The organism is Sporosarcina sp. NCCP-2716, assembly GCF_023707985.1.
In the GTDB taxonomy this organism is placed as follows: Bacteria; Bacillota; Bacilli; order Bacillales_A; family Planococcaceae; genus Sporosarcina.
In genome coordinates this window covers 407,665-523,007 of record NZ_BRCF01000001.1, presented here as the reverse complement: position 1 = coordinate 523,007, position 115,343 = coordinate 407,665, and the positions used below count along the sequence as shown (strand labels likewise).

The window sequence follows — 115,343 nt, the reverse complement described above, 5'->3', positions numbered from 1 at the left end:
TTCCTTCGCTTTGTAGAAAAAGAACTTCAGGAAGCTGGTCCCGTGGTGCTGGCGGGCAATATCGATAATGTGCGACGGCATTTTGTGCGCCAGGAGGATATCGGCTCCGTCTGCGGCGTGGGCAATAATGATATCCCGGCTTTCCTCCGGCGTCAACTGATCATGCGGGTTCACCCCATGCTGGTTCTCGATGAAGTACATCGGCCGCACCGTTTTCCCGATGTCATGATAATAACTGCCGACCCGTGCAAGCAGGCCGTTGGCACCGATCGCTTCGCATGCGGCATCCGCTAGGTTCGCGACCATGACGCTGTGGTGGTACGTGCCCGGTGTTTCGGTGAGCACTTTCTTCAGCAGCGGATGGTTCGGATTCGACAGTTCGATCAGCCTCATATCCGACACGACATTGAAGACCGATTCGAAAAACGGCAGGAGACCGATCGTCAGCGCGGCGGAAAGGATGGCGGAACTGACGGCGGCCACCGCATAGAAGGCGATCTCCGACAGCGTATACGCCGACTGGGTCATGAGCAGGTAGAACGCAATGTAGAGTACATTGACACCGGCTGTCGCGAGACTCGTCCTAAGGATGGCCGTCCGCCTGCCGCTGTCACCGAGCGCGAGCAGGGCAGTCACTCCGCTCAGCAGGAAGTAAAGGACCACTTCCATCTGCATGATCGACGCGACCCCTTCCTGCAGGATCAGGCCGCTCAGCGCTGCCGTGACTATGAGCGACAGGAATGCCAGCCGGTCATTCGTCAGCAGTTTCACAAGCAGCGGTGCCATGGCGGCCGGGAAGATGAACGCCACCTGCACGTCGAATTCCTTCTCCAGGATACCGGTGAGTTTCATCATGATGACGGTCAGGAACAGGACTGCATAGAAGATGATCAGAAACTTCTTCCGCACGGCACTGTCCTCGGCGAGCGTCATGAAATAGCCATAGATGAGACCCGAAAGGAGCAGCAGGAAACAGATGAGCCCCGCGATCGGCTTGGCGGAGGTCTGGTTGGTCAGCAGCCCAGTCAGCTGCAGCTGCCGGTAAGTCTCCTTATCGATCACCTGGCCTTCCCTGACAAGGACTTGTCCCTGCAGGATACGGGTCGGTTCGATGCTTTCGCGGGCCTGTTTGACGCGCTGTTCGGTCAGTTCCTCGTTGACTGTTTCCGTCGGTATGATGAGCGGCCGAACCAGCTGGATCATCGCCTGGATCTGTTTTTCAGGGATCCCCTGCGACATCCTCAGCTTCCGCTCGGCGTCATACTGCACAGCGGACAGGTCTTTCGCTTTGAATGGTTTCGATAATTCCGACGAAAGGATACCTTCCAATTCGTCATGCATGGTCATGAGGACCGCTTCATCTTCCAAGAGGAGGTTCTCAAGCACCGAATCCTCCAGATGGAAATCCGGTTCTTTTTCCTGCAGTTCCTTCTGTTTTTCCTTCATCTCGGAGACCGCTCGTTTCAAGTCGGCCGGAGAGGCGTCTTCCTCTTTGGCGAGCTTCGTCTTCTTCACTTTCAAGATGTCTTCGAACAGCGATTTCGCGATCGACTGCCGGTTTGTGGCAATCTCTTCGTTGAACTGATACACCGGCGGCTGCTCGTCCGCCACCCGCTCCCGCTCTTCCTCTGTCTTTTCCGTGTCCTCCACGGTTTTCAGGGAACGGATCGTGCTCGGAGCGATTTCGAAGGGAGACAGTTCATATGTCTCCTGCTTGACGTCGTTGAACAGCAGCACAAAGAGCAGGACGGCGGCTAAACCGATCACCACGCTTGCCGTGACGTGGAATTTTAAAGACTTGACAAGTCGGATCAACGGCTTCAGCATCCCTTGAATCCCCTTTCAGTCGTGAAAAGTGCAAAAAGTAGAAAAACGGAATATGTAAGGAGCAGCCCGGTCAGGACTGCTCTTCTTCGTATGCATCGATGATCTTAGCGACGATCGGATGACGGACGACATCCGCCGGCTCAAGATACTGGAAATGGATTTCCTTCACTTTGGACAGGATCGATTCTGCCGCGATGAGTCCTGACTTCACACCTTTCGGCAGGTCGATCTGTGTCTTGTCGCCTGTGATGACCATCTTCGACCCGAACCCGAGCCGCGTCAGGAACATCTTCATCTGCGCATGTGTCGTATTCTGGGCTTCGTCCAGGATGACGAACGCATCATCGAGCGTCCGCCCCCGCATGTACGCAAGCGGAGCGATTTCGATGGCGCCCCGTTCGATAAGGCGCTCCGTATGCTCCGCACCAAGCATGTCATGCAGCGCATCGTACAGCGGCCGCAAGTACGGATCGACTTTCTCTTTCAAGTCACCCGGGAGGAAGCCGAGACTTTCGCCAGCTTCCACGGCAGGACGCGTCAGGATGATCCGTTTGGATGCCCCCGTCTTCATGGCATGGACGGCAAGGACGACCGCTAAGTACGTCTTTCCTGTGCCGGCAGGGCCGATGCAGAACGTCAGGTCATTCTGGCGGATCGCCTGGACGTATTCCCGCTGGCCGATCGTCTTCGCCCGGATGACTTTCCCTTTGCTGTTCCGGGCGATTTCCGCGTCATACAATTCCGCAAAATACTCCACTGTCCCGTTAGTCACCATCTCAAGTGCCGTAGCGACGTCCCGCTGGTTGATCTGGATGCCTTTCCGGATGACTTTCAGCAATTGTTCCAGCAGCTGCTTGGCGGCAGCCGTGCCTTCTTCGGAGCCTCTCAGGGAGATGTCCTCTCCCCGGGTCAGGACCGATACGGCAAGCTGTTCTTCAATCAGCTTGATGTTCTGATCTGAAATGCCGAGCAGCATGATGGCTTCGTTTGGATCTTCTAGGTGCAGCTGCAGAGTTTGTTCGCTCAATCAATCGTCTCCCCCTTGGGTTGGGATATTGGTCTTTTCACCGCAATATTTTCATTGATCAAAAAAAGTACAGTCCCTGTTACTTTATCACTGTCAAACGTCACCTGTAAAATGTTTTCATCTTTGATCTCTTTCTCGAAGGATGTTTCCGACAGCAGTTTATATTTGAGCAGCGGGACGATGAATGACTCTTCCATGCCTTTTTCCAGTGTCACTTCTTTCAGCGGGTGTTCCGTCCGCTCATCCCATTGCACGATTTTCCAGAAAGGCCGGCCTGATTGTCCTTTTTTCTGCCATGGGAACTGCCATTCGACTGTGATTTCCGTTTCTCCGACGCTCCGGTACTGGACGGTCCGGGGCAGAGAGAACCGGTATTCCAGCCAATAATCAGCAAATACTGCGCCTTCCGCACCGACCACAGCGGTCTTATCCCCCTGGACGAGAACACCTGTCGCCAGGAGATCCCCTTTCTTCACTGTCTGGTTCCTACGGGCGGCAGGTTCGCCGCTCGCCAGCTGGAACCTGGTGATCACGCCTCCTGTCCGAGCAGCGAGTTCGCCGGGTTCTCCGCGGCTGCCCGTATTCTTCGCCGTTTTCGGGGACAGCATCGGGATGACGTTCAGCGTCGCGCCGTTCTTCTCGAACCGAACCCAGGACAGCTCCGGCTCGGCTGCCATGATTTGCGTGCGCAGGGTCCCCTCGTCCGGCAGCTGCTGCAGCAGGCGCATCGGGACGACTGACGAGCTCGTCAGCGCCTGCTGCACCTTCGAGGCCACTTCGGGATGCTCGGCGTCGACCGTCACCTGCCAGAGGAACAGCGAGGCGGCAAATGGGATGATCCCGAAGAGCAGCAGACTCCAGGAGCGGAACAGCCGCTCTGACGGGGAGCCGTCCTCCAGCCTGACCAGATGGACTTTCAGCCGGCTGCGGCGTCTGTTCGCGCGGATGTAGCGGATTCCCTGCCGGTCTGTCCGGAACCAGATGGCATCCTCCATATATTCCAGCCGGGATACTTTTTTCTTTTGCCGGATCATTTCATTGATGAACCCCTCGCCATTCCCGGAGCCGCTCAGTTCGACGTCATACAGCCGGCGTTTCATGAGAGGGCTCCGTCCGCCCGCTGTTTCACGATACGGAGCTCTTGCAGTTCCGTAAATGACAGGAGCGCTGAATTTTCAAGGAGCATATCGAATTCGAACCCTGTGCCGTGCAATTCGATTTCAAAGCCTTCTTTCCGGAGAAGGACACTGTCCGGAGTTATCCGGACGAGTTCGTAACCGCCAAGCAATTTCAACGTTGACCAGTCTTCAATCGACAGGAAAGATCCCATTTCAAATAGTTTTCTCAACGAATTGACCCCCTATACCAATCGTATGCTTGGCGTAGGGGGTCAATGCACAGCGGGATCACTGTTTCGATTTTGGAGGACCGAGGACTTCCGAGAAGATGATGCCTTTCAGAATATCCTGCTCATCCGTAATGTCGATGGCGGTATCGGTTTTCTGTTCACGCACAGCCGACTCCGGATTGTGCGCGGACAGCCTGCCGCTTCTGGACGACGGTTCCCGGCTGCTGCGGCGTGCAGGTTGCTCGGCTTTCCTTTCAACAGGCTGCCGGACCGGCGCTTTTGCAGGCGGGGCCTGCAGGATGACTTCAGGTCTGGCAGCTGCCGGCTGCCCAGCAGGTTTTCGCTGTTCTTCCTGGATTTCCCGGTAGATATCACCGGTGATCTCCTTCAGACGCTTGAACGGATCCGTTTGCTCAGCCGGCGCCGATCTTCTCGGCTCTACGGGAGCAGGGCGCGATTCAGGCTGCCGCTGCGGTGCTTGCCGCTGCGGCTTGCCGTCTTCCGGCCCGCCTTTCCCTTTTTTGCCGAACAGCGTACTGATAAGCCCGATCACGATCAAGATAATTATTTGTTCCATCAGCGCATCCCCTTTCCGGGAAGTTGCAGCTTGCTGCTATTAAGGCTTCTTCGGCTTATCATCTTGCTTGCCGGTGCCGCTGATTTTCCCGATGGAATCTCTCATGCCTGTATCGGCCTGCAGGTTTTTGTAGTTCATGTAATCCATGACTCCGATATTTCCGCTGCGGAGCGCTTCGGCCATCGCCATCGGCACTTCCGCCTCGGCTTCCACGACTTTCGAACGCATCTCGACAACTTTGGCGCTCATTTCCTGTTCGTTCGCAACCGCCATCGCGCGGCGCTCCTCGGCTTTCGCCTGGGCGATATTCTTATCCGCCATGGCCTGTTCCGTCTGAAGTTCCGCACCGATGTTTTTGCCGACGTCAACATCCGCGATGTCGATAGACAGGATTTCGAATGCCGTTCCGGAATCGAGACCTTTCGTCAGGACCGTCTGGGAGATCAGGTCCGGATTTTCCAATACTTTCGCGTGATCCACAGACGAACCGATCGTCGAGACGATCCCTTCGCCGACACGCGCTACGATCGTTTCTTCCCCTGCGCCCCCGACGAGGCGGTCGATGTTCGCACGTACTGTGATCCTTGCTTTCGCTTTCACTTCGATACCGTTCATCGCAACACCTGCGATGAATGGAGTCTCAATCACTTTCGGGTTGACGGACATCTGCACCGCTTCCAGGACATCCCGTCCTGCGAGGTCGATTGCAGCCGCCCGTTCGAATGTAAGCTCGATGTTGGCACGCTGCGCAGCGATGAGAGCATTGACGACGCGGTCGACGTTACCGCCCGCGAGGTAATGGCTCTCCAGCTGGTTGATCGTTACATCCACTCCGGCTTTGTGGGCCTTGATGAGCGGGTTGACGACCCGGCTCGGGATTACGCGGCGGAGCCGCATTCCGACGAGGGTGAAAATACTGACTCGCACTCCTGCAGCCATTGCGGAAATCCACAGTGCGACGGGTACGAAGGTGAAGAATACTGATAGGATGATGATCGCCGCGACGACGATGACGACCAGCCCGATTAGACTTCCATTGATCATTGGTCATTTCCCTCCATTTCTCGAAGTTCCCTGACAACTGTCCGGGATCCTTCCACTTTCACTATCTTAACATGCTTTCCTTTGTCGATGTAGCTTCCTTCCGAAACGACATCGATCCGTTCGCCATCCATCTCTATGGCACCCGACGGCCGCAGAGCGGTCAGCGTGGTGCCAGTCTTCCCGATCCAGTCCACATGGTTCACATTCGATACGTAACCGCTTTCCGTATCTGTCGCATCCATGAGGACGACCTTGTTGAGAAGGTGCAGCCGTTTGCCGAAGAACTTCATGATTACCACCATCCCCATAATTGCTACCGCCAGTGCAATAAGCACTGAAATTGCCATATACATCGGATTTGCACCTGCCAGGATGATACTGGCAGTGACCGCGACGGCACCGAGGATGCCCGCGATCCCGTGCGGAAGGAAAATCTCAGCGACGATCAGCCCCGCCCCGAGAAGGAACAGCAGCAGCGCCTCATAGCCTGCGAGGCCGGCGATCATGTGCCCGTAGAAAAAGAGCAGCAGCGCGGAAAGCCCCATCGTCCCTGCAACCCCGAACCCAGGGGAATACAGTTCCACTACGAGCCCGAGACCTGCGAGCGACAGCAGTATCGGCACGACTACCGGGTTTGTGATGAAGCGTGCGATCTTTTCGCTGACAGTCGGTGCGGAGGTGATGACATCGGCCCCTTGCATGTCGATTTCGCTTAGAAGGGCGGCATAATCGGCGGCAGTCCCTTCGCTGTAACCGACCGACTCGGCTTCCTTGTTCGTCAGCGTCAGCAATTTTCCCTTGCCGGCCCGATATTCTTTCACATCGACATCCGGATCGGCCATGGCCAGAGCGTATTTCGGGTCCCTGCCTTGGGATTCCGCTGCGTTCATCATGTCAGCGGACCAGGAACTCTGCGCTTTCGTGTCGGCTGCATTGCCTGCGGAATCGATCACCGCGGAGGCACCCATCTTCGAATTCGGCGCCATGTAGATCTTATCGGCATGCAGCGCGAGGAACGCACCTGCCGACATAGCCCGTTTGTTCACATAGGCGATGATCGGAATCTTAGTCTCATCCATCAGCTTTGCGATCTCACCCGCCGTGTCCACGAAGCCGCCCGGCGTATTGATGTCCAGGATAATGGCATCCGCACCCTCATCAGCCGCTTCCGAGAAGGAGCGCTGCAGGAAGGCGTATAGCCCTTTTTCAACTTCGCCATGGACAGGGACTTTGTAAACGGTTCCACTTGCTGCAGAGGTTATGCCGGCGAGCGGAACAGCCAGGACGGAAACAGTCAGAGTCAGAAGCAGAATTACCCGCATGAGCTTCTGCAAACTATCACCTGCTTTCTTGAATATAAGTTTGTCTCTTCAAAGTATACCTATTCTACGGATGAAACACACGAAAGTTTCATTCACCTGAAAGTTTTCCGATAGACACCTGTCACTTCCCGGACATATGAAAATAAGCCGGAAAACCTGATCGGTTTTCCGGCTTACGCGCATTTTACTGGGTTAACGTTGCACAAGGCAATCAATATGGGAGTTAATCAGAATTTGCGTTTACGAGCAGCTTCGGATTTCTTTTTACGCTTTACACTTGGCTTCTCATAAAACTCATGCTTTCTTACGTCCTGAATCGTACCGCTCTTGGATACAGTACGTTTGAAGCGGCGAAGAGCATCTTCAAGTGATTCGTTCTTACGAACAGTTGTTTTAGTCATCTCTTGTCCCTCCCTCCGAACACACTTCGAACATAGCACACTGCTATGTACTCAAAAATTATATCCTATAATTTTAAGACAGTCAATAAAAAACTAGAAATCAATAATCACTATCTGCCTGCAGGCCTTCCATGATCGATACGCCGGAACTTGCACCGATCCGGGTGGCACCGGCTTCTTTCATCATCTTCAGATCTTCGAGGCTGCGGACGCCTCCGGATGCTTTCACGCCCATTGCTGGACCTACCACTGCGCGCATCAATTTCACATCTTCCTTTGTCGCTCCGCCTGTCGAGAAACCGGTCGACGTTTTGACGAAATCGGCTTTTGCATTGACTGCACATTCACATGCCGCCCGTTTCTCTTCGTCTGTCAGCAGAGATGTTTCAATGATGACTTTCACGGCAGCGTTGCCGCCGGCAGCTTCCACGACCGCTTCGATGTCACGCCGGACCGTATCCGTGTCACCGCTTTTCAATGCCCCGATGTTGATGACCATGTCGATTTCGCCGGCCCCGTTCGCAATGGCATCCTTCGTTTCGAATGCCTTCACAGCTGACGTGGATGCGCCGAGCGGGAAGCCGATGACCGTGCATGTCTTGACGTCGGTGCCTTGGAGTTCCCGGGCTGCCGTCTCCACCCAAGCAGGGTTTATGCACACGGAGGCGAATGAATAGTCCTTCGCTTCTTTGCACAGTGCGATGATTTGTTCTTTTGTTGCATCCGCTTTCAGCAGCGTATGATCGATCATTTTTGCGACTGTCGTCATTTCCATTTCCATTACCTCCTGGAGGGTGTTCGTTCGTATCCATCATAGCAGAATCCAGCAAAAAAAAGAAACCGCCGGCTGCTTGTCCGGCGGTTTTCCCTAGTATCAGTGCACCAATTCCTTCAAATCGTCGAGGACGCGGACGAATTGGCCTTCGTTGTATGGATAGCCCGCTTTCGTCAGCTTGACGCGGACGATTTTGCCGACCATCGTTTCATCGGCAGGGAGCACGACTTTCAAGTAGTTGTCCGTATAGCCCTCATAGAGGCCGCTGTCCGGATCTTCCTTGAACTTCTCTTCCGGGATGACTTCCAGCACTTCGTCCTCGAATTCGGCTGCATACTGCTTCGCGAGCTGGTCATTCAGTGCGATGAGACGGTGGACCCTTTCATTCTTCACTTCTTCGTCCACCTGGTCCTCCATGCGGGCTGCCGGCGTGCCGGTCCGCTTGGAATAAGGGAACACATGAAGTTCCGAGAAGCGGTAGTCGCGGATGAAGTCATAGGTCTCCATGAACTCCTCTTCCGTTTCACCCGGAAAACCGACGATGACGTCGGACGTGATCGCCAAGTGAGGAAGGGCTTCCCGCAGACGGTCGAGCCGCTCTGCAAAGAATTCCATCGTATACTTGCGGCGCATCCGTTTCAGCACCGTGTTCGAACCCGACTGGATCGGGATATGCAGATGACGGACGATGATCGACGAATTGCGGAGCACGTCGATCACTTCGTCAGTAAGCTGGCTCGCTTCGATGGAACTGATCCGCAGCCGTTTCAGTCCGTGCACTTTCGTTTCCAGGTCGACGAGCAGCTTGGCGAGGTTATAGTCTTTCAGGTCCTCGCCGTAGCCGCCTGTATGGATGCCGGTCAGCACGATTTCGAGATACCCTGCATCGACCAGCTGCTGTGCCTGGCGCACGACTTCCTCCGGGTCACGGGATCGCATGAGACCGCGTGCCCAAGGGATGATGCAGAAGGTGCAGAAGTTGTTGCAGCCTTCCTGGATCTTCAATGAGGCACGTGTCCGGTCAGTGAACGCCGGGACATCTAGTTCTTCGTACACCCGGTTCTTCATGATGTTGCGCACCGCGTTGATCGGCTGGCGCTCTGTGCGGTATTCATCGATCAGACCGAGCAGTTTCGTGCGGTCTTGTGTGCCGACGACGATGTCGACACCGGGGATCGCCATGATTTCAGCAGGGGATGTCTGAGCATAGCAACCCGTGACGCAGATGACAGCATCCGGATTCTGCCGGACTGCCCGGCGGATCACTTGACGGCTCTTCTTGTCACCTGTATTCGTGACGGTGCACGTGTTGATGACATAGACATCAGCATTCTTCTCGAATTCCGTCCGTCCGTATCCGGCATCTTTAAAAAGCTGCCAGATCGCTTCGGTTTCGTAGTGGTTCACTTTACAGCCCAATGTATGGAAGGCAACCAATGACATCAGCTGCTCACCTCTTTCATTCAAATTCATAGGACATGGCGGAAAGGACATATAAAGGTGCAGTTTCTGTCCGCAGGATACGGGGGCCGAGTGACATCGGCAGGAAGCCTGCAGCGATGAGCCGCTCCGCTTCGGCGCGGGACAGACCGCCTTCCGGTCCGAACAAGACCAGTATCGATTGTCCATGATACACCTTTTGCAGACGTACTGCAATCTTATTCGAAGTGCCTTCCTTCGCTTCTTCTTCGTCCGCAAAGAGGCAGACATCGAATTCTCCGGCGAGCTGCAGGAGTTCACCGAAGCTGACAGGTTCCCCTACAGCCGGGATGACGGAACGGTGGGACTGTTCGGCAGCTTCCTTTGCGATCTTCGAAAGACGCCCGGTCTTCTTGGCGCCTTTCTTCTCATCCCACTTAGCGATGGAACGCTCCGCTTGGAACGGGATCAGCCCCGACATCCCGAGCTCCGTCCCTTTCTGGGCGATCATCTCCAGCTTGTCGCCTTTCGGCAGTCCGCAGGCAAGTGTGACGTGTACCGGGAGTTCGCTCGCCGGCGCCGCAAGTCCTGTGTCCGTGACGGTGACGCCGTCCGGCCCGATGCCGCTTATTTCCGCGATATGGCCTGTGCCGTCCCATACACAGCAGATCCTGTCGCCGGGTTCCATCCGCATGACACGGGTGATATGCTTTTCGTCGTCACCGGTGATCCGTGCGATGCCGGATTCGTCAAACGGCTGTTCTAAAAAGTAGCGCTGCATCGTTATTCCCCTTTTTTACGGGCGACGAGCGCAACCCAGTCTTCCATGACGACCGATTCGACCAGCTCGAAGCCTTTATCAAGCAGATCCTCTTTCACCATCTCTTTTTTAGCGGAGATGATACCGGAGACGATGAACAGTCCGCCCGGCTCCAGCAAGTCAAGGGCGTCTTGCGAGAACGTCACGATGACTTCCGCTAGTATGTTCGCGACAATCAGGTCGGCAGGTTCCTTTATGGAGTCCAGTAAGTTGCCGTGGATGACGTCGATCTTGCCATCACAGCGGTTCAACCTGATATTCTCCCTGGCTGCCGTCACGGCGACCTCATCGAGATCGAGCGCAAGGATCTTCTTGGCATCCAGAAGAGCTGCCCCGATTGCGAGGACACCGGATCCGGTGCCTACATCGATGACGGTGCTTTCCGGCTGCACATATTTTTCGAGCGCCTGCAGACACATGACGGTCGTCGGATGCGTCCCTGTTCCGAACGCCATGCCAGGGTCGAGTTCGATGATCAGTTCATCGGATTCCACCGGCTTATAGGACTCCCAAGTCGGTACGATCGTGAAACGGCCTGAAATCTTGACAGGATGGTAATACTTCTTCCAGGCGGTCGCCCAGTCCTCCTCGTCCACTTCGGTGGTCGTGATCGCTTTGCGTCCGGTATCCAAGTCGAACTGCTGCAGCTTATCGATCGACTCGCTGATCTCCTGGACGGTCTCTTTCAGGAAGCTGTTGGCCGGCAGATAGGCCTTCACGAGCACCCCTTCAGCCGGGTAGTCTTCCGGATTGAGATCATAGATTTCCCCGAACCGGTCTTCGTGTTCCCGCTCCGGTTCGGTCGAGTCCTCGATGACGACGCCGCTCGCTCCGGCTTCGTGGAGGATATTCGCAACTGCCTCGGTTGCTTCGTTTGTCGTATGGATTGCAATTTCAGACCATTTCACGTGTTTTCAACCCTTTCAGTCGCCTTTGAATGACCGTTTGATTTTGTCGAACAGGGAGCTGGAGTATTCACCCGGGGAATCCCCGTCGATCGAAGCGAATTCACGCAGGAGCTCTTTCTGTTTCTCCGTCATTTTCTTCGGTGTCACCAGTCTGATGATGACATGCTGATCGCCGATTCCGTGGCCATGGACGTTCTGGACCCCTTTGCCGCGCAATCTGAAGTTGGTGCCAGTCTGCGTGCCTGCCGGGATCTTCAATTTCACGTTACCGTGGATGGTCGGCACTTCGATTTCATCGCCGAGAGCCGCCTGCGGGAATGTCAGATTGATTTCCAGGATGATATCGTCCGCTTCCCGGATGAATTTGTCGTGAGGACGGACACGGAAGACGATGTATAAGTCACCGGCCGGCCCTCCGTTGACGCCTGCTTCCCCCTGGCCTGCGACACGGAGCTGCTGCCCGTCGTCAACACCCGCGGGAATCGTCACTTTGATCTTTTTCCGTTTCGTCACGCGGCCGCTGCCGTGGCACGTTTCGCATTTTTCCGGAATGATCTTGCCGGTACCGCCGCAGACGTTACACACTTTGCGGTTGACCATCTGACCGAGAGGGGTGTTCTGGGTGACGGAAATCTGACCGGTTCCGCCGCAATTGGTGCAGGTCTTGGCCGACGTACCTTTTTTCGCTCCGCTGCCGTGGCACGTTTCACATTCTTCCTCGCGCGGGATCTCGATTTCCGTCTCTTTTCCGAATGCAGCTTCCATGAAGTCGACGGTCATCGTATATTGCAGATCGTCCCCTTTACGCGGTGCGTTCGGGTCACGCCGTCTGCTGCCGCCGCCTCCGAAGAAAGAGCTGAATATGTCTTCGAAGCCGAAACCGTCTCCGCCGCCGAAACCGCTGAACCCGCCGCCTCCGAAGCCTTGGTTCGGATCCGCATGGCCATACTGGTCATAGGAAGCCCGTTTGTTCTCGTCACTCAGCACTTCGAACGCTTCTGTCACTTCTTTGAACTTCTCTTCCGCCCCTGCTTCTTTGTTCAAGTCTGGGTGGTATTGCTTGGAAAGCTTGCGGTACGCTTTCCGGATCTCTTCCTTGGTTGCCGACTTCGGCACGCCAAGCACTTCGTAATAATCACGTTTGCTCATCTGTCCACACTCCCGAAACTCATTTAGCGTTGTGTGCATTGTAACACTTCTTGAGGTAGTTTGGTAACAAACGAAAAAGCCAAAGCCGGAATATCGGACTTTGACTTTTCCGTCAATCAGTTATCGGTTCAGTTTTTGTTATCGTCGTTCACTTCGGAGAAGTCTGCGTCGACTACACCGTCGTCGGAACCATTCTGCTCTCCGCCCTGCTGGCCGGCTTCCGCCTGTGCCTGCTCGTACAGTTTCATCGTCATTTTCTGGACGACTTCTTCGAGTGCTGTCTTCTTCTCCTTGATGTCTTCAAGGTTGTTCGCTTCGATAGCGGATTTCAGAGCGTCTTTCGCTTCTTCGACACTCTTCACTTCATCATCCGATACTTTGCCTTCCAGGTCTTTCAGCGTCTTATCCGCCATGAAGACGAGCTGATCGGCTTCGTTGCGGAGATCCGCTTCTTCCTTCTGCTTCTTGTCCTCTTCAGCATGCGCTTCCGCGTCTTTCACCATGCGTTCGATTTCGTCGTCAGAAAGGCCTGAACTCGACTGGATCGTAATGTTCTGTTCTTTCTGTGTGCCCATGTCTTTCGCTTTGACAGTTACGATACCGTTCTTGTCGATATCGAATGTCACTTCGATCTGAGGGACTCCGCGCGGTGCCGGCGGAATATCCGTCAGCTGGAAACGGCCGAGCGTCTTGTTGTCGGACGCCATTGAGCGCTCACCCTGCAATACGTGGATATCGACAGCCGGCTGGTTGTCCGCCGCAGTCGAGAACACTTGTGATTTGCTTGTCGGGATCGTCGTATTACGGTCGATCAGTTTTGTGAAGACTGCGCCCATCGTTTCGATTCCGAGTGACAGAGGAGTGACGTCGAGAAGGACGACATCTTTCACGTCGCCTGCAAGGATCGAGCCCTGTACAGCAGCTCCCATCGCTACGACCTCATCCGGATTGACACCTTTGAACGGCTCTTTGCCTGTTTCTTTTTTGATCGCTTCCTGGACAGCCGGGATACGGGTCGATCCGCCGACCAGGATAACACGGTCAAGTTCAGAAGGGGACAGTCCTGCGTCTTTGATGGCCTGACGTGTCGGCACCATGGAGCGTTCAACGAGAGGTGCTGTGAGTTCATCGAATTTCGCACGTGTCAAGTTCACTTCCAAGTGGAGCGGGCCGGCATCCCCAGCTGTGATGAATGGAAGGGAGATCTGAGTGGATGTGACACCCGAGAGATCTTTCTTCGCTTTTTCAGCAGCATCTTTCAGGCGCTGCATCGCCATTTTGTCTTTCGACAGGTCGATGCCGTTCTCTTTGCGGAATTCCTGGACGAGGTAGCCGATGATGATGTCATCGAAATCGTCTCCGCCGAGCTTGTTGTCGCCAGCTGTTGAACGGACTTGGAATACACCGTCGCCGAGTTCAAGGATCGATACGTCGAACGTACCGCCGCCGAGGTCATAGACAAGGATTGTCTGGTCTTCATCGGTCTTATCAAGGCCGTAAGCAAGAGCTGCGGCTGTCGGCTCGTTGATGATCCGTTCGACTTCGAGGCCTGCGATAGTACCGGCATCCTTCGTCGCCTGACGCTGTGCGTCATTGAAGTAGGCAGGGACCGTGATGACGGCTTTCGTCACTTTCTCGCCGAGGTAGTCTTCCGCATATCCTTTCATGTACTGGAGGATCATCGCTGAAATTTCCTGCGGTGAGTATTCCTTACCGTCCACTTTCTCTTTGTAATCTGTACCCATATGACGCTTAACGGACATGACGGTATTCGGGTTCGTAATCGATTGGCGTTTGGCCACTTCCCCGATCTGGCGTTCACCATTCTTGAATGCAACGACAGAAGGTGTTGTCCGGTTCCCTTCAGGATTTGGAATTACTTTCGCTTCTCCGCCTTCATAGACAGCGACTACTGAGTTCGTTGTTCCTAAGTCGATACCGATAATTTTGCTCATAGTGAGATTCCTCCTAAATTGGTTCGTCTTTTAAGTATGATGCTGCGGCAGCTCACTCGTTCACTTTCACCATCGCCGGGCGCAGCACGCGATCTTTCAAGGTATACCCTTTTTGCAGTACTTCAAGCACGACGCCTGACTCCTTGCTGTCATCTGAGCCGGTCATGACGGCCTGGTGGAAATTCGGATCAAATTCGACATCTTGCGCTTCGATTTCTTCCAGACCTTCCGATTTCAGCGCTTCATCGAGACTGCGGTAGATCATTTCCATGCCCGTGAGAAGGCTTTTGGCATCTTCGCTCTCCGCTTTCACGGAAAGGCCGCGCTGGAAGTTGTCAAGCACGGGAATAAGATGTGTGAGCACTTCCTGTGCACGGTATTTCTGCAGCGCCTCCCTGTCGAGTGACGCTCTTCTTCTCGTGTTATCAAGGTCGGCAAGCAGGCGGAGCCGGCGGTTCTCTTCTTCTTCCAGCTTGGCGTTCAGTTCTTCGATCCGACGGTCGCGTTCATCCGCCTGCGGCTCAGCCGTCACGTCTTCGTTTTCTGTCTGGCTGCTGCTTTCTTCTGCTGAAGTGTCTTCTCCGGCAGCTTGGCCTGACATTTCCTGTTCTTCGGATGCTGGGTGTTTTTCTGTCATGATTGGTTCCTCCTGTCCGTAGTTCCGTCGATCGTGAGTCTTTCGAGCGCCGCTGACAAGTCTTCGCTCAGAATATCCAGCAACGTGATCACCCTGCCGTAGTCCATCCGCTTCGGTCCGATGATCGCGATGGAACCGGTCATGTCCGTACCGACAGCGTATGCGGTCGAAATGACACTGAAATCGTCAAGCGTATGCTCCCGGTTCTCCGTTCCGATGCGGACCTGTATTCCTGTGAGCGTCTGTTCGAACAGCTTGAGCGGGATCCCCTGCTCAATCGCCTCAAGGAACGTCTTCACTTTGGTCACATCATTGAATTCAGGCTGTTTCATCATGTTCATCTGGCCGCTCAGGAACAGCCGTTCATCCGTTTTCCCGGACATGGCGTCCTGAATGGAAGTAAGGATGGTGCCCGCGTTCTTGATGTGGCGTTCATACAGCATCTTTGATTCAACAGCCAATTTGCGCGGAATGTCGGACAGCGGCGTTCCGATGAGCCGTTCGTTAAGCAGGTTGACCATCTTCTCGATGTCCGGAGGGGAGAGGCCGTCAGCAATGTCGACGACATGGTTCTCCACCCGGCCATTGTTCGTCACCATGATGGCGACCGCCTTGTCTTCCGACAGGGGCACGATGGAGAAGCGCTTCACCTTGTGTGCTTTCGTGTCCGGCCCGAGAAGGACCGTCGTGTAGTTTGTCAGTTCAGAAAGAATGGATGCAGAATTCCGGATCAGCTCTTCCGTTTCCAGCACTTTCTCCTGGAAGACGGAGCGCAGCTGGAGATTGTCCTCCACTTTCAGCTTCTGCGGTGTCAGCAAGTGGTCGACATAAAATCGATATCCCTTCTCTGAAGGGATCCTCCCTGAAGAAGTGTGGGTCTTTTCCAGATACCCCATTTCTTCCAGATCCGCCATCTCATTACGGATGGTCGCCGGACTGAAAGGCGCTTCCTCTTTTTTAGAGAGCTGCCGGGAGCCTACAGGCTGAGCGGATTCGATGAAGTCGTTAACCGTCAGTTGCAAGATAAGCAATTGTCTGTTTGTCAACATGATCATCACTCCTGTTAGCACTCAAGTTAGGCGAGTGCTAATACTATAGTTAATTTACCAAATCATAAGGGGAGTGTCAAACAATTGAACCGGGTTCAGCCGAGAAATTGCTGGAACGCCTCATTGCCTTTGAATATCCCGTTCCTCGTCAGCCGGATACGCGTTCCGTGCCGTTCCGTCAGGTCTTTCTCTGCCAGTTCGTCCAGCACTGTACCATATACTTCCTCGAGCGGACGGCCGAACTTTTCCTCGAACCGGGCTGCTGAGACTCCTTCCGTTTTACGTAAACCGAGGAACATCTCTTCTTCCATCTGTTCCTGGAGCGTCACTTCGTGTTCCTCGATCCTCGGCAGACGCCCTTCCGACACGGCGGACATGTATCTCTTAAGCGGTGCGATGTTCGCATAACGGATGCCGTTCAGGTAGCCGTGTGCACCCGCACCGATTCCTGCATATTCATCGTTCTCCCAATAGATCATATTATGGACCGACTCCTTGCCGGGCACAGCGAAGTTGCTGATCTCATACTGCCTCCGCCCTGCCTGCTGCATACGGTCGATCAGCTTGGCGAACATGACCGTCTCCTCGTCTTCACCGGGCAGCGGCAGGCGGCCTTTGTTCATGAGATTGTAGAAGACCGTTTTCGGCTCGATGATCAGCGAATACGCGGAGTAATGCGGCAGTTCGAGTTCCAGCGCCCTGTCCAGCGTTGCGTCCCATTGGGTTTGCGTCTGTCCCGGCAGCGCATAGATCAGGTCGATGCTGATATCATGGAAGCCGTTCTTCCGGGCGGATCCGATGACTTGCACTGCTTGTTCAGGACTGTGCGACCGGCCGATTTTCTTCAGCAGTCCGGCGTCGAACGACTGGACGCCGAGACTCAGCCGGCTGACAAGCCCGTTCTTCAGGACGCGCAGTTTCTCTTCCGTCAGTTCATCGGGGTTCGCTTCCGTGGAAAACTCGGTGAGCGACCGGACATCCACGTAGGAATGGACGATTTCCAGCAGCCGGTCGAGCTGAGGTGCTGTCAGGGCTGTCGGCGTACCTCCGCCGAAGAAGACGGTTTCGACCATTGAGAAGTCGGCGCCGGATTGTTTCAGTATGGATAGTTCCTGTTCGATCGATTCAATGTAGGCGTCGACGGGCTGGTTCTCGAAGAACACTTTATTGAAATCACAATAGTGGCAGATCTGGTGGCAGAAAGGGATGTGTATGTAAATGCCTCTCATCGTTTGGTGACCTCCTGTAAACGCCAAACAGAGGGCTCAAGAGCCCCCTGTCTGCGCGGTTCATAACTTCTCATTCTTCATCCATGCGCAGGACTGCCATGAATGCTTCTTGCGGGACTTCGACGGAACCGACTTGCTTCATCCGCTTTTTCCCTTCCTTCTGCTTCTCGAGCAGTTTCCGTTTCCGGGAGATGTCGCCGCCGTAACATTTTGCGAGGACGTTCTTGCCCATGGACTTGATCGTCGAACGTGCGACGATCTTCTGTCCGATCGCAGCCTGCACAGGCACTTCGAACTGCTGGCGCGGGATCAGCGTCTTCAGTTTCTCGACGATCGCTTTGCCGCGGTCGTATGCGAAATCCTTATGGACGATGAAGCTCAGTGCATCGACGGTTTCGCCGTTCAGCAGGATGTCCATTTTGGCTAGCTTCGACGTCTTATAGCCGATCAATTCATAATCGAGCGACGCATAGCCTTTCGTGCTCGACTTCAGCTGGTCGAAGAAGTCATAGACGATTTCAGCGAGCGGCAGCTCATAGATGATGTTGACGCGGGATGCATCCAGATAATCCATCGTCAGGAAGTTGCCGCGTTTTTTCTGGCAGAGCTCCATCACTGCACCGACATAGTCGTTCGGCACCATGATGGACGCTTTGACATACGGCTCCTCGACATAGTCGATTTTTTGCGCGTCCGGCATCATGGACGGGTTGTCCACTTTCATCTCCCTGCCGTCTGTCGTCACGACATTGTAGATAACGCTCGGTGCCGTCGTGATCAGGTCGATGTTGAACTCGCGCTCGATCCGCTCCTGGATGATCTCCATGTGCAGGAGACCGAGGAAGCCGCAGCGGTAGCCGAAGCCGAGCGCCTGGGAGGTTTCCGCTTCATACTCGAGTGCGGAGTCATTGAGTTCGAGTTTCTCAAGGGCTTCCCGCAGATCGTTATATTTCGACGTGTCGATCGGGTAGAGACCGCAGAACACCATCGGATTCATCTTACGGTATCCTTCCAGCGGTTCGGAAGCCGGGTTGTCCGCAAGTGTGATCGTATCCCCGACACGTGTGTCGCCGACGGTTTTGATGGCGGCTGACAAATAGCCGACATCGCCGACCGTCAATTCGTCGCGCGGCGAGATTTTCGGCGTGAAGACACCGAGTTCGACGACTTCGAATTCCTTTTGCGTCGCCATCATGCGGATCGTGTCGCCCGGTCTGATGGTCCCTTCCATGATACGTATATTGACGACGACCCCTTTGTATTGGTCGTAATGGGAGTCGAAGATTAGCGCCTTCAGCGGTGCTTCCGGGTCCCCTTGGGGAGCGGGCACTTTCTCGACGATCTGCTCGAGTATGTCTTCGATGCCGATCCCCGACTTCGCGGATGCGTGCACAGCTTCCGAGGCGTCGATCCCGATGACATTTTCGATTTCGTCCTTGACCCGTTCCGGATCGGCTGCGGGCAGATCGATTTTGTTGATGACCGGGAGGATCTCCAGGTCGTTATCGAGGGCGAGATAGACGTTCGCCAATGTCTGCGCTTCGATCCCCTGCGCGGCATCGACGACCAAAATGGCCCCTTCACAGGCGGCAAGGCTCCGCGACACTTCATATGTGAAGTCGACATGCCCCGGCGTGTCGATCAGATGGAACGTGTAATCTTCCCCGTTCTTCGCTTTGTACATGAGCTGCACAGCGTTCAGTTTGATGGTGATGCCCCGCTCCCGCTCGAGATCCATGGAGTCGAGGGTCTGCGTTTTCATCTCCCTCGCCGTAATTGTCCCGGTCTTTTCGAGCAGCCGGTCGGCAAGCGTCGATTTCCCGTGGTCGATATGTGCGATGATGGAGAAGTTTCGGATGTTTTTCTGTCTGTCCAGTTTCTGCTGATGATTCATCATAATTTTCACTCCTAATTCGGCTAGTATGAATTATAGCAGAAACCGTCAGGCGGTGTTATACATTTCCTTCTGAACGGACCGGAAAAACGAAAAAGACGGCCGTGTGCGGCTCTTGCTGCACACTTCCGCCCTCTTTCTGCCATGCCGGAACAGCCGTCATTCAGTCGGTGCCGTCTGCTGTCCCCATGTTCGCGGCAGCCTCCGCAATGACGCTGACAGTGCGGCTCAGTTCTTCCTCGCTGTTGCCGATCCCGCCGAGTTCGATGAGCACGAAGCCCGGATGGAGATCCTGGTTGTATTTCCCGTCAACTCCCGGCCCGCCCTTCAGCATGATATTGCGGGTGATGCCGGGCACGAGCGCTTCCATTTCTTCGGTGAGGCTCTTCGCTGCCTCGTAATTCTTTTTATACTGGGGGTGTTCCTTGCCGATGACGATTGCGATCTTCGCGTAGCGTTTGCCGCCGACATCAACCGTCGTCTTGTCGGCTGTAACGGAATCACGGTGGATATCGAAGATGAGATCATACGATTTCGAAGCGATCGCTTTCTGTAAATATGGCCTGATCGCCTTGTAGGAACGATGATAGGGGATTTTCTGCTTGGACATCTCTTTCTGGATGTCAACGGGCAGCACATCGGGTTCGGCTCCCATTGCCGCCAGCTGCAGCCGGAGCTTCTCCCCTATCTTCGTGATGTTTTCGGTTTTGTGTGAAACGGCGACCTTGCCGTCGGCCGCCAGAGTGATCGGCTCGTATGCTTCCTCCGAGTGCGTATAGTGCAGCAGCACCTTTTTGCCGCCTGTCATCTTGGGCGGTACGAACACGTTGGATGCATACACGATGTATCCTTTCTGCTGAAGTGCCAGCGGCGGACTGCCCGGCTGTTTCTCGGGAAGCAGCTGCAGCAGTATCGGGAAAAGAAAGAGCGCGGCGATCGCTGACGCAAATGAATAGAGTGTTTTCTTCAAGAGTCATCCCCCCGTTCCCGGCTACTATATGCAGGAGGCGTCCTTTCAAGAACTCTTCTTCACGTTATGGATCCACGAGACGATCGATTCCGCAAGCGCCGAAGCATACAGCTGGACCCATCCGTCAATCTCTTTCGGGGAGATGAATGTCTTCAGCTGATGGTTGGACAGGACTTCCTCGAACAGCTGGACCCGGTCTTCATGCGGCCAGGAGGCCCAGTCGCCGAAGATGGGGATCAGCGTCTTCCGGTCCGCTTTTTCATTATCACTGTGCAGCCACGGACCGATGGACAGCTTCGACGACGGCTTGCTCTCCTCTTCGATCTTCGCGGCCATATAGCCGAACAGTGTATCGATTGCGTCTGCGATCAGCACGGGGCCGTCGACGACGGTGGGGATGCCGATCGCGATGACCGGTACACCGAGCGTCTCCCGGGACACTTCCTTCCGGCTGTTGCCGACACCTGAGCCGGGATGGATGCCCGTGTCCGTCAGCTGGATGGTCCGGCACAGCCGTGAGCTGTCACGCGCCGCCAGGGCATCGATGACGACGAGCAGGTCCGGCTGGATCACTTCTGCGACCCCTCTGATGAAGTCCGCGGTTTCAAGGCCCGTCTGGATCGTCACGCCGGGTGCGTAGATGTAAACTTCCGCTCCGTCCTGCTCGTAGTAATCAGGCACGATCGGCTGGAGCCGCTCCATCGTCAGCGGTCCGACCGCGTCAGGCGTCACATCCCGGTTGCCGAGTCCGATGAACAGCAATTTGCAGTTTTGCTGAAGCTTGAGCGGTTCTGTCAGTTTCATCAGCTGACGGGTCATTTCCTTCGCCAGTTTGCCGAGCCCCGGCCGGTCTTCAGCATGCAGCAGCGGATCGGTCAGCGTGATATAGGTCCCCTGTTTCTTGCCGATCCGCTCTTCCCCTTCCTTATCGATCTGGACGGTCGTCACGAGCGTGCGCCCTTTCTTGTCCTCCCTGAACATGACGCCATTCGACTTATCCAGTGTATCTTTTTCATGCTCGGTCCGGTGTCTTACCATCTCTTCGCTTTCGACGACCAAGTCCGTCCTGTAAAAGTCATGCTCTTCCAAAATGATCACCTCAATAGGCAGTCTGTACGCCCTGCCCGTCTTTTATGCCCCTCTCCTTTTACGCTGCCGCATGGTTCGTCATACTTTTTTTGTTGCAAAGACGCTGTCAATTTGATAAGATTACTTTTGTTATAAAGAGATATCCGAGAAATCATGGAAACACTCTTCTTACCTGATTGTTGGAGGTGAATGAAATGCCAAACATTAAAGGTGCCATCAAACGCGTAAAGCAGAGCACTGCTGCGAATGAACAGAACTCACGCACGAAAGCAGCTATGCGTTCAGCTATGCGTAAAGCGGACGCTGCGATCGAAAGCAAAGCTGACAACGCTGAAGAGCTTAAGCGCGCTGCGATCAAACATTTGGACACTGCTGCCGGTAAAGGCCTTATCCATAAAAACACAGCTGCACGTCAAAAAGCACGTCTTACAAAAAAAGCTTTGTAATGTAAAAAAGCTGTCCGTCTTTGACGGGCAGCTTTTTTTGGTTTTCTTATGGTTCCAGGAAAAAGAGTTCGAGAACCCGTTCCCTGTTCCCCGATGTCGTCTTCAGCTTCAGATCGACCGCCGCCAGACGGTCCAGCACGTGCAGCAGCCGCTGTTCGTTCGGGACGAATCGGCTGCTCATCACCAGTTTGACCCGATACGGATGGACGTTCAGGGTGCTCGCAATCTGCTGCTGATGGTAGCCTTTCTTCTTCAGTGACCCGACATGCAGCATGAGCCGCACCTGCCCCGCGATGAGCGACGCCATCGCAATCGGCTCCTCCCCGCTCCTTAGCAGATCATGGTAGACAGCCAGCGTCTTCGCGCGGTTCCCGGATACGTAGGCATCGGTCAGCCGGAAGATTTCGGTTTCGGGCGACCGGGGCACGAGCAGATCGATGACGTCTTCCGTGATGGTCCCTGCGCCGTCCATGTAGGCAGCGATCTTCTCGATTTCCTTGGACAGCTGCATCATGTTCTCCCCGGCAGTCCCGACCAGGTGATCGGCGGTCTCCCGCGTGATCGTTAAGTCCAGTGACTTCGCCTGCTGCTGGATCCAGACAGTCAAGTCGCTGCCTGTCAGTTTGTTCGCTTCTATTACTTTGGCGCTCGCCATCATCTGCTTTGTGATCTTCTTACGGGCGTCGAGTTTCTCATACGGCGCAATGAAGATGACGGTGGCAGTCGGCGATGGCTGTTTGAGCCATTCCGCCAGCAGGTCCGTCGGATGGTCGATCTTTTCCTTCCCGCGTTCTTTCGCTCGGAGGAATGATGCGTTCTTCGCCACGATCACTTTCCGCCCGCTGAAGAAAGGCAGCGTGTCCGCCTCTTCGATGACAGCGCTGACCGGTACCTCGTCCAAGTCGAAATACAGCACGTCCTCAGCAGTCACTTCCGGCATGCGGGTGATGATCTTCTCCGTTGTCTGCTGCAGCAGGTACTGTTCACTTCCTGTCAGCAGATAGACGGATTGCCCGGGATTTTTTTCGATTTCTTTCCATGCGGCAGTTACCATTGCAATCACCTCGTTCTGGTTTCCAGTATACCGCAATCCGGCGCGGTATGGAGAAATTGTGACAAATCGAGACACGATTGCCATATCTCCGTTTTACTATGGATTTTTACTGTCCGTTGTTCTATACTTGAAGTTGACTCAGGAGGTGTAGCAATGAACGAATTCGAAAAGGACGTCCAGTCCAAACGTAATGATCTTCTTGACTCAGGTGTTGGCTTCATTGTATCTTTCGTAGGTTTTTCTTTAATTTGGGTGATTGCTACGATTGTCGAAGTCGCTGCACGCTGATCACACATGAGCAAAAATAAAAGAAAGGCCCCTTCAACCGGGGTCTTTCTTTTTTTGCCGTGACGTTCCGATTTGGAGCCGGTCTCCGCGGATGACCAGCTCAACGGTGCCGTCCGATGCCGTGACCAGGAAGGGGATGCCCGCTTGCTGCAGCCGCCCGGTCACGTTGGGGTGCGGATGGCCATACCGGTTGTTGCGGCCGGCTGAGATGACGGCCAATTCGGGCTGCAGGAAATCGAGGAATTCCCGGGTTGTCGACGTGTCGCTCCCGTGGTGTCCCGCTTTCAGGATCAGGGGGCGCCAGTCCATATGGCCGTATGTGCGGATGATTCGCCGTTCCCCTTCCGCTTCCAGATCCCCCGTGAAGAGCACTTGCCAGCTGTCCGTCTTCATGAGAAGGACGAGGGAGCTGTCATTGTGCACATACGGCCCGCCGAACGGGGAAATGTAGGTGAACAGCACACTGCCTGCCTTCCAGCCGTCACCGGCCTGCCGGCTGTGTATGCCGATGTTCTTCCGCGCCGCTTCTTCCTTCATCGGCATCATTTGCTCCTCAGTGAGACTCCCGTCAGGCACGTGGACGGAGCCGACGCCGATGTCCTGCAGCACTTCATCAGCCGCCTCCATATGATCGTTGTGTGCGTGGGTGATCACCAGAAGATCGATTTTACTGATCCCTTTCCCTTTCAAATAGGGCACGACGAGCTGTCTGCCGATACGGAACGGTTTTGCGGGTGTCCGCCAGTCCTCCTCGCCGAACGCGACCTGCCCACCGGTATCGATCAGGTACACACCTTTGCGGTACGGCAGCTCGATGAGGATGCTGTCCCCCTGCCCTACATCAAGGAAAGTGATATGGGCATCCGGATCGGTATACGGCTTCAGCTGGAACGCCATCGCCGTAATCAGGATGACGGCAAGGCCGGGCAGTAGCCTGCCGCTCTTTTCGATGATGATGAATCCCGCCAGGATGGCAATGAGCATTACGCACAGCCAGAAGCTGTCCGGCTGGCCCGCCGTCCAGACTTGGCCGGGCAGCTCCGCTATCCATTCGGTGGCCGTTGACACATGACGGCGGAACGGCTCGTAGACAACGAACAGCGGGACAGCGGCGGTCTCAGAAAGGAGCGAGACGATGAGCAGGATGAGATTCGCCGGCAGGATGATCAGGGAATAGAGCGGTACATACACGAGGTTCACGACAAACGACGACAGGGACAGTTCATAGAAATGGTAAAGGAGGACAGGGGCAAGAGCCAGCTGGGTGATCGCTGTCACACTGGCGGACAGGGCTAGGAACGACTGCTGTTTCTGCAGAAAACCAGCCGAGCAGACGAGTGCGAACGCGGCTCCGTAGGAAAGCTGGAACCCGGGCTGGTACATGACGTACGGCTTCAGGAACAGGAAGCCGAGCGCACTGAGCGCGAGTGCATCATCCATCCGCAGCCGGATCTTCCCTGTCACACAGAGCAGGATGAGGATCGTGACAGACACCGCACGCCAGACTGACGGGGCACCGCCTGCCAGTACCGCATAGCACGGCAGCAGCAGGAACAGCAGGGAATCGACCGTTTCCATGCGCAGCCGGAGACGCTTCGCACTGAGCCGGAACAGCATGGTCAGCAGTCCGACATGAAGACCGGAAATCGCGAAAAGGTGCGTGATGCCGAGCGTCCTGTACTGGTCGGACAAGTCATCATCCATCGTGCTTCTGTCCCCTATCAGCAGCGCTTCCGCCTCAGTCTGCAGGGAAGCCGGGAAGACGGAACGAATATGCTCTTTCAGGAATCGGCGCTGCCCGTAGAGGCGTTCGAACCGCCTGGTGCTGCCATCAGCCATGGTCATACGGTCCGCTTTGAAAACGGAAACGGCGCCGTTCATCCGCAAATACGCTTCCATGTCGAATGCATAGCGATGGGCAGGCGGATCCGGCTCCTCAACAGTTCCTGACAGGATGACACGCTTTCCTTCAGGCGGTGCAGACAGGAGGAATTCCTTCTCCTGTTCGGACGGGATCGTATAGAGGACGTAATATACGCGGCCGTCTTCCGCTTCCGCGAACCCTTTCAGTCTGGCTCCGTCGATTTTCACCGAATCACGGAAACGCATGGATCGCTCTTCGGGGATGCCGTTCGGGGACTCCGGCCCGGGCAGTACTTTCTGAAAATAGAAATACGAGCACAGGACGAAAACAGCGAACAGGATGACCGCGGGGACATCCCGCCTGTGCTTCATGAGGAGGGGGAGAAAGAGGAACTGCAGCCAGAGCAGTTCCGGCCGGCCTGTGGAGACGGCCGCTGCTGCTGCAGCTGCAGAGAAAGTATAGTAGATGTAACGGGAAGGACGGACTAGTTGCCAAATAGCGATTCGGCTTTATCGGAAAGACGTCTCAGGTCGTCTTCCGGAATACCGGCTTGTTCAATCGTCTGCAGCAGTTCACTTACGAATTCAGCCTTCGGTGCCTGCTCGAAATCGAGGATCCGCGGATCGAACGGGATCTGGCGGACTTCGATGCCGGCGTGGGCGAACAGCTCCGTCGCATATTCGCTGTTGCGGTAATCCGTTCCGTAATAGACATTCGAGATGCCTGCCTGAATGATCGCTTTGGAGCATTGCAGGCACGGGAAGTGCGTGACGTACAAGGTGGAGCCGGCTGCAGGAATGCCGTATTTCCCGCATTGCAGGAGGGCGTTCATCTCCGCGTGGATCGTCCGGATGCAGTGGTTGTCCACTACATAGCACCCTTTGTCGATACAATGATCGCCGCCCGATACGGAGCCATTGTAGCCTCCTGCGATGATCCGGTTGTCACGCACGATCACCGCACCGACCGCGAGCCGTGTACACGTGCTCCTGACGGCCAGCAGATTGCACTGCGCCATGAAAAACTGTTCCCATGATAGTCGTTCCATTGTTTCGCCTCCTGCCTGGTTATGCAGCCAGGTCCGTATTAGTCGACCGTGATGGAGTCCGCAAGCGTCTCGAACGTCTTCTGTCCGATACCCGACACTTTCATAAGGTCCTCCACCGCCTGGAAGGCGCCGAATTCATCCCGGTACGCGATGATCGCGGCGGCTTTTGCAGGGCCGATCCCGCTCAGTGTCATGAGCTGTGCAGAGTCGGCTGTATTCAGGTTCACTGCTGCAGCGGTCCCATCTGCTGGATTTCCTTCGGGCAGTCCGGGTGTTTCGTACACAGGGGGTTCTTCCCCTTCTTCCGGGACATAGATGACAGTCTGGTCAGCCAGCAGCTGGGCATGGTTGAGCATGCGGCTGTCGGCATCTGCCGTGTAGCCTCCTGCCGCAGTGATGGCATCGATGACACGCTGCCCTTCTTCGAATGTATAGACATTCGGAAATTTCACCGCGCCTTTGACATCCACCATCAGCAGCACCGGGACCGGCTGCGCGGGTGATTCAGGTTCTTCTTCGAGCTGCAGATCATCATCGTCTTCTGCCTGTGCTGCATGGTATACGTTTTCTTGAGGGACCAGCCCGGTATCCGCCTGTCCCCGGGGGAAGAACAGGATTGCCGAGATAACAGCTGCTATCGCGAGAGGAGTGGTGACTTTCCGCCATTTTCCAAATACCAATTCAGAAAACAGAAGCGTCAGCCCTTTCAATTATGATGCTCGTGTCGACGAGTCCCCTTCACTATAGCGCATTTGCCGAATAATCGGAACTGTTACTTCCTCGCTTGGAAAAAGATCCGCTCGCTCTCGTCCTCAGGCGCTTCGTCCTCCCAGTCCGCGAAGATCCGTTCAATCGTGAATCCGGACTGCTCCAGCAGCCGGACGTATGTCATGATCGGGAAAGTCCGCTGTTCGTGCACTTCGTCGAAGCGGTCGTACCGTCCATCCGATCCGCGGACGAAGAAAGCAAGTTCCGAGCGGACGGCATGCGGTTCGTCACCCGGCGCTGTCTCCCATATGTACGAGATGCTCCGGCTGTCGTATGTGAACGGTCCTTCCTGGAAGATGACATCCGTCTTGAATGTTGAGTGGACATCGAACAGGAGCAGGCCGCCCGGGCGCAGTAGATGCAGGATGCCGGTGAACGTATCGAGGACATCCTGTTCGCTCTCCAGGTAGTTCAGTGAGTCGATCGGGATGACTGCGGCATCGAACTGACCGGATACGTCAAGCTTCTGCATCGCCTGATGATGGAAATCGATGGAGAGGCCCTGTCCAGCCGCCCGTTTGCGTGCTACTGTCAGCATCTCATCGGACAAGTCGATCCCCGTGACATGTGCTCCCTGCCCTGCCAGCAAAACAGAAAGGATCCCGGTGCCGCAAGCGACATCCAGGATCTTTTTGTCTGCAGCTGTTCCGAGTGCAGTTTCAATGAGCTGTACATAGTCACCGTAGGGAATATCCGCCATCAGTTCGTCATAGACAGCTGCAAATTTCGAGTACATCATTGGACAGTATCATCCGCCACTTCGATTTCAGGTGCGTCTCCCCAAAGTCTCTCGAGGTTGTAGAAGCTCCGCTCATCCTTGTGGAAGACATGCGCGATGACGTCACCGAGGTCGACGAGCACCCACCGTCCGGCGTCCATCCCTTCGATCCGTTTCACGTCGTACTGTTCTTCTGCAGCCTTGTCCGCGATTTCACGTGCAATCGCCTGGACTTGACGCTCTGAATTGGCATGGCAGATGACGAAGAAATCCGCCACGAGGGAGACCCCTTCCATATTCAGCACGACAATGTCTTCCGCGCGTTTATCGTCTGCTGCTTTGAATGTCACTTCTAATAATGTTGGCATTGGTTCACTTTCCTTTCACTGTACAAAATAATTATAGCATTCTATGGAATCCGGATGCACGGGCACCCGCTTGCTGACCAAATGCTGAACCGAGTGGACGATACAGGCTTCCATCACCCCGGACAACGGGCCTTCCGCATGGCGGCGCAGTTCCTCCACCCCCGGAAACTCCCGACCGGGTTCGATCATGTCCGCTACATAGACGACCATTTCCAGGTCGGACATCGCGGCTCTTCCGGTCGTGTGGAAACGGATGGCATTCAGGATGTCCCTGTCCGTGATTCCGTATTCCTCTTCAGCGATCAACGCCCCGGCCGGTGCATGCCAAAGCTCTTTGTTGAATTTGAAAAGCTCCGGTCCGGTCCCGCGGTCTGTCAGCAGCCGCTGCAGCCCGTCGGCACTCATGCTTTTCGCGATATCGTGGAACAGGGCCGCCGTCTCCGCCTTGTCTGCAGGCACGCCATGCATGGCCGCGAGCGCCCTCGCTGTTTCCGTGACCCGTAAAACGTGTTCGAAGCGCCGCAGCGGCAGCCGCTGCTGCAGATCACTGATCAGGTTGTCAAGATCCATATAATCGCTCCTTCCGAATGTAGCGGTCGACGGATGGCGGGATCAGATAGCCGGTCGTCCTTTGCGAGCGGTATCTGTTCCGTAGCATCGTCGAGGAGACATCGATCAGCGGGACTTCGACATAATTGATCGGCAGTTCGGTATGCCCGGCGGTGCCTGGTCGGCGGACACCGACAAACCGCACCATCGTCAGCAGCCGGTCTATGCCGCGCCACGTATGAAGCGAATCGATCATATCGCCGCCTATGATGAAATGGAACTCGGCATCCGGTTCCTTTTCCATCAGCCGACCCATCGTGATCACCGTATAGGATACGCCGCCTGACGCCACTTCCTCATCACACACCGTAAGCCGGCTGTTCCCCTGCACGGCAAGTGCCGTCATCTCAAGCCGCTGCCGGGGGCTGGCCGTATCCGCCAGCAGCTTATGGGGAGGGATGGCGGTCGGCATGAGCCGCACCTCATCGAGTCCTAGTGCATCACATACTTCGTCCGCCATGATCAGGTGACCGATGTGCGGCGGGTTGAATGTGCCGCCGAGTATACCGATTTTCCGCATGATGACACTCCTTATGGCAATTCGATCTTTTTCTTCTCCGATGATTCCTTGTAGAGGACGATCGTTTTTCCGATCACCTGGACAACTTCAATTCCATTTTCCTCACCGAGCAGTTGTGCAATCTCCTCTTTGTCCTGCTCGCAATTCTGCAGGACAGAGACTTTGATGAGCTCCCGTGCTTCGAGGGCCTCTTCGATCTGTTTGACGATCGGCTGTGTCAAGCCGCTCTTGCCGATCTGGAAAATCGGCTGCAGGTGATGCGCTTCACTTCTGAGGTAACTTTTTTGTTTACTCGTTAACATGGTCTTCCTCCAATTGTTGTGTTAATCGCCGGATCATGCCGGCGGTATCCGGTCTGATACCTGTCCACCGCTCGAATGCGAGAGCTCCCTGATGGACGAACATGCCGACGCCGTTCGTCGTCTCCGCCCCCCGTGCGCGGGCTCGTTTCAGGAATTCGGTCTCCAGGGGATTGTAGATGATGTCGATCACCGCGGTGCCTGGTTCAAGTGAATCGAGGCACAGGGGGACGCCCGCTTCCGAGTAGCTCATGCCGACCGTCGTCGTCTGGATGACGATGCCGAACCGGCCGAGCTGCTCTTCCGCTTCCTCGATGGTCAGAACAGCGGAACGGTCCAGTCTGCTGCTCAGCAGTTCTGCCCGCTCTCTCGTCCGGTTCGTGACCGTCATATGTCCGTATCCGTTTTCCTCAAGCGCGAATGCGATCCCTTTCGCTGCTCCGCCCGCTCCGATCAGGAGGATTTCATCGTTTTTACGATTGGGCCCGTAGACTTCCTCCAATGCCCGGACGAACCCGCTGCCGTCCGTGTTGGCGCCGGTCAGCGTCCCATCCGCTTCCCGGATCACTGTATTGACGGCTCCCATCCTGGCTGCCTGCCCATCGATCCGGTCGAGATGCGGCATGACGTCACTCTTATGGGGAACGGTCACATTCCAGCCGCTGCAGCCGAGCAGCCGCAGACTGCTGATGCCATCTGCCGCCGTACCGCGCGGGACACGGATCGGCACGTAGGACGCATCCAGTCCGTTTTCCTTCAGCCATTCATCATGCATGCAGGGAGACAGCGACTGGGCGATCGGATCCCCTATGACAGCGAACCATTGTTTCATCGGAATCCCCCTTACTTCAGATTAATGACGTGCGCAGCATTACATCGACCCCGCGCGGTGCGTGGACAGCGACCACGACATTCGCATGCTGCACCGTAATCCAGCCGAGTCCCGAGATGACGATATCGGTCTTCGGCTTCTTGACCGAAAACTCATGACGGACCAAGTCCGGGAACTTGTCGAGTGACTGTTCACTCGGCGGAGCGAGCATGCCGCCTCTATGGGTTTCATAGAGCATGTCCGCGTTCTCCAGTTTCGTGCGGTGGATGTTGAGCTCATTTGACGTATAGACAGTGAACGAGGAGCGTTCGCCCTGCAGGAAGTCGAAACGGGCAAGCCCGCCGATATACAGTGTCTGCTCTGCGTTCAGCTGGAATATTTTCGGTTTCAGCTCTTTTTTCGGGGTGATCGCTTTCAATTCACTCGGATCGAGATAATGCGCCATCTGGTGATTGTTGATGATGCCCGGAGTGTCGTAGATTGCTCTTCCGTCATCAAGAGGGATTTCCACCAAATCGAGCGTAGTACCCGGGAAATGGGAAGTGGTGATCACTTCTCCCGTGCCGGTTGCATTTTTAATGATCCGGTTGATGAATGTCGATTTGCCGACATTTGTACAGCCGACGACGTAGACATCCTGTCCTTTGCGCAGTTCCTCGATCCGTTCCAGCGCTTCCGGCACGCCCTGACCTTTCGCAGCCGACACAAGCAAAACGTCAGCCGGCTTCAATCCGAGCTTGGATGCGGCTTCCCTCATCCAATTGATCAATTTTGACCGTTTCACAGATTTCGGCAGGACATCTGCTTTGTTGCCGATCAGCAGAATATCCTTCTTCCCGACAAAGCGCTGCAGCCCATGGATCCAGCTGCCGTTGAAGTCGAAGATGTCGACGACGAGGACGACAAGGCCGCTGCGGTCGCCGATCCCGTTCAATATCGCAAGGAAATCATCGCCCGATAAGGAGACAGGCTGCAGTTCGTTATAATTCCGCAGCCGGAAACACCGCTGGCAGATGACTTCCTCTTTCTCCAGGGATGCAGGCGGTGCATAGCCCTCTTTCCCCGGCTGATCCGTCTGGATGGTGATGCCGCAGCCGATACAAGTTAGTTCCAAATCTATTCCTCCCAAGAAATCAGTCCTTTTTGTTTGAACTTCTTCATGATTCTCCGTTCGATCATCCGATTGATCTTCGTCATTTTGCCATCCGATTTCGCCACAGGGACAACGAGGATAGTATGGAGACCAAAGCGGTTGCCGCCGAGCACATCTGTCATCACCTGGTCGCCGATCATGACCACTTCATCTTTTTTCAGATTCATCTGGGTGAGGGCCAGCTTGAATGATTTCTTCAGCGGCTTCCTCGCAGCGAAGATGAAGGGCATGCCGATCGGATCGCAGAACGACTTGACACGCAGTTCGTTGTTGTTGGACAGGATCGTCACTTTCAGGCCTGCATCTTGCATCTCTTTTATCCAGGAGGCAATTTCAGGCGTCGCATCCGGCCGGTCCCAGGCAACGAGCGTATTGTCCAGATCCGTGATGATGCCTTTCACACCTTTTGCAAGGAGCGCCTCCGCTGAAAGCTGGTAGACATCCTTTACATACTCGTCTGGCAGGAAATTCTTGTACATCATATCCACTCCGTTACTGTGCGGTTTCGCACTCATTATATCATAACCGTAAGAGAACCTTCTAAGCCGGGGCTGCAGTCTCCTTGTCCGAAGAGGACAGCCCGTCCGCCAAATTCCACTGTGATACGCCAACTTCTGCCCGCATAGGATGTCAGACAACGACACAGGAGGTGGACCCATTGAGCGGCCTGGTACTGGCAATCGTCCAATTCTGGCTGGAAATCCCCGCTATGCTCGGATACATCCGCGGTCAGGCATTCAAACGCCCCCTTTCGAAAGAAGAAGAGGCGGAGTGCCTGAGGCGGCTGGCAGAGGGGGATGAAGACGCCCGTGATGAGCTAATCGAGCATAACATGCGGCTCGTTGCCCATATCGTCAAGAAGTTCCATCCGAAGCACGAACAGCTCGATGACTACATTTCGATCGGCACCATCGGTCTCATGAAAGCCATCGCCAGCTACACACCTGACCGGAAGACGAAACTCGCGACCTATGCTGCACGCTGTATCGAAAATGAGATCCTCATGTTCTTGCGGACCCAGAAGAAAACACAGAAAGACATCTCCCTGCACGAGCCGATCGGCACGGACAGTGAAGGGCAGTCGCTCGAGATCGGCGACCTGCTGCAGACGGACGACGAATCCCCGTTCGAGCATGCCGAATTCAACGAGCAGAAAGAGCGGCTCTACCGGCACCTGGACAAATTGGATGAACGGGAACTGGAGATCATCGTAAAGCGGTTCGGTCTGCACGACGATACGCCGATGACCCAGAAAGAGATTGCGGAGCAGCTGAATATTTCAAGAAGCTATGTCTCCCGGATCGAGAAACGGGCGATCGTCAAGCTCTATCAGCTGTTCAAACGCGAGCAGCCGGCAGACTGACGGCCTTCACGGATAAAAAGACGTCCCCAGCATTCGTACGCTCGCTGGAGACGTCTTCCTGATTCACTCAGTTCGCTCTAACTTCCCACATGATCACGCCGGCAAGAGCGGACATGATAACAAAAACACCTAACATCAGGAACAGCATACGATTTGCCTCCTCGCTCTAACGAATAATTAGTTTCATCCTATCATCAGTCTACCACGAAGTCACGAAAGTTTCGAGAGGACTTGTGCAACAACTTCCGAAGAATGCTGTGCAGCAGCCGGCAGGAATTCGTCGAATGACACCGAGGACTCTTTCCCTGCGATGTCCGAGAGAGCACGGATGACGACAAACGGCACGCCGAACGCGTGACAGACCTGTCCGACGGCTGCCGCTTCCATTTCAGCGGCGATGAGTTCAGGGAACTGCCCCTTCACGGTGAACACCCTTGCCGGATCGCTCATGAACACGTCCCCGGACGCGATCAGGCCCGCAGCGGAAGCATGCCTGCCGACAGACTCCACCGCTTCAGCAGCGAGCGCCAGCAGCCGCTCATCGGACCGGTATGTGACCGGGCCGCCCGGCAGCTGACCGAGCGCGTATCCGAACGCCGTGACGTCCGCGTCGTGGTGGGTGACGTCCGTCGAAAGCACTACCGTGCCCACTTCCAGGCCGTCGCCGATCCCGCCTGCGGAACCGGTGTTCAGCACCGCTTCAGGTGAAAACAGCTGAAGCAGGAGCGTCGCGGCGATAGCCGCATTCACTTTCCCGATGCCGCTCTGGACGAGAACCGCGTCACAGCCTGCGATCCTGCCTTCGTAGAACCGGCAGCCGGCAATCACGGTCTCTTTCGGCCCTTCCATCATTTCCTTCAGTATCGCGACTTCCTCTTCCATCGCACCGATGATTCCAATTGTCATGATCCTATCCCCTCATCCGTCTTGTTTAGTAGTTGAAATCGAGCGTGTTCAGTACATCCATCTGCACAGGTTTCCATCCTTCGCCATCCACCCATTCCAGATACACCCGGTATTTCTTCGATTTGTCTTTCGTCGACACGATGCCGATCGATTTTTGAGGGCTTCCTCCATTTTTGATCTTCCAGAAGATCAGGTCGTTCTCAGGCAGGCCTGTCGCGTAGGCAAGGGCCTGCTGCTTTTCCTGCCAGTCTTTCGATGTACCGTCATAGAGGGACACATGGCTGCCGGACTGTTCGGTGCCGATCGGTTTCCAGGACGAATTCGTCATCGTTTCGTCGACCACTGCATCTTCACTGGCGCTGTATGTAACGGTGCCTTCCTGCTTGGTATCTTCACCTGCGTCCTGCTGCTCATCTTCCGTTTCGTCCTTCACTGTACCTTCGGATGTTTCCTTGCCGGATTCGCCTTTATCGTCTGCTCCGTCTTTTCCGTCCTGCTCCGTATCAGCTTCCGCTTTGTCTTTGTCGTCCGCCGAATCATCGAGCAGCGTATTTTCTTCTGCTTTCGGATCCGTCACTGCCGCCTTTTCCTTGTCCGGACTGCTGCCGCCGCCGATGATCTTCACGCCGACCAGGATGATCAGCAGGACGACGATTGCAATCATCCAATTCAGCATCTTATTCGCTTTACTGTTTTGACGTTTCCGACGCACTCTTGAGAATTCCGGTTTTTGTCCGCTCATTTCTTTCATCTCCATTCCTCAATGCATCTATCGATTGGACGTCTGGATGCGGATGATGTTTCACGAAAAAAGCCGCCCCTCTTTAGAAGGCGGCATCTCTATGTCACTTCACTTCTGTAATCTCGACCTGCATTTCGCCGCCCGGTGTGATGATCTTTACCTTGTCGCCTTTTTTGTGGCCGAGGATCCCTTTCGCAATCGGGGAATCATTGGAGATCAGACCTTCCAGCGGATCCGCTTCCGCAGAGCCGACAATCGTATACGTCTCTGCTTCCCCGTCCGGGATCTCCTTAAACGTCACCGTGCTGCCGAGCTGCGCATCATCCGACACCGTAGCCTCCGAGATGATCACCGAATTGCGGATCATCGATTCCAGGCTGGAGATCTTCCCTTCGATGAACGCCTGGTCCTCTTTCGCGGAATCGTACTCCGAGTTCTCGGACAAGTCACCGTAGCTGCGTGCAATCTTGATGCGCTCGACCACTTCTTTACGCTTCACCGTCTTCAGCATATCAAGCTCTTCTTCTAATTTCTGTTTTCCCGCAAGTGTCATCGGATATTTTTTTTCAGAAACCATTTCCTCACTCCTCATTATGCAAAATCATCAAAATAATATGTCGCACCTAGGATAGGGTATGCGACATAGCGATTGTTATATGAATATCTGACAATATCATATTACAATTCATTACCAGAATCAAGAATTGTTTTTATTTTCGTTACCATCAGGTCTATGGCCACTTCGTTATGCCCGCCTTCCGGGATGATTATATCGGCATACCGCTTCGTCGGCTCGATGAATTGGTTGTGCATCGGCCGGACGACGCTCATGTACTGGTCGATCACCGATTCGATCGTCCGTCCGCGTTCGTTAATGTCCCGAAGGATCCTCCGGATGATCCGCAGATCCGCATCGGTATCGACGAACAGCTTGATGTCCATGAGATTCCGGAGACGCTGGTCTTCGAGGATCAGGATGCCTTCCAGGATGATGACGTCTTTCGGATCGATCGGAATGGTTTCCGACGATCGGGTATGGAGCGCATAATCGTAGACGGGTTTTTCGATCGCCTGCCGGATGAGCAGCTTTTCGATGTCTTCGATCAGCAGATCCGTGTCGAATGCGAGCGGATGGTCGTAATTCGTCGCAAGCCGTTCCTCGAATTTCAAATGTGACTGGTCCTTGTAGTAAAAATCCTGTTCGATCACGACAACAGAATGCTCCTTGAAAACGTGATGGATCTTTTTAGTGACACTCGTTTTCCCTGAACCTGAGCCTCCTGCAATCCCGATGACAAGCGGTTTCTGCGTTCCCATCTATCCAATTTCCTCCTCTGCCGGCCCGTTCGGCACGCTTAGTATTTCCGGGCGATTAAAATACCATCACCGACCGGAAGCAATGACGTCCGGAATCCGGGATGCGCCATGATCCATTCAGTGAAACTCTTCAGGTTGCGGATCATCGTACGGCTCCGTTTCGGGATATCCCCGTCTTCGAGGAATGCAAGCCCATGCATGAACATGTTGTCGCAATAGATGATGCCCCCGCTCGGTACGCACGGTTCGTATTTTTCAAAAAAGCGTTTGTACTGCCCTTTAGCCGCATCGATGAAGAGCGCATCATAATGAGGGAACGGAAGCTCACGGGTATCGAAGAGCAGCGCATCGTCATGGAATAAGGTGATGCGTTCCCCGAGATGCGCCTTTCCGATGTACTCCTCCGCTTTTGCATGCCGTTCGTCATCCCGCTCGATCGTCGACACGTGAAGGTCCTGGAACCCTTGAGCGAGGCGGATCGCAGAGTAGCCGATGGCGCTGCCGATCTCCAGCAGCCGGGCCGGCTGCTGGATCGTCAGCAGGCCGATGAATGTGTCCAGCCCGCTCCGGTCCATGATCGGCACCCGGTTTTCCTCGGCATATGCTTCCATTTCCTCGAGCAGCGGATCCGTCTCCCCTTCGAACTTCTTTCGGTAACTTTCGTAGGTTGTCATGCTGTTGACTCCATTCGTGCAGGATTACTTGCCGTCGATATACTGCGCCTTCAGCTTCAAGTGCTCGTCATACGTTTTGGCGAAGTGGTTCTTCCCTGTTTTATCAGCCAGGAAGTAGAAATAGCCGGTATTGGAAGGGTCGATGACCGCTTCGATCGATTCCGCGCCGGGAGCTGCGATCGGGCCGGGCGGCAGTCCTTTGTTCTGGTACGTATTATAGGCGTTTTTCACTTCCAGGTCCTTATGTGTCACCTTGTCCTTATGCTCGCCGAGCGAGTACAGGACGGTCGGATCTGTCTGAAGCGGCATATCCTCTGCCAGCCGATTGTAGAAGACGCTCGCGATGGTCTGGCGGTCCGCCTGGGCAGTCGCTTCACGTTCCAGGAGGGATGCGAATGTCAGCAGCCAATGGACCGATTTCTTCTTTTCGGCAAGCGTGTCGAGATACGGGGTCACATTCGCCTGCGTGCCCTCCAGCATCGTTTCGACAATTGTCTGGACAGTCGGCTTCTCTTCATAGAACGGGTATGTCGCCGGGAACAGATAGCCTTCCAGCGGGTGGCGGATCTCTTTGTTCTTCACTTCGTCGGTAATGATTTCAGGATAGGCAGCCTGCAGATTCTCGATTGTTGTATCGGCATCGATATAGGCCATGAACTCCTCTTTTGTGATCGCCGTTTTCGAGGCAACCCGTTCCGCGATCTGGTCGACGGTCAGTCCTTCAGGAATGGTCATCGTGAAGACAGGGGTTCTGTACACTTTTCCGGTTTTCAGGCTTTTCAGCAGTTCGTTCGGCGTCATAGCCGGCGAGAGTTCATACGTCCCGGCCTGGAAATCGGCTTCGTTGTTGACTTTCGCATAGTATTTGAAGATCTTTGCGTTTTTGACGAGTTTCTTTTCTGCGAGGATCTGGGAGATGGTGTCAAGGCCTGAACCGATCGGGATGTCCACCTTCACTGTCTTCTCCGTCCCTTCCTCCATCGGCTGCAGGGCGCCTGTTATGTATCGGTAGCCGAAAAAACCGGTGATTGCGACGATGACCAGCAGCGCCAATGCAATCCAGAACACAATTTTACGGACAACCCGCACTTCCTTCTTCTGCTCCTGCATCCGTTCGAACATAATTTCCTTTTTCGACCCCTTCGCCATCCGGGTGTCACCTCTTTCTCGTTGGATCACATGCATGTCAAAGCAGCAACTTGCCAGCAAAGAAAAAAACGGAACGGTGTGCACCGTTCCGTCCGTGCGCGTATGGCTTACTCTTCTTCTTCTTCTTCCTGCTCGTCCAGGAATGTACCGAATACTTCTTCGATCATTTCCCACTCTTCGTCGGATTCGACAGGCATCAGGTCGCCGTCTTCGCCGTCTTCCGATGGTACGAAGCTCGACGCGAAGATCTCAATCTCTTCGTCATCGTCTTTCGGCTCGTCGCCGAGGACGTGATAGAGGACGTACGATTTGCCGTAGTCTTCCGATTCAAATGTGAAAATAACCTCGCATACGTGCTCGGTGCCGTTTTCATCGACGATTGTCATTGTTTCCATTCCGTGTTCCATATGATCACCTCATCTAGTTTTTGGAGTCAAGAAATCCTTGGAGGATCATGACTGCGGCCATCTTATCGATGACGGTCTTGCGTTTCTTGCGGCTTACGTCCGCTTCGATGAGCGTCCGTTCGGCTGCCATTGTCGTCAGGCGCTCGTCCCAAAGAACAGCTGGCAGGCCGAATTTCGCTTTCAGCATTTCGGCATACCGCTCGGATGCTTCCGCCCTTGGTCCTGTGGAATTGTCCATGTTTTTCGGGTAGCCGACGACGAAGGAACTGACATTATGCTCTTTCACAAGTTCTTTCATGCGTTTCATGCCGAAGTTCCCGGCACTCTCATCGATCTTGATCGTTTCGATTCCTTGCGCTGTCCAGCCAAGGGCATCACTCACCGCGACGCCGACTGTTTTGGAGCCTACATCCAGCCCCATCGTCCTCACTTCTGGCTGCCTCCGTTTTCACGGATGTAGAACTTGACCAATTCCTCCAGTATTTCGTCCCGTTCCAATTTGCGGATCATGTTTCGTGCATCCTCATGACGCGGAATATAAGCAGGATCGCCTGACAGCAAGTAGCCGACAAGCTGATTAATGGGATTGTATCCTTTTTCCTCCAGTGATTCATAAACATGGAGCATAACCTGTTTTACTTCCTGCTCCATCGATTCTTCAGGAAAATTGAACTTCATCGTTTTGTCATATGAACTCACAATCGACACCCCGCTTTCAATTCATCCGACCAGCCGGCCGGACACTGGTTTTCATCCCTCTACCCGGCGGCTGAATTCAGTTAAACAGATTTGACATAATCATACACGGAAAGCAGCGCTTCATCAAGTTTTGAGGCGTCTTTTGCTCCGGCCATCGCCATATCCGGCCGGCCGCCCCCTTTTCCGCCGCAGAGTGATGCGGCATAGCTGACGATCTTGCCCGCATGCTGCCTGCCTTTCAGGTCTTCGGTCACTCCGGCGGCGAGCATGACTTTCCCGTCGGCTGCAGATCCGAGGACGATTACCCCTTTTTCGACTTTCTGTTTCAGTTCGTCGATCATCTGACGCAGTGCATTGTTGTCTTTCGCGTCGACACGTGCGGCGATCACCGTCATGTCGTCGACCTGCTTTGCAGCTGTCAGGACGTCCGTCAGCTGGCTGTTGCCGAGTTTCGCTGTCAGGGAATCATTCTCCCGCTGCAGCTCCTTGTGATCCGCCAGCAGAGATTCCGCTTTCGCCGCCACTTCTTTCGGCTTTGTCTTCAGCACGGAAGCCGCTTCGGTGAGGACAGCTTCCTCTTCCTTGAACGAACGGTATGCCTGCTTCGCAGTGACCGCTTCGATACGGCGTGTGCCCGCTCCGATGCCGCCCTCGGACTCGATCTTGAAGATGCCGATATCACCGCTCGCATGGACGTGACAGCCGCCGCACAATTCAAGCGAATAGTCCCCGACGGATACGACGCGGACGACGTCTCCGTATTTTTCTCCGAACAGCGCCATTGCTCCCATGTCCTTCGCTTCTTCGATCCCTTTCTGCTCGATCGTCACCGGGATGTCCTCCCAGATCTTTTCGTTGACGAGCTGTTCGATCTGCTCAAGCTCCTCTTTCGTCACTTGCCCGAAATGGGAGAAGTCGAAGCGCAGGCGGTCCGGACCGACGTATGACCCCGCCTGGTTGACATGTTCGCCGAGGACGATTTTCAGGGCGCGGTGAAGCAGGTGGGTCGCCGTGTGGTTTTTGACTGTCAGTGCACGATCCGCACGGTTCACTTGCGCACGGACGAATGTCATCGGCGACACCTCGCCGGAACGGATGACCGCCGTATGCAGGTGCTGACCGTTCGGCGCCTTTTTCACGGATGTCACGTCTGCTGTGAACGAGTCGTTCGCGACCGTCCCTCTGTCAGCGATCTGTCCGCCGCTTTCCGCATAGAACGGTGTCCGGTCGAGGAGGAACTGGATCTCTTCCCCTTCGGATGCCCGGTCAGCCAGTTGGCCGCCTTTCAGCAGGACGGTGATCTTCGACTCGCTTTCCAGCTGATCATAGCCGATGAATTCACTCGGTTCGTGGAGTTCCCCGAGAACACCCGACTGGACGTGCATCGAGTCGACGTCCTGACGCGCGCTCCGTGCACGGTTCCGCTGTGCTTCCATTTCTTCGCGGAACCCTTTTTCATCGACCGCGACTCCTGCTTCCTCTGCGAATTCCTCGGTCAGTTCGAACGGGAACCCGTACGTATCGTACAGACGGAACGCATCAGCACCCGAGACGACCGGCTGTGCATCGAGTTTCGCTTTGTCCAGGATGCCCGTCAGCAGGTGCAGCCCTTCGTTCAGCGTCTCGTGGAACCGGTCTTCCTCATTTTTGACGACCTTCATGATGAATGCCTGTTTCTCTTTCACCTGCGGATAGAAATCAGCCATCTTGTCCGCGACGACAGGCACGAGGTCATACATGAAGGGACGGTTGATGCCGAGCTGTTTCGCGAAGCGGACCGCGCGGCGCAGCAGGCGGCGCAGCACATAGCCGCGTCCTTCGTTCGAAGGCAGCGCCCCGTCACCGATCGCGAACGCAACAGTCCGGATATGGTCGGCGATCACTTTGAAGGCTGTATCCTTTTCAGCGTTTTCGCCGTACGTTTCACCGGATACTTCTTCCACTGCCCGGATGATCGGCAGGAACAGGTCCGTGTCGAAGTTGGTCGGCACTCCTTGGATAACGGACGCCATCCGTTCGAGACCCATACCCGTATCGATGTTCTTCTTCGGCAGCGGGGTATAGGTGTTGTCCGGATTATGGTTGAATTCCGAGAACACTAAGTTCCAGATTTCAAGGTAACGTTCGTTTTCACCGCCTGGATACAGCTCCGGGTCTGTAAAATCGTCGCCGTAAGACGGACCCCGGTCGTAGAAGATTTCGGAGTTCGGGCCGCTCGGTCCTTCCCCGATATCCCAGAAGTTGCCTTCCAGACGGATGATCCGATCTTCAGGAATCCCGACTTCGTCTTTCCAGATCAAATACGCTTCCTCGTCTTCCGGATGGATCGTCACGGAGAGCAGGTCGCCGTCGAAGCCGATCCAGTCAGGGTGCGTCAGGAACTCCCAAGCATACAAAATCGCTTCTTTTTTGAAGTAATCACCAATCGAGAAGTTGCCGAGCATTTCAAAGAACGTATGGTGCCGTGCGGTTTTCCCAACGTTTTCGATATCATTCGTACGGATCGATTTCTGGGCGTTGACGATTCGCGGATTGGTCGGCACGACACGGCCGTCAAAATATTTTTTCAGTGTGGCGACACCGCTGTTGATCCATAACAGGGAGGCGTCATCGATCGGGACGAGCGGTGCGGACGGCTCGACTCCGTGGCCTTTCGACGTAAAGTAATCCAGGAACAGTTTGCGTATTTCGGATGCGGTTAGTGACTTCAATTCAATTCCTCCTCGTATGAATGGACAGATGGGGATTGCGGCGCCAAAACAAAAAACTCCGCCCCTGGAAAAGGGGCGAAGCTGAGTTCACGGTACCACCCTCATTGCCGTCGGTCTTGCTGACGGCATCTTGAGTTGCTTTAACGCAGCAGACGGCAGGGTTTCACCTGCACTCCGGAGCAGCTTTCAACTTGTGCGGCATGAGCATCCTTCCAGCCTTGGGATGCCTTTCTGGTCATGCGGTGCACCGTCTACTTTCTCCATCGTCGAATTGTGTATGCCAATCTACTCTGCATTATAAGGAAGACGGGGCACGTTGTCAATCGGCCGTCTCCAGGAAGTCATACGGACTTACATCCTCCATGCCGATCAGCGGATCGACGAGCAGGATCGTCGCTGTTGTCAGTTCTTCGGGCACCGGCTCCTCTGTATCCCGCTCCCCTTCTGCTGAAGGGACCTCGGGGACTGCTGAAGGTTGCGATGCCGCAGATTGCGCAGCTGGAGCAACCGCTTCTGCCGGTCTTTCCGCCGCCTTTTCCCTCTCTCCCGTTTCGGCTGGCGATGCGGGAGACTCCCCGCGCAGCCGCTCCTTCAGTGTCGTCTGGCGGTCGCGCTCATCCAGCCGGTTGATACCGTCCTGGAATTCTGCCGGGCTTCCACAGAGGATCAGGAAGTTCTTCGCACGCGTGATGCCGGTATACAGCAAGTTGCGCCGCAGCATTTTCCGGTGGCTGCGGACGATCGGCATGATGACTGTCGGGAATTCGCTGCCCTGCGATTTATGGATCGAACAGCAATAAGCAAGTGTCAGCTGGTTCAGGTCAGGCCGTTCGTACGTCACTTCGATCCCGTCGAACGAGACGACCATGAGATCCTTCTTTTCGATCGTCTCTTTCGCTTTCAGGATCGCGATGACTTCCCCCATATCGCCGTTGAAGACGTTGCTTTCCGGCTGGTTCACGAGCTGCAGCACCCGGTCGCCGATCCGGTAGACGACTTCGCCGAACGTGACTTCCTTCCGGCCGGCAGCAGGAGGATTCACCATTTCCTGGATGACCTGGTTGAGCGCATCAATCCCTGCCGGCCCCTTGTACATCGGCGCAAGCACTTGGATGTCCTTGATCGACTGGCCTTTTGCGATCGCATTGCTGACGATCTGGCTGACGACCGCCGTCACCTGCTCTGCATCCGTCCTGATGAATGACCGGTCGCCGGTTTTCTCAGTCAGGCTGCCGAGCGCCTCGGACCGTTTGATGGCATGTGCAAGTTCAATGATTGTTGAACCTGCACTCTGCCGGTAGATCTCCGTCAGTTCGACGACAGGGACAACACCGGACTCGAGGAAGTCCCGCAGTACTTGGCCCGGCCCGACGGAAGGCAGTTGGTCCTGGTCACCGACGAACAGCACTTGAGCACTGTCATCGACCGCTTTCAGCAGCTGATGGGCGAGCCACGTGTCCAGCATGGACGCTTCGTCGATGATGACGAGTCCTGCCTGGATCTCCCGTTCGGTCTCCTCTTCCTTTTCCTGCCCGGTGAATCCGAGCAGCCGGTGGATCGTCATCGCAGGCAGCCCGGTCGACTCGGAGAGACGCTTCGCCGCACGTCCCGTCGGAGCCGCCAGGACGATCGGGAACGGTTCTTCCTTTTTCGCATACTCTTTCGGATCGAGTGACAGTCCATGCAGTTCCGCATACACTTCGACAAGCCCCCGGACGACCGTCGTCTTACCGGTTCCTGGCCCACCTGTGAGGATCATCGCAGGCGAATTGAGTGCTTGTTCGATCGCTGCCACCTGCGTCTCGGCATAGCTGACTTCGAGACGTTCTTCCGTTTCTCCGATCGCTTTCCGTATTTCAGACGAAGGGAACGCGCCGCTCCGTTCCTGATCCATGATGCGTTCCATCTTGGATGCGATGCCGAGCTCCGAAAAATAGAGCGACGGAAGGTACAGGCGGCGCTGTTCGGCGCTGAGCCGGCTTTCCTCGACGAGCATGACGACCGATTCGGAAATCAGTTTGTACGGGATCTCCGCCGGCTGGCTCGTCTCTAGGAGCCGCTTCACTTCCGGCAGCACCTGCGCTGCGTCCAAGTAGACATGCCCAGAGGAAAGCGTCGCGGTGTTCATCGTATGGAGGATGGCTGCCTGGATCCGGGACGGATGTGTGCCGGTTATGCCGAGCTGGCGGCCGAGTTCGTCGGCGCGCTGGAATCCGACACCTTCCACGTCCTCGATGAGCCTATACGGATTCTCCGTCAGCAGCTCGATCGTATCTTCGCGGTATGTCTGGTAGATGCGCATGGCGATCTGCGGGCCGAATCCCCATTCGTTCAGCCGGACGATCGTCCGCTCGAGCCCGAGGTTTTCGCGCAGCACTGTCACGAGCGTGGTTTTCTTTTCGGCAGTCAGCCTCGGGACTTCATCGAGCACTTCTTCGTTTTCCAGGATTTTGCGGATCGCCTCCTGGCCGAGGTGCTGGATGATCGTTTCCGCCGTTTTCCTGCCGATCCCGGGAAACAGATCCCCCGACAAATAATGGATGAGCCCCGTCTCGGTACCCGGCAGTTCCTTCTGAAACGTCTTGACGTCAAACTGCTGCCCGTACGTCGGGTGGGTGATCAGCCTGCCCGTGAACCGGTAGTCCTCTTCTTCGGACAGCCTCGGGAAGCTTCCTTTGACGACAATCTCTCTGCCTTCGAACGGGCAGTTCGTCTTCTTCACTTTCAATTTGGCAATCGTGAATAGACTGTCCGGGTTATGGAAGATCGTCACGACTGCCCTGCCGATCAGAAACGGCTCCTCTTGTCCCGGTGCTCCGGCTTGTTCCATCATCTGTCACCTCATTCACCGTCTTGGCTGTTTTCTGCTCCCATCTGGATCATGTCATAGATGTATCTCGCCTGCACCTGATCGGGATCGATCGTGAATGCCTCCTTCAGGTGATACAGCGCGGATTCCCTGTCTTCCGTCGATACGGCATAGAGGAAGCCGAGGTTGAAGTGGGCGTCCGCATTGGTTTCATCTGCCTGGAGGATGGTCTTGAACTCGGCTTCCGCCAGATCATAGACCCCTTCGTTCGCGAGCAGGATGCCGTACGACAGACGGATCTCCAGATCATCGGGTGCCAGCTCCATTGCGCGCTGCATGTAAGGCAGCCCGAGTTTCCCTTTGTCCGACCGTTCGAGACTTTTGCCGAGCATATAGTAGGCGTCGGCTTCATTCACGCCTGCCTGGATTGATTTCTCATATAAAGTTGCCGCCTCGTCATAGCGTTCCTGATTAAAATACAAGTTCGCCAGCCCGTAGAAAGCCGTTCCCATGTGGGGATCGAGGACGAGCGCCTTCTGGAAGAACGGTTCCGCTTTTTCGGTGTCGCCGATGGAAGCGAATACGTTGCCGACATTCACGTAGCCGACCGGATCATCAGGGGCTTCTTCTGCCGCCCTGATGAATTTCGCGACTGCTTTTTCAAAGTTTCCTGCTTCAAGCGCCTGGATGGCTTCTTCGTTATGCCCCACAGTCAATTCCCCCTTATCCGACGTAATCGAGTGTTATGCCGTTCTTGATGACGGTGTCGATCGTCCCTCCGCCAAGGCAGATATCCCCATCGTAGAAAACGACGGCCTGTCCTGGTGTGATTGCACGTACCGGAGAGTCGAAGGTGACTTCGGCGCTCCTGACACCGGTCATTTTCACGGTGACGCCTGTATCCGCCTGCCGGTATCTGAACTTCGCAGTGCAGCGGAATTCGGCCGGCAGCGGCTCGGCTCCGGTGAAGCTGATCTGTTCGGCGGTGAGACTGTCCGAATAGAGCGCATCATGGTGGAAACCCTGGCCGACGAGCAGTGTGTTCGTCTTCAAGTCTTTGCCGATCACGAACCAGGGCTCACCCGAACCGCCGATCCCGAGGCCGTGACGCTGACCGATCGTATAATACATCAGCCCGTCGTGACGGCCTTTTTTCTCCCCGTCCATCGTCTTCATATCGCCCGGCTGTGCAGGCAGGTAGTTGCCGAGAAACTCCTTGAAGTTCCGTTCGCCGATGAAGCAGATGCCGGTCGAGTCCTTTTTCTTCGCGGTGGCAAGGCCGGCTTCTTCTGCGATTTCACGGACCCGGCTCTTTTCGAGTTCACCGATCGGGAACATGACTTTCGCCAGCTGTTCCTGGGTGAGCTGGTTGAGGAAATAGGTCTGGTCCTTGTTGTCATCGACACCGCGCAGCATGGCGACTCCGTCTTCCGTCTCAGCGATCCGTGCATAGTGGCCGGTTGCGAGGAAATCGGCTCCGAGACTCATTGCATGCGACAGGAAGGCCTTGAATTTGATCTCCTTGTTGCACATGACATCGGGATTCGGTGTCCGGCCCGCTTTGTACTCGTCCAGGAAGTAGGTGAACACCTTGTCCCAGTACTGCTGCTCGAAATTGACCGCATAATAGGGAATACCGATCTGGTTGCATACGCTGATGACGTCTTCGTAGTCCTCTGTCGCTGTGCACACGCCGAATTCGTCGGTGTCATCCCAGTTTTTCATGAAGATGCCGATCACTTCGTAGCCCTGCTGTTTCAGCATGTATGCGGCAACCGAAGAGTCGACGCCGCCCGACATTCCGACGACGACACGTGTATCTTTTATCGCTTTGTCTGTTCTCATAGGTCCGTTCATTCCTTTAATGGTTTGTAGTGATGGCTCGTTTTACAATGTCCGCCGTCCGCAATGCCGCTTCCCTGATGTCTTCTTCTGTCGTGCCGTATCCGAAACTGAAACGCACTGAACTGCGCAGCCGCGGCGATCCTTCGCCGAACATCGCGACCAGCACATGGGACGGATCGAGGGAACCAGCCGTACAGGCCGACCCGCTCGATACCGAGACTCCGTTCATGTCAAGGTTGACGAGCAGCGATTCGATATCGGTGCCGGGAAAGTGGAAATTGCAGATCTGCGCAAGTTTCGGAATGCCTTCACCGACAGTCGGCTCAAAAGCGATCCCTTCCGAACGGAAAATATCTGTCATGGCCGCTTCGAACTCTGCATAGCGGACAGTCTTCTCGAGCCTTTCCTCCGCAGCGAGACGGGCGGCTTCCGCGAACGCGATGATCGCCGGGACGTTTTCCGTGCCCGCCCGCCGTTTGCGCTCCTGGGATCCTCCCGTCAGCAGCGGCTGCAGGTCGATCCCTTTCTTCTCATACAGGAAGCCGACACCTTTCGGCCCGTTCACTTTGTGGGACGAGACCGACAGCAGGTCGACGTCCAATTCGCGGACATCGAGCGGGATCATACCATAGGCCTGCACGGCATCCGTATGGAACAGCGCCTGGTGCTCCTTCAGCAGGCTGCCGATTTCCCCGATCGGCTGGACGGTCCCGACTTCGTTATTGCCGAACATGACCGACACGAGGATCGTATCGTCACGCAGTGCGCCGGCTACTTGCGCGGCGGTGATCCTGCCGCTTTCATCAGGCTGCACATACGTCACTTCGAATCCTTCGCGCTCCAATGCCGCGCATGCCGTGAGGACGGCATGGTGCTCGATCGCCGTCGTGATGATATGCCGGCCCAGATGCGTGCGGCTTCCGACAGTGCCGATGATGGCGAAGTTGTCCGCCTCGGTGCCGCCTGACGTGAAGATGATTTCAGCCGGGTCGGCATGGATCGTCCCAGCCAAGATGCGCCGGGCATCATCCACACGCTTCCGTGCTTCCCTGCCGTGCTGATGGACACTTGACGGATTCCCGGGCACCGCCTGCATCGCTTCCATATAGGCAGCAGCAGCTTCCGGCCGGATCGGCGAGGTCGCTGCGTGATCCAAGTAAATAGATGTTTTCATAGTTGTCGGCTCCTTTAAATGTAGAACATGTAACCGTCCGGCCGCTGTTCCTTCCGTTCTGCGAGGATGAGGTCTTCGATCGTCGTCGTATCGAGCACTTCCCTGACCGCTTCGCTGATGTTACGCCAGAGTGACTGCTGCGGCACTTCCTCCTCGTCCAGGCCTTCCACGAACTGAATGGGCCCTTCCAATAGGCGGATGACATCCCCTGCCGTCATTTCACACGGTTCTTTCGACAATTTATAGCCGCCGTACGCACCGCGGATGCTCTTGACGAGACCTCCGTTGCGCAGCAGCGGAATGAGCTGTTCGAGATAAGCTTCCGACAGTGTCTGCTCTTCGGCGATCTTACGGAGCGGGACCGGGCCTTCGCCGTAGCGTTTGCCGAGTTCCACGATTATGGTGAGTCCATAGCGACCTTTTGTTGATATTTTCATCAGGCATCGTCCTTTTTTGAAATTGCTTCCGATAGTATATCATATCCGGCTGCCGGGATTCCTTGAAATGACTTCAGCCGGCTGTCCATGTATACTTATCGGTACTACTAACTTTCGAACGGAAGCAGGGATCCTATGCACAACGAACCTCTCGCATTCAGAATGCGGCCGGAGACTATCGATGAAATCGCAGGACAGCAGCACGTCATCGGGCCGGACACCGCCCTCTACAGGATGATCAAGAACGGACATGTCCCGTCGATGCTGCTGTACGGGGATCCGGGGATCGGAAAAACGTCCCTGGCTTACGCGATTGCCGGGTCCACGCACTTGCCTTTCATCCCTCTCAATGCGACGACGTCCGGCAAGAAGGACATCGAACATGTCGTCGGCGAGGCCCGGCTGACCGGGAAAGTGATCCTGTTCCTGGATGAAATCCATCGGTTCAACAAACTGCAGCAGGATACGCTGTTGCCGCACGTCGAAAACGGGTCCATCGTCCTGATCGGAGCGACGACTGAAAATCCATTTCACGACGTCAATCCGGCGATCCGTTCCCGGTGCGGGGAGATCCTCCAGCTGAAACGGCTCAGCGAACAGGATATAATCCTTCTGATCGACCGGGCGCTGACAGATCCGTCAAGAGGTCTTGGCAGACAGGAGATTGTCATGTCACCAGAGCAGATCACAAAAATCGCTTCCGGTGTCAACGGGGATGCACGGAAAGCGCTGACCCTGCTGGAATCGCTCGTATCCGCTTCGGACGAAGAAAACGGCAAGATCATCATCGAGGACTGGCTGATCGAGAACCTGATCGGCCGTATCGGTGTGTTCGGCGACAAGAACGGATCCCACCACTACAATCTGCTGTCCGCCCTGCAGAAGTCCGTGCGCGGCAGTGATACTGACGCGGCTCTCTATTACTTGGCCCACTTGCTGGAAACCGGTGATCTGGTGGCGGTCAATCGGCGGCTGCTCGTCATGGCGTATGAAGACGTCGGGCTCGCGGCGCCGGACATCGGTCCGCGTGTGCTGGCTGCAACGGATGCCGCTGTCCGCCTCGGCATGCCGGAAGCGCGGATACCGCTAGCGAACGCTGTCATCGATATGTGTCTCGCAAGCAAATCGAACTCGGCATACAAGGCCGTCAGTGCAGCGATCAAGGCGATCGGAGATGGCAGGACCGGCGATATCCCGATGCATTTGCGGGATACCCATTATGCAGGCTCGGCTTCACTCGGCCACGAAGGGTATGTCTATCCGCACGACCACCCGATCGGCTCTTTCGGCGGCTGGGTCGATCAGCAGTACTTGCCGGATGAACTGAAAGATACGGAGTTCTATTCGCCTGTACAGGCCGGTGAGGAAAAAAAGGCAGCCGCGATCTACCGGCGGCTGAAAGATTTCAGGAAGAAGAAGTGAGAACCGGGAAGGAGACGGGCATATGGCTGAAAAGGCGACTGTGGGTGAATTGCGCAGACGGAAGATCCTCGAGCTGCTGAAGCAGGCTGAGGCACCGCTGACCGGAAAAGAGATCGGAGAATTGACAGGTGTCAGCCGCCAAGTGGTCGTCGGCGACATCAACCTGCTGAAAGCGGTCGATGAGCCGATCGTCGCGACGAGCAGGGGCTACCTGTATATGATGCCGGCCGGAGCCCCCGGCCTGACGGAACGCATCGCGGTCTGCCGGCATGGCGCCGGTCAGACAAAAGAAGAACTTACCATTTTCGTCGACTGCGGGGTCACCGTGAAAGATGTCCGGGTGGAGCACCCGGTCTACGGCGATCTGACAGCGTCCATCATGGTGTCCAACCGGATGGAAGTGAAGGATTTCCTGGAAAAGGTCGAGGCGTCCAACGCCGTCTACCTGTCCGCGCTGTCCGAGGACAGCACGCATCTGCATACCGTATCAGCGGAAGATCCCGCGCAGATCGACCGGGCGTTCAGCGCATTGAGAAAAGCAGGCATCCTCATCGAGTGATGCCTGCTTTTTCATTTGTCCATTCATAATTTCTCTCCGGTCTCCTGTTCCAGCTGGCGTAAGAATGCTGCCATGAAACCGTGGCGTTCTTCCGCGAGCTGCCGGCCCCGTTCGGTCACCATCAGGTCTTTCAGCAGGAACAGCTTTTCATGGAAGTGTGTGACCGTCGCCGTCTGTTTCGTCCTGTATTCCTCTTCGGACATCGCGACGCGGGCCGATTCAGCTGCATCATACAGTTTGCGCCCTTTTGCGCCGCCGTACGCGAAGGCGCGGGCGATTCCGACGGCTCCGATCGCATCCAGCCGGTCGGCGTCCCGGACGACAGCCGCTTCCCGGGACTCGATCGCCGTCTCATTGCCGCCGCTGAAGGAGACAGAGCGGATGATCGCAAGTACATGGGACGCAAGACTATTCGCGACATCCAGTTCCTCCAGCAGATCGGCTGCGGACGGACTGCCCGCCGTCTTGTACTTCGGATCATCGATATCATGCAGATAGACTGCCAGTTCAACGGCAGTCCGGTCGATCCCCTGCATACCGTCCATGATCGCCCGTGCATTCTGCAGGACGCGGAGAATATGGTCCATATCGTGGCTAGCGTCATTCCTGCTGTATATTCCGCGTACTTTTGACGCACACTGTTCACTGATTGCAGTCAACTTCCGTCAGCTCCTTTTCGTACCGCGCATATCCTGCGACGGCCTGTTTGACCTGCTTAAGCGGGTAAGGTATAGTGAAAGCACCATGTTACCTATGGGAAGACATCTAGCGCCGAGGAGGAATAAGTATGCACCACGGTAAAGTCAAATGGTTCAGTAATGAAAAAGGGTACGGTTTCATTGAAGCGGATGACGGACAAGATGTTTTCGTCCATTTCACAGGCATTCTGGCGGAAGGCTTCAAGACGCTGGATGAAGGCCAGCACGTCTCGTTTGAAATCATCGAAGGCAACCGCGGTCCGCAGGCAGCGAATGTCACTGCCGAGGACCGCTGACTATAGAATATTGAAAATCCCGCTGAGCCGCTCAGCGGGATTTTAATTCATTGAATTTATTCAACTCGGAACCGAGGAAGCGAAGCTGGTCCCCCACTGTGCACTGCTGGATGCAGAACTTATGGGCTTCCGCTTTGCCGCGGTCCTGAGTGAGTGTCTTTTTCACAAGGCATCCTTCGCAGTACTGATCGAGCACTTCGTCGATATCAGATATGATTGCTGCTTTTCTCATACGCTCCTCCCTTCTGAACGTATTTCCATTGTACCGTTTCCTGGCGGGAGGCCGCAACTAATCGGGAGGCTGATCAAATGATCGAATTGTATACAGATGGTGCAAGTGCCGGGAATCCCGGCTTGAGCGGCATCGGCATCTTTCTGACGGGAGAGGGCCGATCGCTCAAGATATCTGAACCGACCGCCCCATGCGATAACCATACGGCGGAGTTCAGGGCGCTGATCCGAGGGCTGGAGGAAGCAGCCGCCCTGACGACAGGCATGCTGTCCGTGCGCAGCGACTCCCAGCTCGTCGTCCAGGCGGTGGAGAAGGAGTTCGTGAAAAATCCGTCCTATAAGCCCCTTCTCGCCGAGGTGCTCCGCCTCGCAGCGGGGTTCGACTTTTTCTTCATCAAATGGATTCCCGACAGTGCAAACCGTGCAGCAGATGCACTGGCGCGCGAAGCAATCCATAAACAGCGCGGAAACTGATGTCAGTCCGCTTTCATGAACGTGATCGTCCTGGAGTCGGCATCATAAAGCAGCCACTCCCGGTGATCGATCACCGAGCCTGCGTTGACGACTGCCGGCGTTTCCGGGAGCCGGATCGGCCTGGAAAATTCAACAGGCTGGTTCACGCCGCCGAGCGACCAGGCCGAGCGGTGCGTATGTCCGTGGAACAGCAGCGGCACGCCCCCGGTGATATCCGCCGGCGGCTGTCCGTTGTAGGGCCACTGATGACCGTGGATGAGCAGGGCCCCGTCGATCGTCATCCGTTCCGGCATTACTGCGATTCTTTCGAGCAGCGGTTCGTCCGAGCCGGAAACGAGGACGATGCGTTCTTCCTGGTTCCCCCGTATGGACGGAAAAGTGAGCAGCTCTTCGAATCCCGGCGGCTTCAGCATCACATCGGACAGTTCAGGGTATTTCGTGCCGTCCAGCCTCTTTTTGGAGATGGTGCATTCGAACAGATCCCCGAGCCCCGTAATTTCAGCCTCAGGCGCGAAATTGCCGATCTGCGCCAGCACCTTCTCCAGATCCCCTAACGATGAATGGATATCACTGATCAGCGCGTACTTCACAGCCGGCCACCTGTTTCCACTTCCTTATCCCCGTCTTCGATCCAATCACTATAACTTCCCGCGTACAGGCGGATATCGGTCTTCCCCTTTTCGTGCAGCATCGCGAACAGCGGGGCAGCCGTGACACCGCTGCCGCAGTAAACCGTGATCTGCCGTCCGGTCCCCGCCATTCCGAGCAGCCGGGCAGACGCTTCCCCGTCCGTTTCAAACATCCCGTCCGGCGCGAGCTGGGCCCAGTCGAAGTTCTCCGCACCGGGAATATGACCGGCGATCTTATCGAGAGGTTCGTGTTCGCCGCGGTAACGTTCTGGAGCCCTCGCATCGATCAGCAGACCACTGTCCGTTTGGTCCGTCATGCTTGCGACATCCTCTTTGACTGCGAGGATCCCATCATTCCATTTTGGTTCCACGCCGGTCGGTTCAGGTACGGCGATCTCACGCTCCGTCTCCGCTCCGAGAGTTTTCAGCTGCTCGAATCCCTGGAGTGCAATGGAGACATGGCGGAATCCCGCATAGATGAGGATCCACCACGCCCGCGCTGCAAACGGTTCACCGCCGCCGTCGTAGATGATGATTTCGTCATCGAGCTGCAGACCGCTCTTCCTGAACAGTTCTTCCATTTTCTGGCGGTCGGGCAGCGGATGCCGCCCGCCTTTCTTTTGCATGTCCGACAGATCCTTTTCCAGATCCCAATGGACAGCGCCTTGTATATGCGCTGCTTCATACTGCCTTCTGCCTTCTGCAGGATCCTTCAGCGAGAAACGAGCGTCGATCCATTTAACGGAAGGATCAGCCAGGTCACGCTCGGTCACCGATTTAAATACCGACATTCAGTTCAGCCCCCTCTTGTTCGATACGTTCATAGATTTCCTTCCATTCAGCAAGCTGTTCATGGCTGTCCAGCAGGCTGCGCTCCGCATCGAGCTGGGCGGCCGCTTCCTCCTGCAGGTGCGCCGCCAATTGATCAGCTGTCGTGTTCAGCCAATCGTCCGACCACGCCGCCAGCCGCTGCCGCTCCTGCTCAAGATACACGGACGCATCCTGTTTCAGCAGTTCAGCCAGCTGTTCCTGCAGTACGGCGCGGTCCCCTTTTTCGAAGAATGATTTGGCGTTCCTGAACACACGGTTCACTGTTCGGTAGGCGTCCATCTCCCGGAATGGCGGATCGAAAGACAGCAGTTCCGCATCAGGCGAATCATAGAGTGAAGGCGAAAGCGCATCGTCCAGATCCGCAAGCCAGCGCAGTTCCGTCCGCTGCCGGCTGTCGATCTGCTTTTTCATGAACGTGAGCATCCGCAAGTTGGTCACTTTAAGTTCCTGCGCCAAGTCGAACGCCGTCATGCCAGCCGTCTCTTCCAGAGCGATCTTCAGTGCTTCAGCCGGCTGATGCCGGACGAACAGCGACGGTGTATAGCCTTCCTTGAAGAAATCCGGGAAGCGCAGGAACACCCGCTGATGGATATAGTAGACGAGCTCCTTCAGTTCTTCCTGAGCGGCATGCAGAAGGACAGGGGCGAACCCGGCTTCGTAATGCTCGGTCATTTTTCGTCCGATCGTTTCCAGTTCGTTCAGCCGCTCCGCTTTCCGTTCGCGGTTCGCTTCCGTCCGGCTGATCAGGTCGGCGACACGGCGGACCGTTTTCGCGGTCTCTTCCCCGAGTGCCTGGACCGCCAGCGCGTTCAGGTCATTCTCGAGGAACGAATTGAACCGGTCCTCGAATTCCTGCATTTTCGGTTCCGCGGTTCCCTGCTGTTTCGCTTCGAGCGCCTGCAGGCTCGAGATGCCGTGCACCCTCGGATGGCGAATGCCGAATTTCGCCAGTTCACCGGCGACGAACCCTTTCACTTCAGCCGCTTCCTGATCGTTTTGCGCAAGGTCGATCGCGTTGACGATGAAGAACATCTTATCCATCTCAAATGCATCTTTCACGCGGCCGAGCTGGATGAGGAATTCCCGGTCCGCTCTTGAGAACGCGTGGTTGTAATAGGTGATGAACAGGATCGCATCGGCGTTCCGGATGTATTCGAACGCGACATCGGTATGGCGGGCGTTGATCGAATCGGCTCCCGGTGTGTCGACCAGAGTGATTCCCTGACGCGTCAGTGCGCAGTCGAAATAGAAATCGATGGACTCGACAAAACAGCTGCGGGATTCTTCCGCGACGAAACGGACGAATTCCTGCCGTTCCGCCGTCAGCACCGTTCCGAGCTGGTCCCGGTACGAAGGGTACCCTTCGCGGAAAGCGCGGATGAACGAGACATGGATATGGAGCGACTCATCTGTCAGATTCCGTTCGAGGGCGTCCTCTGCCTGTGCGTATGCATCCTCAAGTGTCGAGACCGCCATGCCGATTTTCGCAAAGGCTTCGATGACGTCTTCCGTCATCTGTCCGGCTTCCTTGAAGTGGATGTCCGCAGTGTCGTGGGCGTGCGGCCCGTTCACCGGACGTATCCGGTTGATGGCGGCGGTCGTCGGATTCGGCGAGACGGGGAGGACGGCCTCCCCGAGGAGCGCATTCGAAAACGACGATTTGCCGGCACTGAATGCGCCGAACAGGGCGACGGTGAACTCTTTCTGCTCCAGACGCTCCGATTTGGACTGCAGATAGGTTGCCAGGTCCTTGAAACCGGAAATGCCGGCGACTTGCCGGGCAACCGACTGGGCACGCCGCACGGTTTGTTCCAGGTCCCCTCCGGATTGCGCGTTTGCAGCTGGCGTTTCTTCCAGACCGTCAGATCCGCTCACTTCTTCTTCCTTGTCTACCTGCATGGAACGGTCTGCCTGGATGACTTCAGGTTCCGTCTCCTGTTTCCACTCCTGCAGCAGCTGAGCGAGCAGTTTCTCCTCTTCGGGGCGCAAAAGCTGCGGCGCACCGGATTCGAATCGCTCCAGTTTCTCCTTCAGGCTGCGGACCTGCGTGATGACCGCGAGTGCCTCCTGTGCTTCAGTCAGCTGCTTCTTCAGGACATCGATCGACTGGCCTTCCGCCCGCTTGACCTCTTCCGCCATCGCGAGTTTCCATGTATCGGTTTTCCGTTTGTAGAACGACAGTACGGCATCCCTCAGCTGGCTGGACGCGTTCAGGATGAGTTCGCCTGTCAGGATATCCGGCGTTGTCAGTTCGGAGGCGATATCGCTGAAACGGAAGGTCAGATCCATCGAATCGATCTGCATCGATCTTTCGTCAGTGAGCTGACCGGCTTCTTTCAGCATTTTCTTCATGAGGTTGCGCAAATGGTTCTCGATCTGGGTATGCGCCAGTTTTTCCAGTGAATCACTCAGCGCCTGCCGCCTCCGGTTCCGCTCTTCCTCGGTCTTCTTCGCACTGAACAGCAAGCCGACTTTAAAATGGCTTGTGCACGATTCCAAATACTCCTTCAGCAGTTCCCTCGTTTCATAAGGAGTCAGCGAAGCGCTTTGGAGCAGTTCCTTCCGTTCCTGCTCAAACCGGATATGGAACGCATCCCCTTCCTGCAGGGCGATCCGTTCGGACAGGCTTCCGGCCTCTTCTTCAAGAGCTGATGGGTCGGCCCATTCCGATTCCGGAATGTCCGCATGCTGTTCCATCGCTTCGGTGATTTCCTGCTGCAGGAAGCCGGTATGCTCGTCCTTCAGCTGTACGAGCGTGTTCGCTGTATTTGCTGTCAGACGGCTGTCCCGTTCCCCGATCGAGCTTTCGACGACGTGCTTGACCGCATTGAAATCATTCCCTTCCATGCCGGGATCCTTCAGTGAGGTGAAGAAGATCCCTTTCGGATGGACTCCCCATAAGGAGAACGAATGGCGGACGGATTCCTTGAATTCATCGAACGTCAATTCACTGTCGCGGTGTTTGTCGATCTGATTGACGATCAGGTAGACATTCGGATTGTAGCGCATAAGTTCCTTTGTGAAACGGAAGTTCAGCTCGGACTGCACATGATTATAATCCATCGTGTAGAAGACGATGTCCGCCAGGTGGAGTGCGGACTCTGTCGACAGCCGGTGTGCGTCATCCGTGGAATCGACACCGGGCGTATCCATCACTGAGATACCCCCGGGCAGTGCCGAGCGTGTATGGCCAATCTCCAGGGAGGCGATGGAAGCCCCTTCCCGGCTCATCCGCTTCACCGCTTCCGAGAAGCCGTCGCCGACGACTTTGACCGACGTGCCGTCCTGCCGGTGGACGATTGCGTAGTCTTCGTCCGCCTTATGTACTTTGACGATATTGGCGCTCGTCGGGATGGGGCTTGAAGGGAGCAGGTCATCGCCTGTCAGCGCGTTGATCATCGACGATTTGCCGGCTGAGAAATGTCCGGCGAATGCGATGGTGAATTCGTCTTTCACGAGTTTCTTTGCGAGCATGGCCGCTTTCCGGAACCGCTCGTCATCTCCGTCTTCCCGGCACAGCAGGCCGAGTGCCGCTGTGTCGTGTAAAAAGTCTGTATGCTGGGTCATATGGGTTTCGATCCTTTCGTCTGTAACTTTGTCTATCATACCATTATTCCGAAGGCTTCCCTATGGAAAATACAGTCGGAGCATGTTCTAAAACTTCTTTACATAAGACTTTATGAGTGGTATATTGGAACTAATATATGCAACAGAGGAGTGTCTAAATGACTGATGCCGCTACCGTTCATCGCATTTTGAACAATACTATCCAATCACTGACTTCCGTCATTCCGATTCAATTCGACGTCCTGGCCCCCTCTCTGACAACACAGCCCTATGAACAGAAAGAACTGAGTGTCCTGATCGCCCTTCTTGGCGATGTGCGGGGAAGACTCATTATCGATACGACAGAAAGCACGATCTCCGCGATCGGCGAAGCGATGTTCGGCATGAAGATAGAAGGGGAAATGATCGAGTCGTTCACCGGCGAGCTCGGCAATATGGTTGCCGGGAACCTGTGCACGCTGCTTGAAAAAGAGTCGCTCACCCTCGATATCTCCCCGCCTACCGTGTTGACGGGGGAAACGAAGTTCTACGGATTCTCCCAAGCGTTCAAACTGCCGCTGAATTTCCCGGATTCGTCGCCGACAAACGTATTGCTGACAATCGATGCATAAAAAAAGCTGTCCCGGCCTGCCTGTCAGGCATGCCGGGACGGCTTTTTCCGTTATAGAAGTACTTTCGGACGCACAGGGAAAATCGACTCGAATGCAGGCAGCAGTCCGGTCTCTTCCTCTGTGAGCAGGATGCGGACCGAGCCGGAATCCGTCGACGTACGGATCAGCCGGCCCGCCCCCTGCCGAAGACGCAGCAGCATATACGGCAGATCGACTTCCTCCATCGGTGATTCCGCGTGCTCTCGCTTCGCGTCGAACAGCGGATCGGACGGAGGCAGCGGCAGGTCATAGATGATGACTCTCGTCAGTGCATCGTGCGGCAGATCGAGACCTTCCCACAGATGATACGAACAGAAAGCGTTCCATTGCTTCGACTGGAATTCCTTCACCATCGAAGACAGCTCACGATCGCCCTCGAAGACGATACCCTCCAGCTCTCCGGGCGGGTAAGCGGCGCGGAAATCTTCCATCGACTGCTTGGACTTGAACAGCACCAGTGTCTGTTCCTCATTCTCTAAGAGACCCTTCAGTTTGGCGGGTTTGCTTCCGGAAGGCACCGGCTCGATCGTCAGCTCCATCACTTCGTCATAATCATATGGCGATTCGATGGAAAACGAGGCGTATTTCCGGATTCCGAGACTGTTCGCCAAATAGGAGAAATCTTTTTGGACGGACAGGGTGGCCGATGAAAAGATGATCGGCAGCTGTTCGGAAAAGAGTCGCTCCTGCAGGACATCGGTCACGAGCCGCGGCATGATGACGAGCGTCAGTTCCCCTTCCCGGTCCTCCGCCCAGACGACCGCTTCGGCGTGATCCGCAAACAGTTCCAGGGAGTAGATATATTGCTCAAGGTATTCTTCGACCATGCGCAGATCATACTCCGGAATGACGTACAGCTCACTGTCGAAGACGAATTCCTCGAGCAGCGCATGCGACAGTCGGATCGCTTCTTTCGCTGTTTTCTCCAGTTCCGGCGTCTTTTGGACAGCCAGCCGTTCCCCGCCGTCATCTTCAGCGTTTTCGGACAGGTAGTCGAAGAACAGTTCGTGCGTCTCCATGAGCCGTTCCATGAGCTGCAGCGTCTCCTCCCTTACACCGTCGGACATGACACGTTCAAGGAGGCTGAGCAGCGTGCTGTCCTGCACTTCATAGGTCAGCGCGCGCTGTGCAGCATATTCGAGCAAGTGGCCTTCATCGAAAACAGCCATTGAAATGTCGGGAAGGAGAGGAAGCTGCCCCTGCCGTTTCCGGGACTCTTTCGTCCAGATATGCTCCATGAAGAAGTCATGTGAACAGATGATCAGGTCGGTCGATTTCCGGTATTCGCTTCTATGGATCGTCTGGCCGCACCGGTTCCGGAGATCGCAGCCGCCGCATTGCTGGATCGGGTGGTAGTTGATGGTGCTCCACTCGGCATCGCTCAGTCCGGGGAATGACGACCGGTCGCCGTATGGGCTCACTTCGGCGAGTGATGAGTTGCCGTATACGAAGTCGGGCAGCTGTTCTTCCACCTGTCCCGCATACTCTTCCCCGGTTCGGTTCATCTCTTCCAGCCGTTTCAGGCAGAGATACTGATCCCTCGATTTCGCCAGGCGGACATCGATGGACAGGTTGAGCGCCGTGCCGAGCTTATGGATGTCCCCTTCCTGTTTTACAAGCTGATCGATGAGCGTTTCGTCGGCGCATGAAATCAGCGCAGGTTTCCCGGTGTACCGGGCATACGCGATGGCCGGCAGCAGATAGGCGATCGTTTTTCCCGTACCGACCCCCGCTTCTGCGAACAGCACTTCCTTCTCACGCAGTGCCTGCTCGATCTGGAATGCCATGAAGATCTGCTCGTCTCTCAAATCGAATCCTTTTTCAGTCAAATCATCATACAGTGTGTCTCCGATCCACTCATTGAGGGATTCGAAAAACGTCTTCTCCCGGGTCAGCGCAAATGGTATCTTACCTGCCATAGTGAACCCCTTCCTCTTCCAATATCCGCGGCCGCTCCGTGCAGCCGCGCTTCTTTACATAACAAAAGAGAGGTTGCCCCCTCTTTCGGATGGAATCTCTGTCTTCAGCTTCGCTTACCCCAATACTGGTAAAAGTCGGTGCGGATGAACCCGTTGAACAGTTTCCGCTTCTTCGTCGCACGTTTCCCGTACAGCGTCTCGAAATTATCCAGCGAGGACAGCATATACGTACTCCAGGACGGATAGGACTCCATCAGCCTGCCGAGTGTCGCGGTGATCTCTTCCGCCTCTTCCCGTTCGCCGAGACGTTCGCCGTATGGCGGATTCCCGACGAGCACGCCGTTTTGTCCTTCCAGTCGCAGGTCCTTGACATCACACGTCTTCCATTCGATGATATCGAGGAAACCGGCTTCAGCTGCGTTCTTTTCAGCGACCCGGATCATCGCTGGGTCCCAGTCCGATCCGGTGATCATCAGTTTCCGGTCGTAATCCGCGACGTCTTCGACTTCTTCCCGGACACGGTCCCAGACCGACTCCGCAATCCACGGCCATTGTTCGCTTACGAATTCACGGTTGTAGCCGGGAGCCAGGTTCTGGCCGAGCATCGCCGCTTCGATCGGAATCGTGCCGGAACCGCAGAACGGGTCAGCAAACGGACGGTCCGGATTCCATTTCGTCAGCTTCACCAGCGCAGCAGCAAGCGTCTCTTTCAGGGGAGCATCCCCCTGTCCGACACGGTAGCCCCGTTTATGCAGGCCGGCGCCGCTCGAGTCGATCGTCAAAGTCGCCTTGTCTTTCAGGATGGATATCTCCAGTTTGAACAGCGGCCCGGTTTCGTCCAGGAAACCGATGCGCCCATATGCCGTCTTCAGCCGTTCCGCGATGGCCTTCTTCACGATCGCCTGGCAGTCCGGCACGCTGAACAGAATCGATTTGACGGATTTACCGGCAACCGGGAATGCTGCATCGACCGGCAGGAACTGCTCCCACGGCAGGGCTTTCGTCTTTTCGAACAACTCGTCGAACGTTGTCGCCTTGAATTCCCCGACGATCACGCGGATCCGGTCGGCAGTGCGCAGCCACATATTTGTCTTCGCGATCGCTTCCGGACCTCCGGAGAAATAGACCTTCCCGTTTTCCGTCACTGTGTCGAATCCAAGTGCTTTCACTTCGTCAGCCACGATGCCTTCCAGCCCCATCGCTGCGGTGGCCGCTAATTTGTATTCCGTCATCCGCTCCACTTCCTCTCCTGTATGTATGATCTATGTATAGTATGGTGGTATCCGCCTGTTTTCAACAAAGAAATGCTCTCCAGGAAAATGTGGAGAGCATGAGTCAGATATTGTGTAGGTGCCTTCAGGAAATTCGTAAGCCATGTTTTGTTCTCCTGTACTCAAACGGTCTGCACCTCGTACGAAGAGCGGTAATCATCTATCTACAGACGATTGTCTGTCCCTTCCTCCGTTCATTTCCTTCGGAAGAGCGCCCCTACCATAATTTGGGTTTCTCACTCGCGGGGTTTACCTCGTTCCACCTGTACCGTTTCCGATACAGCTCCGTCACTGTGGCACTTTTCAGGAAACGTCTTCCATATCCCGAAGGACGTAGGAATTATTTCCGCCGTCAGCCGGCTGAGCCGGCGCCCCGGCTTATTTTTTGGCCGGGCACGAACACTACGGACATCTCAGTACCGTGTGAGCATGGACTTTCCTCTCCAGTGTCAAGCACTGCAGCAATTACCTGAATTTCCGTCATGGCTAAACAAGTATACAGCAGATCTGTACTTTCTGCAAGGAGAAGTCCGTCGCACTCAGTCAGCGCCTGACAGTTTGCTGCCGAACACCGCTTTCTCCAAGTTCGAGATCCGCTTCAGGAGATCGAAATTCGTTGTCCCCGGCGCGCTTGAAGCCGGCCGTTTCTGGGCAGTCGAAATTTCGTTCTTCAATTCGCTGTTTTCCTGTTCCAGTTCCGCAATCCGTTTTTTGAAAGCTTCATAGTCTTGAATGACATCATCCAGGAAAAGATCGACTTCTTCCTGATTGTAGCCGCGCATACCCGTTTTAAACTCTTTCTCAAGAATCGTTTTTGAATCCAGTTTAATATCCATTCAACAACGTCCTTCCGTCAGTGATCACTGCCTTCAGTATAGCATAGGGCGTCAGTATCTGTCTCTATATGGCGAATCTGCGCAGGTTATTTTGTCGGTTTCTGCGCTTGCCCGGGAAATAATTTTCGTTTCAGCCTCATTTCCCTCTTTTCAAAGCTGTCTTTCATGCGCAGAGAGAACGGCTTGGTCAGCGAACGGTCCCTCGCAAGTAAGCCGATGGCGATGCCTGACAGCTGCAGCGCCTTCGTACAATCTTTGACTTGATGCTCATACAGTTTCGCCAGTTCCTCGATTGCAAGGATCCGTTCACGGCCGGCCGATTTCGTCATGCAGACACCAAATGCCTGGATGGCTTCCTCGATCCGTTTCTCTTTCTTTAGCAGGAAACCGAAATGGAAATGGGTTGTCGGATGCTGTGTTCCGTACTCTTCGATGACCCGTTCCAGTACCGCAGTCGCCCGGCTGTGCGATTTCAGATCTTTGTACCATTTGCCGATGTTGGTCTGGCTGACTGCTGTGCCGGACAGTTCTTCCTGAAGGACCAGATCGGTCGAACGGATATAGAGGGTCACGAGGGAAAGGATGTCATCCTCGTTATGTTTCAGGATCGGCATCAGGTATCCTGCACGGCCGTTCTTCACGGCATCCTGGTAGATGATCGGCGCCATATGGCCGGGCATGTCGTCCTCCCGGATGAAGCCGAGCTGGGTCTCTTCGACTGCAGGCAGTTTGAATGATTCCAGCTCATCCTTCCAGATGCGGCGGGATCCGTGCAGCAGGTCGATCGCGTCATGTTCGGGAAGCGGCGGCAGCACGGTCCGGTTCATCGTCCACCGTGTGGCGAGCTGCGGCAGATCGAAGCTCTTGCCGTTATACATGACGAGCGTCACCGGTCTCTCCCACAGGCCCGTTGCGTACAGGAAAGCGGCTTCGTGCGCCGGCCCCGGCAGCAAATACTGTGTCAGCCGGAATCCGGACCCGTGCTGTTCGATGAGGCCGATGAGGAAGATCAGCGTCCCCGTCCCTTTCAGACCTGTCGTTTCCGTATCGAAGAACAGCAGCCGCTTCCCGGGATCGGGAGCGAGCGGATGGGCCTCTTCCGCCAGGCGCCACTTCTGCAATGCAGCTGTCAGTTCGGTCAGCTGATAGTTCCCGTGCATGTAGTCTTCCGGATAATCGACGACTTTCTTATAGACGGTGCCGTACCGGTTCGTCTCTTTCTCGAGACCTTCTGCGAGCCACTCATCTTCATAATCAGGAGCAGGAGCCTTTTTGACAGTGCGCGGTGCAGTGTCAGGTTTGCTGCCGGGCTCCGCTTTTTTCAGCATGCTCTTCATCTTCATCAGGTTCTTTTCATAGGACAAGCCGTTCACCGCCAGCAAGATCCTTGAGCAGCGATTCCGCTCCTGCCTTCATATCGAGCGCCGATTCAGGCGGTCCGGTGCATACCGGGCAGCCTGACTTGCAGTCGCAGCCAGATACATGCTGTGCCGCCTGCTGCAGGAGCGCCTCCCACTGGCCGAACATCTTCTCGCTCAGACCGATGCCGCCCGGGTAGCTGTCGTAGATGAAGAATGTCGGCTTTCCGGTATGCACGGCCTTCACTTGGGGCACGACGTGGACGTCCGTCCGGTCGCATTGGACGAACAGCGGGATGAATGACTGCATGGCATGCGCCGCACCGGTCATCGCATCGGTCAGCGCGGCTTCCGTCCACCCTTCCGGAACATCGAACGACAGCCAGGTGGAGGCGGTATGCAGTTCCTCCGCAGGGAGCCGGATCGGTCCGGACCCGATATTATCATGTGAATCGAAACGGATCTTCTTGAAGATGGTCGGAATCGCAAGGACGGCAAGGTCGCCGAACGCAGCAGTGCCTTCCGGCCGTTCCTCCAGCTTATCCTCGCTGATCACTTTCAGCTCAACAGCCAGATTCGCATCGGTGAAATAGTCGACATCCACTTCCGTCACGTATGCTTTCTTCTCCTCCCAATCGAGCATCTCCACTTGGTACTGGGTGCCCTGATGCAGGTAGATCGCCTCTTCGTGAAGCAGTGTCATGGCACTGTACCGGTCCATTTCCCCGATGACGGTCGTCTCTTTCGGCCGGGATCTGTCAATGATGACGACGTTTTCCTGGGAGGCGGACCGCAGGCTCACTTCACTCGCCGGGAACCGCTCCGTCATCCAGTGCCACTGGTCCCCTGCCAGTACGAGCACCCCTTCTGATGCGAGGAATTCGAGAAGCTGCTGGACATCGAATTCCGCATAGCGGTCATCGAGGGAAAACGGCAGCTCGAACGAAGCACAACGCAGATGATCCATCAGAATCATGATGTTGTCCGGGTGGATATGCGCTTCTTCAGGGGAACCGCCGAGCAGATAACCCGGATTTTCGATAATGTACTGATCGAGCGGCATCGACTGCGCCACGTAGATGATCAGCGCATCATCCTGCCGTCGTCCTGCGCGGCCTGCCTGCTGCAGCGCACTTGCGATATTTCCCGGGTAACCGGTCATTACGCATGCCTGCAGCTGCCCGATGTCGATGCCGAGTTCGAGGGCGTTCGTGCTGACGACGGTCTTGATGGTGCCATCCCGCAATCCACGCTCGATTTTCCGCCGTTCGGACGGCAGATACCCGCCTCGGTATCCCATGATCGTTTCATCCATCAGTTTCTTTTTCGTCAGCTCTTTCATGTACGTGACGAGCATCTCGACACGGACGCGGCTCTTTGCAAAAATGATCGTCTGGACACTCTCCCGGTACAGGCGCGCAGCGATGTCACGCACTTCAAGAACGGCACTTCGCCGGATACCGAACGTCTCGTGGACGACCGGCGGATTATAGAACAGGAAGTGCTTCCTCCCTGCCGGTGCTCCGTTGTCCGCGATCAGTTCCATCCGGGTGTTGGTCAGACTTTCCGCCAGCTGTTTCGGATTGGCGATCGTCGCGGAAGTGCAGATGAAGACCGGATGGCTTCCATAGTAAGCGCAGATCCTCTGCAGCCGTCTCAGCACATGGGCGACATGAGTGCCGAACACCCCTTTATACGTATGCAGTTCGTCGATGACGATATACTTCAAGTTCTCGAACAAGGACACCCATTTCGTATGGTGCGGCAAAATACCCGAGTGCAGCATGTCCGGATTTGTCAGCACGATATTGCCCGACTTCCTCACTTTCGTACGGAGGCCCGGTGCCGTATCGCCGTCATACGTATAGCTGAGGACCGTTTCACCGCTCGCTTCGATCAGTTCATGCAGATCCGCCAGCTGATCCTGTGCCAGCGCTTTCGTCGGGAACAGGTAAAGCGCACGTGACGCCGGGTCATCCAGCACACTCTGCAGGACAGGCAGATGATAGCAGAGCGACTTGCCGGATGCCGTCGGAGTGACCGCCGTGAACGAGCTGCCTGCAGACGCCAGGTCGAATGCTGTCCGCTGATGGCTGTAGAGCCTGCCGATCCCTTTGACGGCAAGCGCTTTTTCCAGCGAAGGATGAAGACCCGGCGGGAAAGACGCGTAAACCGCTTCCTTACCCTCAAGCACCTTGTAATGCTTCACGTTGCCGGCGAAATCCTTGTCCTTCTTAAGCTCTTCGATCAAATGCTGTAAATCTCTGTTGTCGGTCATATCAGGCCTCCTCCTCCCGTTTGGTCAATGCGATACGGACCGTATTCAATGTATACGACGCCGACTGGATCGATTCGACAAATCGTTTCTTGCCGGTTTTCCGGTAAAACGACTGGACTGTGAACTGCTTCATCAGCTCATTCAACGTCGAAACTTGGACAGGCCGGACATACTTCGGCCGTTCTTTCCGAATCCATTCATTTACCAGACGGCTCCATTCATCTATTTCAGTATGCCAGTGATCGGCATACGGCTTCACTTCTACAAAGAAATCCGGTTCCCGGTCCTCATCGCGCATTCGCTGATGACGCTCCAGGCACTCTTCACAAACGTGCAGCAACTGTTCTGTCAATACTAGCAATGTCATTTGTCCTCACCTCTCGCTGCTTCCTTCTATCAGTTTACCAAATGAAGCACGTTTCTTCTACAAACGACGAACGTGCATTCTTCCAGCAGAGTTGCAGATCAGACAAATTTGCAACCTGGCTGACGTTTTGACGTCCCCATAGTGTGGTATGATAGACTGATGATGTGAGGTGAGTAAGTTGGCAATACGGTATCCGAATGGGAAAAAGTATACACCGGCGGCCGTCCCCAAACAGCCCGAAAAATCTGCCCTGTCATTCAGCAACCGCGGCAAGACGCTCGAAGACGAACTGAACGACAGCAATGAGTATTACAACAGCAGAGGAATTGCCGTCATCCACAAAAAACCGGTCCCTATCCAGATTGTGAACGTCCGCTATCCCGCGAGAAGCGCAGCGGTCATCACGGAAGCGTACTTCAAGACTGCTTCCACCACCGACTACAACGGTGTCTGGAATGGACACTATGTCGATTTCGAAGCGAAGGAGACACGCAATAAGACCTCTTTTCCGCTGAAGAATATACATGAGCACCAAACCGAGCATATGAGGCAGGTCCACGAACAGGGCGGGATCGCTTTCCTGATCATCCGTTTTTCTTTGCTGGACCGTTATTTTGTGCTTCCCTACCGCAATTTCAGTGATAAATGGACACGGATGACCGAAGGAGGACGTAAATCGATCACTCTTTCAGAAATGGAAGAGCTGTCGGTCGAACTGACGCCCGGCTACCTGCCGCGACTCGACTATTTACGCGCCCTGAGCTCCGTGATCGACAGTGAACGAACCGAAAGGCAGGAATCTTAATGGACAATAATCCGAATTCAAGGACTGCCCGCCGAAAACAGGCGGAAGCAGAACAGCGATCTTCACGTAAAAAAGCCCCCGAGAAAAAGAAGAAAAAAGGGCTCATCAAAACGATCTTCAAGACAGTCGTCATCGCCGGCCTCCTTTTCCTTCTGGCAGGTGTCGGGCTCTTCACCTACTATGCAAGCACTGCACCGAAACTTGACGAAAGCCTGCTGAAAGACCCGCTATCCTCCAAACTGACAGGGCCCGATGGAAAGACGGTGCTCTATCAGACCGGCGTCGAAAAACGCGATTATTTCGCATATGACCAAATTCCTCCCGAGCTGCGCGATGCCGTGCTGGCGACAGAGGATGCCCGGTTCTTCAAGCACCACGGAATCGACTTCTGGCGTCTCGGCGGTGCGGTGCTCGCAAACTTCAGGAGCGGATTCGGCTCCCAGGGCGCCTCGACACTGACCCAGCAGGTCATCAAGAACTCATTCCTGAAAAACGAAAAGACACTGAAGCGGAAAGCCCAGGAAGCCTGGCTCGCCTTCCAGCTCGAACGCAACTACTCAAAGGAAGAAATCTTCGAGATGTATTTCAATAAAGTGCTCATGTCCGGCAACAAGTACGGAATCGGCACCGGAGCGAAAGTATTTTACGGCAAAGATCTGAATGAACTGACACTGCCGGAGATGGCACAGCTCGCCGGGATGCCGCAGTCACCGAACGCGTACAATCCGTTCAAGCATCCGGAACGTGCCGAAAAACGGCGCAACATCGTCCTCCGGCTCATGAACCAGCATGGCAAGATCACAACGAAACAGATGGAAGAAGCACAGTCCGTCTCTGTGGCCTCTACGCTCCTTCCTGAGGACCAGCGGGAGAAACCGTCCGATATCCGGTACCAGGCGTATATCGATCTTGCGATGAGCGAATTACAGGAAAAAGGCTACAAGGATATTGAGGCGGAAGGTGTCACCATCGTGACGGCGATCAATCCGGAAGCCCAGCAGGCCGTCGAGAAGGCACTGGCCGATCCAAGCAACTTTGAATCAGATACGATCCAGGCCGGCATGACAGTCGTTGACACGAAAACCGGTGAAATCGTCGCAGTCGGCGGCGGCCGGGATTACAAACTGTTCAACCATAACTATGCGACCGATCAGAAACGCCAACCCGGCTCGTCCATCAAGCCGGTCCTCGACTACGGTCCTGCCATCGAGTATTTGAACTGGTCGACAGGTCAGACAATTGTCGATGAACAGACAAAGGGCATTAAAGCGAACAACGTGGACGGCCGCTTCAAAGGACCGATCACAATGCGCCATGCACTGTATGAATCCCGCAACGTACCTGCCATCAAAACGCTGCAGGAAGTCGGAACGAAACAAGCGGCGGAGTTCGCTCAGGGTCTCGGCCTCCCGATGAAGGACTTGAACCTGTCCGATGCAATCGGCGGCGGCGCGAACGATGTCTCGACGATGCAGATGGCGGGCGCCTATGCAGCTTTCGGCAACGAAGGGATTTACACAGCGCCGCATGCCGTGAAGAAAATCATCTTGCGCGACGGAAAAACGGAGATCAACCTGTCACCGGACCCGGTTTCCGCCATGAAAGATTCAACCGCCTATATGATCACGGATATGCTGCGTGATGTGCTGACCAAGCAAAACGGCACCGGGAAACTCGCTAACATCCCCGGCGTAGATCTGGCCGGCAAGACCGGGACAACGAACTATTCGGCAGGAGACAAGCAGAAGTATAATATCGGCCGCGAGAGTGTACCGGATGCCTGGTTTGCAGGCTATACGTCCGATTACACGATTGCCGTATGGGGCGGTCACGAAAAACGAAATGAACCGATCGTCGGATTCCCAGGCGGGCGCGATATGCCGAAGTCCCTCTTCCGGCAGGTCATGGGCGATCTCGTTTCCTCCAAATCTCCGGGAACGTTCAAGAAACCGAGCTCGGTGGAAGAAGCAGCAATCGTGGTCGGATCCCAGCCATTGAAACTTGCGACGAATTCCACTCCATATAACATGAAGAGTGACGAACTGTTCGTCCGCGGAACGCTGCCGGAAAAAACATTCGTTCCGGAAAAGACAGAAGAAGATGATACATTCGAATTGGAAGCACCGACTGATCTGACTGCTGACTACGACTCGGATAACCGGGAAATCGAATTGAGCTGGAATCATAACGAACCGGATTCCGATGATTTCGACGGCGATATCCAATTCGCGGTGTCCGTCTCCATCGACGGCGGCGGAGCGCAGTCCCTGACGACGACAGATAACGACTCCTACACATATAGCAATGTGGAGCCCGGTCACTCGTACACCTTCTCCGTCACAGCGAAAGCCGGCAGTGTCTCGAGCGCCCCGGCATCTACTACACTGATGATCCAGGCGTCTGCTGAAGAACCGGAGCAGAACACCGATGACGGTGATGACGGTGACGGCCAGGATGACGGCGACAACCAGGATGATGGCTCTGATCAGGACAACGGCGGCAGCGATAATAACGGAAATAATGAAAATAATAACAACAACAGTAACAACAACGGAAACGGCAATAACGGGAACAACAATGGCAATAACAACGGGAATAATGGCAATAACAATGGAAACAACAATGGCAACAACAACAACAACAATGGAAACCAGAGCGGCGGCAATAACGGCGGTCAGGGGAACCAGGGCGGCAATCCGAACAACGGCGGCCAAGGGAACGATGGCGGCAATGGCGGTGACACGTCCACCCAGAATTCCGGGGACGTCAGCAGCAATGGATCGGGTAAGACTGATTCCAATACTGCCAGCACCCCGAAAAAACAGGACACGAAGCCTGACAGCAGCCAGACATCGTCCGATCAGTGAACAGAAAAAAACGCTCCGATCTTCCCGTAATGGGACTGATCGGAGCGTTTTTTCATCGTGCCGTGTAACGGGCAGCTTTTTTCTGGAGTTCTATATAAAGACCGTCCAGCTGGATCAAAGCGAACGGACTTGCGATCTTGTCCTTGACGAACTGGAGCCGCTCTTTCCCGTTCAGCGGTTCCAGTCTAGTCCGCCGGTCTGAACCGCCTGCCATTGCACAAATACCGAGCAGGATTTCATAACGGCCGATGGCGTCCGTCATGTCTTCATGGACAGATGCATCTTTACGGTCGTATTTCTCCTGGATTTCCGGTTTGCAGGATGCCCACTGTTCAAAATACGGGGCAAGCCTTTCTTTCGTGATCTTCGTGTCTTCAAGACTCATTGACTTTCATCCTCTTCTTTCCTTCCCGGCAGACCTGCAGCAGCGGACATTCCGGACAGTTCGGTCTCTGCGCCTTGCAGTGATACCGGCCGAAGAAGATCAGCTGGTGATGTGTCTCTGTCCACTGTTCCCTCGGTGTCCAGCGCATCAGTTTTTCCTCAACGGCAAGCGGGGAGTCTTTCCAGCGGTTCATGCCGAGCCGCTTGGCCACCCGTTCAACATGCGTGTCGACAGCGAGCGCGGGAACACCGAACGCATTGGAAACGACGACATTCGCCGTTTTCCGGCCTACGCCGGGCAAAGTCGTCAGCGTATCCCGCTCTTCCGGCACCACACCGCCGAAATTATTGAGAAGCATGAAGGAGAGGGCCTGGATGTTTTTCGCTTTGTTTCGGTACAGGCCGATCGACCGGATGTCCTGCTGCAGTTCCTCGACGGGGACAGCGAGATAATCATCCGGCGTCTTGTATTTCTGGAACAGGTCAGCTGTCACCCGGTTGACGAGGACGTCGGTACATTGCGCAGACAGCAGCGTGGCGATGAGCAGCTCGAACGCATTTTCGTGGACCAGTTCACAATGCGCATCCGGGAACATCCGGCCGATCTCCTCGAGGCAGAACTGCCATTCAGTTTTCGTCAGCATCCCGCTCACCCATCCCTGTCTTCGAGCCAGTTATAAAGAGGCACCCGTTTTTTCGTCTCCTGCCGGCGGACAGCCTGACCGGCCTGCACAGGCGTCCGGAAGGCCTGCGTCTGTTTTTCCACATCTGCCAGGGTCGTCACGTTCTTCTTCTTCCATTCAAAGAGGATCCGGTCAATATAGCGCATGCTCAGCTTCTGCGCGATGACGGCTTCTTTCAGGGCCGCGCGAATGATTTCAGGACTGTGATAATCCTGGTCGATCCACATGGCGATCGTTTCACATTCCATCGGGGACAGCAGCCGGCCGAATTCCTGCTCGAATATCCCGAAAATCTGGCCTTCCTCCTCTTTTCCGCCGGCAGCCGCCTTGTCCTGGCGGCGTTCGGTTTCGAAAGAAGCGACCGCTTCCCACAGCGGCATGAGCGAGAACCGTTCAAACAGCACCCCGTCCTCGTCGCTCCCCTGGTCGATCTTCAAGTACCCTTTCTGCATGAGACGCTGCATCACCTGGGATACTTCGTTTTCACTGAGGTGCATGCGGGACGCAAAATCTGCAGGTGTCGGGAATTCGATTGTCTGTGTGCGATACGCTTCCATCTGCAGGATCAGCATCGCATCGGTGTCCCGGATTCCTAGTTGTTTGTAGGAGCTAAAAAAAAGCTGGGGAATGGTGACATTCCCCTGCTCAATCCACATCCGGAGCCGGTCATCTTGTTGCATATCGCGAACTCCTTCCTTTTTTCACTATTATGGATACAGCCGGTTCAGGAGGCGCGGGAACGGAATCGTCTCCCGTACGTGCTCGACACCAGAGATCCAGGCGACTGTCCGTTCAAGGCCCAGTCCGAATCCTGAGTGGGGCACTGCTCCGTATTTGCTGAGTTCCAAGTACCATTCGTAGGCAGCTGCATCGAGCTGGTGCTCTTCGATCCGTTTTTTCATCAGGTCATAATCGTGGATCCGCTCGGAACCGCCGATGATCTCCCCGTACCCTTCCGGAGCGATGAGATCAGCACAGAGCACGACGTCATCCCGGTCCGGGTGGGGCTGCATGTAGAACGGCTTGATGCCGATCGGGTAGTTGACGATGAACACCGGCATGTCATAGCTTTCAGCGATGGCCGTTTCGTGCGGTGCTCCGAAGTCGTCTCCCCATTCGATATCGTCGAATCCGTTCTTATGGAGGAATTCGATCGCTTCGTCATACGTGATGCGCGGGAATGGCGCCTGGATCTTCTCCAGCTTCGATGTATCACGTCCGAGACGTTCCAGTTCAAGTTTGCAGTTCTGCAATACGGACTGCACAATGTGCGCGACATACTGCTCCTGCACTTCGAGGCTCTCGGCATGCTCGATGAATGCCATCTCCGGCTCTATCATCCAGAATTCGATCAGGTGCCGGCGGGTCTTCGATTTCTCAGCCCGGAATGTCGGACCGAACGAGAATACCTTGCCGAGCGCCATTGCGGCCGCTTCCATGTACAGCTGGCCTGACTGGGACAAATAAGCATCTTCGTCGAAGTATTTCGTATGGAACAGTTCGGAAGTGCCTTCCGGTGATGAACCTGTCAAAATCGGCGGATCGATCTTGACGAATCCGTTCATATGGAAGAATTCATACGTCGCCCGGATGATTTCGTCACGGATTTTCATGACTGCATGCTGTTTCCGTGAACGGAGCCACAAATGACGGTGGTCCATCAGGAATTCCGTGCCATGCTCTTTCGGTGTGATCGGGTAGTCTTCCGCAGCCTGGATGACTTCCAGCCCTTTCACCTGCAGCTCATAGCCGAAGCTCGAGCGTTCATCAGCTGTCACTTCTCCTGTGACATAGAGGGATGATTCCTGTGTCAGCCCTTTCGCTTTGGCGAAGAGGTCCTCACCGGCGTCTTCTTTGACAACGACAGCCTGGACAAATCCTGAGCCGTCACGAAGCTGAAGGAATGCAATTTTACCGCTTGAACGCTTGTTTGAGAGCCAAGCGCCTATCCGTACTGTTTCGCCTTCGTGATCAGGCATTTCGTGTATCATGATCGTTTTCATAACAGCCTCCAAATTCTTTAGGCAGTGCACCTAATCGGTAATTAGTCAGTCCATTTGTTTTCGACGAAACTGCGGATCCGCTGAACCGCTTCTTCCAGCAGATCCATCGATGTTGCATAGGACAGCCGGATAGTCTCGGCTGAGCCGAACCCGCTTCCCGGGATGACAGCGACGTTCGCTTCTTCAAGCAGCGCTTTCGCAAAGGCATCCACATCCGCGTATCCCGTATGTGCTGCCGCTTCCGTCACATCCGGAAGCAGGTAGAACGCCCCTTGCGGCTTGACGGTGCGGAATCCGGGGATCGCCTGCAGCTGCGGGTAGATCTGCTCGAGCCTCGATTCGAAATCCTTCCGCATCGTCTCGACAGCGTCCTGAGGTCCATTATACGCTTCAATCGCTGCGTATTGGGAAGTGGTGACCGGGTTCGACGTCGAATGGCTCGCAAGGTTCGTCATCGCCTTCACGACATCGCGGTCACCGGCGATATAGCCGATGCGCCAGCCTGTCATCGAATGGGATTTCGAGACCCCGTTGACGATGAATGTCCGCTGCTTCGCATCGTCCGACAGCTGAGCGATCGATACGTGCTCCGCCTGTCCGTAAATCAGCTTTTCATAGATTTCATCGGATACGATCCACAGATCGTGCTTCCGGCATACATCTGCAATCTCTTTCAGTTCCTGCTTAGAATACACCATTCCGGTCGGATTGCCGGGCGTATTCAGGATCAGCGCTTTCGTCTTCGGCGTCACCGCACGGCTGATCTGTTCAGCGGTCACTTTGTAGTCCGCGTCGGCCGCGGCGTCGATGATCACCGGTTTCCCGCCGGCGAGCTTCACTTGTTCAGGATAGCTCACCCAGTAAGGTGCAGGGATGATCACTTCGTCGAGCGGGTCCAGGATCGCCTGGAAAAGCGTGTAAAGGACGTGCTTCGCCCCCACACCGACCATGATCTCCGTGCGGTCGTATGTCAGCTGCTGGTCCCTCGCCAGTTTGCGGATCACTGCATCCTTCAACTCCGGAAGACCGCCGGACGGTGTGTATTTCGTCTTGCCTTCCTCCATGGACTTCCATGCTGCATTCAGGATGTTTGCAGGCGTATTGTAATCCGGTTCCCCAGCCCCGAGTCCGATGACATCGATCCCTGAGTCCTTCATCTCTTTCGCTTTCGCCGTGATGGCCAGTGTCGTCGAAGGTGAAAGTGCCGCCACTCTGGATGCCAATTGCTTTTTCATGTCGATCACTCCCTCTGCCGGTGCCCGTATCGCACCGCCTATAGATTCATTATCCGTTTCTGCCACGCACCGTCTTTCACCAGCACGTAGACATAGTTGAGCTTGCCCGCTTCGTTTTTGAAAGCGACTTCCCAGATGGGTTCGTTCTCTTCCATGCCCAGTTTAACATGAAGCAGCTTGCTGACCGGCATTTCCCGTTTTACATTGGCAAGTGCCTGTTTCGCCGAAACGCCGTTTGCCAGCGTCAGCTCCTTCATCTGGTCACGGTCTTTTTTCCCCCGGCCGATGAAAACAGCTTTGTCTTTGCCGGCTGCGTCTTTCCCGTAGACGACCGTATACGATTCGGTACCGCTGTACAGCTCAGCCCGGTCAGCCTGCTTCAGCAGACCTGCTGCCACGGCGGCCTTTTCCGCCTGGTCCTTCCACTGTGCTGCCGGCTGGTACGCTTTGTAGAAAACGAAACTTGTGAGCAGCAGAGCGAGCGTAAAAAGAAAAACGATGAAGAATTTTATCCAATTAACCACGATTTCACATCCCGTTTGCAAGAGCTCCTCCACTGGAGCGTTCCTGCCGGCAGCCTTTGCAGCCGCCGGTCTAGATACCTCATTTATTATAGCAATTATCGAGTTCGTCTACCATACGTGCAAGTGACACTTTTTTTACGGGTACGTCCGGAAGCGCTTCAAGGAACTTCTTTCCATACGACTTCGTTTCGATGCGCCTGTCGAGGATGATGAAAAACCCGGTATCCTCGGATGAACGGATCAGCCGTCCGAATCCCTGCCGCAGCCGGAGGATCGCTTCCGGCAGTGCATACCCGCTGAATGCATTCTGCCCATGCTTGTTCAGCTGGGCTGTCTTCGCTTTGAAGATCGGCTCGGATGGTGAGGAGAACGGCAGTCGCACGATGATGATCGCCGACAGATCGTTACCCGGCACATCGACCCCTTCCCAGAAACTGTTGGTCCCGAACAATACGGCCTTGCCATACTGCCGGAACGACTTAAGCAGGCGGTACCGGCTCCCTGAACTGATCCCCTGGGCGATCAGCGCGTATTCTTCCAGCAGGCCGCTGTCGTAGATCAGGTCGTACGTGTGCTTCAGCATATCCTGCGAGGTGAACAGGACGAAAAGTCTCCCCCCGGTCACCATGACGGTCTGGACGACGGCTTCCGCCACTTCCTCCACATATTCCGCCTGGGACACTTGCTGGATGTCCGGCATATCCTCCACGATGAACAGCTGGGCGCCCTTATAGAAATGGGCAGGCGCCAGCAGTTTCTTCACCGGCACATCCGCCTGCGCTCCGAGCTGGCGGGCGACGAATCGTTCATCACTCTTGACGGTCATCGTGCCGGACGTCCAGACGACCCCCTGACCCGCTTCGAAGAAAGGGCTGAGCGCTTTCCGGATCACCCGGGCGCTGTCGTACGGACTCTTGATGACCTGGAGGCTGCCGGGGATGCTCCGTTCGTCCTGTTCCATCCACACGGTGCCGTCTTCTCCTTCTTCCAGGAAAAGTTCGACCCATTCGCCGCGTTTCATGCGCAATTCATCCGTCCAATACTGCCATTCCGCAAGGACCGCGTGTTCTTTTGGTGACAGGCTGTCCGTCTCCAGGACTAGCGCCCCGGCATACTCTTCCATACAGCCGATCAGGCGCCCAAGCGCAGCGTCCGCTTCCGTCAGGATATCCCTGTCAGCGGGAATCTGATCGAGTTCGATATGGAGTCGGCTCCCTTTCACATGTCCGCGCCTGATCGATTCCGGACCGACCAGTTCGCGCACGGAGTCATCGAACGCTTTCAAAAAGCTGTCGAAGGCACGGACGAGCGCCTCCTTTTTCCTTGAACGGTACATTTTCTTCCTCACGAGCAGACTCTCCAGCCGGCTGCTGATCTGATCTTCCGCCTCCGAGGAGATCTGACCCATGACATATTTCCAATTCGTGAAGGAGAAGATCACTTCATTCGTCTTATAGGCAGCGTGGATGAGCTGATGGGCTTCGTCGACGATCAGCCCGCTTGCATCCTCGATCATCCGGTCCCTCGTATCTCCATCGCTCAGCAGCAGAGAATGGTTGGTGATGACAAGATCGGCATTCCGGCAGTTCTGCAGGGCCAAGCGATGATAGTCGGCATCCATTTCGTCTTCCTGCAGCTTGGAAGACCGTTTGCGGACACGGTCGATGTAGAGCATACCGCCGCCTGACAGGTTCAGTTCGTTCAGATCGCCTGTCGCTGTCTCCGTGAGCCAGACGAGGAGCTGCATCTCGGTGAAGACATTATCGTAGCTCGATTCACCGCTCAGCAGCAGTTCCGCGAATTTGCCGAGGGAAATGTAATGGCTGCGGCCTTTCAGAACTACGGCATGTACGGGCATCGAAAGCGCCGATGCGACGGCGGACGCCTCTTCGCCGATGATCTTGTCGGCAAGATGGTTCGTGTAGGTGCTCACGATGACAGGACGTGACTGCTGGATGGCATGCACGGCAGCCGGAAGCAGGTAGGAGATGGTCTTCCCCATGCCGGTCGGCACTTCCACCATCACTTCCGTCCCGCGCTGGAGCGAATCCCACGCCGTATCCATGAATTCAAGCTGGGACGCCCGCGTTTCGTAGGATGCATATGTGCTCCGGAGCAAACTGTCCTTCGCCTCCCGGCTGTCCGGGAAGGCAGGGTGCCTGTTCTCAGGCCGCACGAGCAGACCGGCCCTGCGATACGGGATCCCCCTGAACCGCGGCAGATGATCATCTGCCGTCCGGCTCCGCCTGCCGTTCAGCGCAAGGTGGAACAGGACGGAGATGTCCGATTTCAGTGTGAAGGACCGCTTATGGAGAAGGGAGATCGTCCGTTCAGGCAGCTGCTCCACTTTTTCGATGCAGCGGAGCAGCAGATAGGCGGCCGCCTTTGCATCATCGTCCGCCCTGTGTGCTGATGGCAGCGGGATGCTGAGCTCTTCAGTGAGCTCCTTCAAGCGGTAGCTCACTGCCGACGGAAAGACGATCTTAGCGAGCTCCACCGTATCGATCTGCCGTCCCTGCCAGAGCGGGACAGCGCACCGTGCGAATTCCTTCTGGAGAAACGGCAGATCGAACTGCGTGTTATGCGCGGTGAACACCCAGCCGGTCAGCATTTCGGACACTTCGAGCGCAATCTCCCCGAACTCGGGGGCCGATGCGACATCCTGCTCCGAAATACCTGTCAGTTCCTGGATGAACACCGGAATGGGCTGACCCGGATTGACGAAACGGACATATTCCTTCACGAGTTCCCCGTTTTCGATAAACATGATCGCAATCTGGATGATCCGGTCCCCTTTTTCAGGAGAATGGCCGGTTGTCTCCAGATCGACGACAGCAAATTTCAACTTTTCCATGGAATCATCAACTTCCTGTTCGGTTTCCTACTGCCGATTGTACCACAAATCATGCCGCTCTCTCCAAAGGCGGACGGCTGCGCTGCCAATGATCAAAAAAGAAACCGGAATTCTCCTGACTGCTGCGGAGTTTTCCGGTTTCTCATTTTTTCGCCGGCGTCTTCGTGATCAGACAGTCATGCCGGGAAGTTCTTCTATGATTTCTTCGATCCGGTTGTGCCGGTCCATCAGCAGCACGGTCGGGACGTGCTGCTTCGCCTGTTCATCCGCCATGAGGGCGTACGCCAGGATGATGACGATGTCGCCGGGCTGGACGAGACGGGCGGCAGCTCCGTTCACACAGATCATGCCGCTGCCGCGTGCGCCGGCGATCGTATACGTTTCAAAACGCTCGCCGTTATTGTTGTTGACGATCTGGACCTTTTCGTTCGGCAGGATATTCGCCGCATCGAGCAGATCGGCGTCGATCGTGATGCTTCCGACATAATTGAGGTTGGCTTCCGTGACGACGGCTCGATGGAGTTTGCTTGTCAGCATGGTTCTGTACACTGGTTCATCCTTCTTTCTGGAATATTAGATTATCGATCAGGCGTGCTTTTGAGAACTGCACGGCACAGGCAAGGATCAGCTCCGGTTCTTCAGCTCGGGGCTCCGAGAGATCCGGATAGGAAAGCAGAGAGACATAGTCGACCGTTCCGGATGTCAGTTCCGTCAGCAAACCAGCTATCTCCGCTTCGATCACTTCCCGGGACTTCCCCTGCCGATAAAGCGAGAGTCCGTGCTGCAGCGCACGCTGGATGGCAGGTGCTTCGTCCCGTTCTGCCGGCGTCAGGTTGACATTGCGGGAACTTTTCGCAAGTCCGTCCGATTCCCTCACGGTCGGCACCCTGCAGATGGCGGTGGGTATAAGATAATCCCGGAAGAACGACTCGATGATGGCGAGCTGCTGGGCGTCCTTCATGCCGAAGAAGATCGTGTCCGGCTGTACGAGATTGGTCAGTTTCAGGACGACTTGCAGGACACCGTCGAAATGTCCCGGCCGGGATGCACCGCAAAGTCTGCAGGCGAGCGGCCCCGGAGTGATCCGGATGCCGCTGTCTGCCGGGTACATCTCGTCAACAGACGGGCAGAACAGCGCCGCCGCGCCAGCAGCCTCTGCCACGCGTCTGTCCGATCCGAGATCCCTCGGATACGATTCGAAGTCTTCCCCGGGCCCGAATTGTGTCGGGTTGACGAAGACACTGACGATCACACTGCCGCAGCTGTCCGCCGCCTGGCGGATCAGTTCTGCGTGCCCTTCATGCAGATAGCCCATTGTCGGGACGAAGCCGACTGTGTTCCCTTCGGCACGCTGCTCTTCGCGCCACTGCTTCAGTTCACTTATTGTGGTCAAGGTGCGGATACCGGCACGGACACTCATGATTTCGGCCCCCCGTATAATGCATCCAGTTCTTCTTCCTTCATCGTGAACTGGTGCTCCTCCGCCGGAAATTCACTGTTCCGGACGGCAGCTGCATAGCCCCGGATACCGCTTTTCACGGATTCGCCGGCGTTGCTGAACGCCTTCACGAATTTCGGCAGCCGGTGATCGCCATACTGCACAAGATCATGGAATACGAGGACCTGGCCGTCTGCGTCCAGTCCGGCACCGATGCCGATGATCGGCACCGATACCGCCGCGCTCAGCTGTCCGGAAAGCTGATGAGGCACACATTCGACAACGATCATGCAGGCGCCTGCCTGTTCGCAGAGGACGGCATCCTCGATCAGCCGCCGGGCGTCTTCCGCCGTCTTCCCCTGCACTTTGTAGCCGCCGAGGACCGATGCCGACTGCGGCAGCAGGCCTAAATGCGCGACGACAGGGATGCCTGCAGATGTCAGCAGCTCGATCGTACGGAGCACTTCGCCGGCACCTTCCACTTTGAGGGCATCCGCGCCTGTTTCCTGGAACATGCGGACCGCTTCCGTCAAGACGCGGTCGTCGGATCCCCGGTACGTGCCGAACGGCATGTCGACTGCGAGGAACGTATCCGGCGCACCTCTCCGGACCGCTTTGCCATGGTGGATCATGTCATCCGCCGTGACGAAGACGGTCGACGGATAGCCGAGGACGACCATGCCGAGGGAGTCTCCCGTCAGTATGATGTCGATGCCCTCCTGTTCGGCTGCAGCGGCTGTCGGGTAATCATAGGCCGTCATCATGACGATCTTTTCGCCCGCAGCTTTCATCTTCTTGAAATCAGTGATTGTCTTCATTCGTCCGTCTCCTCTCCTTTTCAGGAGAAAACCAAAACAAAAACCCTCCTGCCGTTTAAAAAAGGACAGAAAGGTGGTAAGGTCTGTGTCATCGGTTTCCTCCGTCCCTGTCAGTTACGATCAAGGCAGAACTATTCAGTTTGCAGATTGCTGGTATATCAGGTGCGACTCGGATCGATATCGCCCTCTTCCACACTATAGCACGGGCAGATACATCTTGCCAGCGTGTCTGCCCATTATTCAGATTATATGGATATCCGCGGAATAGATGCCCCGTATCGTCCCGTCGTCGAGCTGTACTTCGAGCCGGCCGTCATCGGAAATTCCGCGGGCCACCGCTTCATAAGTCTCCTGCAGTGTCGAAACCCGTATCCTCCTGCCGATCGAATCGGCGTAGCTCTCCCACAGCAGTTTCAGCGGCGCGAAGCCTTTTTCGACGTAGAGCGATACATACTGCTCCAGGTAGGACAGCACAGCTGCGACCAGTTTTGCCCTGCTGACCGGCTGTCCTTCTTCGATACGGAGCGAAGTGGCGATCGACTGCAGTTCACTCGGGAAGTCGTCCGGCTCCTGGTTGACGTTCATGCCGATCCCGAGGATGATCGCTTTCACGCGGTCGGGATCCGCCTGCAGTTCTGTCAGGATGCCTGTCAGCTTCCTGCCGTTCACTAAGATGTCGTTCGGCCATTTGATGGACGGTGTGACGGACGTGCATTCTTCGATCGCCCGCACGATCGCCACTGCCGTGACAAGCGTCATCTGGGGAGCCTGCTGCGGCGTCAGTGCAGGCCGCGTGATGACACTCATCCAGATCCCTTTTCCAGCGGCAGACGACCATGGGCGGGAGAGCCGCCCTTTCCCGGCCGTCTGCTCATCGGCGATGATGACGGTCCCGTCCGCTGCGCCGTTCTGCGCTTCGTCATGCGCGATGAGCTGTGTGGAGGGGCATGTCCCGGTGTAGCGGATGGTGCTTCCGTAGAGCGGCGTCGTCAAATACTGCTGGATTGCTGCTGGGGTCACCGCATCGGGCGAAGCGATCAGGTAATAGCCTTTCTTCCTGACGGAGCCGATCTCATATCCTTCGGTCTCCAGTTCCTTGACGTATTTCCAGATTGCCGTCCGCGAGACGCCGAATTCATCTGCAAGCTGCTGCCCCGATACAGGATGTTCCTTACCGGCCGACATCCGTCTGAGCAGTTCAGTCTTCACGTTCGTATTCATGCACATACCATTCCTTTATCGCGTCGTAGTCGTTCGGTAGTTCCCTGTGCAGGACCGCATGCTCGATCGCATCCAGCACGTCTCCGACCCACTTGCCGGGCCTCCTTTCGCCCCAGCCGATCACATGCTCGCCGCGCACTGCCAGATCGTGCTTCGAGCGTATCGGCAGCGCATCCAGGGCCGCCTCCAGTTCACAGACCGATGCCGGCTGCTGCTGCAGAAGGGCTGCGGCAAGTTTTTCGGCTGTCTGCAGCGGGCCGAGGCTGGCCGTATAAAAGTCATCCACCGTGTAGCCGCGATGCTTCCTGACTTCGAGCAGGCTGTCGACGGAGCGCAGGTAGGCCCGTTCCCTGTTCGACAGCTTATAGGCCCGTGCGACATCCCCCGGCGTGAATCTGCCGGCCGCCATGAGCGAGGCCCAGCCGTCTGACGGACTCCGGAACGGCGCGCAGGCAGCGAGAAGCTCCGGCAGTTCCGGGAACAGCGGGAGCACATCCGCAAGCCCAGTCTCCGTCATTTTCCGGAGTGAATCCGCCGCGGAACCGCCAGCGAACAGTTTGTCGAACTCGGCCTTCACGCGTTCGACCGACAGCCGGGAGAGCGCCGGAGCGAGCTTACGGATAGCGTCTTCCGTCGCCGGATCGATGCTGAATCCGAGCGTGGCGACGAACCGGACGGCGCGGAGCATGCGGAGGGCATCTTCTCCGAACCGCTCTTCAGGCTGTCCCACCGCACGGATCGTCTTCGCAGCGAGGTCCCGCTGTCCCCCGAACGGATCGACGATAGCACCGTCAAATGTCATTGCGAGTGCATTGACCGTGAAATCGCGCCGTTTCAAGTCCTCGTCAAGCGACGTAACGAATTGTACGTCATCCGGCCGGCGGCTGTCGGAATAGGTCCCTTCTGTACGGAATGTCGTCACTTCGATCGGTTCCCCTTCCTGGATGACGAGTACGGTCCCATGGTCTGTCCCGAGATCGACCGTCGACTGGAACAGGCTTTTCACCTGATCAGGCGTTGCAGCGGTCGCGATGTCGATGTCCTTCGGCTGTTTGCCGAGCAGATGATCGCGCACGGCGCCTCCGACGAATACCGTCTCATAGCCCGCCTCCGTCAGCCGTCCGGCCACCGCCCTGCTTCCTGCTGTCCCGAACATCGTCACTGCCCCTCCCGCAGGAGACGCCCGTAAAGCTCCTCGTACTGTGAGACGATGTGCGATGAGCCGAATTTCTCGCAGACGGTTCTCAAGGCGTTTTCACTCATCCGCCGCTGCAGATCCATATCCTGCAGGATCGCCACCGTTTTTTCGGCGATCGCTTCCGGACTGCCGACAGGCACCAGATAGCCGTTCACCCCGTCCTCGATCACTTCGGGTATGCCGCCCGCTGTCGTCCCGACGGCAGGCACGCCGCACGCGAAGCCTTCAAGCAGGACAAGGCCGAACGCTTCCTTTTCCGAAGGCAGCACCATGACATCACTTGCCGACAGGATCGCCGGGAGGTCGTCCCGTTTGCCGGTGAAGATGACGTGATCCGTCACGCCGAGACTGTCAGCGAGCCGTCGGATGCGGGGCATCTCCGGTCCTTCGCCGACGAGCAGGAGTTTCGCCGGAACGGTTTTACGGATCTTAGCGAATGCGCGGATGAGGTCCGGAATCCGCTTGACACTGCGGAAGTTGGAGATGTGGACGATCACCTTGTCGTTTTCCGGCAGCTGGAATTCCTCGCGGATCGCCGTGCTGTCGACAGGATGGTACGTTGTTTCATCGATGAAGTTATAGACAGTGACGATCTCCTTCGCCGGTTCGATGAGTTCCATCGTCTCTTTCCGGAGTGACTCGGAGACGGCTGTCGTGATATCCGACTTGTCGATGCCGTACTTCACCGTGTTGCGCAGTGCCGGATCGTGGCCGAGTATCGTCACGTCGGTGCCGTGCAGCGTCGTGATGATGCCGATATCCGACTGCACCATGTCTTTCGCGAGGACAGCGGAAACCGCATGCGGCACAGCATAATGGACATGCAGCAGATCCAGCTGTTCCTCCTCGATGACCTGGCCGATCCGGTTGGCGAGCGCAATATCATACGGCGGGTATTTGAAGACGGCATAGCCGTCAATCTTCACTTCGTGGAAATGGATCCGGTCGTTCGGCTGACTGTAACGGAACGGCAGGCTGGAAGTGATGAAATGGATTTCGTGGCCTTTCTCCGCCATTTTCAGTGCAAGCTCAGTTGCGACGACTCCCGATCCTCCGAGGGAAGGGTAGCAGATCACCCCGATTTTCAATCGTTTCATTGTTTCACTTCTTTCACGTAGGTTGCTCATGCTTGGATGAGGTGTTCGAGGCCATTGACGAACTCCGGCCGCTGCATCGATTCACGGATTGCAAGCAGGACACCGGGCATGAAACTTTTCCGGTCGAACGAATCGTGACGGATCGTCAGCAGTTCGCCTTCCCCGCCGAGCATGACCTGCTGGTGTGCAAGGAGACCGGGCAGACGGACGCTGTGGATCTTCATCCCCTGTACATCCGCTCCGCGGGCTCCGTATGCGTGGACCTGTTCGTCAGGATGCCCCTGCAGATGCGGGGTCCGGACCTGAGCGATCATATCCGCCGTCTTCACGGCTGTGCCGGACGGCGCGTCGAGTTTCCGGTCGTGGTGCATTTCGATGATTTCCACGTCACCCAGGTAATGGGCCGCCTGCGCCGCGAACTTCATCATCAGGACAGCGCCGATCGAAAAGTTCGGTGCGATGATGCAGGCGATGCCTTTCTGCTCACTCAGCTCCTGCAGCTGACCGAGTTCTTCGATCGTCAGCCCCGACGTCCCGACGACGGAGCAGATCCCGAGAGCCATGGCTTTCCGGGCATTCGGGAACACCGCTTCCGGGTCGGTCAGGTCCAGCAGTACATCCGGCTGCTGCTGTTCGTTCAGTTCAACGAGCGAAGTATAGATCCTGACACCGGCCGGTTCCGCGGTGACAGTGCCTTCCGAGGCATACATGCCATCGTATTTGTAGTCGAGGGCAGCCACTACTTTCATGCCGGCGGCTTCCGAGATCGCCGCTGCCGCCGTGCTGCCCATCCTGCCTCTGATTCCCGCAATCGCAACTCGAATGGTCACTCCGTCTCCCCCTTTCTCGTCCAGCGGTCCGCATCCCGTGTCTGGAACTTCCCGAGAACCTGCCGGAGGGCTTCCGATAAATCGATCCCTTCCGCGTTCGCGAAACAGATGAGCACGAACAGCAGGTCCCCCGTCTCTTCCGACAGCGTGCTTGCGACTTCCGTATTCTTCTTTTTCTTCATTCCGTAGACGTGCTGCACTTCACGCGATAATTCACCGAGCTCCTCGGTGAGCCGCGCCATCAGCTCCATCGGCGGGAAATACCCTTCTTCGAAGCTGCTTATGTACTTGTCGACTGCCTGCTGCATCGATTTCATCGTTGTCAGTTCACTCATAGTGTCCCCCACCTTCCTTACTTTATCGTATTCATTCATCTGGCTATTGTCAAAATAAATTAGATGACTGATAATAGCACTAGCGCGTTTTTAGGAAGGTGATGGGATGTTCAAAGACATTAAGCTGAAAAATATTTTCTTCATCATACTCGGCTCTGCGATTTTCAGTTTTGGCCTCGTTCACTTCAATATCCAGAATGAACTGGCGGAAGGCGGATTCACGGGGATTACACTCATCCTGTTCTTCGCTTTCAAATGGGACCCGGCCATCATGAACCTGGTTCTTAACATCCCGATGTTCTTCATCGGATGGCGGATGCTCGGGAAACGGATTTTCACGTATACGGTTGTCGGAACAATCGCAGTTTCCGTATTTTTGCGCGTGTTCATGAAATACCAGATCGATATCCACATGAAGGATGATATGTTCCTGGTCGCACTCTTCGCCGGTGTTTTTGTCGGCGTCGGTCTTGGGATTATCTTCCGTTACGGAGGTACGACTGGCGGGGTCGATATTCTCGCCCGGCTTGCGCAGGTGCACTGGGGATGGAGCATCGGGAAGACGATGTTCATGTTCGACGCCGGGGTGATCCTCGTTTCGTGGGCCGTCTACCTCGATCACCGGTCTGTCATGTATACGCTCGTCGCACTGTTCGTCGGAGCGCGCGTCATCGACTTCGTACAGGAAGGTGCCTATGCAGCCCGCGGGATGTTCATCATCTCGGATCATCAGGATGCGATCGCGACCCGGGTCGCGCTCGAGATGGACAGGGGGGTCACCGTCTTCAAAGGCTACGGCCACTTCACGAAAGCCGACCGCAATATCCTCTACTGTGTCGTTTCGAAGAATGAAATCATGCGCCTCAAAGGGATCGTCAATGCCGTCGATCCGCATGCGTTCGTCTCGGTCATGGAAGTCCATGATGTCCTCGGTGAAGGGTTCACACTTGACGACCAGAAGCAGCCGATACCCCGTTAACATGAAAACGCCTTATGCTGAAGTCAGCATAAGGCGTTTTTGTTCAGTTAGTCGCGATTCATGAAAATTGTCAGGAGACGCAGCAATTCAAGCACCGCAACTGCAGTCGCAGCAACATAAGTCATCGCCGCAGCACTCAGTACCTTTTTCGCATACGGTTCCTCTTCGTTCCGGATGATGCCGAGCTCGACAATCTGCGTCATCGCCCTGCTGGAAGCATTGAACTCGACAGGCAGAGTGACGATTTGGAATACGACGCCGACCGCCATCATGATGATACCGATACCGAGCAGGCTGTTCATGCTCGAAAAGATCAGTCCCGCCATGATGAAGAACCAGCTCGCGTTCGATGTGATGCCTGCGACCGGCGCAAGACGGTGGCGGAAACGGAGGAATGCATACGCTTCCTTGTCCTGGATCGCATGGCCGACTTCGTGTGCCGCGACTGCTGTCCCTGCAACGGAGGCGTTCCGGTAGTTTTCGCTCGATAAGGCGACGATTTTGGTGACCGGGTTGTAGTGATCGCTCAGCACCCCTTGTGTCTCGACGACTTTGACATCCTGGAGACCGTTATGGTCCAGTATCAGGCGCGCGACTTGAGCGCCGGTCATGCCCGAAGTGGAACGGACACGGGAATACTTATTGTACGTACTTTTCACTTTGAATTGTGCATACAGAGGCAGCAAGATGATGATGCCCAAATATACTAGGAAATTCAACGGTTCCTCACCCTCTCTATAGGTCTATTCTAAATGGCGGTACAGGTGTCCTGCAACTTTTATACAACAGGGTCGATTTCTTCTGTTACAACTTTATGTCTGCTCTTCCAGTTCCATGCGAGAAGGAGGATGCAGATGATGGACAGCCAGAACGTAAAGTAGCCGACGTACTCCATATACTTCATGAGATCTCCGTAGATCGGCATTTGACCGAACAGGTAATCGATGACGTCGTTGTGAAGTGTCCAGATGGTCGCCAGGGCGATCGACAGCCAGCCGAACCGGTAGCGTCTCCAATAGAGCACCCCCTGCAGCGCCATCGCTCCGTGGGAGAAGACGAGCATCCATCCCGCCGCCCCGATGCTGCCGGTCTCCTGCAGGGTCCATAAGTTCATGACGACCGCCCAGACGCCGTATTTTACGAGCGTCAGCAGGGCCAGCGCCTCGAACAGCCTGAAATGGGTGCGGAGAAGCCAGCCGATGAGGACAAAGCAGAAGAACAGGCTGGCTGTCGGGCTGTCCGGGACGAAAATCCAGAACTTCGGTTCCGTCATCTCCAGCTGCCACATATACCAGTCATACCCGTACACCGTGCCGATGATATTGACGAACAGCAGGATCCACAGGAACCACCGGTTATTCAGGATCAGGCTCACCCATGCGCTTGTCAGTTGCATCTTCATCACTCCAGCCGTTGCAAACTATTTGCTTATGAAAAAAAGGAGTCAGTTTCCTGACCCCTTTTTCTTTATTCCTTGCCGAGATTCGAGATGAACTCAGCCATTGTTTTCAAATCTTCGTCAGATCCATCCCACTGACCCGGAGGCATTGTGCCGATCCCATCATGGGCGATCTTCTCGATTTCCTCAGGTGAAAGACCGGTATCCGTCAGCGGATGACCCAATCCGCCCTGGAACTGGTCCCCGTGACAGCCGATACAGGATGACCCTTGGTAAATCTTATAACCTTCCGCATTTTCGTCGAATTCAACTTCCTCGACGATCTTTCCTTGTGCTTCCGCCTTCACCCAGTCATGGTTGACGACAGATTCCCAAGTGAGGTAGAAAATCGCAGCGAATGCCAGCAGCATGAAGCCTGTCGGCAGCGGACGTTTCCATGGACGGCGCTCTTTTGACGTATCCATGAACGGCACGAGCATGAGAGCTCCGACTGCCAGTCCAGGAATGACGATCGCACCGACAACGTTGAATGGTCCGGATGCAAATTCATACTTCAGCAGCTGATACATGAAAAGGAAGTACCAGTCAGGAAGCGGGATGTACGTCGTATCTGTCGGATCTGCCTGACGCTCAAGCGGTGACGGATGCGCAAGTGTAATAATCAAATATCCGATCAGGAAGATTGCACCGACCATCCACTCTTTCAAGAGGAAGTTCGGCCAGAAGGCTTCCGTCTTACCCGGATATTCGGAATAGTCTTTCGGTACGTTAGGTTTTCTGGTCGCTTTGATACGCGAGTCCCCAACGAATTTCATGCCTTTTCCGTGTTGCATCTTGTTCCCTCCTTAGTGAGAAATCAAGGACTCCCGGTTTTACAGAGGTCCGGAAATACCTTGTCTTCTGATCATGATAAAGTGTGCTGCGAGCAATCCGAGAAGTGCCGCAGGCAGGAAGAATACATGGATCGCAAAGAATCGAGTCAGTGTCTGAGCACCGAGGATCGTTGCGTCCCCTGCAAGAAGGATCTTGATCCACTCCCCAATGAACGGAACAGAACCAGCAATCTCAATTCCTACTTTCGTAGCGAACAGAGCCTTCATATCCCATGGCAGCAAGTATCCTGTGAATCCGAGACCGAGGATGACAACGAACAGAAGCACGCCGACCACCCAGTTCAACTCACGAGGCTTCTTATAGGCGCCTGTAAAGAATACACGTAGTGTATGTAGGAACATCATGACAATGACAAGCGAAGCTCCCCAGTGGTGCATACCGCGCACGATTTCTCCGTATGCCACTTCATTTTGAAGATAGTAGACGGATTTCCAAGCATTTTCAATATCCGGTGTGTAGTACATAGTAAGGAACATACCGGACAAGATTTGGATTACCGTGACGAAGAACGTCAATCCTCCGAAACAATAGATGAATGCAGAAAAATGATGTGCGGGGTTTACGTGTTCGGGTACTTCATGGTCGGCGATATCGCGCCAAATCGGGGTGATATCAAGCCGTTCATCGACCCAATCATAAATTTTGTTCATCAATTTGATTGTACCCCCTGACTTATTTAACTAGTTGGTTCGGCATCGTCTTACCGAGGTGGACGTACCCGTCAACAATTTCAACTTCGTACTGATCGAGCGGACCAGTCGGCGGAGTGCCTGGGATGTTCTTACCGTTCTTTTCATAGCGTCCGCCATGACAAGGACAGTAATACTCATCCGGGTGCGTATCATCGGCTCCCCAGTTCACCGTACAGCCCAAGTGCTTACATACAGGGGACAGAGCGACTACTGTATCGCCTTGCTTGTAAACCCACGCTGTGTTCGAAACGTCTGATTTGTACCAAGCATCTTTCCGGTCTTTGATCGTGAAATCGACACGGACCGGTGTGTCTGTCACATCATCGGCTTTCTGATCAGTCGGGACAAAGTCGGCTCCTGCAGAAGTTGCCAGTACCGGATCGACCGCAAAGCGGATCATCGGCATCGCTGCGGCAGAGACCATGAATCCGCCGACACCCATTAGTGTGTAGTTCAGGAATTGTCGTCTAGACACTTTGCTGCTCATCCATTTCCCTCCTCTTACTCCAAAGTCAGTCCAACGGACATACTTTTGCTAATTGTTAATACTAGGACATATCTATAATATCCTACCGCCACTTGAAATTCAACGGTGCATTTACGGGCAGACCCTTTTTGTGAACAAATATTGACTTTTTCTCATTTAAAGTTCACATCTTCTTCGTGGTTGTCCGTTCACTTCGCCCAGGCTTCCGTCAAGGACGGGAGCAATTGTTTGAGCTGATCTTCCAGAATGGAATGCTTCAGGCGCTCATCCATGTTTTCGATCGGGATAGGCGGGAGCCAGAGGACAGTCCCTTTCACCGTGATGCTTGTCCATGCTGCGTCCGTCGTCAGGTAGAAAATATGCCGGAACGGGGAATCCGCCATGTCCGATGCCAGTCCGCTGCTGAAAACTGAAAGATCCATCGACGGTGAATACGAGAACGGCGGCGTGACCATCACCCTGCCTTTGAACTGCTGCTCGATGAACGACGAAAGGTTCATGAGAAAATCTGCAGACGAGGCGCTTGCTTTCATGCGCCCTTCTGCTGTTTCCATTTTAATAAGCGGGACAATTGCGGTGTCTATGTATTCTTTTTGCTGTAAGTATGTGTTCATATCTGCTGCATTCCAATTCATGCGTGACACACCTTTCATATGGAGAAGAGACCCCATCCCCAGGAGACGGAGTCAGTGCTCTTTTTGTTCGTTCAGCTCATTGAGAATGCCGGACAGGGCTAGGAAACGCTTTTCATCATTCGCATCCAGGGCGGCGTCGACTTGCTTCATCAGTGTTTCCTTCGTGACACTGACAGTGCTTTCTTCCAGCAGCTTCTGTGCTATCCTGCGGTCGCGTTCACTCACTTGCTGGTCAACCGGGAAATAAGGGTTTTCTTCCAGCACGCTCGCATAATGGGGTGAGCTGTTGCTTTTCTGGAAATTCAGCTGGATGAACATTTTCTCTTCAGGATGAAGCCGCAGGTCGTGGAACGACTTCTCTGCATCCGTCGTCATGAGGCTCCCTTTGTAGAAGCGGAACGGGACGCCATTCGAATCGATTGTCGAGATGACCATGGCGCGGGGACAGAAATGGGCGTCCTCCGTGAAGTGGACATTTTGCAAAATCTTCTCATGGCTCAATAAGTAATTTAAAATCCACACACATTCCCGGCGCTTCAGTCGATAGCGCTTCAAAAACCACCTGATGAAATCTCGTTTGGCAGCGACAGGAACTATGGCTTCCATCTTATGCCTCCTCTTCTTCCTCATCCTGTAAAAAGGACGTCCACTCCGGATGATCCGGAACGATTGCAGTCAGCTGTTTCACGATCGGGACTGCCTCCTGCCTCCTGCCGTCCTCCAGCAGGAATTTCGCAAAGCGTTCCAGGAATTCCGGGTCTTCCTTCATGCCAGTGTATGCCTGCGCATAAGAAGCGTATGCCTCTCCGAAACGTTCCGCTTCCTCTTCCGCATACGCCCTGAACGCAGCGAGCAGCGGAATGTCGAGCTGGTCCTCAGGTGTATCCTTCAGCAGATCCGCAAGCTCGGCGTACTCTCCAAGACCTTCAAGGACAGACGCCAGGGAGATCCGTGCCTCCAGATATTCCGGGTCAAGGGCGAGTGCTTCCCCGAAGTGCAGCCTGGCGTCGTCCGGCATCGACAGTTTGAGTGCCGCCTTGCCGGCGGACAGCCTGAGTTCCTTGTCGTATTCGTCGCGGCGGATTCCTTCTGTGAAGTAGTCCAGCGCCTGTTTGTTCTCTTCAAGGAGCAGGCTTGCCTGGCCCGCCAGCATATAAGCGGAAAAGTAGTCGGGATCCATTTTCAGGAGTTCGTCAAGATGACGGAGGGCTGCCTGCGGATGACCGCTCTGATAATTACTGTAAGCGGCGCCGAACAGGGTGCCGGGAAGCACGTCCCCCTGCCGGATCATCCTCTCGTAATAAGGGACGGCTTCCTCATATGCAGCGCCGGCACTGTACGCTTCGGCAATCCGTGCTGCGACCGGCTGTCCCGCCAACTCTTCGATTCCCCGTTCCTGCAGGGTCAGATACAGCCGGACCGCTTCCGCATACCGGCCGCCGTCCAGCAGCAGCTCGGCTTTAGCGAAGAGGACGACCGGTTCAGCAGGCGCTAATTTCTCCGCCTCCACGATCTTCGTAAGGGCCACTTCGGCCATCCCGATCGTCTGATAATAATCCGCCAGCAGCAGCAGTGCCTGCAGATACTCATCTTCGTCCGGACGGATATCGGTCAGCAGCAGCAGGGCATCGTCTTCCCTCCCGAGCGCCATATAGGCTTCCGCGCGGTCGATCTTGAGCTGGCCTGCGTCCGGAAGTCGCTCGAGCAGCACGCCGTACAGCCGGTCGGCCTGCGGAACGAGCCCCACTTCCATCAGCATGCCTGCGCTGTCGTAGATGAGTTCGAGATCCGGGTCGGCCTCGAGCTGCCGGACAGCCTTTTCCACGGCATCCAGGTCGCCTGTCATGATGCTTTGTTCCAATTGCTGTATCTGTTCCATAGTTTCACCTTTTCCTGCACATTGTATACGCCGTGCTGATTGTCATTCGGTCAGGTCAGCGAATCGAGATGTTCGAAAAATCCGGGGTAGGATACGCTGATGCATCCCGCGCCTTCAATGCCGACAGGTCCTTCCGACACGACGGAGGCCACAGCAGCCATCATCCCGAGGCGGTGGTCTCCGTTCGAAGACAGGACCGCCCCTTTCAGCTTGACGGGACCTGTGATCCGCATGCCGTCCTGTGTCGGTTCGATAATGGCGCCGAGTTTCCTGAGTTCCGTACAGACCGCTTCGATGCGGTCCGTCTCTTTCACCCGGAGCTCACCTGCGTCCCTGATGACCGTCGTGCCCTCTGCCTGTGTGGCGAGAAGGGCGATGACCGGCAGTTCGTCAATGAGCCGGGGGATCAGGTCCCCTCCGATCTCCACGGCCTGCAGTGTACCTGCATTAACGTTCACATCCCCGTAAGGCTCTTCCGCTCCCATGGATCTGACCGTCTCGGTCACAGCAGCACCCATTTCCTTCAGGACGTCGAGAATGCCGGTGCGTGTCGGGTTCAGACCGACATTCCGGAATGTGACTGAACTGCCCGGCACCATCGCTGCAGCGCACATGAAGAACGCTGCCGATGAAATATCACCCGGCACTTTCACTTCCGCCGCCTTCAGCGGACGCCCGCCTTCTACCGACACGGAATTCCCGTCGATCGTTACTGCGCCGCCGAACTGCGTGAGCATGCGCTCCGTATGGTCCCGGGAAACGGCTTGCTCCCGGACCGTCGTCGTGCCGGCAGCGGAAACGCCTGCAAAAAGCACAGCTGATTTCACTTGCGCACTGGCCACCGGCATCTCATACGTGATCGCTTTCAGCGGATGGCCTGTGACAGTGAGCGGAAGTGTGCCGCCGGTTCCCGAAAACTCGAACCCGGCTCCCATCTCGGCGAGCGGATCGGTCACACGCCGCATCGGCCGTCTGCACAAATACCGGTCACCTGTCACTTCAGCGGTGACTGCGGAGCCCGACAGAATGCCGAGCAGCAGCCGCGCCGTAGTTCCTGAGTTCCCTGCATCGAGCCGCTCTGTCGGAGTCGTCCACCCGGAAATCCCCGGGCTTATGACGGTCACATCCGTCCCCTGCCGTTCAATCGCCACCCCGAGTTTCCGGAAGATCCCGATCGTCGACAGGCAGTCTTCCCCGGCCAGGAAGCCGGTGATCGACGTTGTCCCTTCCGCCATCGCCCCGAGCATGACCGCCCGATGGGAAATCGATTTGTCGCCCGGTACGGACAATTCCCCGAGGAGCGGACCGCCCCCTGCCGAAACCGTATGTATCTCTATTTTCCTCATTTACAGCACCTCCGTCAAAGTATTTGCATGGAATAGTCCGTTTCCCGTCCGAGCACATGTGCCGCCGTGTCCCTTTCATTTGCAGAACGGAAGCTGACGACGAGAATACCGTAAACGTCCGTGCGGGTTTCCACGATACGGATATTCGTCAGGCTGATTTCGTGCGCAGCCAGTATACGGGTGATCTCGGAAATGACCCCCGGGTGGTCAGGCACATCGATATGGAGATCGAACGGCATATAGAGCGCACCTTGTGCAGTATCCCGGGACACTGTCGGCAGCTGGTCCCTGAATTGCTTCGCCTGGTCGAAAAATTGTTCGACCGCCGCGGGATCACTGTCCTGAAGCAAATTACGGACACGCTGCATTTCAGCGGTCCAGCGGTCGAGCTGGGCTGTCAGCTCGTCCTTGTTCTGCATCGTGATATCCCGCCACATGACAGGATCGGCGGAAGCGATCCGGGTGAGGTCCCTGAAACCGCCCGCGGCAAGCCGTCTGATGAACGGTCTGCGTTCCTCTTCGTCAGCCAGCAGATTGACGAGGGAAGAAGCGATGATATGCGGGAAATGGCTGACGACGGCCGTCATGCTGTCGTGTTCTTCGGCATCGAGGACCGCCAGTTTCGCCTGTGCCACTCCAAGGAGCGTCTCGAGTTTATCGAGTTCTTCCCGGCTGCAGCCCGGGGGCGGTGTCAAAATATAATAAGCATTTTCAAACAGATGACCGATCGCAGCGGAGATGCCGCTCTTATGGGAACCTGCCATCGGATGACCGCCGATGAAAGTCACCCCTTTTTCGAGCAGGGGCGCTGCAGCCTGCATGATCGGCTGCTTCGTGCTCCCTGTATCCGTGACTATGACCGATTCTTTCATCCCCCACTCAGGCGCTTCGCGCAGCAGCGAGACGGCAGCGGCCACCGGCACTGCGAAGATGACGAAATCCGCTTCCCTTGCGGCAGCTGCAGCGGACGGTGCGACGGCATCTATGATCCCCCGCCGGTACGCTTCATCCGCCGCCTTGTAGGAACGGTCGAATCCGGTGATGACGACATCCGGACGCCGTTTCAGCGCCAGTGACAGCGATCCTCCGATCAGTCCGAGACCGATGATGGCGACATGTTGTGTCATCCTGTGTGCCCTCTTTCCTCCAGGATCGCTGCCAGTGCTGAGAAGAAGCCGTCATTCTGCGTTGCCGTACCGACTGTGACCCGGAGCCAGCCCGGGGTGCCGAGCAGATTGCCGCTGCGGATGATATAGCCGCGCTGCATAAGCAGATCGGCTGCTTCATCTGCATCCATCGGTACTTCCAGCAGGACGAAATTGGCTTCGGAAGGGAGGATGCGCAGCTTATGTGCCGCTGCAAACTGCCGGAAGCGAGTCCGCTGCACGGCATTTTCCTGCCTGCAGTGCGCGATGAAATCCTGGTCTTCGAGTGCACGCCCGGCAGCAGCAAGCGCAAGCGAATTCGTATTGAACGGATTGCGCACTTTGGTCAATTGGGCAATGACGGCTGGCGAGGAGATACCGTAGCCGAGCCGGAAAGCGGCAAGTCCGTACGCTTTCGAGAACGTACGGAGGATGATCAGGTTCGGGAAACGGGAAAGCCAGCCGACGGGGTTCTCGTACGAACTGTCGGTTATGTACTCGAAATACGCTTCATCGGCAACGACCAGTATTCCGGACGGCACTTTCTCCAGGAACTCCCGGAACTCTACTGAAGGCAGCAGACCGCCTGTCGGATTGTTCGGTGTGCAGATCCAGATGACGGCAGTCGTATCGTCGATCGCCTCCAAGAAGCGATCAAGTGCATAGACCCCGTCTTCCAGCGGGATTTCACGGACTTCCGCTCCTTCGATGCGCGCGTTATGGGCGTATTGGGGGAATGTCGGGACCGGCATGATCGTGCTCGTCCCTGGAGCCAGCAGGGCGCGGGATATGATGGTGATCAGATCATCCGAGCCGTTGCCGAGGATGATGGCCGACTCCTCCACTCCGGTAAGACCGGCAAGTGCCGTGCGAAGCGGCGGGGTTCCGGTCTCCGGGTAGATTTCGTACTGGATGTGCGCGTTCTCCAGGTAATTACGCACGGACGGCGCACAGCCGTAGGGGTTTTCGTTGGATGCAAGCTTTTCGATTTTCGGGATTCCGTATTCTTTCTGCACGTCTTCCGCTGACCGTCCCGGCTTGTAGGGCTTCATGGCGGATAGGGCTGGTTTCCAATTCATCGGTATCCTCCTCGATACGTTATTGACCGGCTAGATCCGGTCTCAGTTTCACGGCGTCGTTCAAATAGATGTGCGTGATTTCCTGCTGCGACTTGCCGGTGTTGGCATGCATCAGCACGCGGATGCAGAACGGCATGCCGCCCGCCACGTCCATTTCATGCATGCACATGACCGGCACATACGTCCAGCCGACGATCGACCGGACGGCTTTGGCCGGAAATGCCGACTGCACGTCCGTTGTTGTCGAGATGAGGACAGACACGATATCCTCCGCCGCCAGGTTGTTTTCACGCGCCATCGTCTTCACCAATTGTTCCGTCGCGTCCAGCACGAGACCCTGTTCATCACAGGTCACTGTCGTCGCACCGCGGACTCCTCTTACTGTCATGACTGCAGCCCCTTTCTGATTCGTGTAGCCAGTTCACTGTATGCGGATGCTAGGACCGATTCCGGTACCGGCTGGGTGAACGGCCTTCCTGTGTGTTCGAGCAGGACGAAGATGATTTCACCGTGCACCGCCTTCTTGTCTTTCCTCATGAAATCGAGAAGCGGACCGAACGGCACGTCGAGCAGGCGTTCCAGAGGGTAGCCTGAACGGACCGCAGACCCGATGAAACGGTCGGTCTCCTCCGGCCGGACCCCACCGAACGTTTCACTGAGGAGCATGCTGTACGCCATCCCGATCATCACACATTCGCCGTGGCTGACCGCCCCGTATCCGAAATAAGCTTCTGCCGCATGGCCGAGCGTATGTCCGAAATTCAGGAACTTCCGCGTCCCCTGTTCGAACTCATCCGCCCCGACAATCGCCGCTTTCACCTGGATGCCTTTCATCAATTCCCTGTCGAGTTCGGCCGGCGGCAAGTGCGGGAACCTCATGTCTGAAAGCAGGGCATCCGCCCATGCTGCATCGGAGATCATCGCATGCTTCAGCAGCTCCGCCATTCCGGAACGTACCTCCCGTTCGGGCAGTGTCGCGAACAGCCGGGACTCGAACAGGACACCTGCCGGCTGATGGAATGCGCCGACCATATTTTTACCTTCCGGCATATTGATGGCCGTTTTCCCGCCGACTGCACTGTCGTGGGCGAGTATCGTCGTCGGACACTGGAGGAAAGGGATCCCTCTCATGAAGGTCGCTGCTACAAATCCTGTCAGATCCCCGCAGGCCCCGCCCCCGAATGCGATCAGCAGTGAGTTCCTGGTGAATCCGTGCAGCAGGAGGAATGACTGGCAGGCGATGAAGCTGTCCGCCGTTTTGCTCGCCTCCCCTGAAGGCAGCAGGTGGATGAGCGGGCGGACGCCTGCCCGTTCCAGCGCCGTCATCAGCACGTCCGCATGAAGCCCGGCAGCAGTCCCGTCCGCAAACACCGCAATTTTGTCCGCCTGCAGCAGCAATTCTTTGTATTCTTCAGAAAACAGCCGGTAGACATCCTCCCCGATATGGACCGGGTAGGATGATCCGCCTGTTACGACCGTGATCTGCTCCATCCTCAAAACTCCTTTGCATAACGTCTGTATTGCTCGACGTCCTGTTTCAGCCCTTCCATTTCAAATGACCGGAACTCTTCGATGATCACTTTGGCGAGCTCAGTCGCGATGACATGCTCGGCAACGACGGAAGCGGCAGGAACGGCACAAGGATCGGATCGTTCGATCGTCGCGGTGAATGGCTCTTTCGTATCGATATCGACGCTCTCCAGCGGCTTGTACAGTGTCGGGATCGGCTTCATGACGCCGCGGATGATGATCGGCATGCCGGTCGACATACCGCCTTCCAAGCCGCCGAGACGATTAGTCTTCCTGTAGTAGCCCCGTTCCGCTGACCAGGCAATCTCGTCGTGCACCTCACTGCCAAAACGTTTCGCCATCTCGAACCCGATGCCGAATTCCACTCCCTTGAAGGCGTTGATGGACATCATGGCTGCGGCGAGACGGCCATCCAGTTTGCGGTCGAACTGCGCATAGCTGCCCATCCCGGGAGGACAACCCTCGATGACGACTTCCACGACTCCGCCGAGCGTGTCCCCGCGTCCTTTCGCATCATCGATTGCTTCCACCATTGCAGGCGAGACGGCCGGGTCCGCGCAGTAGACAGGGTCTTTCTCCACCCGCGCCAGGATCTGGTCTGCGGACAGTGCCGTGATCGTTTCAGGATCTGCAGTGATTCCGCCGATTTCGATGACGTGGGCGGCCGTCACGATGCCCAGTTCCTTCAGAAACTGTTTGGCGACCGCTCCTGCCGCCACCCGCATCGTCGTCTCCCTTGCGGATGAACGCTCGAGGACATTGCGCAGATCCCGATGCCCGAATTTGATGCCGCCGACAAGGTCTGCATGCCCAGGACGCGGCCGGGTGATCTGCCGTTTGATATCCTCAGGACGGATGTCGCTGCCGAGCGGCTCGATGCCCATGATGGATGTCCAGTGTTTCCAGTCATCATTGACGACTGTAAGTGTAATCGGCGAACCGAGTGTTTTTCCGTGACGCACGCCCGAAGAGATGACAACTTGGTCCTTTTCGATCTGCATCCTCCGGCCTCGGCCATGGCCGCCCTGACGGCGTGCAAGTTCCGTTGTGATCATCTCGGCGGTCAGCGGCAGCTGTGCCGGCATCCCCTCGATGATCGCTGTCAGTTCAGGGCCGTGTGATTCACCAGCTGTCAATACTCTCATCAGTTATATCCCCCTTTTGGCCATCTCGGTAAGATGACCATTGATAGCACTTTACCAAACTCCCTGAACGTTGACTACACGTTTAAACGAAAAAATCCGGAAAAGTCCGGATTTTTCATAATTTCTTATAAAAGAACGTATCTTCGGACTCCAGCCCATACCGGTCCGGGCTGAAGATCTGCTCGGTGCTGCCGACGAACAGGATGCCGCCCGGCTTCAGGGCTTTTGCGAAATTCGAATAGATCTGGTCCTTCGCTTCCTCCGTGAAATAGATCATCACATTCCGGCAGACGATCAGGTCGAAGCCGCTCCCATAGCTGTCCTCCAGGAGATTGTGCTTTTTGAACGTTACCGACCGTTTCACTTCTTCCTTCACTTGGTAAAACTGGCCTTCTTGCGTGAAGTATTTCTTTTTCACGTCAGCCGGCACTTCTTTCAGCGAACGGTCCGGGTACAGGCCGACTTTCGCTTTTTCAATGACGCCCTGATCCAGATCGGTTGCGAGGATGGAAACCTCACGGAGCGGCATATGATTCGACAGCACCATCGACATCGAATACGGCTCTTCACCTGTCGAGCAGGCAGCACTCCAGCATTTCAGTGTTTTCGACTGTTTCAGCAGCTGGGGGATGATCTTTTTATCGAGCACTTCCCACCGCTGTCCGTTCCTGTAGAACTCGGAGACGTTGATGGTCATCCGGTCCAGGAACTCGTCCATCATCGAACGGTCACTGCGGATCAGTTCGAAGTATTCCGTGAAATCACGGCATTTGCGTTTCTCATACAAAGAAGTCAGCCGGCGTTTCATCTGCGCTTCCTTATAGAGTGATAAGTCGATGCCCGTCTTCTTCTTCACATTGTCTATGAACTGCGTGTAATCCGACACTGTACCGCCTCCGTCCTCTTGCTGTTATGTATAACAAAAACAGCCGGCGGAAACCGCTAGGCTGCTTTTGTAAGGTTTCAGTTGATCCAGCTGTTGATATCTTTGCTGTAAGAAGTCAGTTCCTCTTCTTTGAAGAACAGGCCGATTTCACGTTCAGCGGATTCAGGTGAATCCGAACCATGGATGATGTTCTTGCCGACAGTGACTGCGAAGTCGCCGCGGATCGTTCCCGGTGCCGAGTCTTTCGGGTTTGTTGCGCCCATCATCAGACGTGCTGTCGCGATGACGTTCTCGCCTTCCCAGACCATTGCGAAAACAGGACCGGATGTGATGAACTCTGTAAGTTCTCCGAAGAAAGGACGTTCCTTGTGCTCGCCGTAGTGCTGCTCAGCAAGTTCCTGAGTGATCTGCATCAGTTTCCCGCCTACGAGCTGGAAGCCTTTGCTTTCGAAACGGTTTACGATTTCACCGATAAGTCCGCGCTGGACGCCATCAGGCTTGACCATTAAAAATGTCTTTTCCATAATTCAAAACCTCTCCTTATCATAACAAATCAGGGATGCCCCTACTGAATAGTACCAAACACGATACGATCTTTCAATTTTTTCTTTCCTCCGGCGTACTCAGTAGGTCCGTTTGCCGAGGAATTCCGCAATCTGTTCGAAAGCACGTTTCGCTTCACTCTCAGGCAGCCGGCTGATTTCCTCTGCCGCTTTCTGCAAGTATAGGTCACTGATCTCCTGTGCTTTTTCGATGGCGCCGCTCTTACGCACATACCGGAGCATCGCTGTGCGCTCTTTCTCCGTCAGTGTCCCGTCGAAGGACTTCGTCAGATAGGGCTGGAAATCCGGCTCGTTCCGTATGTATAAGATCGGCAGCGTCATATGGCCATTCAGCAGGTCGGAGCCCGCCGGTTTGCCGAGCTGCTTGTCCGATGAAGTGAAATCGAGGATGTCATCGACAATCTGGAAGGCCATGCCTGCATAATAGCCGAAGTTGCGGAGCGTGCGCACGACGGCCGGATCCGCATCCGAGATGAGGGCGCCGAGTTCACAGCTCGAGGAAAGTAAGAGCGCCGTCTTCCGTTTGATGCGCCGCAAGTAATCGCGGAACGACTGGTTGGTCCTTCTCTGGTAATCGAACTGGATGATTTCACCTTTGCAGATTTCGAGCATCGTATCGGCAAGCAGCCGATGGACAGGCGCCATTTCGATTTCCCCGATTGAGGTCAGTGCACGGGAGAAGATGAAATCGCCCGTATACATGGCGATCCGGTTGTCCCATTTTGCCTTCACCGTCTTACGGCTCCTTCTCATATCCGAATTGTCGATCACGTCATCGTGGACGAGGGAAGCCATATGGACAAGCTCCAGCGAGACAGCCACTTTCGCTGTCTGTTCCATGGAGTATGTACCGAATTTGGAAGAAAGGAATACGAAAATCGGACGGATCCTCTTACCCCCAGCCCTCAGCAGATGCATGGATGCCTGCTGAATCAGCGGAGAATCCGACTGAACGGCATTCTCTAGCTCTTTCTCGATATGGATGAGTTCCTTCCGGAAATCGGTATACAATGCCATCGCCTTCAATTTTTCCAAAGTGATTCCCTTCTCCCGCCTGCATAATATTATTTGATAGCGATATGCCCTGCTGCGACGCCGCCGCTGTACGGCCGGTAATCGACCCTCACGAACCCTGCATCCTTGAACATATGCGCCAGTTTCTCCCTGTCCGGGAAATCGTCTGCTGATTCCTGGAGCCATGAGTACTCATTGTAGCTTTTCGCGAACAATTTTCCGAAGACAGGCATGACGTAGTGGAAGTAGAACCGGAATGCCTGGCGGTACCCCGGAATGAGCGACTGGGACGTTTCCAGGCATGCAGCGATGCCGCCGGGTTTGACAACGCGGTACAGTTCACTCAGCACCTTTTCGTAGTCAGGGACATTGCGCAGGCCGAAACCGATCGTCACAACGTCAAACGTGTTGTCTTCAAACGGAAGTTCCATGGCGTTCCCCTGGACGAGCGTAATATTCGGATACGCCTCGGTTTTCGGCGCAGCCGATGAAAGCATCGCACTGCTGAAATCGAGCCCGGTCACACTGCCCTTGGTGCCGACTGCATTCGCGAGTGCAATCGTCCAGTCCGCTGTTCCGCAGCAGACGTCCAAAGCCGCAGAACCCGGTTTGACGTCCATCCGCTTCATGATATCCGAGCGCCAGCTTTTGTGCATATTGAAGCTGATCACGGAATTCATCTTATCGTAATCGCTTGAAATCGATTGAAATACGGAATGGACTTTTTCTTCTTTTGTTTGACCCACAGGGATCCCCTCTTTCCGTTTGTCAGCTTAGTGAATCGAATGCGCCAAGGCGCTGCGCCGCTGTTTCCTTCAGCACTTCAAGCAGCCCGTCCGCCCGCTGCAGCTCCTGCCGCAGGCCTTCCCGCTGCAGGTCGATCGCCTGACGGAGAACCGCGCCGTCGATGTCGAATGCTTGTACGGCAGCCGGGTCGGTCATCTCGTTCAGCCGGATATATGTAAGCGCGTACTCGGCCAGCTTCCGGTAGCTGCCGAACCCGTACAGCGAATAGAATGTGGAGATGCATGCCGTCTCGATGACCGTCATCCGTTCCACGAGTCGTTCGGCTGTCAGGCGGGTGTCGTTCTGCAGCGCAGTCTTCTGTTCGTTGATGTGCGCGATTGTCTTCGATAGTTCGCGGATCAGCGCGAATTCCCCGGTTTCCGCAAGGATGCGGTAGTGGATGCCGCTGAAATGGTCACCCGCAAGGACGGTCAGCTGCTGTACCGGTGACGTCGCCTCGGTGCGGTGGATCCGGTCGTGGATGTCCAGGGCGGCCTGGATAGCGCCGATGGACAGGGTCACTCCGCGGAGCCTCCCGCTGAATTCCCTGTTCTCATTAAGCAGCGGCAGCAGCAGGTAGAATGCCTTGTCCGCGTCGACCGGGAAGTCCGTGATCTCCCTGTTCAGTGTCGGTTCGCGCAGGACTTCCTGCAGCGACTTCATATAATTTTCGATAATTGCTGTCACTTCTTGTTTGTTCATCACCGTTTCTCCGATCCAAGGCATCCGTTGAATGCGCGATGCAGATTGCGATTATGCTCTCTCTTCACTGGAGACAACACCGTGGGCAGTGGTGATCTCTGCACTGCCGCGGATTTTCATAGCGGATGTATGCTCTGTGAATTGGGCAATCATCACTTCGCCGCAGTCCAGTTTCTCTGTGTGATGGAATTTCGTATCGTTGCCGCGGGTCAGCCCGATCACGCTGACGCCGTCTTCTTTGGCTTTGATGATTATATAGTCCGGCGAAGTCATGGTCTTCTCTCCTGTCATTCATATCCCACCTATCATATCACAGGTAAACGGCGTATCGCAAAAGACCTCGGCCTACTTTACGAGCGACAGGATTTCGGACCGTCTGACGTCGTCATGCTCGTATATTCCCCGTGCGGCGGTCGTCACTGTCTTCGAACCCGGTTTCTTGACTCCGCGCATCGTCATGCACATATGCTCCGCTTCCACGATGACATATACACCTAGCGGCTTAAGCATTTCCATCATCGCATCGGCGATGGTGGCCGTGATCCGCTCCTGCAGCTGCGGCCGCTTTGCAGCAGATTCAACAGCCCGGGCAAGTTTGCTCAGGCCTGCGACTTCGCCGTTCCTCGGGATGTAGGCGATATGGGCATTACCGAAGAACGGGACGAGGTGGTGTTCGCACATCGAGTAGAACGGAATGTCTTTCACGAGCACCATTTCGTCATACTGTTCGTGGAAAACCGTCTTGAAGTATTCCCTCGGGTCCTCCCCGATGCCTGAAAACACTTCCGCGTACATTTTGGCAACCCGCTTCGGTGTCTCGAGAAGCCCTTCCCGTGCAGGGTCTTCGCCGATCGCTTCCAAGATCATCGTGACGGCCTGTTCTATTTTCCTGAGATTGCTTTCTTCCATCGCCAGAACCTCCTCTGATGCACATCTAGTCCTTCAAAATAGTAGCATACTCCCTACTTTCAGTACAGCTGACTGTTCTTGTTTCGGCAGTAAACCGGAAAGAAGCCCGCCAGCTTATCCGCGATGGACATCTGACGGGCTTCTATGTAATTGAACTCACTTTACAGCATCTTTCAATGCTTTCCCCGCTTTGAATGCAGGTACTTTGCTCGCTGCGATTTCAATTTCTTCTCCTGATTGAGGGTTACGGCCTTTACGAGCAGCGCGCTCGCGCACTTCGAAGTTACCGAAGCCGATCAATTGCACCTTTTCGCCTTTTGCAAGAGCGTCTTGGATTGTTTCGAAGACAGTTTCAACAGCTTTTGTTGCGTCTTTCTTCGAAAGACCTGCCGCCTCTGCTACGGAGTTGATCAATTCAGTTTTGTTCATCCCGTTCACCTCCTCTCAAAGAAAGGGTCTGCTAAAGCTCTGTAATACTGTAAAAAGAGTAACATAACCGATTCTGAGGTGCAACAATATTGTGGCTGCGGCGGGTTCCGGACACTTCCGAAAACAGAAAAAAGACCCGCTGGAGACGGATCTTTCGGAGTCAGACGATGAATGTCACCATCCCTTTATTTCCTTCATTAACCATTTTCTCTATCGTTTCACGCAGTCTTCTGCGTGCGCTCGTCGGCACGGAAGACGTCTTGAAACGGATGCTCTCTTTCATTACTTCGTGCAATGGCGTGCCGAACAGCTGGGTCTCCCAGAGGGCGTCCCGATCGTGCAGATAGGCGTTCTTCAGCTCCTTCAGCAAGTGGTGGCTGTGGAATTCGGAACCGATCAGCGGCGCGAATTCCGCCTCCATGTCGATACGGATCACATGCAGGGCAGGTGCGGTCGCTTTCATGCGCACTCCGTAGAAGGAGTCCTGTTTGATGAGTTCCGGCTGGGTCGGCTCGAAGTCGGCGATCGTCGGCAGTGCCACTCCGTAACCGTCTTTCTTCGCCGTGTCGATCGCTTCGGCGAACATGTCATACGATTTTCTGGCTTTGACGGCGTCCTTGATGAACAGCAGCCAGTCCTTTTTCGTTTTCATCTCCCCGTCGATGAACGACTCACAGACCGCTAAGTATGTCTCTTCCGTGATCTGGAGGTCGAGCGTCGCTTTCCCTTTGCCTGCATCCACTTCGATGACGTCCGCGCTCTTGATATACTCCTCTTCGTTCAGCCGTTCTGCAAGCTGCTGCACTTTGCGGATCTTCGACGCCTCCAGGAACCCGCCGCTGATGATTTCGTCGATCTGCGAATTGAGCATATGCTCCGGTCCGAGTACATCCATCCAATCGGGCTTTTGCAGATCGATCTGCGTGATCGGGAATTCATAGAGCGCTTCTTTCAGGATGAGCTGGATCTCCTGTGCGTTCAGCTGATCCGCACTGATGGCGATGACCGGGACGCCGTGTTCCTCATGCAGCTGCTGCCTAAGCTGGACGGTCTTCTCGTGCGCCGGCATCTTGGAGTTCAGTACGATCACGAACGGCTTGCCGATCTCTTTCAGCTTCGAGACGATTTCCGTCTCCGCGCTTTCCGCCGCTGCACGCGGAATATTATTCACTGTCCCGTCCGTCGTCAGCAAGATCCCGATCGTGGAATGATCACGGATGACTTTGTCGGTACCGATCCTTGCGGCTTCTTCAAACGGGATCGGTTCGTTGTGCCAAGGCGTGTGGACGTATTTCGGCCCGTCCTCATCCTCGTAACCCTTGACGCCGTCGATGACATAGCCGACGCAGTCTGCGAGACGGATCTGGAATGTCAGTTCCCCATCACCTACGGATACACTGGTGCCCTGTGCCGGGACGAATTTCGGTTCCGCCGTCATGATGATCGGGCCTGGTGAACTTTGCGGCAGTTCGTCTTGCGCGCGTGTCCGGTCAGCCTGTTCGCTCATATTCGGGATTACGACCTCTTCCATGACCCGCTTGACAAAAGTGGATTTACCAACCCGGACAGGACCGACCACTCCAATGTAAATGTCGCCATCTGTCCGTCTGGCCAAGTTTTCATATAGTTCTTCTTTCATTTCCATCGTCCTCCTTTTCTACGCATAGTAGTTTATGAAAACAAAAAACGTTTCATGCATGGGGCACGAAACGTTTTTGCTCAGTTGGACGATTTCAGGAAAATGACTTCATTGTTTTCATCCACCGTGTAGGGCAGGGAGTAGGCCGGGAGGATCGGATACCGGTCCGCCAGCAGATGACGGATGTCCTCACCGGGCTTCACATCCGGTTTGTCCCGTTCGAGGATTCGGGCCAGGTCGATCGAGTAGTCGATATAGAAATTGCCGTCCCCGCCGACAACCAGCGGCAGATGAGCATCCGAGTACGGACTTTCGACAGTGAGCGGCTTTTCGAGCCCCATTTTCTTAAAGTCGATTTCATAGACGTTCGCGCCTTCCTGGATGGCGTCCTTGAACGGCAGGACACCGTTCACCGTTTTTCGGAGGATGAGTTCCCGGATCCGTTCCGCCACTCGCAGATCGACGAGTTTTACCGTAGGATCCTCTTCGACGTCCATGAGGACATACTGATAGATACCGCCCTGTTCGTAGGCGTTCGACGGGATCTTCTCTGTCAGGGAAGGGACGATCTTCGAGAATTCGATCGGGTACTTGATGTACGGGTCGGTTCCCTGGTCGCGGGTCTTGATGGGCAGCAGCCCGTCTGTTTCCGTCTGGTACGTATCGACCGCTTTCTGGACCATTTCCAGCTGGTCTTCATACGGGGTCTGCTTGCTCTCCAGTTCGTCCTGCGGGTACAGGCAGCCGGAGAGCAGCAGGGAGACGGCTGCAGCGAGCGGCAGCATAAGTATACGTTTCATCGGCTCACGCCCCTCCCCCCGGTCCGTTGAAGACCAGGTAGATCATCGCGACAAACGAGAAGATGAGCAGTGCGTATGCGATGACCGCAAATACAATACGCAGGATCTTGTTCTTTATTTTCGTACGGCTAAGGTGGATGAGTCCCATGGAGATCACCATGCAACCCATTGCGTAGAACGATAGCCACATTTTATCCAACGGGGACAAAGCGAGTCATTCCTTCCAATCATAAAATACCGGACAGTCAGCTGCCGGAGCTGTCCGTCTCTTTTTTCTTGTCGCGGTTCATGAGCCAGTCGACGGCCTCGCGCGGGGCGTGGTCCTCGAACAGCACTGAATACAGCGCTTCTGTCAGCGGCATGGAGACCCCGTAGCGGGCGGCCAGCTGGTGGGCGGCCTTTGTTGTGCGCACCCCTTCAATGACCATTCCCATGCCTTCCGTCACTTCCTCGAGCGTCTGCCCTTTGCCGAGCATATTGCCTGCCCGCCAGTTCCTCGAGTGGACACTGTTCGCAGTGACGATCAGATCGCCCATGCCTGCGAGCCCGGCGAATGTGGCAGGGCTCGCTCCCATTTTGACACCGAGACGTGAAATTTCAGCCAGGCCCCGGGTGATGAGCGCGGCTTTGGCATTATCGCCGTATTCCAGTCCATCGGTAATACCGGCAGCGAGTGCAATGACATTTTTCAGTGCCCCGCCAAGCTCAACACCGAGTACATCTTCGTTTGTATAGACACGGAAATAGGAGTTCATGAACAGATTTTGGACTTCTTCCGCTGCTGCGGCGTTTTCCGACGCGACCGTCACGGTTGTCGGGTGACGAAGGACGACTTCTTCCGCGTGGGAAGGTCCTGACAGCACGACGAGCGCTTCCCGGGCGGCCGGCCTGATTTCCTCTGCCAGCATTTCCGTGATCCTTTTCTGTGTATCCGGTTCGATCCCCTTGGAGACGTGGACGAGGATGGCGGGCCGGTCGATCAGTCCGTCCAGCTCCCGGGCGATTTCCCGGATGCCTTTCGTCGGGATTGCGACGATCAGGATCTTTGCATGGCGGACTGCTGCTTCCAGATCGGACGTTGCACGCAGCGCCGCAGGGAGCCGGCAGCCGGCCAAGTATGCAGTATTCGTATGGGATTCATTGATTTCATCGGTCTGTTCTTGCCGTCTGCCCCAAATCAGGCAGTCGTGGCCGTTTTCAGCGAGGACGAACGCGAGAGCGGTCCCCCAGCTTCCTGCACCGATTACAGAAACGTTTGTCACAGGTATTCATCCTTTCTGGCGGTCCGTCAGCTGCGGGCCCGTGTGATGATCCTAATTGGCGTTCCTTCGAAGCCGAACGACTCCCGAAGACGGTTCTGCAGGAAGCGTTCATAGGAGAAGTGCATCAGTTCCGTATCGTTGACGAATACGACGAAAGCAGGCGGTCTGACAGCCACTTGGGTCGTGTAATAGATGCGCAGCCGCTTCCCTTTGTCCGCAGGTGCAGGGTTACGCGCCACTGCGTCTTCGACCACTTCGTTCAGGACGCTCGACTGGATGCGCATGGAATGGTTTTCACTGATCGTGATGATGAAATCGAACAGCGTTTTGACCCGCTGCTTTGTTTTCGCCGACACATACGCAATCGGTGCATAGTCGAGAAAGAGGAAGTTCTTGCGGATATCTTCCGTGAAACGGTTCATCGTTTTGTCATCCTTCTCGAGAGCATCCCACTTGTTGACGACGAAAAGGACACCTTTTCCGGCTTCCTCGGCATAGCCCGCAATGCGCTTGTCCTGTTCCCGGATGCCTTCTTCCCCGTTCAGGACGATCAGCACGACGTCCGACCGGTCGATCGCTTTCAACGCGCGCAGAACGCTGTATTTTTCCGTATTCTCATACACTTTCCCTTTTTTCCGCATGCCTGCTGTATCGATGATCCGGAATTTCTGGCCTTCGTACTCATAGAGGGAGTCGATGGCATCCGTCGTCGTACCGGCCACGTCGCTGACGATGACCCGGTCTTCACCGAGGAGGGCGTTGACGAGTGAAGATTTCCCGACGTTCGGCCGGCCGATCAGCGAGAACCGGATGACATCCTCTTCCACTTCTTCGGCGGCAGGTTCTGGGAAGCTTGCAGCGACGCTGTCCAGCAGATCACCGAGACCGAGGCCGTGGGAGCCGGAGATCGGATGCGGGTCGCCGAAACCGAGTGAATAGAAATCGTAGATCATTTCCCGCATTTCCGGGTTGTCGATTTTGTTGACGGCAAGCACGACCGGCTTTTTCGTCTTATATAGGATTTTCGCCACTTGTTCATCGCCATTCGTCACGCCTTCCCGGCCATTCGTCAGGAAGATGATGACGTCTGCTTCTTCGATCGCAATTTCAGCCTGCGCCCGGATCTGTTCCAGGAATGGCTCATCGCCGATATCGATTCCGCCTGTGTCGATCAGATTGAAGTCGTGTGTCAGCCAGTCCGCTGAGCTGTAGATCCTGTCCCTCGTGACACCGGACACATCTTCCACGATGGAGATCCGTTCTCCGACAATCCGGTTGAATATCGTCGATTTGCCGACGTTTGGCCGCCCGACGATGGCTACTGTTGGTTTACTCATTCATCATACATCCTTCCACGCTATCTTCTGCATATTATACACAAAAAAAAGAGATGGCGCTCCTAAAAGAGCCATCTCTTCCGATTCATCTGTTACAGGTTTACGAACTGGGTTATTCGGAGAACTTTTTCAGCTGGTCCCCGATGACATCGCTGATCGAGAATCCAGATGGTTCTTCCGGCATTTCGTAGTCTTCGTACGACTCTTCCTCTTTTTCCGTCAAGTCCTTGATGCTGAGGGAGAGACGTTTTTCCACCGGGTTGACATCGAGCACTTTCACTTCGACTGTCTGGCCTTCCGAAAGGACTTCGTCCGGCGTCCCGATATGCTGGTGGGAAATGCGGGAGATGTGTACGAGACCTTCCACGCCCGGGAACACTTCCACGAAAGCTCCGTAGGAAACGAGGCGTTTCACTGTGCCTTCAAGGACAGAACCTTTCGGCGCTTTCTCTTCGATGCTTTCCCATGGGCCCGCAAGCGTTTCCTTGATCGACAGGCTGATGCGTTCCGCGTCGCGGTCGACGGACAGTACTTTCACCTGCACTTTGTCGCCTTCCTTCAGGACATCGGTCACTTTCTCGACATGCCCGTGTGCGATCTGGGAGATGTGGACGAGGCCGTCTACACCGCCGAGGTCGACGAACGCACCGAATGACGCGATACGCTGCACGGTGCCGTCGAGCACCTGTCCTTCTTCAAGCCCAGCAAGCACTTCATCCTTCTTGGAAGATTTCTCTTCCTGGATGACTGCGCGGTGGGAAAGGATCAGACGGTTCTTTTCCTTGTCCATCTCGACGATCTTGAAGTCCATCGTGCGGCCTTTGTAATCCTCGAACGATTCGACGAAGTGATCTTCGACGAGTGATGCCGGGATGAAACCGCGGACACCGAGGTCAACGACGAGACCGCCTTTTACGACATCCTTCACTTCCGTCGTGATCGTCTCTGCATTATTGAACTTCTCTTCGAGCGTGTCCCATGCGTCTTCCGCATCGATCTTTCGCTTCGACAGCACGTAGGCGTCGTCTTCGACCTTGATGATCGAAAGCTCAAGCTCGTCGCCTTCCTTCACTGCATCGGATGCCGTTTCGATGTGAAGGCTGGACAGTTCGCTGATCGGGATCACGCCGTCGAACGGTGCTCCCGGAATTTCCACTGTCACGGATTTGTCTTCGATCTTCGTGACTTTTCCTGTCACGCGGTCCCCTTCGTTATAACTGCCCATTGCTTCTACATTCATCTCTTCAGTCATATGTAGTCCTCCTCCATAATGATCATATCTTTATAGTATTGGAATATACCCATAAAAACAAAAAATTGAACTTGTTTGTCAGCGATTTTTTTCGAGCAGCTCCTGGATCGCCGCCATGATGGCTTCGGTCGCTTCTTCTGCGGAGGCTTTCCGCTCGCGGTAAGGGGCCATATCGATCGGTTTCCCGTAAACGACCTTCAGTTTCCGGAAGGGCCTGTACGGACCGATGATCGCACACGGCATCACCATTGCATCGCCTTTCAGAGCGAAGAAACCTGCTCCTGTTAATCCTTTCCCTAATTTCCCGGTTTTACTCCTCGTTCCTTCAGGAAACATTCCGACCACCTGCCCGGTCCGCAGCAATTCAAGTGCTTTGCGGATCGCCTGGCGGTCGCTCAGGCCCCGTTTAACCGGAAACGCATTGACATTCGGCAGGACCGATTTCAGGACAGGCTGCTGGAACAGCTCTTCCTTCGCCATGAAGTGGACAGGCCGCGGTGCAGTCAATCCGACAACAGGCGGGTCCAGGTTGTCGATATGGTTGGAGCAAAGAAGGACCCCTGTGTCGTCCGGGAAATTCTCCCGGCCGATCACCTGGATGCGGTAGAGCGGCTTCAATATAGCAGTACAAAGCGCTTTTCCAAGCGGATAAAGGTTCATTGGCCCATCCTCTCCTCTGCATGCCGGATGATCGTGTCCGCCACTTGCCCGATGGACATCGAAGTCGTATCGATGAACACTGCATCCGCTGCTTGCTGTAACGGGGACGCCTCGCGCTCCGTGTCCGCCTTATCGCGTCTGCGGATGTCTTCGCAAAGCTCTTCCATGGTGGATGATATCCCTCTCCGGACGTTTTCGGCATACCGCCGTTCCGCCCGCTCTTCCACGGAAGCGGTCATGAAGATCTTCAGTTCGGCTTCCGGCAGAACGGCTGTCCCGATGTCCCGTCCGTCCATGACTACGCCGGATGAGCTCGCCAGCCTGCGCTGCTGCTCTGCCATCCGCCTCCTCACTTCAGGCTGTGCAGCCACGGCCGAGACGCTCGCTGTCACTTCCTGGGAGCGGATCGCATCGGAGACGTCGGTGCCGTCGACCTTAACAAGCTGCCCCTGTGGAGAAGGGAGCAGATCGATCGTCAGCTCATCGAGCAGCCGCGAAAGGGCTTCGTCGTCATAGATATCTATATGCCCTTCCAGTGCGCAGTATGTCAGCGCACGGTACATCGCCCCGGTGTCAATATAGGTATAGCCCAGTTTTTCCGCGGTCATCCGCGCAATTGTACTTTTACCGGCAGCCGCCGGCCCGTCGATTGCAATTTGAATTCCTTTTGTCATCGTCCTCTACCCCCGTACTCAATTCGAACACATTGTACCACAGCGAAAAGGAAAAAGTCTTAACCTGCAAGACCTTTCCCTACTCGTTCCTTTTTTTCAGCTGGCGCTCGAAGCATAGCCGGATCACTTGCTGCCGGGATTCCGGGTCGATCTGATCGAACTGCAGCGAAGCGATCCCCCTGCCGTCCTTCTCCCAAATACGGATCACCCGGGCGTTCACGCGTACATACGTGATCGAATTGTTCTTGAATGGAAGGACGATCGTCACCTCGACGATATCGTCCTGCTCGAGCGCAGCCTGCGCAAGGTTGACTGCCATGCCGCCGGCGCTGATATCTTCCGCGACGAGCTGGAACACCTTCCCGTCCTTGTTCACGGCTACATCAAGCGGAGTATCCACCCGGACGAACTCCCGGCGCTGGATCTTGATGAGTTCCGAGTCGCCGGGATACATGAGCTGCAGCATCGGAATGCCGCGGTTCAGGCGGCCCAGCACCTCTGTACGGAAAACGTAAGCCATCTTCATGTCATCGACGAATGAGACGAGGAGCTGCGTCCCGTCGAGGAAGAATGCGGTCCTGCCTGTTTCCATATTGGTCGGATAGTCGATCATGATGCAGTCGTGTTCGATATCGACGATCCGGCTTTTGTATTTTTCGCCTTCTGAAGTAAAATCCTTATCGATCGTAACCGATGTCCCTATTTTCAGTTTCACAGTACCGCCACCTGTCTTAGTTCATATAGTCATTATGGCACGGTTCCTGTGATTTTCCAACTGCTTGGGCTACATTTGTTTTTCCGTGTGGAGCACTTCTTTCGTTTCGGTATCCACCAGCACTTTGTATGTGCCCGTCGTGCCATTCTCATGGAGCGTGACCGTCAGTGCATAAGCGAGCCGCTGCCTGCCCTGCTGGTTCTCGGCAAAGACGAGTTCCTCCTTTTGCACAGTGACCTTCTTGTGGAAGAACGTCTGCCAGTCGATCGGTACCATCGGCTGATCGTCCAGTGTTTCCTTACGGATGTATTCCGCTGCGTTGACACCGAGGATCCTCCCGTCTTCCTTCGAGACTTTCACCTGTATCGTATCGGAGAGGACCTTCGCCTTGTGGATGGGTTCCTGACGGGTGTAGACAAAGTGGAAGGCGGTATCGTTCTCCCGGACTTCTTCAAATACAACATCAGTATAACCGGCATTTTTCAGGAAGGTCTCCGCAGATTCCCGGACATGGCTGACGTCCATCGTCCCTTTACCTGCCGGACGTTCGGTCAAGAAGGACAGGACATGTCCCCCTCTTTCCGTGATGTCGATGTAGCCGACGGATTCCTGATCTGCAAACCGGATATGATAGAACGGATAAGGGGAGCCCGGTTTGCTCGGGGTGAGATCGATGACTTGGTTCGAGACGTCCGGGAACAGCTTTTTGAACCTGTCGAGCGCCTGCTCCTTTGTCACAGCAGGCTCCTGGATATCCCGCAGTTCCTTCTTCTTAAGAGAGTCGGACTCACTTGCCGTCAGTGGAAACACTGTCTCCGTATACTGCTGGACGGAAGTGCTGAGTCCGTTCCAGTCGAACGAAGCTTTCTCGCTGTTCAGACGCTGCTGCCACTCAGCCATCGACAGGTTGCCGCTGGCCATATCCGCTGTGGCGACGGACCATTCGTCCGAAAGGCTTACAAGGTTCTTCGAGGCTTTGTCCATCACCGCATGGAACTCGCGCGGCTCCGCCTGTTCGGATGCTTCCTTCGCGAATTTCCCGAGCCTGCTAAGATAATTCATCCAGACAGTGGAGAACTTCGGGTCGAGCGGCAGTGATGATACGGACTGCTGGATATCCGAGGACAGCCGCCAGACGTCTTCCCTTGCCCGCAAGTCCCCTTCCCCTTCGTTGAACAGCAGTGTCTTTTTCACTGCGACATCGAGTTCCTGCAGTTTCGCGGAAGCATCCGAGATGTTTTTCGCATATTGGATCGACAGGGCGTTCTGCATCTCTTTGTTCTGGACAGACACGGAGTATGCATAGACGCCTAATGAAAAGACCGCAAACAGAGCAAGAAATACGAACTTTTTCATGATTTTACGGAACACCTGCTTTCCTTGTGAATGTGTTTCCCTGAAAGACCGGTCAGTCGCAGAATATATGCATCCCGATTTTCTTGATTTGCGGGCGCGACCAGATCCATTTGCTCGTTGCGGTCACCGGATTGAAATAATAGATGGCGTTTTCGGAAGGATCCCATCCGTTCATCGCATCGATGACGGCTTCCTTCGCCCGCTCGTTCGGCGTCAGCCAGATCTGGCCGTCCGATACGGCAGTGAATGCGCCCGGCTGGAAAATGACGCCACCGACCGTATTCGGGAAGTCCGGATGCTCGATACGGTTCAGGATGACAGCCGCTACAGCCACCTGCCCCTCGTACGGCTCTCCGCGCGATTCCCCGTACACTGCGTTAGCAAGCAGTTTGAGGTCATCTTCACTGTATTTCGCAGGCATCTGGGTTTTCTTGCTGCCTGCTGACGAACCGCCGCCTTTCACCTGGCTCGAGAGTGGCTTGCCCCCATAGTGGGTGAACTGCTTCCCTTTGCGGAGGTTGTCCATGACGAACTGTTTGTCATAGGAGGAGACGCCGGTCAGTTTTTTCTTCGTTGCACTTCCGGCAATCCCGTCGACAGGAAGGCCGTACTTCTCCTGGAATTCACGCAGCGCCCAGTAAGTCTGGTAGCCGAAGACCCCGTCGATCTTGCCGTTGAAAAATCCGATGTATTGGAGCCGTGCCTGCAGTTCGATCACATCATCGCCTTTTGTCCCTTTCGAAAGCCCCCGTTCCGTAAATGCATGGGTGTCCTGGCTGAATGCCAATTGCAGGACAGCCAGCAGCACCGCACCGCACATGAGCGCGCGCAGCCTTTTTTTCATATCGCTTCCTCCAGTCTTGGTTCCTAGTCTCTATCCTGCCCGGATTCCGTGAAATTATAAGGCTTTACGGCATAGAAAAAGCTGCCCGGCCATGTCGGGATCGACATAGCTGGACAGCCGGGGTCAGCGCATTCTTCTGCGCATCTGCCTCACTGCAAAAACATGTGCATATTTTACCCGTGTCAGGCCGAACCACCAGAGGAACAGCATGAAAGGGATCATCAGGTAAAGCCAAAGATCATGTATTTCCAATATGGCGTTATAGGTGACATGCAGCAGGAACGGGAAGATGAACGCGAGCGTCAAGTACCGTTGCCGCCTGTCTCCTGACGCGAATTTCGAACGGCCGAAGTAATAGCCCATCACCACTCCGAAAAGCGCATGGCTCGATACGGGCAGCAGCGCACGTATGAAGGCGGTGTCCAGGCCGAACGTCAGCAGGAAGAGGATATTCTCGACAGTGGCGAAACCGAGGGAGACGCTCGCCCCGAAAAGGATTCCGTCATAGGCGTCGTCGAATTCAAAATTATTGTAGAGGAAGACAAGCAGCACCAGCCACTTGAAAAACTCTTCCAGCGCACCGGTGAACAGTGTGTTTTGCAGGAATTCGTTCGTCAGCACATGTTCCTGCTCGAACACATGCTGGATGAACAAGATCGGGAATGTCATGACCGCCCCGTAGACGAATGCCTGGAACAGGGCCCGGGAAGGCTCACTGGAGATTTCCTTCCTCAGATACAAGTAGCTGAAAAGCGCCAGTGACGGAGCGATTGCCACTGTGAATAATATGATCATCCGCCCGCACCCCCATTCAGGGAGATTATAACATACCGCCGGGCCGCGGAACCGGTTCGATTACAAATCCGCGTCCATCCTGCCCATGACCGTCCCCGCGATCTGTTCGCCGTGGTGCCGCCCGTTCTCGATGAAAATCGAATTTGCATTGTTGCCGGCGGCGATCACCCCAGCGATGAACAAGTTCCGGACAGACGTCTCCATCGTATCCGGGTCATACTCGGGACAGCCGCTCTGTCTGTCCAGCCGGATGCCCATCGTCTCGAGGAAGTCATAGTCCGGGTGGTAGCCGATCATCGCGAATACGGCGTCCGACGGGATCTCTTCGCGGCCGTCATAAGTCCGGACGGTGACAGCCGTTTCCGTTATCTCCTCGACGGACGCGTCAAACAGCATCCGGATCTTGCCGCTGTTCACCAGACTTTCGAAACCGGGCAGGATCCAAGGTTTGACGCTTTTCGAGTAGTCGGAACCCCGATAGACGACCGTCACATACGCTCCGGCCCTTTCAAGTTCCAGCGCCGCGTCGACTGCGGAGTTCTTCCCGCCGATCACGAGCACGTGTTTCCGGAAATACGGGTGCGCTTCCTTGAAGTAATGATGGACGTGCGGCAGATCAGCGCCCGGGACATCGAGCGTGTTCGGCTGATCGTAATAACCTGTTGCAACGATCGTGTAGTCCGCCGTATAGACCGCTTTGTCGGAAGTGATCACGAATTTTCCGCCGTCTTTCCGGACGGAAGTCACCTCTTCCCCGCTCCGGATATCCAGCTGTTCGAGCTCCGCCACGGTCCGGTAGTAGACAAGCGCGTCATTGCGCTGCGGCTTCTCTTTCGCTGTGATGAAGGGAATATCACCGATTGACAGCTTGAGGCTCGAACTGAAGAACGTCTGGTGTGTCGGGTAGCGGTAGATGGAATTCACTATGCTCCCTTTTTCCAGGAGAACGACCTGCAGGCCGAGTTTCTGCAGATGGATGGCTGCCGACAACCCGCATGGGCCGGCGCCGATGATGATAGCATCAGTAGTGTTCATGCTGTTTCCTCCCACTCCTCTTCTTGTACTGTACAGTGATCAGATGGGTTTCCGGCGGAGCCCCGAAGCGGAGCGGCACAAGCGTAGTGCCGAAACCGTTGCTGATCAGCTCCGCATGGCTGCCGAGTTCCTTGAACTTCCCGCGCGGCTGCATGCCGAACGGCCCAAAACGGATCTGACCGCCATGTGTATGTCCGCCGACCAGCAGGGACGGTGCGGTCAGATCGAGGAACTTGCGGAACGAAGACGGGTTGTGCACGGCGATGAGCTGATGCATGTACGCTCCGCTGAAAGAAGCTGTTTTTGTTATGTTCGCATTGCCGCTCGACGGATCGTCCGCTCCGCTGATGATCCAGTCCGGATGACCGGGCAGCCGGACGCTTTCGTTGTCGAGCACTTTCCCGCCCGATTCCGCGATGATCGCACGGATCCGTTCTTCGCCGATTTCCCGGTCGTTGTTGCCCCAAATATAAAAGACCGGCCCGAGACCCGCAAGCCGTTCGACGTTGCGCTGCACCCGTTGTTCGGGCACTCCTTTTTCCGCCAGGTCTCCGCCGATTATGACGAGGTCGACCGGTTTCCCGCTGCTGCGGACTTTCCGCAGCAGTCTGCCGGGCACACGGCGGCGATGGATGTCGCTTATGAAGAAAACCGTCAATTCTTCGTCCGCATCCGTACTGACCGACATGTGCTGCCGTTTCACTGTAACGCGATGTGCGCTCCATAACATACTCGCCAGCAGAACGCCGGCACCTGTCAGAAGCACATCTGCAGCTATCCATAAGTTTTTCATCGATTCACCTGCCATATGAAAAAGGCAAAGCATCCCGACTTTGCCTTTTCCAGATTTTTTAATTACGGGATGATCAGTTTCTGTCCGACGCTGATCGAGTTGGAGGACAGCCCGTTCGCTGCTTTGATCTTGTCGACATAATTGCCGGAACCGTAGTAGTTCACGGAGATCCGGTACAAAGTCTCACTAGGTCCGACAACGTGAGTTTTGCCGGCAGGAGCCGGATCCGGTTTCGTTTCCGGCTTCGGCTGCGGTTTTGGATCAGGTTTCGGATTCGGCTTCGCTTCCGGTTTCGGATCTGGTTTCGGATCTGGTTTCACTTCCGGTTTCGGGTCTGGTTTCACTTCCGGTTTCGGGTCAGGCT

General features: G+C 55.4%; 121 protein-coding genes and 1 other RNA gene (2 of these 122 only partly in view). 11 read left to right on the top strand and 111 right to left on the bottom strand.

The window, feature by feature from the left end:
• From NFU03_RS02705 to gpr, 20 genes are all read right to left on the bottom strand, one after another.
• Positions 1–1,827, bottom strand: partial view of an HD family phosphohydrolase gene (locus tag NFU03_RS02705; protein ID WP_251635896.1) — the 5' portion only. 291 nt of this gene lie to the left of the window's left edge; 1,827 of the gene's 2,118 nt are visible here — the first part of the coding sequence; its start codon is at positions 1,825–1,827; its stop codon lies beyond the left edge, outside the window.
• A gap of 70 nt (positions 1,828–1,897) precedes the next feature.
• Positions 1,898–2,854: a PhoH family protein gene (locus NFU03_RS02700; protein ID WP_251635895.1), complete on the bottom strand. Its 957-nt coding sequence runs from the start codon at positions 2,852–2,854 to the stop codon at positions 1,898–1,900.
• Positions 2,851–3,954: a sporulation protein YqfD gene (locus NFU03_RS02695; RefSeq protein WP_251635894.1), complete on the bottom strand. Its 1,104-nt coding sequence runs from the start codon at positions 3,952–3,954 to the stop codon at positions 2,851–2,853. Before NFU03_RS02695 ends, NFU03_RS02700 begins: the two co-directional genes overlap by 4 nt.
• Positions 3,951–4,202 carry a hypothetical protein gene (locus tag NFU03_RS02690; RefSeq protein ID WP_251635893.1) on the bottom strand — a complete coding sequence of 84 codons (252 nt, stop codon included), beginning with the start codon at positions 4,200–4,202 and terminating at the stop codon, positions 3,951–3,953. The genes NFU03_RS02695 and NFU03_RS02690 overlap by 4 nt, the downstream gene beginning before the upstream one ends.
• Before the next feature lie 58 nt (positions 4,203–4,260).
• A complete protein-coding gene (locus NFU03_RS02685) occupies positions 4,261–4,779 on the bottom strand; it encodes a hypothetical protein (protein WP_251635891.1) in 519 nt (172 codons plus the stop codon).
• 39 nt (positions 4,780–4,818) lie between these two features.
• Positions 4,819–5,823, bottom strand: a complete 1,005-nt coding sequence (gene floA, locus NFU03_RS02680) for a flotillin-like protein FloA (protein WP_251635889.1) — start codon at positions 5,821–5,823, stop codon at positions 4,819–4,821.
• On the bottom strand, positions 5,820–7,145 hold the full coding sequence (locus NFU03_RS02675) for an NfeD family protein (RefSeq protein WP_251636215.1): 1,326 nt from the start codon (positions 7,143–7,145) through the stop codon (positions 5,820–5,822). The genes floA and NFU03_RS02675 overlap by 4 nt, the downstream gene beginning before the upstream one ends.
• A 227-nt stretch (positions 7,146–7,372) precedes the next feature.
• Positions 7,373–7,546, bottom strand: coding sequence for a 30S ribosomal protein S21 (gene rpsU, locus NFU03_RS02670; RefSeq protein WP_025784794.1), 174 nt, complete (start codon positions 7,544–7,546; stop codon positions 7,373–7,375).
• Between the two features lie 100 nt (positions 7,547–7,646).
• Positions 7,647–8,315: a deoxyribose-phosphate aldolase gene (gene deoC, locus NFU03_RS02665; protein WP_251636214.1), complete on the bottom strand. Its 669-nt coding sequence runs from the start codon at positions 8,313–8,315 to the stop codon at positions 7,647–7,649.
• Positions 8,316–8,420: 105 nt separating this feature from the next.
• Complete coding sequence (gene mtaB, locus NFU03_RS02660) at positions 8,421–9,764, bottom strand: tRNA (N(6)-L-threonylcarbamoyladenosine(37)-C(2))-methylthiotransferase MtaB (RefSeq protein WP_251635887.1); 1,344 nt, start codon at positions 9,762–9,764, stop codon at positions 8,421–8,423.
• Between the two features lie 16 nt (positions 9,765–9,780).
• Positions 9,781–10,521, bottom strand: a complete 741-nt coding sequence (locus NFU03_RS02655; RefSeq protein WP_251635885.1) for a 16S rRNA (uracil(1498)-N(3))-methyltransferase — start codon at positions 10,519–10,521, stop codon at positions 9,781–9,783.
• 2 nt (positions 10,522–10,523) lie between these two features.
• Positions 10,524–11,468: a 50S ribosomal protein L11 methyltransferase gene (prmA, locus tag NFU03_RS02650; protein ID WP_251635883.1), complete on the bottom strand. Its 945-nt coding sequence runs from the start codon at positions 11,466–11,468 to the stop codon at positions 10,524–10,526.
• A gap of 15 nt (positions 11,469–11,483) precedes the next feature.
• The gene (gene dnaJ, locus NFU03_RS02645) at positions 11,484–12,617 is read right to left on the bottom strand and encodes a molecular chaperone DnaJ (RefSeq protein WP_251635881.1); all 1,134 of its coding nucleotides are present in this window, start codon (positions 12,615–12,617) and stop codon (positions 11,484–11,486) included.
• Positions 12,618–12,745: 128 nt separating this feature from the next.
• Positions 12,746–14,572 (bottom strand): molecular chaperone DnaK, encoded by a 1,827-nt coding sequence (gene dnaK, locus NFU03_RS02640; RefSeq protein WP_251635879.1) that lies wholly within the window; start codon positions 14,570–14,572, stop codon positions 12,746–12,748.
• A 52-nt stretch (positions 14,573–14,624) separates the two neighbouring features.
• Entirely contained in the window at positions 14,625–15,209 is a 585-nt protein-coding gene (gene grpE, locus NFU03_RS02635; RefSeq protein WP_251635878.1) for a nucleotide exchange factor GrpE, read from the bottom strand.
• On the bottom strand, positions 15,206–16,258 hold the full coding sequence (gene hrcA / locus NFU03_RS02630; RefSeq protein ID WP_251635877.1) for a heat-inducible transcriptional repressor HrcA: 1,053 nt from the start codon (positions 16,256–16,258) through the stop codon (positions 15,206–15,208). The genes grpE and hrcA overlap by 4 nt, the downstream gene beginning before the upstream one ends.
• A gap of 95 nt (positions 16,259–16,353) precedes the next feature.
• A complete protein-coding gene (gene hemW / locus NFU03_RS02625) occupies positions 16,354–17,487 on the bottom strand; it encodes a radical SAM family heme chaperone HemW (protein ID WP_251635876.1) in 1,134 nt (377 codons plus the stop codon).
• 70 nt (positions 17,488–17,557) lie between these two features.
• Positions 17,558–19,381, bottom strand: coding sequence for a translation elongation factor 4 (gene lepA / locus NFU03_RS02620; RefSeq protein WP_398289710.1), 1,824 nt, complete (start codon positions 19,379–19,381; stop codon positions 17,558–17,560).
• A 163-nt stretch (positions 19,382–19,544) separates the two neighbouring features.
• Entirely contained in the window at positions 19,545–20,351 is an 807-nt protein-coding gene (gene spoIIP, locus NFU03_RS02615) for a stage II sporulation protein P (protein ID WP_251635874.1), read from the bottom strand.
• Positions 20,352–20,396: 45 nt separating this feature from the next.
• A complete protein-coding gene (gpr, locus tag NFU03_RS02610; RefSeq protein WP_251635873.1) occupies positions 20,397–21,440 on the bottom strand; it encodes a GPR endopeptidase in 1,044 nt (347 codons plus the stop codon).
• Positions 21,441–21,634: 194 nt separating this feature from the next.
• Here gpr and rpsT point away from each other — a divergent pair, with 194 nt between their 5' ends.
• Positions 21,635–21,886, top strand: coding sequence for a 30S ribosomal protein S20 (gene rpsT, locus NFU03_RS02605; protein WP_251635870.1), 252 nt, complete (start codon positions 21,635–21,637; stop codon positions 21,884–21,886).
• A 46-nt stretch (positions 21,887–21,932) separates the two neighbouring features.
• On the opposite strand, the gene holA is transcribed toward rpsT, so the two are convergent.
• Positions 21,933–22,940, bottom strand: coding sequence for a DNA polymerase III subunit delta (gene holA / locus NFU03_RS02600; protein WP_251635869.1), 1,008 nt, complete (start codon positions 22,938–22,940; stop codon positions 21,933–21,935).
• A 153-nt stretch (positions 22,941–23,093) separates the two neighbouring features.
• Between holA and NFU03_RS02595 the strand changes: the two genes are divergently transcribed.
• Positions 23,094–23,228: a YqzM family protein gene (locus NFU03_RS02595; protein ID WP_025784809.1), complete on the top strand. Its 135-nt coding sequence runs from the start codon at positions 23,094–23,096 to the stop codon at positions 23,226–23,228.
• Between the two features lie 33 nt (positions 23,229–23,261).
• On the opposite strand, the gene NFU03_RS02590 is transcribed toward NFU03_RS02595, so the two are convergent.
• From NFU03_RS02590 to NFU03_RS02540, 11 genes are all read right to left on the bottom strand, one after another.
• Positions 23,262–25,337, bottom strand: coding sequence for a DNA internalization-related competence protein ComEC/Rec2 (locus NFU03_RS02590; protein WP_251635867.1), 2,076 nt, complete (start codon positions 25,335–25,337; stop codon positions 23,262–23,264).
• 239 nt (positions 25,338–25,576) lie between these two features.
• The gene (locus NFU03_RS02585; protein ID WP_251635865.1) at positions 25,577–26,140 is read right to left on the bottom strand and encodes a ComE operon protein 2; all 564 of its coding nucleotides are present in this window, start codon (positions 26,138–26,140) and stop codon (positions 25,577–25,579) included.
• Positions 26,141–26,178: 38 nt separating this feature from the next.
• Positions 26,179–26,850, bottom strand: coding sequence for a helix-hairpin-helix domain-containing protein (locus NFU03_RS02580; RefSeq protein WP_251635863.1), 672 nt, complete (start codon positions 26,848–26,850; stop codon positions 26,179–26,181).
• Positions 26,851–26,912: 62 nt separating this feature from the next.
• Positions 26,913–27,647, bottom strand: coding sequence for a class I SAM-dependent DNA methyltransferase (locus NFU03_RS02575; protein WP_251635861.1), 735 nt, complete (start codon positions 27,645–27,647; stop codon positions 26,913–26,915).
• Positions 27,644–27,994 (bottom strand): ribosome silencing factor, encoded by a 351-nt coding sequence (gene rsfS, locus NFU03_RS02570; protein ID WP_251635859.1) that lies wholly within the window; start codon positions 27,992–27,994, stop codon positions 27,644–27,646. Before rsfS ends, NFU03_RS02575 begins: the two co-directional genes overlap by 4 nt.
• 15 nt (positions 27,995–28,009) lie before the next feature.
• Complete coding sequence (gene yqeK, locus NFU03_RS02565) at positions 28,010–28,564, bottom strand: bis(5'-nucleosyl)-tetraphosphatase (symmetrical) YqeK (RefSeq protein WP_251635857.1); 555 nt, start codon at positions 28,562–28,564, stop codon at positions 28,010–28,012.
• Positions 28,554–29,123: a nicotinate-nucleotide adenylyltransferase gene (locus NFU03_RS02560; RefSeq protein WP_251635855.1), complete on the bottom strand. Its 570-nt coding sequence runs from the start codon at positions 29,121–29,123 to the stop codon at positions 28,554–28,556. The genes yqeK and NFU03_RS02560 overlap by 11 nt, the downstream gene beginning before the upstream one ends.
• An 11-nt stretch (positions 29,124–29,134) precedes the next feature.
• On the bottom strand, positions 29,135–29,425 hold the full coding sequence (gene yhbY, locus NFU03_RS02555) for a ribosome assembly RNA-binding protein YhbY (RefSeq protein WP_251635854.1): 291 nt from the start codon (positions 29,423–29,425) through the stop codon (positions 29,135–29,137).
• The gene (gene aroE / locus NFU03_RS02550) at positions 29,412–30,254 is read right to left on the bottom strand and encodes a shikimate dehydrogenase (protein WP_251635852.1); all 843 of its coding nucleotides are present in this window, start codon (positions 30,252–30,254) and stop codon (positions 29,412–29,414) included. Before aroE ends, yhbY begins: the two co-directional genes overlap by 14 nt.
• A 16-nt stretch (positions 30,255–30,270) precedes the next feature.
• Positions 30,271–31,374, bottom strand: coding sequence for a ribosome biogenesis GTPase YqeH (gene yqeH, locus NFU03_RS02545; protein ID WP_398289708.1), 1,104 nt, complete (start codon positions 31,372–31,374; stop codon positions 30,271–30,273).
• A complete protein-coding gene (locus NFU03_RS02540) occupies positions 31,371–31,886 on the bottom strand; it encodes a YqeG family HAD IIIA-type phosphatase (RefSeq protein ID WP_251635848.1) in 516 nt (171 codons plus the stop codon). Before NFU03_RS02540 ends, yqeH begins: the two co-directional genes overlap by 4 nt.
• 179 nt (positions 31,887–32,065) lie before the next feature.
• On the opposite strand from NFU03_RS02540, the gene sigK reads away from it, so the two are divergent.
• Entirely contained in the window at positions 32,066–32,770 is a 705-nt protein-coding gene (gene sigK / locus NFU03_RS02535) for an RNA polymerase sporulation sigma factor SigK (protein ID WP_251635845.1), read from the top strand.
• Positions 32,771–32,980: 210 nt separating this feature from the next.
• On the opposite strand, the gene mtnN is transcribed toward sigK, so the two are convergent.
• From mtnN to cymR, 15 genes are all read right to left on the bottom strand, one after another.
• Positions 32,981–33,676 carry a 5'-methylthioadenosine/S-adenosylhomocysteine nucleosidase gene (gene mtnN, locus NFU03_RS02530; protein ID WP_251635843.1) on the bottom strand — a complete coding sequence of 232 codons (696 nt, stop codon included), beginning with the start codon at positions 33,674–33,676 and terminating at the stop codon, positions 32,981–32,983.
• Between the two features lie 25 nt (positions 33,677–33,701).
• Positions 33,702–34,418: a YrrS family protein gene (locus NFU03_RS02525; protein ID WP_251635841.1), complete on the bottom strand. Its 717-nt coding sequence runs from the start codon at positions 34,416–34,418 to the stop codon at positions 33,702–33,704.
• 103 nt (positions 34,419–34,521) lie between these two features.
• Positions 34,522–34,995: a transcription elongation factor GreA gene (gene greA, locus NFU03_RS02520; protein ID WP_251635839.1), complete on the bottom strand. Its 474-nt coding sequence runs from the start codon at positions 34,993–34,995 to the stop codon at positions 34,522–34,524.
• A 101-nt stretch (positions 34,996–35,096) separates the two neighbouring features.
• A complete protein-coding gene (gene udk / locus NFU03_RS02515) occupies positions 35,097–35,735 on the bottom strand; it encodes a uridine kinase (RefSeq protein ID WP_251635837.1) in 639 nt (212 codons plus the stop codon).
• A 38-nt stretch (positions 35,736–35,773) separates the two neighbouring features.
• Entirely contained in the window at positions 35,774–36,409 is a 636-nt protein-coding gene (locus tag NFU03_RS02510; protein ID WP_251635835.1) for an O-methyltransferase, read from the bottom strand.
• Between the two features lie 24 nt (positions 36,410–36,433).
• Positions 36,434–37,558 (bottom strand): endolytic transglycosylase MltG, encoded by a 1,125-nt coding sequence (gene mltG, locus NFU03_RS02505; protein WP_251635833.1) that lies wholly within the window; start codon positions 37,556–37,558, stop codon positions 36,434–36,436.
• A 107-nt stretch (positions 37,559–37,665) separates the two neighbouring features.
• Positions 37,666–37,965: a DUF1292 domain-containing protein gene (locus NFU03_RS02500; protein WP_251635831.1), complete on the bottom strand. Its 300-nt coding sequence runs from the start codon at positions 37,963–37,965 to the stop codon at positions 37,666–37,668.
• Positions 37,966–37,978: 13 nt separating this feature from the next.
• On the bottom strand, positions 37,979–38,395 hold the full coding sequence (ruvX, locus tag NFU03_RS02495) for a Holliday junction resolvase RuvX (RefSeq protein ID WP_251635829.1): 417 nt from the start codon (positions 38,393–38,395) through the stop codon (positions 37,979–37,981).
• Positions 38,392–38,664 carry an IreB family regulatory phosphoprotein gene (locus NFU03_RS02490; protein WP_251635827.1) on the bottom strand — a complete coding sequence of 91 codons (273 nt, stop codon included), beginning with the start codon at positions 38,662–38,664 and terminating at the stop codon, positions 38,392–38,394. The genes ruvX and NFU03_RS02490 overlap by 4 nt, the downstream gene beginning before the upstream one ends.
• Before the next feature lie 80 nt (positions 38,665–38,744).
• Positions 38,745–41,375 carry an alanine--tRNA ligase gene (alaS, locus tag NFU03_RS02485; RefSeq protein WP_251635824.1) on the bottom strand — a complete coding sequence of 877 codons (2,631 nt, stop codon included), beginning with the start codon at positions 41,373–41,375 and terminating at the stop codon, positions 38,745–38,747.
• A gap of 319 nt (positions 41,376–41,694) precedes the next feature.
• Positions 41,695–44,208 (bottom strand): SF1B family DNA helicase RecD2, encoded by a 2,514-nt coding sequence (gene recD2, locus NFU03_RS02480; RefSeq protein ID WP_398289607.1) that lies wholly within the window; start codon positions 44,206–44,208, stop codon positions 41,695–41,697.
• An 8-nt stretch (positions 44,209–44,216) separates the two neighbouring features.
• Positions 44,217–44,894 carry a tetratricopeptide repeat protein gene (locus NFU03_RS02475; RefSeq protein WP_251635822.1) on the bottom strand — a complete coding sequence of 226 codons (678 nt, stop codon included), beginning with the start codon at positions 44,892–44,894 and terminating at the stop codon, positions 44,217–44,219.
• A 13-nt stretch (positions 44,895–44,907) separates the two neighbouring features.
• Complete coding sequence (gene mnmA, locus NFU03_RS02470; RefSeq protein ID WP_251635821.1) at positions 44,908–46,029, bottom strand: tRNA 2-thiouridine(34) synthase MnmA; 1,122 nt, start codon at positions 46,027–46,029, stop codon at positions 44,908–44,910.
• Positions 46,030–46,045: 16 nt separating this feature from the next.
• Positions 46,046–47,203, bottom strand: a complete 1,158-nt coding sequence (locus NFU03_RS02465; RefSeq protein ID WP_251635820.1) for a cysteine desulfurase family protein — start codon at positions 47,201–47,203, stop codon at positions 46,046–46,048.
• A 14-nt stretch (positions 47,204–47,217) separates the two neighbouring features.
• Positions 47,218–47,640, bottom strand: coding sequence for a cysteine metabolism transcriptional regulator CymR (gene cymR / locus NFU03_RS02460; protein WP_251635819.1), 423 nt, complete (start codon positions 47,638–47,640; stop codon positions 47,218–47,220).
• Between the two features lie 135 nt (positions 47,641–47,775).
• On the opposite strand from cymR, the gene NFU03_RS02455 reads away from it, so the two are divergent.
• Both NFU03_RS02455 and NFU03_RS02450 read left to right on the top strand, forming a co-directional pair.
• Positions 47,776–49,062 carry a replication-associated recombination protein A gene (locus NFU03_RS02455; RefSeq protein ID WP_251635818.1) on the top strand — a complete coding sequence of 429 codons (1,287 nt, stop codon included), beginning with the start codon at positions 47,776–47,778 and terminating at the stop codon, positions 49,060–49,062.
• Positions 49,063–49,084: 22 nt separating this feature from the next.
• Complete coding sequence (locus NFU03_RS02450; protein WP_251635816.1) at positions 49,085–49,621, top strand: transcription repressor NadR; 537 nt, start codon at positions 49,085–49,087, stop codon at positions 49,619–49,621.
• A gap of 23 nt (positions 49,622–49,644) precedes the next feature.
• Here the strand turns inward: NFU03_RS02450 and NFU03_RS02445 are convergent, their stop codons facing one another.
• Entirely contained in the window at positions 49,645–50,208 is a 564-nt protein-coding gene (locus tag NFU03_RS02445; protein ID WP_398289706.1) for an HD domain-containing protein, read from the bottom strand.
• A 200-nt stretch (positions 50,209–50,408) separates the two neighbouring features.
• Between NFU03_RS02445 and NFU03_RS02440 the strand changes: the two genes are divergently transcribed.
• Positions 50,409–50,615, top strand: a complete 207-nt coding sequence (locus tag NFU03_RS02440) for a cold-shock protein (protein ID WP_251635812.1) — start codon at positions 50,409–50,411, stop codon at positions 50,613–50,615.
• Between the two features lie 31 nt (positions 50,616–50,646).
• On the opposite strand, the gene NFU03_RS02435 is transcribed toward NFU03_RS02440, so the two are convergent.
• Positions 50,647–50,847 (bottom strand): zinc-finger domain-containing protein, encoded by a 201-nt coding sequence (locus NFU03_RS02435; protein WP_251635810.1) that lies wholly within the window; start codon positions 50,845–50,847, stop codon positions 50,647–50,649.
• Between the two features lie 77 nt (positions 50,848–50,924).
• Here NFU03_RS02435 and NFU03_RS02430 point away from each other — a divergent pair, with 77 nt between their 5' ends.
• Positions 50,925–51,320 carry a ribonuclease HI family protein gene (locus NFU03_RS02430; RefSeq protein ID WP_251635808.1) on the top strand — a complete coding sequence of 132 codons (396 nt, stop codon included), beginning with the start codon at positions 50,925–50,927 and terminating at the stop codon, positions 51,318–51,320.
• Between the two features lie 2 nt (positions 51,321–51,322).
• On the opposite strand, the gene NFU03_RS02425 is transcribed toward NFU03_RS02430, so the two are convergent.
• The 3 genes from NFU03_RS02425 to NFU03_RS02415 are packed head-to-tail and all read right to left on the bottom strand — an operon-like array spanning position 51,323 to position 56,386.
• A complete protein-coding gene (locus NFU03_RS02425) occupies positions 51,323–51,910 on the bottom strand; it encodes a metallophosphoesterase family protein (protein ID WP_251635806.1) in 588 nt (195 codons plus the stop codon).
• The gene (locus NFU03_RS02420) at positions 51,907–52,740 is read right to left on the bottom strand and encodes a sulfurtransferase (protein ID WP_251635804.1); all 834 of its coding nucleotides are present in this window, start codon (positions 52,738–52,740) and stop codon (positions 51,907–51,909) included. The genes NFU03_RS02425 and NFU03_RS02420 overlap by 4 nt, the downstream gene beginning before the upstream one ends.
• On the bottom strand, positions 52,727–56,386 hold the full coding sequence (locus tag NFU03_RS02415) for a dynamin family protein (protein ID WP_251635802.1): 3,660 nt from the start codon (positions 56,384–56,386) through the stop codon (positions 52,727–52,729). Before NFU03_RS02415 ends, NFU03_RS02420 begins: the two co-directional genes overlap by 14 nt.
• A gap of 119 nt (positions 56,387–56,505) precedes the next feature.
• Between NFU03_RS02415 and NFU03_RS02410 the strand changes: the two genes are divergently transcribed.
• The gene (locus tag NFU03_RS02410; RefSeq protein ID WP_251635800.1) at positions 56,506–56,958 is read left to right on the top strand and encodes a chemotaxis protein CheX; all 453 of its coding nucleotides are present in this window, start codon (positions 56,506–56,508) and stop codon (positions 56,956–56,958) included.
• 50 nt (positions 56,959–57,008) lie between these two features.
• On the opposite strand, the gene NFU03_RS02405 is transcribed toward NFU03_RS02410, so the two are convergent.
• The 7 genes from NFU03_RS02405 to NFU03_RS02375 form a co-directional block, all read right to left on the bottom strand.
• Positions 57,009–58,916, bottom strand: a complete 1,908-nt coding sequence (locus NFU03_RS02405) for an ATP-dependent DNA helicase (protein ID WP_251635798.1) — start codon at positions 58,914–58,916, stop codon at positions 57,009–57,011.
• Positions 58,917–59,020: 104 nt separating this feature from the next.
• On the bottom strand, positions 59,021–60,148 hold the full coding sequence (locus NFU03_RS02400) for a THUMP domain-containing class I SAM-dependent RNA methyltransferase (RefSeq protein WP_251635796.1): 1,128 nt from the start codon (positions 60,146–60,148) through the stop codon (positions 59,021–59,023).
• 132 nt (positions 60,149–60,280) lie between these two features.
• Positions 60,281–60,664, bottom strand: an RNA gene (rnpB, locus tag NFU03_RS02395) — RNase P RNA component class B.
• Between the two features lie 62 nt (positions 60,665–60,726).
• A complete protein-coding gene (gene gpsB, locus NFU03_RS02390; RefSeq protein ID WP_251635795.1) occupies positions 60,727–61,023 on the bottom strand; it encodes a cell division regulator GpsB in 297 nt (98 codons plus the stop codon).
• Positions 61,024–61,109: 86 nt separating this feature from the next.
• Entirely contained in the window at positions 61,110–62,387 is a 1,278-nt protein-coding gene (locus NFU03_RS02385; protein WP_251635793.1) for a ribonuclease H-like domain-containing protein, read from the bottom strand.
• Entirely contained in the window at positions 62,377–64,659 is a 2,283-nt protein-coding gene (locus NFU03_RS02380) for a DEAD/DEAH box helicase (RefSeq protein ID WP_251635790.1), read from the bottom strand. The genes NFU03_RS02385 and NFU03_RS02380 overlap by 11 nt, the downstream gene beginning before the upstream one ends.
• 1 nt (position 64,660) lies before the next feature.
• Positions 64,661–65,026 carry a YppE family protein gene (locus NFU03_RS02375; protein ID WP_251635788.1) on the bottom strand — a complete coding sequence of 122 codons (366 nt, stop codon included), beginning with the start codon at positions 65,024–65,026 and terminating at the stop codon, positions 64,661–64,663.
• Positions 65,027–65,204: 178 nt separating this feature from the next.
• Between NFU03_RS02375 and recU the strand changes: the two genes are divergently transcribed.
• Together recU and NFU03_RS02365 are read left to right on the top strand one after the other, a co-directional pair.
• On the top strand, positions 65,205–65,831 hold the full coding sequence (gene recU, locus NFU03_RS02370) for a Holliday junction resolvase RecU (protein ID WP_251635787.1): 627 nt from the start codon (positions 65,205–65,207) through the stop codon (positions 65,829–65,831).
• On the top strand, positions 65,831–68,698 hold the full coding sequence (locus tag NFU03_RS02365) for a penicillin-binding protein 1A (protein ID WP_251635785.1): 2,868 nt from the start codon (positions 65,831–65,833) through the stop codon (positions 68,696–68,698). Before recU ends, NFU03_RS02365 begins: the two co-directional genes overlap by 1 nt.
• Positions 68,699–68,750: 52 nt before the next feature.
• On the opposite strand, the gene NFU03_RS02360 is transcribed toward NFU03_RS02365, so the two are convergent.
• The 15 genes from NFU03_RS02360 to NFU03_RS02290 form a co-directional block, all read right to left on the bottom strand.
• A complete protein-coding gene (locus NFU03_RS02360; RefSeq protein ID WP_251635783.1) occupies positions 68,751–69,083 on the bottom strand; it encodes a YpoC family protein in 333 nt (110 codons plus the stop codon).
• Positions 69,073–69,726 (bottom strand): endonuclease III, encoded by a 654-nt coding sequence (gene nth, locus NFU03_RS02355; protein WP_251635781.1) that lies wholly within the window; start codon positions 69,724–69,726, stop codon positions 69,073–69,075. Before nth ends, NFU03_RS02360 begins: the two co-directional genes overlap by 11 nt.
• Before the next feature lie 5 nt (positions 69,727–69,731).
• Positions 69,732–70,445: a DnaD domain-containing protein gene (locus NFU03_RS02350; RefSeq protein ID WP_251635779.1), complete on the bottom strand. Its 714-nt coding sequence runs from the start codon at positions 70,443–70,445 to the stop codon at positions 69,732–69,734.
• Between the two features lie 27 nt (positions 70,446–70,472).
• Positions 70,473–71,768 carry an asparagine--tRNA ligase gene (asnS, locus tag NFU03_RS02345; protein ID WP_251635777.1) on the bottom strand — a complete coding sequence of 432 codons (1,296 nt, stop codon included), beginning with the start codon at positions 71,766–71,768 and terminating at the stop codon, positions 70,473–70,475.
• Positions 71,769–71,809: 41 nt separating this feature from the next.
• Positions 71,810–73,003 (bottom strand): pyridoxal phosphate-dependent aminotransferase, encoded by a 1,194-nt coding sequence (locus NFU03_RS02340; RefSeq protein ID WP_251635775.1) that lies wholly within the window; start codon positions 73,001–73,003, stop codon positions 71,810–71,812.
• Between the two features lie 38 nt (positions 73,004–73,041).
• The gene (locus NFU03_RS02335) at positions 73,042–73,527 is read right to left on the bottom strand and encodes a cell wall elongation regulator TseB-like domain-containing protein (RefSeq protein WP_251635773.1); all 486 of its coding nucleotides are present in this window, start codon (positions 73,525–73,527) and stop codon (positions 73,042–73,044) included.
• A 79-nt stretch (positions 73,528–73,606) separates the two neighbouring features.
• The gene (dinG, locus tag NFU03_RS02330) at positions 73,607–76,381 is read right to left on the bottom strand and encodes an ATP-dependent DNA helicase DinG (protein WP_251635772.1); all 2,775 of its coding nucleotides are present in this window, start codon (positions 76,379–76,381) and stop codon (positions 73,607–73,609) included.
• Positions 76,382–76,549: 168 nt separating this feature from the next.
• Positions 76,550–76,930 carry an aspartate 1-decarboxylase gene (panD, locus tag NFU03_RS02325; RefSeq protein ID WP_251635771.1) on the bottom strand — a complete coding sequence of 127 codons (381 nt, stop codon included), beginning with the start codon at positions 76,928–76,930 and terminating at the stop codon, positions 76,550–76,552.
• Between the two features lie 4 nt (positions 76,931–76,934).
• Complete coding sequence (panC, locus tag NFU03_RS02320; protein ID WP_251636213.1) at positions 76,935–77,783, bottom strand: pantoate--beta-alanine ligase; 849 nt, start codon at positions 77,781–77,783, stop codon at positions 76,935–76,937.
• A 14-nt stretch (positions 77,784–77,797) separates the two neighbouring features.
• On the bottom strand, positions 77,798–78,637 hold the full coding sequence (gene panB / locus NFU03_RS02315) for a 3-methyl-2-oxobutanoate hydroxymethyltransferase (protein ID WP_251635770.1): 840 nt from the start codon (positions 78,635–78,637) through the stop codon (positions 77,798–77,800).
• A gap of 240 nt (positions 78,638–78,877) precedes the next feature.
• Positions 78,878–79,858 (bottom strand): biotin--[acetyl-CoA-carboxylase] ligase, encoded by a 981-nt coding sequence (locus NFU03_RS02310; protein WP_251635769.1) that lies wholly within the window; start codon positions 79,856–79,858, stop codon positions 78,878–78,880.
• On the bottom strand, positions 79,836–81,014 hold the full coding sequence (locus NFU03_RS02305) for a CCA tRNA nucleotidyltransferase (RefSeq protein ID WP_251635768.1): 1,179 nt from the start codon (positions 81,012–81,014) through the stop codon (positions 79,836–79,838). Before NFU03_RS02305 ends, NFU03_RS02310 begins: the two co-directional genes overlap by 23 nt.
• Positions 81,015–81,016: 2 nt before the next feature.
• Positions 81,017–82,153, bottom strand: coding sequence for an N-acetyl-alpha-D-glucosaminyl L-malate synthase BshA (gene bshA / locus NFU03_RS02300; RefSeq protein WP_251635767.1), 1,137 nt, complete (start codon positions 82,151–82,153; stop codon positions 81,017–81,019).
• Positions 82,154–82,179: 26 nt separating this feature from the next.
• Complete coding sequence (dapB, locus tag NFU03_RS02295) at positions 82,180–82,983, bottom strand: 4-hydroxy-tetrahydrodipicolinate reductase (protein ID WP_251635766.1); 804 nt, start codon at positions 82,981–82,983, stop codon at positions 82,180–82,182.
• The gene (locus NFU03_RS02290) at positions 82,980–83,318 is read right to left on the bottom strand and encodes a nucleotide pyrophosphohydrolase (protein ID WP_251635764.1); all 339 of its coding nucleotides are present in this window, start codon (positions 83,316–83,318) and stop codon (positions 82,980–82,982) included. Before NFU03_RS02290 ends, dapB begins: the two co-directional genes overlap by 4 nt.
• A gap of 106 nt (positions 83,319–83,424) precedes the next feature.
• Between NFU03_RS02290 and NFU03_RS02285 the strand changes: the two genes are divergently transcribed.
• On the top strand, positions 83,425–84,297 hold the full coding sequence (locus NFU03_RS02285) for a YitT family protein (RefSeq protein ID WP_251635762.1): 873 nt from the start codon (positions 83,425–83,427) through the stop codon (positions 84,295–84,297).
• Between the two features lie 47 nt (positions 84,298–84,344).
• Here NFU03_RS02285 and NFU03_RS02280 read toward each other — a convergent pair whose 3' ends face one another.
• The 37 genes from NFU03_RS02280 to NFU03_RS02100 all read right to left on the bottom strand — a co-directional run.
• Positions 84,345–85,016 carry a zinc metallopeptidase gene (locus tag NFU03_RS02280; RefSeq protein ID WP_251635760.1) on the bottom strand — a complete coding sequence of 224 codons (672 nt, stop codon included), beginning with the start codon at positions 85,014–85,016 and terminating at the stop codon, positions 84,345–84,347.
• Positions 85,017–85,075: 59 nt separating this feature from the next.
• Positions 85,076–85,693, bottom strand: a complete 618-nt coding sequence (gene lhaT / locus NFU03_RS02275; RefSeq protein ID WP_251635759.1) for a lipoprotein heptaprenylglyceryl N-acetyltransferase LhaT — start codon at positions 85,691–85,693, stop codon at positions 85,076–85,078.
• A gap of 71 nt (positions 85,694–85,764) precedes the next feature.
• A complete protein-coding gene (locus tag NFU03_RS02270) occupies positions 85,765–86,529 on the bottom strand; it encodes a menaquinol-cytochrome c reductase cytochrome b/c subunit (RefSeq protein ID WP_251635757.1) in 765 nt (254 codons plus the stop codon).
• A gap of 39 nt (positions 86,530–86,568) precedes the next feature.
• Positions 86,569–87,243 (bottom strand): menaquinol-cytochrome c reductase cytochrome b subunit, encoded by a 675-nt coding sequence (gene qcrB / locus NFU03_RS02265; protein ID WP_025784873.1) that lies wholly within the window; start codon positions 87,241–87,243, stop codon positions 86,569–86,571.
• 19 nt (positions 87,244–87,262) lie between these two features.
• Complete coding sequence (locus NFU03_RS02260) at positions 87,263–87,769, bottom strand: Rieske (2Fe-2S) protein (RefSeq protein WP_251635755.1); 507 nt, start codon at positions 87,767–87,769, stop codon at positions 87,263–87,265.
• A 188-nt stretch (positions 87,770–87,957) separates the two neighbouring features.
• Positions 87,958–88,404, bottom strand: a complete 447-nt coding sequence (locus NFU03_RS02255; RefSeq protein ID WP_251635753.1) for a DUF2487 family protein — start codon at positions 88,402–88,404, stop codon at positions 87,958–87,960.
• 51 nt (positions 88,405–88,455) lie between these two features.
• Positions 88,456–89,010 (bottom strand): ReoY family proteolytic degradation factor, encoded by a 555-nt coding sequence (locus NFU03_RS02250; protein ID WP_251635751.1) that lies wholly within the window; start codon positions 89,008–89,010, stop codon positions 88,456–88,458.
• 1 nt (position 89,011) lies between these two features.
• Positions 89,012–90,283, bottom strand: coding sequence for a tetratricopeptide repeat protein (locus NFU03_RS02245; protein WP_251635749.1), 1,272 nt, complete (start codon positions 90,281–90,283; stop codon positions 89,012–89,014).
• 50 nt (positions 90,284–90,333) lie between these two features.
• Complete coding sequence (gene aroA, locus NFU03_RS02240) at positions 90,334–91,629, bottom strand: 3-phosphoshikimate 1-carboxyvinyltransferase (RefSeq protein WP_251635747.1); 1,296 nt, start codon at positions 91,627–91,629, stop codon at positions 90,334–90,336.
• Positions 91,630–91,643: 14 nt separating this feature from the next.
• Positions 91,644–92,756, bottom strand: a complete 1,113-nt coding sequence (locus NFU03_RS02235; protein WP_251635745.1) for a prephenate dehydrogenase — start codon at positions 92,754–92,756, stop codon at positions 91,644–91,646.
• Positions 92,753–93,853, bottom strand: a complete 1,101-nt coding sequence (hisC, locus tag NFU03_RS02230; protein ID WP_251635743.1) for a histidinol-phosphate transaminase — start codon at positions 93,851–93,853, stop codon at positions 92,753–92,755. The genes NFU03_RS02235 and hisC overlap by 4 nt, the downstream gene beginning before the upstream one ends.
• 19 nt (positions 93,854–93,872) lie before the next feature.
• Complete coding sequence (gene aroH, locus NFU03_RS02225) at positions 93,873–94,241, bottom strand: chorismate mutase (RefSeq protein WP_251635741.1); 369 nt, start codon at positions 94,239–94,241, stop codon at positions 93,873–93,875.
• Complete coding sequence (gene aroB / locus NFU03_RS02220; protein ID WP_251635739.1) at positions 94,238–95,344, bottom strand: 3-dehydroquinate synthase; 1,107 nt, start codon at positions 95,342–95,344, stop codon at positions 94,238–94,240. Before aroB ends, aroH begins: the two co-directional genes overlap by 4 nt.
• A gap of 2 nt (positions 95,345–95,346) precedes the next feature.
• Positions 95,347–96,528 (bottom strand): chorismate synthase, encoded by a 1,182-nt coding sequence (aroC, locus tag NFU03_RS02215; protein ID WP_251635737.1) that lies wholly within the window; start codon positions 96,526–96,528, stop codon positions 95,347–95,349.
• Positions 96,529–96,643: 115 nt separating this feature from the next.
• The gene (locus tag NFU03_RS02210; protein WP_251635735.1) at positions 96,644–97,414 is read right to left on the bottom strand and encodes a CheR family methyltransferase; all 771 of its coding nucleotides are present in this window, start codon (positions 97,412–97,414) and stop codon (positions 96,644–96,646) included.
• 77 nt (positions 97,415–97,491) lie between these two features.
• Entirely contained in the window at positions 97,492–97,938 is a 447-nt protein-coding gene (ndk, locus tag NFU03_RS02205) for a nucleoside-diphosphate kinase (RefSeq protein ID WP_251635732.1), read from the bottom strand.
• A 99-nt stretch (positions 97,939–98,037) separates the two neighbouring features.
• Positions 98,038–99,012: a polyprenyl synthetase family protein gene (locus NFU03_RS02200; protein ID WP_251635731.1), complete on the bottom strand. Its 975-nt coding sequence runs from the start codon at positions 99,010–99,012 to the stop codon at positions 98,038–98,040.
• 29 nt (positions 99,013–99,041) lie between these two features.
• Complete coding sequence (locus NFU03_RS02195; protein WP_251635729.1) at positions 99,042–99,737, bottom strand: demethylmenaquinone methyltransferase; 696 nt, start codon at positions 99,735–99,737, stop codon at positions 99,042–99,044.
• 22 nt (positions 99,738–99,759) lie between these two features.
• Positions 99,760–100,479 carry a heptaprenyl diphosphate synthase component 1 gene (locus NFU03_RS02190; protein ID WP_251635727.1) on the bottom strand — a complete coding sequence of 240 codons (720 nt, stop codon included), beginning with the start codon at positions 100,477–100,479 and terminating at the stop codon, positions 99,760–99,762.
• 51 nt (positions 100,480–100,530) lie between these two features.
• Positions 100,531–100,752 (bottom strand): trp RNA-binding attenuation protein MtrB, encoded by a 222-nt coding sequence (mtrB, locus tag NFU03_RS02185; protein WP_251636212.1) that lies wholly within the window; start codon positions 100,750–100,752, stop codon positions 100,531–100,533.
• Between the two features lie 72 nt (positions 100,753–100,824).
• Positions 100,825–101,388 carry a GTP cyclohydrolase I FolE gene (folE, locus tag NFU03_RS02180; RefSeq protein WP_251635725.1) on the bottom strand — a complete coding sequence of 188 codons (564 nt, stop codon included), beginning with the start codon at positions 101,386–101,388 and terminating at the stop codon, positions 100,825–100,827.
• A 156-nt stretch (positions 101,389–101,544) separates the two neighbouring features.
• On the bottom strand, positions 101,545–101,817 hold the full coding sequence (locus NFU03_RS02175) for an HU family DNA-binding protein (RefSeq protein ID WP_040286736.1): 273 nt from the start codon (positions 101,815–101,817) through the stop codon (positions 101,545–101,547).
• A gap of 160 nt (positions 101,818–101,977) precedes the next feature.
• Positions 101,978–103,456 (bottom strand): stage IV sporulation protein A, encoded by a 1,479-nt coding sequence (gene spoIVA / locus NFU03_RS02170; protein WP_251635722.1) that lies wholly within the window; start codon positions 103,454–103,456, stop codon positions 101,978–101,980.
• Positions 103,457–103,536: 80 nt separating this feature from the next.
• A complete protein-coding gene (locus tag NFU03_RS02165) occupies positions 103,537–104,256 on the bottom strand; it encodes a hypothetical protein (RefSeq protein WP_251635720.1) in 720 nt (239 codons plus the stop codon).
• A 4-nt stretch (positions 104,257–104,260) separates the two neighbouring features.
• A complete protein-coding gene (locus NFU03_RS02160; protein WP_251635718.1) occupies positions 104,261–104,464 on the bottom strand; it encodes a DUF2768 domain-containing protein in 204 nt (67 codons plus the stop codon).
• A 37-nt stretch (positions 104,465–104,501) separates the two neighbouring features.
• Positions 104,502–105,518, bottom strand: a complete 1,017-nt coding sequence (locus NFU03_RS02155; RefSeq protein ID WP_251635715.1) for an NAD(P)H-dependent glycerol-3-phosphate dehydrogenase — start codon at positions 105,516–105,518, stop codon at positions 104,502–104,504.
• A gap of 26 nt (positions 105,519–105,544) precedes the next feature.
• A complete protein-coding gene (gene der, locus NFU03_RS02150) occupies positions 105,545–106,855 on the bottom strand; it encodes a ribosome biogenesis GTPase Der (RefSeq protein ID WP_251635713.1) in 1,311 nt (436 codons plus the stop codon).
• 112 nt (positions 106,856–106,967) lie between these two features.
• Positions 106,968–108,107, bottom strand: coding sequence for a 30S ribosomal protein S1 (rpsA, locus tag NFU03_RS02145; RefSeq protein WP_251635711.1), 1,140 nt, complete (start codon positions 108,105–108,107; stop codon positions 106,968–106,970).
• Between the two features lie 78 nt (positions 108,108–108,185).
• On the bottom strand, positions 108,186–108,767 hold the full coding sequence (locus NFU03_RS02140; RefSeq protein ID WP_251635709.1) for a lysophospholipid acyltransferase family protein: 582 nt from the start codon (positions 108,765–108,767) through the stop codon (positions 108,186–108,188).
• Complete coding sequence (gene cmk / locus NFU03_RS02135) at positions 108,764–109,441, bottom strand: (d)CMP kinase (protein WP_251635707.1); 678 nt, start codon at positions 109,439–109,441, stop codon at positions 108,764–108,766. Before cmk ends, NFU03_RS02140 begins: the two co-directional genes overlap by 4 nt.
• A gap of 79 nt (positions 109,442–109,520) precedes the next feature.
• Positions 109,521–110,156 carry a flagellar brake protein gene (locus NFU03_RS02130; protein ID WP_251635704.1) on the bottom strand — a complete coding sequence of 212 codons (636 nt, stop codon included), beginning with the start codon at positions 110,154–110,156 and terminating at the stop codon, positions 109,521–109,523.
• A 69-nt stretch (positions 110,157–110,225) separates the two neighbouring features.
• Positions 110,226–111,512, bottom strand: a complete 1,287-nt coding sequence (locus NFU03_RS02125; protein ID WP_251635703.1) for a PepSY1/2 domain-containing protein — start codon at positions 111,510–111,512, stop codon at positions 110,226–110,228.
• A gap of 52 nt (positions 111,513–111,564) precedes the next feature.
• A complete protein-coding gene (gene sleB / locus NFU03_RS02120) occupies positions 111,565–112,356 on the bottom strand; it encodes a spore cortex-lytic enzyme (protein WP_251635701.1) in 792 nt (263 codons plus the stop codon).
• Positions 112,357–112,479: 123 nt separating this feature from the next.
• A complete protein-coding gene (gene prsW, locus NFU03_RS02115; RefSeq protein WP_251635699.1) occupies positions 112,480–113,151 on the bottom strand; it encodes a glutamic-type intramembrane protease PrsW in 672 nt (223 codons plus the stop codon).
• Between the two features lie 60 nt (positions 113,152–113,211).
• The gene (locus NFU03_RS02110) at positions 113,212–114,186 is read right to left on the bottom strand and encodes a YpdA family putative bacillithiol disulfide reductase (RefSeq protein WP_251635697.1); all 975 of its coding nucleotides are present in this window, start codon (positions 114,184–114,186) and stop codon (positions 113,212–113,214) included.
• Positions 114,173–114,979, bottom strand: a complete 807-nt coding sequence (locus tag NFU03_RS02105) for a metallophosphoesterase (RefSeq protein ID WP_251635695.1) — start codon at positions 114,977–114,979, stop codon at positions 114,173–114,175. Before NFU03_RS02105 ends, NFU03_RS02110 begins: the two co-directional genes overlap by 14 nt.
• Positions 114,980–115,041: 62 nt before the next feature.
• Positions 115,042–115,343: the 3' portion of a LysM peptidoglycan-binding domain-containing protein gene (locus NFU03_RS02100; protein WP_251635693.1), read on the bottom strand. The gene runs 445 nt beyond the window's last position; the window shows 302 of its 747 coding nt (coding positions 446–747); the start codon falls outside the window, past its right edge; its stop codon occupies positions 115,042–115,044.

Coding starts and splice junctions, on each gene's coding strand:
- rpsU (WP_025784794.1), bottom strand. CDS start 7,546: ATGACTAAAACAACTGTTCGTAAGAACGAATCACTTGAAGATGCTCTT.
- bshA (WP_251635767.1), bottom strand. CDS start 82,153: ATGAAACGATTGAAAATCGGGGTGATCTGCTACCCTTCCCTCGGAGGA.
- der (WP_251635713.1), bottom strand. CDS start 106,855: ATGAGTAAACCAACAGTAGCCATCGTCGGGCGGCCAAACGTCGGCAAA.
- NFU03_RS02440 (WP_251635812.1), top strand. CDS start 50,409: ATGCACCACGGTAAAGTCAAATGGTTCAGTAATGAAAAAGGGTACGGT.
- sleB (WP_251635701.1), bottom strand. CDS start 112,356: ATGAAAAAAAGGCTGCGCGCGCTCATGTGCGGTGCGGTGCTGCTGGCT.
- recD2 (WP_398289607.1), bottom strand. CDS start 44,208: ATGATGGAACAAGCCGGAGCACCGGGACAAGAGGAGCCGTTTCTGATC.
- mtrB (WP_251636212.1), bottom strand. CDS start 100,752: ATGACTTCGCCGGACTATATAATCATCAAAGCCAAAGAAGACGGCGTC.
- NFU03_RS02375 (WP_251635788.1), bottom strand. CDS start 65,026: ATGACATTGCTAGTATTGACAGAACAGTTGCTGCACGTTTGTGAAGAG.
- mltG (WP_251635833.1), bottom strand. CDS start 37,558: ATGGCGAAGGGGTCGAAAAAGGAAATTATGTTCGAACGGATGCAGGAG.
- NFU03_RS02590 (WP_251635867.1), bottom strand. CDS start 25,337: ATGCGTTTCCGTGATTCGGTGAAAATCGACGGAGCCAGACTGAAAGGG.
- aroB (WP_251635739.1), bottom strand. CDS start 95,344: ATGGAGCAGATCACGGTCGTAACAGGCGGATCATCCTACCCGGTCCAT.
- panB (WP_251635770.1), bottom strand. CDS start 78,637: ATGAAGACAATCACTGATTTCAAGAAGATGAAAGCTGCGGGCGAAAAG.
- spoIVA (WP_251635722.1), bottom strand. CDS start 103,456: ATGAAAGAAGAACTATATGAAAACTTGGCCAGACGGACAGATGGCGAC.
- NFU03_RS02365 (WP_251635785.1), top strand. CDS start 65,831: ATGGACAATAATCCGAATTCAAGGACTGCCCGCCGAAAACAGGCGGAA.
- NFU03_RS02685 (WP_251635891.1), bottom strand. CDS start 4,779: ATGGAACAAATAATTATCTTGATCGTGATCGGGCTTATCAGTACGCTG.
- NFU03_RS02270 (WP_251635757.1), bottom strand. CDS start 86,529: ATGCAACACGGAAAAGGCATGAAATTCGTTGGGGACTCGCGTATCAAA.
- NFU03_RS02310 (WP_251635769.1), bottom strand. CDS start 79,858: ATGAATACGAACGTGAAGACTGAACTGCTCAGACGGATGTCGGCCGGT.
- yqeK (WP_251635857.1), bottom strand. CDS start 28,564: ATGGATCTTGACAACCTGATCAGTGATCTGCAGCAGCGGCTGCCGCTG.
- holA (WP_251635869.1), bottom strand. CDS start 22,940: ATGGTAACTGCCGCATGGAAAGAAATCGAAAAAAATCCCGGGCAATCC.
- NFU03_RS02285 (WP_251635762.1), top strand. CDS start 83,425: ATGTTCAAAGACATTAAGCTGAAAAATATTTTCTTCATCATACTCGGC.
- NFU03_RS02105 (WP_251635695.1), bottom strand. CDS start 114,979: ATGAAAAACTTATGGATAGCTGCAGATGTGCTTCTGACAGGTGCCGGC.
- NFU03_RS02415 (WP_251635802.1), bottom strand. CDS start 56,386: ATGATAGACAAAGTTACAGACGAAAGGATCGAAACCCATATGACCCAG.
- NFU03_RS02290 (WP_251635764.1), bottom strand. CDS start 83,318: ATGAGTGAACTGACAACGATGAAATCGATGCAGCAGGCAGTCGACAAG.
- NFU03_RS02235 (WP_251635745.1), bottom strand. CDS start 92,756: ATGACACAACATGTCGCCATCATCGGTCTCGGACTGATCGGAGGATCG.
- NFU03_RS02465 (WP_251635820.1), bottom strand. CDS start 47,203: ATGAAAACATCTATTTACTTGGATCACGCAGCGACCTCGCCGATCCGG.
- asnS (WP_251635777.1), bottom strand. CDS start 71,768: ATGAAAACGATCATGATACACGAAATGCCTGATCACGAAGGCGAAACA.
- aroA (WP_251635747.1), bottom strand. CDS start 91,629: ATGAGGAAAATAGAGATACATACGGTTTCGGCAGGGGGCGGTCCGCTC.
- mtaB (WP_251635887.1), bottom strand. CDS start 9,764: ATGTCATTGGTTGCCTTCCATACATTGGGCTGTAAAGTGAACCACTAC.
- ndk (WP_251635732.1), bottom strand. CDS start 97,938: ATGGAAAAGACATTTTTAATGGTCAAGCCTGATGGCGTCCAGCGCGGA.
- aroC (WP_251635737.1), bottom strand. CDS start 96,528: ATGAGAGTATTGACAGCTGGTGAATCACACGGCCCTGAACTGACAGCG.
- rpsT (WP_251635870.1), top strand. CDS start 21,635: ATGCCAAACATTAAAGGTGCCATCAAACGCGTAAAGCAGAGCACTGCT.
- greA (WP_251635839.1), bottom strand. CDS start 34,995: ATGGTTTCTGAAAAAAAATATCCGATGACACTTGCGGGAAAACAGAAA.
- gpsB (WP_251635795.1), bottom strand. CDS start 61,023: ATGGATATTAAACTGGATTCAAAAACGATTCTTGAGAAAGAGTTTAAA.
- lepA (WP_398289710.1), bottom strand. CDS start 19,381: ATGAATCATCAGCAGAAACTGGACAGACAGAAAAACATCCGAAACTTC.
- NFU03_RS02250 (WP_251635751.1), bottom strand. CDS start 89,010: ATGGAAGCCATAGTTCCTGTCGCTGCCAAACGAGATTTCATCAGGTGG.
- NFU03_RS02175 (WP_040286736.1), bottom strand. CDS start 101,817: ATGAACAAAACTGAATTGATCAACTCCGTAGCAGAGGCGGCAGGTCTT.
- grpE (WP_251635878.1), bottom strand. CDS start 15,209: ATGACAGAAAAACACCCAGCATCCGAAGAACAGGAAATGTCAGGCCAA.
- NFU03_RS02560 (WP_251635855.1), bottom strand. CDS start 29,123: ATGCGGAAAATCGGTATACTCGGCGGCACATTCAACCCGCCGCACATC.
- dinG (WP_251635772.1), bottom strand. CDS start 76,381: ATGGAAAAGTTGAAATTTGCTGTCGTCGATCTGGAGACAACCGGCCAT.
- NFU03_RS02575 (WP_251635861.1), bottom strand. CDS start 27,647: ATGATGTACTCGAAATTTGCAGCTGTCTATGACGAACTGATGGCGGAT.
- NFU03_RS02525 (WP_251635841.1), bottom strand. CDS start 34,418: ATGAGCGGACAAAAACCGGAATTCTCAAGAGTGCGTCGGAAACGTCAA.
- dnaK (WP_251635879.1), bottom strand. CDS start 14,572: ATGAGCAAAATTATCGGTATCGACTTAGGAACAACGAACTCAGTAGTC.
- aroE (WP_251635852.1), bottom strand. CDS start 30,254: ATGAAACAATGGTTCGCTGTCATAGGGGATCCGATCGCCCAGTCGCTG.
- NFU03_RS02255 (WP_251635753.1), bottom strand. CDS start 88,404: ATGAATTGGAATGCAGCAGATATGAACACATACTTACAGCAAAAAGAA.
- deoC (WP_251636214.1), bottom strand. CDS start 8,315: ATGACGACAGTCGCAAAAATGATCGATCATACGCTGCTGAAAGCGGAT.
- yhbY (WP_251635854.1), bottom strand. CDS start 29,425: ATGTTAACGAGTAAACAAAAAAGTTACCTCAGAAGTGAAGCGCATCAC.
- rpsA (WP_251635711.1), bottom strand. CDS start 108,107: ATGACTGAAGAGATGAATGTAGAAGCAATGGGCAGTTATAACGAAGGG.
- NFU03_RS02360 (WP_251635783.1), bottom strand. CDS start 69,083: ATGAGTCTTGAAGACACGAAGATCACGAAAGAAAGGCTTGCCCCGTAT.
- NFU03_RS02435 (WP_251635810.1), bottom strand. CDS start 50,847: ATGAGAAAAGCAGCAATCATATCTGATATCGACGAAGTGCTCGATCAG.
- NFU03_RS02110 (WP_251635697.1), bottom strand. CDS start 114,186: ATGAACACTACTGATGCTATCATCATCGGCGCCGGCCCATGCGGGTTG.
- udk (WP_251635837.1), bottom strand. CDS start 35,735: ATGGGAACGCAGAAACCGCTTGTCATCGGGATTGCAGGAGGCTCAGGT.
- NFU03_RS02125 (WP_251635703.1), bottom strand. CDS start 111,512: ATGAAAAAGTTCGTATTTCTTGCTCTGTTTGCGGTCTTTTCATTAGGC.
- folE (WP_251635725.1), bottom strand. CDS start 101,388: ATGGAAGAAAGCAATCTCAGGAAAATAGAACAGGCCGTCACGATGATC.
- NFU03_RS02305 (WP_251635768.1), bottom strand. CDS start 81,014: ATGTTCGGGACAGCAGGAAGCAGGGCGGTGGCCGGACGGCTGACGGAG.
- NFU03_RS02140 (WP_251635709.1), bottom strand. CDS start 108,767: ATGAACCTTTATCCGCTTGGAAAAGCGCTTTGTACTGCTATATTGAAG.
- dnaJ (WP_251635881.1), bottom strand. CDS start 12,617: ATGAGCAAACGTGATTATTACGAAGTGCTTGGCGTGCCGAAGTCGGCA.
- NFU03_RS02190 (WP_251635727.1), bottom strand. CDS start 100,479: ATGAACAAACAAGAAGTGACAGCAATTATCGAAAATTATATGAAGTCG.
- rsfS (WP_251635859.1), bottom strand. CDS start 27,994: ATGCCAACATTATTAGAAGTGACATTCAAAGCAGCAGACGATAAACGC.
- hemW (WP_251635876.1), bottom strand. CDS start 17,487: ATGAGAGGCATTTACATACACATCCCTTTCTGCCACCAGATCTGCCAC.
- NFU03_RS02450 (WP_251635816.1), top strand. CDS start 49,085: ATGGCTGAAAAGGCGACTGTGGGTGAATTGCGCAGACGGAAGATCCTC.
- NFU03_RS02500 (WP_251635831.1), bottom strand. CDS start 37,965: ATGGAACACGGAATGGAAACAATGACAATCGTCGATGAAAACGGCACC.
- mtnN (WP_251635843.1), bottom strand. CDS start 33,676: ATGACAATTGGAATCATCGGTGCGATGGAAGAGGAAGTCGCGATACTG.
- NFU03_RS02340 (WP_251635775.1), bottom strand. CDS start 73,003: ATGAAAAAGCAATTGGCATCCAGAGTGGCGGCACTTTCACCTTCGACG.
- hrcA (WP_251635877.1), bottom strand. CDS start 16,258: ATGTTGACAAACAGACAATTGCTTATCTTGCAACTGACGGTTAACGAC.
- NFU03_RS02540 (WP_251635848.1), bottom strand. CDS start 31,886: ATGTACAAGAATTTCCTGCCAGACGAGTATGTAAAGGATGTCTACCAG.
- NFU03_RS02445 (WP_398289706.1), bottom strand. CDS start 50,208: ATGGACCATATTCTCCGCGTCCTGCAGAATGCACGGGCGATCATGGAC.
- NFU03_RS02380 (WP_251635790.1), bottom strand. CDS start 64,659: ATGACCGACAACAGAGATTTACAGCATTTGATCGAAGAGCTTAAGAAG.
- NFU03_RS02695 (WP_251635894.1), bottom strand. CDS start 3,954: ATGAAACGCCGGCTGTATGACGTCGAACTGAGCGGCTCCGGGAATGGC.
- NFU03_RS02455 (WP_251635818.1), top strand. CDS start 47,776: ATGCACAACGAACCTCTCGCATTCAGAATGCGGCCGGAGACTATCGAT.
- NFU03_RS02245 (WP_251635749.1), bottom strand. CDS start 90,283: ATGGAACAGATACAGCAATTGGAACAAAGCATCATGACAGGCGACCTG.
- mnmA (WP_251635821.1), bottom strand. CDS start 46,029: ATGAGAACAGACAAAGCGATAAAAGATACACGTGTCGTCGTCGGAATG.
- floA (WP_251635889.1), bottom strand. CDS start 5,823: ATGATCAATGGAAGTCTAATCGGGCTGGTCGTCATCGTCGTCGCGGCG.
- NFU03_RS02400 (WP_251635796.1), bottom strand. CDS start 60,148: ATGACGGAATACAAATTAGCGGCCACCGCAGCGATGGGGCTGGAAGGC.
- hisC (WP_251635743.1), bottom strand. CDS start 93,853: ATGAATTGGAAACCAGCCCTATCCGCCATGAAGCCCTACAAGCCGGGA.
- lhaT (WP_251635759.1), bottom strand. CDS start 85,693: ATGCAACTGACAAGCGCATGGGTGAGCCTGATCCTGAATAACCGGTGG.
- NFU03_RS02420 (WP_251635804.1), bottom strand. CDS start 52,740: ATGTCGGTATTTAAATCGGTGACCGAGCGTGACCTGGCTGATCCTTCC.
- aroH (WP_251635741.1), bottom strand. CDS start 94,241: ATGACAGTAAGAGGAGTCCGCGGTGCGACGACAGTGACCTGTGATGAA.
- NFU03_RS02655 (WP_251635885.1), bottom strand. CDS start 10,521: ATGCAGCGCTACTTTTTAGAACAGCCGTTTGACGAATCCGGCATCGCA.
- NFU03_RS02430 (WP_251635808.1), top strand. CDS start 50,925: ATGATCGAATTGTATACAGATGGTGCAAGTGCCGGGAATCCCGGCTTG.
- nth (WP_251635781.1), bottom strand. CDS start 69,726: ATGCTGACGAAAACTGAATGGCAGTTCTGCCTCGAGGAGATCGGCCGG.
- NFU03_RS02510 (WP_251635835.1), bottom strand. CDS start 36,409: ATGACAACCTACGAAAGTTACCGAAAGAAGTTCGAAGGGGAGACGGAT.
- NFU03_RS02260 (WP_251635755.1), bottom strand. CDS start 87,769: ATGAGCAGCAAAGTGTCTAGACGACAATTCCTGAACTACACACTAATG.
- NFU03_RS02350 (WP_251635779.1), bottom strand. CDS start 70,445: ATGCAACAAGATGACCGGCTCCGGATGTGGATTGAGCAGGGGAATGTC.
- cymR (WP_251635819.1), bottom strand. CDS start 47,640: ATGAAAATATCAACAAAAGGTCGCTATGGACTCACCATAATCGTGGAA.
- prsW (WP_251635699.1), bottom strand. CDS start 113,151: ATGATCATATTATTCACAGTGGCAATCGCTCCGTCACTGGCGCTTTTC.
- NFU03_RS02675 (WP_251636215.1), bottom strand. CDS start 7,145: ATGCGGGTAATTCTGCTTCTGACTCTGACTGTTTCCGTCCTGGCTGTT.
- NFU03_RS02405 (WP_251635798.1), bottom strand. CDS start 58,916: ATGGCAGGTAAGATACCATTTGCGCTGACCCGGGAGAAGACGTTTTTC.
- cmk (WP_251635707.1), bottom strand. CDS start 109,441: ATGACAAAAGGAATTCAAATTGCAATCGACGGGCCGGCGGCTGCCGGT.
- NFU03_RS02410 (WP_251635800.1), top strand. CDS start 56,506: ATGACTGATGCCGCTACCGTTCATCGCATTTTGAACAATACTATCCAA.
- NFU03_RS02585 (WP_251635865.1), bottom strand. CDS start 26,140: ATGGAACGACTATCATGGGAACAGTTTTTCATGGCGCAGTGCAATCTG.
- NFU03_RS02165 (WP_251635720.1), bottom strand. CDS start 104,256: ATGAAACGTATACTTATGCTGCCGCTCGCTGCAGCCGTCTCCCTGCTG.
- NFU03_RS02595 (WP_025784809.1), top strand. CDS start 23,094: ATGAACGAATTCGAAAAGGACGTCCAGTCCAAACGTAATGATCTTCTT.